The following is a 110,449-nucleotide window of genomic DNA, read 5'->3' on the forward strand; positions in this document are numbered from 1 at the left end:
GATCGCCATGGGCACGATGAAGGGCTCGCCCTGCCCCGGCTTGCCGAAGATGCCGCTGCCGTCGGCCGGCGGGAACACCATGCGGATGCCGATCAGGAACAGCACGATGCCGCCGGCGACGCTGATCGAGTCGGGCTTGAGCTGCATCAGGTGCAGGAACTGCTGGCCGCCGAACAGGAACACCAGCAGCACGCCGAGCGCGATCAGCAGCTCGCGCACCATCACCCGGCGCCGGCGCCGCGGCGGCACGTCCTTGAGCAGGCTGAGGAAGATCGGAATGTTGCCCAGCGGGTCCATGATCAGGAACAACATGATGCCCGCCGACAACGTGGTCATTTGCGCTTCCATTTCGACTCCCTGCAGTCAGGTTTGCGACGTGCCCCGATCGTGGATGCGCGGCGGGAGCCTGCCCGCGAGCTCTACGAGCGAAGGTCCAGCACCGCGCCGCGTGCCGCCCGCGCCTGCGGGCCGAGCAGATAGATGGCCGCATCGGCAGTGGCGTCCGGCGTGGGCTGCTGCATGATGTCGTCGCCGAAATAGGCCAGCCGGCGCAACGCCGTGCGCATCGGCGCGGGCAGCAGCGCGTGCACGCGCAGCGAAGTCTCGTCGGTTTCCTCGTGCAGGATCGCCGCCAACCGCTCCAGCGCGGCCTTGGACACGCCGTAACCGCCCCAGTGTGCACGTCGCAGCAGGTCAGGGCTGTCCAGCACGAACACCACGGCGCTGTCGGCAGCCTCGGTCAGCAGTGGCATGCAAGCCTGGGTCAGGGCGAACGGCGCGTTGACGTTGACGTGCATCGCGCGCAGCCAGTCGTCCGGTCGCTGCATGGAAATCGGCGTGAGCCCGGCGAAACTGGCCGCGCAATGCACGATGCCGTCGAGACGGCCGAGGTCGCGCTGCAAGCCCTCGGCCAGTGCGGCGTACTCGCGCGGCGTGGCCACTTCCATGTCCAGCGGATGGATCACCGGCTCGGCCAGGCCCTCCTCGCCCATCGCGTCGTAAAGCTTCTCCAGCTGCCGCTTGCGCTTGCCGGTGATGACCACGGTGGCGCCGGCCAGCGTGGCCGCGCGCACCACCGCGCTGCCGAGCCCGCCATAGGCGCCGGTGACCAGGATCACGCGACCGGCGAGGCTGCCGGCCTCGGGCTGCCAATCGGCCGGCAGGCGCGCCACGGGCAAGCCGCTCAAGAGGCGGCCCCCGCCACGTCGCTGGCCATGCGCGCGAGTTCGCCGGAGGACATCAGCTCCTCGATGATGTCGCAGCCGCCGATCAACTCGCCGTTGATGAACAGTTGCGGGAACGTCGGCCAGTTCGCGAAGTGCGGCAGCGCGGCGCGCACTTGCGGGTCGGCCAGCACGTTGACTGCGTGGAATGTCGCTCCTGCCCGAGTCAGCGCCTGCGCCGCGCGACTTGAAAAACCGCACATGGGATATTGCGGCGTGCCTTTCATGAAAAGCACGATGGGATGCTCGGCCAGCATCGCCTTGATTGGCTCGTTGATGTCCATGGTGGTGTTTCATCTTTACAATGCAGGCAAGCCGCTATTGTATCAGCCGCCCGTCGGCCGCCACCTGTTGCGCCGACATTTTCTCCCTCAGCAACATCCCAAGGAGTCGCTCATGGCCATCGAACTTCCCCCGCTTCCGTACGAAAAGAATGCATTGGAGCCGCACGTCTCCGCCGAGACGCTCGAGTACCACTACGGCAAGCACCACCAGGCCTATGTGACCAACCTCAACAAGCAGATCGAAGGCACCGAGTTCGCCGACGCGAAACTCGAGGACATCATCCGCAAGTCCTCCGGCGGCATCTTCAACAACGCCGCGCAGACCTGGAACCACACCTTCTACTGGAACTCGATGAGCCCGAACGGTGGCGGCGAACCCACCGGCAAGCTCGCCGACGCGATCAACAAGGCGTTCGGCTCGGTGGCCAAGTTCAAGGAGGAGTTCAGCAAATCCGCCGCCGGCAACTTCGGCTCCGGCTGGACCTGGCTGGTGCAGCGCCCGGATGGCTCGCTCGGCATCGTGAACACGTCCAACGCCGGTACGCCGATCACCGGCAGCGACAAGCCGCTGCTCACCGCCGACGTGTGGGAGCACGCCTACTACATCGACTACCGCAACGCGCGCCCGAAGTATCTGGAGGCGTTCTGGAACCTGGTCAACTGGGATTTCGCGGCGAAGAACCTGGCCTGATCCCACGGCTCACCGGAAAAAGGCGGCGCCAATGGCGCCGCCTTTTTCATGCCCGCTTTTGCACGAGCGCACCCTGTGCGCGATGGTTCCGGGTCACGTGACGAAAGGCTCGCGCACAGACGGGGGTGCGATCCTACCGGCCCGTCAGCGCACGCAACACGGGCGCCACCTGCGCCTCGCGCCCCAGCGCCTGCGCGACGTCGCGCAAGCGTGACGCCAGCGTGGCGGCATCGGGCGCGCACACGGTGGCATGACCGACCTTGCGCCCCTGCCGCGCCTGCTTGCCGTAGTCGTGCCAGTGGGCATCCACGCCGCGCAGCACCGGCGCGGCATCGGGCAACTCGCCGATCCAGTTGAACATGGCCGCCATGCCGCGCACGTTGGTGTCTCCCAGCGGCAGGCCGAGCACGGCGCGCACGTGGTTCTCGAACTGGCTGGCATGCGCGCCCTCGATCGTCCAATGGCCGGAGTTGTGCACGCGCGGGGCCATTTCGTTGCCGAGCAATTCGCCGTCGCGCACGAACAGTTCCAGCGCGAACACGCCGACGTAGCCCAGGCGTTCGGCCAGGATGCGCGCGTGCTCGCTGGCGCGCTGCTGTAGCGGGCCGAGGTCCGGCGCCGGTGCGAGGCTCATCGACAACACGCCGTCGACGTGCCAGTTGCCGGTCAGCGGCCAGGTGCGGAACTCGCCGTCGCGCCCGCGCACGGCGATCACCGACAGCTCGCGCTCGAACGGCACGAAGGCTTCCAGGATCAGCCCCAGCGTGGCCGCCTGGGCACCCAGCGCCGCCCAGGCCGCATCCGCGTCGGCCGCCGTGGCCAGCCGGAACTGGCCCTTGCCGTCGTAACCCAGGCGACGCGTCTTGAGGATGGCCGGGGCGCCGACCGCGGCCAGCGCCTGATCCAGCTGCTCGCGGGTGTCGACCGCCATGAATTCGGTGGTGGGCAGGCCGCAGGCGCGGAACAGGTTTTTCTCGGCCAGCCGGTCCTGCGCCACCGCCAGCGCCTCGGGCGCCGGGTGCACGGCGACCCGTTCGGCCAGCCAGTGCGCGGTATCGGCCGGCACGTTCTCGAAATCGAAGGTGACCACGTCCACCCGACGGGCGAACGCCTCCAGCGCGGCGCGATCGTCCCAACCGGCCACCACCAGCGGCGCCACCTGGCCGGCGCACGCATCGGCGGAGCCATCCACGACCAGGCAGTTCGCGCCCAGCGGCGCGGCGGCCACGGCCAGCATGCGGGCGAGTTGCCCGCCGCCGAGGATGCCCACCACCGGCTGCTTGCGGTCGCTCATGCCCGCGGGTCCGGCTGGGCGAGCACGGCTCGCGTCTGGCGCGCGCGCCATTGATCCAGCGCATCGGCCAGCGCGTGATCGTGCAGGGCCAGCACAGCGGCGGCCAGCAAGGCGGCATTGACCGCCCCGGCACGTCCGATCGCCAGCGTACCGACCGGAACCCCTGCCGGCATCTGCGCGATCGACAGCAGCGAGTCCATGCCGTTGAGTGCCTTCGACTGGACCGGCACGCCGAACACCGGCAGGCGGGTCTTGGCTGCCAGCATGCCCGGCAGGTGGGCGGCGCCACCGGCGCCGGCAACGACGACCTGGATGCCCCGCCCGGCCGCTTGTTCGGCGTAGCTGAACAGCAGATCCGGCGTACGGTGGGCCGAGACCACGCGAACCTCGTGTGCCACACCCAGCTCGGTCAGCACGTCGGCGGCGTGCTGCATGGTTTCCCAATCCGAATGCGAACCCATCACCACGCCCACGCGTGGTGTTTCTGTGGCTGCTGTCATGGCCGGAGTGTCCAAAAACCGTTATTGTACGGGCTTTCCCGGCCCGACACACCCGAACCCCGATGATGGACAAGCGCCTGCTCGACATCCTGTGCTGCCCCGTCAGCAAGACCCCGCTGCGATCGGTGACGCGCCCGCAACTGGAGGCGCTGAACGAGGCCATCGCCGCGGGCAAGGTCGACACGGTGGCCGGCGTGCCGGTGCGCGAGCGGGTGGCCGAGGCGCTGATCACCACCGACCGCAAGGTCATTTACCGCATCGAGGACGGCATTCCGGTGATGCTGCCGGAGGAAGGCATCGGCACCTTGCAACTGGCCGATTTCCCCACCGGCCAGGGCTAGCGCGTCGTGGCGGGCGGGAATGGGCATGACAGGCGTGCGCGAATTGGCTTATTGTCGGCCTCTGCGCAAGCCTGCAGGGTCCGGCCGTGCGTGCTACAGGTCAGGGGAACAGGGCGATGAACGAGGCCAATGAGCCAACCCGCGTAGTCAACTTGAATCAGCGCCTGGACCCGTCCAGCGAGCGCGTGGGCGAGTTGCTCAATGCCGTGCGCAGCATCGCCAACAAGCGCCTGCAGCAGTGGGTGGGCAATGCCTTCGAGCAGGTCGACGACGCCCTGTTCGACCTCGCCGAGAAGGCCGAGAACAACGCGGCGCAGATGCACTACTTCGACGGCATGCGCGAGGTGCGCAAGCGTCGCCCCGGCATCGAGCGCAACTTCCTCAACGCCATCGCGCGCAAGCTCGGCGATCTGGCGCACCCGGGCAAGGCCACCGCACCGGCGGGGCCATCCTCGCTCGGCACCGCCGAACTGACCCTCGTGGCCGAAAGCGACCTGGAAGAATCGCTGGCGATCACCAGCATGATCAGCAAGAACGACGCGCGCCTGGCGCGTGACCTGTTCGCGGTCAACCAGCGCCTGTCGGTGATCTGCGGCGGCTACAAGATCGAGGACACCAGCAACCCGGTGGCGCCGGCCACGCTGTCCCAGGCGTTCCGCGAAGCGCTGCAGGAACTCAGCGCAGACATGCGCGTCAAGCTGATCATCTACAAGCTGTTCGATCGCTACGTGCTGTCGCTGCTGGAGGAGCTGTACCAGGAGATCAACACGGAGCTGGTCCGCGCCGGCGTGTTGCCGCAGCTGCGCCACGGCCTGCTGCGCGGCGGTCAGGCCAAGGGTGGCAGCGGCACCCCGGCGGGAGCCGCGGCCACGGCGGCGGCTGCCATGGACGACGGCACCGAGATCTCCGACGACCTGCTGCATACCCTGCACGCGCTGTTCAGTGCACGCCGCGGCAACGCCGGCGGTGGCCGCATGGCCAGCGGGGGCGGCACGGCGGCGGCCGGGGGTTCGCTGCCGTCGGTCAACGAACTGCTCGGCGCACTCAGCGTGCTGCAGAGCCAGATCAGCAACAGCGGACCGGTCAACTACGACGAATCCGACGACGCCGGCGCGCTCAGCCGCGAAGTCCTGCAGCTGAAGACCCAGCTGCTGGCCCAGATCGGTGCCCTGCGCGGCGAACGACCCAGCCATGTGGCCAGCATGGACGAGGACACGATCGACCTGGTCGGCATGCTGTTCGAGTTCATCCTTGAGGACCGCAACCTGCCCGCAGCGATGCAGGTGATGCTGGCGCGGCTGCAGATTCCCTATCTCAAGGCGGCGATCCTCGACCGCAAGATGTTCTCGCACCGCCAGCACCCGGCACGCCGGTTGCTGGACAGCCTGGCCGAACAGGCCAAGAGCTGGTCGGAGGAGTCCGACCGCGACCATCGCCTGCACGAGAAGGTGAAGTCGATCGTCGACCAACTGCTGCACGATTTCGACGACGACATGGGCATCTTCGAGCGCCTGTTGACCGACCTGCAGCAGTTCCAGGACGTCAACAAGCGGCGCTCCGAGCTGGCCGAGCAGCGCGTGGCCGAATCCGCGCGTGGCCGCGAGAAGCTGGAACAGGCACGCCGCCGCGCCGCCCGCGAGATCCTCGAGCGCATCGGCAGCCAGAAGCTGCCACCGCTGATCCACGGCGTGCTGGCGCGTGCCTGGGCCAACCACCTGGTGCTGACCCTGCTGCGCCAGGGCGAGGACTCGCCCGAGTTCAAGACCGCCTTGCGCTTCATCGACGAGTTCATCGCCAGCACCCGGCCGGCCAACGACACCACCAGCCGACAGGCCCTGCGGCAGATGCTGCCGGGTATCGAACGAGCGCTGCGCCAGGGCCTGGCCAACGTCGCTTTCCAGGAACAGGACGTCGAACGCCTGCTGGGCCAGCTGCACGCCTACTATCGCCAGCAGCTGGGCGAAACGACCGCGTCGGAAACGCCGGACGTCGCCGCCGCAGCCGAGGAGGACGTCGCGATGCTGGCGATCCCGGACAGCATCCAGCCGGTCATCGACCGCCAGACGGCACCCGCGGACATCCTGGAAGAAGAGGAAGAGCTGGCCGAGGTGCCGCCGGACAGCCCGGAGTGGTACCAGGTGCAGGCGCTGCAACCGGGCAACTGGCTGGAGTTCACGCTCGACGACGAGGCTCCGGCACGCGCCAAGCTGTCGTGGATCAGCCCGATGAGCGGCCGCTACCTGTTCGTCAACCGTCGCGGCCTGAAGGTCGCCGATTACGCCCCGCGCGAGCTGGCCGGCCTGTTTGCGGACGGCAAGGCGCGCGTGCTGGCAGCCAACGCACTGTTCGATCGCGCGATGACCGCGATCGTCGGCAAGCTCAGCCAGGCCGGCGACGACACGCCCGCCAGCGGCACCGCTCCCACGGACACCGAATGACCGCCACGCCCCGTTTCGCACCGCCCGCTGCCGCCCAGATCGCCGCTGATGTCGAACGCGCCCTGACCGAGGATCTCGGCCAGGGCGATGCCACCGCCGCCCTGCTCCCGGCCGATGCGCGGGCGCAGGCCCGGCTCACCTGCCGCGACGCCGCCGTGATTGCCGGCAGCGCCTGGTTCGACGCCTGCTTCCGGCGGCTGGACCCTTCGGTGCAGATCGACTGGCGGGTAAGCGACGGCGACCAGGTCGCCCCCGGCACGCTGCTCTGCAGCCTGTCCGGACACGCCCGCTCGCTGGTTACCGCCGAACGTACGGCGCTCAACTTCCTGCAACTGCTCTCGGCCACCGCCACTACCACCGCTCGCCATGTCGCCGCGGTAGCCGGCACCGCCGTGCGCGTGCTCGACACCCGCAAGACCGTGCCCGGCCTGCGCGTCGCGCAGAAATATGCCGTGCGCTGCGGCGGCGGCCACAACCAGCGCATGGGCCTGTACGACGCGATCCTGGTCAAGGAGAACCACATCATCGCCGCCGGCGGCATCGCCGCGGCGGTGTCGGCTGCGCGCCGGCTGCACCCCGACCTGCCGCTGGAGGTGGAAGTGGAGAACCTCGACGAGCTCGAACAGGCCCTGCAAGCCGGCGTGGACCGCATCATGCTCGACAACTTCGAGCTGGAGCAGATGCGCGAGGCCGTGGCGCGCACGGCCGGCCGCGTGCCGCTGGAGATTTCCGGCAACGTCGACCTGCAGACCATCGGCGACTTTGCCCGCACCGGCGTGGATTTCATCTCGGTCGGCGCACTGACCAAACACGTGCACGCGATCGACCTCTCGCTGCGCCTGCAATTGCTCTGACCCTGGCTTGCGCGGGCGCCGGCGCGCCCACACACTGGGTGCATGTCCGATTTCTCCGCCCTCGTCCTGCTGCTGGTGCTCGGCGCCGCCGTGGGGCTGTGGCTGAAGCTCAGCGTGGCGCGCGAACGCGCGGTGCGGATCGCGCGACAACAGTGCCATTTGCACGGCCTGCAATTGCTGGACGAGACGGTGGGCATGCGTGCACTGCGCCTGCGCCGGGTCAACGGCCTGCGCCGGGTCGAGCGGGGTTACGGTTTCGAAGTCAGCATCGACGGGCACGATCGCGAGCCGGGCCGGCTGTGGATGATCGGCGACGCGCTGACCGGCCTGAGCCTGCCGGTGGTCGAGCCGCTGGCAGTCGCAAGCACGCCCGAAGACGGCTTTGCAGCCTCGTCGGGGAAGGTCGTGGCATTGCGTCCGCGGCGGGCCGATCGACAGCCCTGAAACGGCAGCCGCCCGACGGGGCGGCAACGGGTTACTTCACCACGCGCAGGTGCGGCGTCGCGCGCTTGGGCTTGTCGCCCCCCTCATCGGCTGCAGGGGCGGGGCCGTCCGGCGGCGGCTCGTTCGGCGGAGTGTCGCCGCCCTCGCCTTCGGCCGGAAACATCATGCCCTGGCCGTTCTCCTGCGCATACAGAGCCAGCACGGCCTGCACCGGAATCTGGATCGCCTGGCTGACCCCGGAGAAACGCGCCTGGAAGCTGATCCATTCGTTGCCGAGATCGAGGTTGGCCACCGCGCGGGTAGCCAGGTTGAGCACTACCTGGCCGTTCTGGATCACCTGTGGCGGCACCCGCACGCCGGCCACGCCGGCATCGACCAGCACGTAAGGGGTCAGGTTGTTGTCGGAAATCCAGTCGTAGATCGCCCGCAGCAGGTACGGGCGATTCGAGCTCATGGCGATGGCGTCATGCTTGCTCATGGACCGGCCGCATGGCCTTTTCCTCGTCGGTCATGCTGCGTGCAAAACCCTGGCTGTGGAACAGGCGCTCGCCGTAATCGACGATCGACTTGCCCTCGCGGCCCAGATCCACGCCGAGCCAGGGCAGCCGCCAGATCACCGGCGCCACCAGGCAATCGGCCAGGCTCATCTCGGGGTTGAGGAAGAACCGCGAGGCCTTGAACAGCGGCACCGTGGAGAGCAGGTGTTCGCGCAACCGCTTGCGTGCCGCATCCGCCGGACGGCCGCCTGCGCGGATCTTGTCCACCTCGGGCAACCAGTCCTTCTCGATCCGCACGGCCGCCACGCGCAGGCGCGCGCGCGATTGCGGGTCGATCGGCATCAGCGGTGGGTGCGGGTAGCGCTCGTCGATGTATTCGCACACCACCGCGGTATCGAACAACGTCAGGTCGCGGTCGATCAGGGTCGGCGTGCTGCCGTACGGGTTGAGATCGAGCAGGTCCTGCGGTGGCCGGGCGTGGTCCACCAGCACCCGTTCGTAGCTGACCCCCTTGGCGGCCAGCACCAGTCGGGCACGATGGCACTGGATGTCATCGGCCGTGGTGTACAGCGTCAATGCGTTACGCAAGCGGGGGTTTTGAACCATGCGCGATTTCCCCATCGGTGAGACAGACGCGGCGGCCCGTGGCCGCCGCGTCCGCAGTGCCTTGCGGCTCAGTGGACGTCTTTCCAGTATTCCTTCTTGAGCAGCGCCGCCAGGAAGGTGAACAGGGCCAGGAACAGCAGCACCCAGATACCGTAATGGTGGCGTTGCAGCGCCGCCGGCTCGGAGACGTATTGCAGGAAGCTGGTCAGGTCACGGGTGGCCTGCTGGAACTGCGCCGGGGTCATCTTGCCCGGGTGCGACAGCACCAGCTTCTCCACGCCCGCGGCTTCGCCATCCTTCGCCGGCTTCATCTGCGCGGTCTGCATGCCCTGCAGCTCCCACAGCGGGAACGGCATGGCGGCATTGGGCAAGGTGGTGTTGTTCCAGCCGATCGGGCTCTTCGGGTCGAGGTAGAAGGTGTTGAGGTAGGTGTAGACCCAGTCGGCGCCCTTGGCATCCACTTCCAGCGAGAGATCCGGCGGAGCCTTGCCGAACCACGTGCCGGCCAGCGCTGCCGGCATGTGCGAGACCACCGGCTCCTGGAACTTGGCGCCGGTGAAGTTGAGGTTCTTCATCACCTCGTCTTCGGTCAGGCCCAGGTCCTCGGCCATGCGCGAATAGCGCACGTACTTCAGCGAGTGGCAGCCGACGCAATAGTTGAAGAACAGCCGCGCGCCGCGTTGCAGCGAAGCCTGGTCGCGCACGTCGGCGCCGGACTTCATCAACTCGACCTTGGCGCTCTCGGCTGCGTGCGCCGGCAGCGTGCCGACGAACAGGCCGAGTGCCAGCGCGATACCGGAAAGAAAATGCTTCATCGTCGTTGGCAGCTTAGTCATGCGTGGTCACCCGATCCGGAACCGGCTTGGTCGTCTCCCAGCCGAAATAGGTATAGGCCCAGAGGAAAACGAAGAAACCGAAATACAGCAGCGTCATCAGCCGTCCGAACAGGTTCTCCCAGAACGTGAGGTCGACATTGCCGAACCACGCCGGGATGACCTCCGCCGTGACGCCTGCACCGACCGCACCGAGCCCGAAGAACGACAGCACGAAGACCGTCAGCGCCACCTTGTAGCCGGTGCCGCGGTAACGGATCGACTTGACCTTGCCGCGATCGAGCCAGGGCATCGCGAACAGCACCGCGATCGCGCTGAACATCGCCAGCACGCCCCACACGGCCGAGCCGAGGAAGGACGGAATCATGCGCACGATCGCGTAGAACGGAGTGAAGTACCACACCGGCTTGATCTCCGGCGGAGTCAGCAGGTTGTTGGCCGGGATCGCGTTGTCATGCTCCAGGAACCAGCCGCCGAACGTCGGCGCGAAGAAGATGATGAACGCGGCGATCAGCAGGAAGAAGCCCACGCCCACCAGATCCTTCACCGTGTAATACGGATGGAACGGGATGCCGTCGGCGGGCTTGAGCGCATCCCAGCGGTTGCCCTTGGGACCCTTCTTGATCTCCACGCCGTCCGGGTTGTTCGAGCCAACCTCGTGCAGCGCGGCGATGTGCAGCACCACCAGCAGCAGCAGCACCAGCGGCAGCGCGATCACGTGCAGCGCGAAGAAGCGGTTGAGCGTGGCATCGCCGGGCAGGAAGTCGCCCATGATCCACTGCTCCAGCCCCGAACCGATGTAGGGCAGCGTGCCGAACAGCGAGATGATCACCTTGGCGCCCCAGAACGACATGTTGCCCCACGGCAGCACGTAGCCCATGAAGGCCTCGGCCATCAGCACCAGGAAGATCAGCATGCCGAGCAGCCAGACCAGCTCGCGCGGCTTCTTGTACGAGCCGTACATCAGGCCGCGGAACATGTGCAGGAACACCACCACGAAGAACAGCGAGGCGCCGGTGGAGTGCATGTAGCGGATCAGCCAGCCCCACTCCACGTCACGCATGATGTACTGCACCGAGTCGAAGGCTCCCGCCGCGCTCGGGGTGTAGTTCATGGTGAGGAAGATGCCGGTGACGATCTGGTTGACCAGCACCAGCAGAGCCAGCGAACCGAAGTAGTACCAGAGGTTGAAGTTCTTCGGCGCGTAGTACTCGGTCATGTGGGCGCGGTACATCGGCATCATGCCGGGGGCGCGCTCGTTGACCCAGTCGCCGATGTTGCTGAATACGTTGGCCATCAGCCAGCCTCCTTCGGATCAACGCCAATCTGCACGGTGGTGTCGTCCACGAAGTGGTACGGCGGAACCTGCATGTTCTTCGGCGCCGGCACGTTCTTGTAGACCCGGCCCGCGATGTCGTAGCGCGAGTGGTGGCAGGGGCAGTAGTAGCCGCCTTTCCAGTTCGGGTCGAACGGCTCGGGCTTGATCTCGCCGTAGAAGTCCGGCACGCAGCCCAGGTGGGTGCAGATGCCGACCATCACCAGCCACTCGGGCTTGATCGAGCGCGTCTCGTTCTGCGCGTACTTGGGCTGCTGCTCGACCTCGGACTTGGGATCGACCAGCAGCGGGTCTTCCTTCGGCAACTGCGCCAGCTGGGCCGGCGTGCGGTTGACGATGAAGACCGGCAGGCTGCGCCAGGCCACGATCAGCTGCTGGCCCTTCTCGATCTTCTTGAGCGACTGGGTAACCGGAGCGCCGGCGGCCTTGGCCCGCGCGCTGGGCTCCCACGACTTGATGAAGGGCACTGCCGCCGAGACGACCCCGATGCCACCCACCACTGCGGTGGTTGCGGTCAGGAATCGGCGGCGGCCGTGGTCGACGACTTCGTTCGCCATCAGGCTCTCCGGTACTTGCAAGGTCATGCCAGGACGGGGTTTCAGGCCCCGCAAAAATCGCGTTAGTGTAGCGTCAGGGGCCGCGCCGTACAATAAACCGGATGCCTGCCGGACTCTGCCCGGTGCCTCCCCCGCCACGACTCGCCGGAACGTTCTCCCCGACATGAAACATGCCGCCGGCACCCTTCTGTTCATTGCCCGCTTCGTCATCCTTGGACTGGCGCTGGCCTTCGTGATCGGCCTGTTCTGGCCCGGCAGCGGCGAGCGCCTGCGCGCGCGCCTGGGGCTCGCTCCGGCGGCGGTCGCGCCGACCCGGCACGAGCAGGCGGGCGCGGCGCCGGTATCGTACGCCGACGCCGTGGCCGCCGCGGCACCGTCGGTGGTGAACATCTATGCCAACAAGATCGTCACCGAGCAAGCGCTGCGCATGTACGACAACCCGGTGCTGCAGCAGCTGTTCGGCGGCCAGCCGACGACCTACCAGCATCGCGAGCAGACGCTGGGCTCGGGCGTGATCGTCAGCGCCCGCGGCAACGACTACGTGCTGACCAACAACCACGTGATCGCCAACGCTGCCGATATCCAGGTGCTGCTTTACGACGGCCGCATCGCCAAGGCGCGGCTGGTCGGTTCCGACCGCGAGACCGACCTGGCCGTGCTCAAGATCGACGCCAGCAACCTGCCGGTGATCCACATGGCCGACCCCAGCCAGTTGCGCCCCGGCGACGTGGTGCTGGCGATCGGCAACCCGTTCGGCCTCAACCAGACCGTGACGATGGGCATCGTCAGCGCGATCGGGCGGCAGTTGAACAGTTCCAGCGCCGAGGACTTCATCCAGACCGATGCGGCCATCAACCTGGGCAACTCCGGCGGCGCGCTGGTCAACACGCAGGGGCAGCTGGTCGGCATCAATACCCTGCTGATCGGCAAGGGTCAGGCCGCCAACGCGGAGGGCATCGGTTTCGCGATCCCGGTGGCCACCGCCACCAAGGTGCTCGATCAATTGATCACCACCGGCCACGTGGTGCGCGGCTGGCTCGGTGCCGACTACGCCTTCGTGCCGGTGGCGGCGGACAGCGGCCTGCCCGCTGCCGCGCGCGGCGCACAGGTCATCGCGGTGTACTCCGGCGGTCCGGCCGCGCAGGCGGGGATCAAGCCGCGAGACATCCTGCTGCGCATCGGCAACGACGACATCATGGGCCCGGCCGACCTGCGCCGCCGCGAGGCCACGCTCAAGCCCGGCAGCCAGGTGCAGATCTCCGGCCTGCGTGACGGCACGCCGTTCCAGGTCACGGTCACGCTGGCACAGCGCCCGCCGATGGACGGCAGTCTCTCCAGCCAGCCCTGAGCGGGTCACCGCGGCGGGCGGGCGTCAGCCCGGCCCGCGCGAAGCCAGCGGCGGATGGATCGCCGCGCCGTAACGCTTGCGCAGGGTTTCCACCCGCTCCACGTAGACCTGGGTCTCCGCATACGGCGGCACGCCCTTGTAGCGCTGCACCGCCCCCGGCCCGGCGTTGTAGGCCGCTGCGGCCAGCCGCTCGCTGCCGTCGAAATCGCGCAGCAACAGGCTCAGGTAGCGGGCGCCGCCGCGGATGTTCTGGGCGGAATTGAAGGCATCGAGCACGCCCATGTCGCTGGCGGTGCCGGGCATCAGCTGCATCAGCCCCTGGGCGCCCTTGAGCGACAGCGCACGCGGGTTGAACGCACTCTCGGCATGGATGATCGCGCGCAGAAACGCCTCGTCGACGCCGTACTCGATGCTGGCCGCGCGGATCGTGTCGGCATACGCGTCTAGGTTCAGCGCCACGCGATCCCAGCGGATCGTCGAATGCAGGTTGCAGGCCACGCAGGTGGAGATGTAGCTGAACAGCATGGTCACCGCGCGGCCCTTGCCGCCGGCGGGACGCAGGTTGGTGTATTCCACGCTGCCGTCGGCGCGCACGATGCGATAGACCGCCCCGCGCAGCACGCGGTCGCCGGCGTCGGCCACCTTGGGCGCGACCGGCGCGGCGTCGGCATGGGCTTCGCGATACTGCCACTGGCCCGGCGTGCCGGCCGCCCTGGCCGCCAGCGGCAACTTCGCCGTGCTGACCGCCGAACTGCTCACCGCGGCCAGCGACTCGCGCTCTACCCGCGCCGTCTCGCGTGTCTGTGCGGTGCTCAGCGCGCCGCCTTGCACGCGCGCCAGCGACACCGGCCGGGCGCCATCGGCCGCAAGGCTCTGCGCCGTGGTGACCACCTGGCCGCTGACCGCGGTCAACGATGCGCGCGCGACCGGCGCGGCCCGGCGCGTCGCCTTCGGCTCGGCGTAGCTGCTGATTGCGCGGCAGCCGTGATACCCCGCCCGCTCGCTGCTGTACACGGTTTCGCCGCTGCTGCCGGTGCACTGGTACAAGGTGCCGGCGCGGGCCCCCGTGGCCAACAGGCAGGCAGCCAGCAGCGCGACCCCGACAAGGATCGAACGCAAGGGGAAACCGCGAACAGGCCGATCGACGCGTCCCCCGTGACTGGCGGCACCGGACATGGGCGCAGTGTGCCGCCACGCGCGGCCAGCGCCAAGTGCGCAAGTCTCATTCCACGACCGTGGCCAAGGCGGCGCCGCAAACTCCGTGGCGGCCGCAAGTGCTTGATCTGGCAGGCACACGGGCCGCGCAGTACACTGCGCGGTTCCGCGGATCGCGCATCCGCCCTGGAATCACGGTACCCACGCGATGAGCGGCAAGCTTTTCATCAAGACCCACGGCTGCCAGATGAACGAGTACGACTCGGCCAAGATGGCCGACGTGCTGAAGGCCTCGCACGGGCTGGAGCTGACCCAGGACGAGTCAGAGGCGGACGTGATCCTGATCAACACCTGCTCGATCCGCGAAAAGGCGCAGGAAAAGGTCTTCAGCCAGCTTGGCCGCTGGAAGCAGCACAAGCAGGACGGCCGGCAGGTGGTGATTGGCGTCGGCGGCTGCGTGGCAAGTCAGGAAGGCGCGGCGATCGTCAAGCGCGCGCCGTACGTGGATCTGGTGTTCGGCCCGCAGACCCTGCACCGCCTGCCCCAGCTGATCGAGGCGCAACGCGCCACCGGCAAGCCGCAGGTGGACATCAGCTTCCCCGAGATCGAGAAGTTCGACTGCCTGCCCGAGCCGCGCGCGGAAGGCCCGACCGCCTTCGTCTCGATCATGGAAGGCTGCTCGAAATACTGCAGCTACTGCGTGGTGCCGTACACCCGCGGCACCGAGATCAGCCGTCCGTTCGACGACGTGCTGGTGGAGGTGGCCAAGCTCGCCGCCCAGGGCGTGCGCGAGGTGAACCTGCTCGGCCAGAACGTCAATGCGTACCGCGGCCCCACCTTCGACGGCGGCGTCGCCGACCTCGCCGTGCTGATCCATGCGATCGCCCAGATCGACGGCATCGGTCGCATCCGCTTCACCACCTCGCATCCGCTGGAGTTCTCCGACTCGCTGATCGAGGCCTACGCCAACGTGCCGCAGCTGGCCAACTACCTGCACCTGCCGGTGCAGGCCGGTTCCGACCGCATCCTTTCGGCGATGAAGCGCGGCTACACCGCGCTGGAGTTCAAGCAGAAGATCCGCAAGCTGCGCGCGGTGCGACCGGACATCTGCGTGTCCACCGACATCATCGTCGGCTTCCCCGGCGAGAGCGGCGAGGATTTCGAGAAGACCATGAAGCTGGTCGACGACGTCGGCTTCGACCAGAGCTTCACCTTCATCTTCTCCGCGCGCCCCGGCACGCCGGCGGCGAACCTCGCCGATGACACGCCGATGGCGGTCAAGCACGAGCGCCTCGCGCGCCTGCAGGCCGCGATCAACGCGAACGCCAGGAAGATCAACGAGGCGATGGTCGGCTCCGTGCAGCGCGTGCTGGTGGAAAAGCCCAGTACCCGCAATCCGGACGAACTCAGCGGCCGCACCGAGAACATGCGCTACGTGAACTTCGCCGGCGACGCCCGCATGATCGGCCAGTTCGTCGACGTGGTGATCACCGACGCGATGAGCAATTCGCTGCGCGGGCGGGTGAAAACGTCCGACGACGCGGCCGCACTGGCGTCGTGAGCGAGCTGGTGATCCGGGAAATCGGCGCGGACGAGTTCGCTCGCGTGTGGCCGTTCTTCCAGGCGATCGCCGCTGGCGGCGAGACCTACACCTACCCGCGCGACATCAGCCTCGAACAGGCCCGTTCCATGTGGACCACGCCGCCCGCACGCTGCTTCGTGGCCGAACGCGACGGCCAGGCGCTGGGCTGTTACCGGCTGGCGCCCAACCAGATGGGGCCGGGTGACCACGTGGCCAACGGCAGCTACATGGTGGCGCCGCAAGCGCGCCGCCAGGGCGTGGCGTCGGCCTTGTGCGAGCACTCGCTGGAACAGGCGCGCCGAGCCGGCTTCCGCGCCATGCAGTTCAATGCCGTCGTCGCCAGCAATACCACCGCCGTGCGGCTGTGGCAGCGCCACGGCTTCCGCATCGTTGGCCAGGTGCCCGGTGCGTTCCGCCACGCCCAGCTCGGCCCCACCGATCTGTACGTGATGCACCGCATGCTGTGAGCGCGAGGCGGCACGCGGAACGGCAGGTCAGTCCAGCCGCTTGCGGAAGCGCAATATCGCCAGCGCCATCATCGCCAGCGTGAACACCGCCAGCGCCAGCACGTCGAGCCACATCTCCCACAAGCCCGCGCCGCGCAGCATCACGCCACGGATCAGGCGCAGGAAATGGGTCAGCGGCAAGACTTCCGCGAGCCACTGCACCAGCTTCGGCATGCCGGCGAACGGGAACATGAAGCCCGACAGCAGGATCGACGGCAGGAACACGAAGAACGTCATCTGCATCGCCTGGAACTGCGACTGCGCACGCGTCGAGATCAGCAGGCCCAATGCAAGGTTGGCGAGGATCAGCAGGCCCGACGCCAGGTACACGTCGAGCACGCTGCCCAGGATCGGCACCGCGAACAGCCACGTGCCGAGCGCCAGGATCACGCTGGTCTGCACCAGGCCGATCGCCACGTACGGCAGCACCTTGCCGATCATGAGCTCCGAGCTGGTCAGCGGCGTGGCGATCAGCAGCTCCATGTTGCCGCGCTCGCGTTCGCGCACGATCGTGATGGCGGTGAACAGCACCATCGTCATGGTCAGGATCACGCCGATCAGGCCGGGCACGATGTTGACCGCCGAGCGCCGCTGCGGGTTGTAGAAGGCGACCATGCTGATCCGCCCGCCGACCGGCGTGCTGGTGGCCGGCGCGCGCATGTCGGGTGCGGCGCTGTCGATCGGCACCTGCATCAGTTGCGCGGCGGCGGCCTGCACCGCCGTATCGCTGCCGTCGACCAGGATCTGCGCCACCGCCCGGCCGTCGATGCGGCGGCGCTCGAAATCCGGCGGCACCACGATGCCGATGCCGACCTGCCCGCGGCGGATCATCGCCATCAGCTCCTGCGGCGTGTCCGCCTGCGCCACCGGCGCCACCACGCCGGTGGCGAGCATGTCCATCACCAATGCGCGCGAACCGGCGGTGTTCGCCTGGTCGACGATGCCCGCGTCGAGTCCGCGCAGGTTGGTGTTGATCGCGTAGCCGAACAGCACCAGCTGGATCACCGGGATGCCCACCACCATCGCCAGCGTGATGCGGTCGCGGCGCAGCTGGCGCAGCTCCTTGACCACGATCGCCCACAGCCGCCGCCCGTTCATGCGGCGCGCTCCGCGTCGCGGCGCGTGGCGGCGACGAACACGTCTTCGAGATTCGGCGGCGTCGCCGTCAGCGCGGCCTGGTGCCCCGTCGTCGCCAGCGCCTTGTCCATGTCCGGCGTGGCGCCGTCGGCGTCGGTCAGCACGCGCAGGATGTTGCCGACCTGGGCCACGCCGAGCACGCCCGCCACGCCGGCGAGCGCGCGCTGGGCGGCCCGCGGGTCGTCCGTTTCGACGGTGAAGGTGCGCCCTTCCAGTTGCGCGGTCAGCTCGCGCGGCGTGCCGTCGGCGACCAGTGCGCCGCGGTCGAGGATGGCCAACCGGTGGCAGCGCTCGGCCTCGTCCATCAGGTGGGTGGAGACCAGCAGCGTGGTGCCGGCATCGGCCAGCTCGAAGAGTTTTTCCCAGAAATCGCGGCGCGATTCCGGGTCGACCGCGCTGGTCGGCTCGTCGAGAAACAGCAATTGCGGCTCGTGCAGCACCGCACAGGCCAGCGCCAGGCGCTGCTTCTGGCCGCCACTGAGGGTGCCGGCCAGTTGCCGCTGGCGATCGCCGAAGTGGTATTGCTCGATCAGCTCGTCGACGCGGCGTTTCGTCTTCGTCTTCGGCACGCCTTGGATGGCGGCGAGGAACTCCAGGTTCTCGCGCACGCCGAGGTCCTCGAACAGCGAGAACTTCTGTGTCATGTAGCCGATGTGCGAACGCAATTCGTCGGCCTGCGCCGGAATCTTCAGGCCGAGCACCTCGATCTCGCCCTCGCTTGGCGTGAGCAAGCCGCACAGCATGCGGATGGTGGTGGACTTGCCCGAGCCGTTCGGCCCGAGGAAGCCGTAGACGCGCCGCGCCGGCACGTCGAGGTCGACGTGATCGACCGCCACCAGCTTGCCGAAGCGCCGGGTCAAACCGCGGGCGCGGATCGCCACGCCTTCGGCGCCGGCATTCATTTCGCCGGTCCGCGGAACTCGACGCGCACCGGCAGGCCGGCGGGCAGTTCCGCCGCGTCCGCACCCAGCGCGACTTCGGCGAGGTAGCTGAGCCGCGCCGCGTCGTCGCCGATCAGTGCGTAATACGGGGTGAAATCCGGTTCGCTGCGGATCATGCGCAGCTTGCCGGCATAAGGTTTTTCGCGGTCGGCCACGAACACGTCGATGGCGTCGCCGACGTGCATGCCTGCGCGCTGCTGCACCGGCACGTAGATGCGCGCGTACGGCGCGTCGCCGGCCAGCAGGATCGCCAGCGGCGCGCCGACCGGCGCCTGGTCGCCCAGCCGGTACGGCAGAGCGTCGATGCGCCCGGCGCGCGGCGCCACGACGGCCAGCTTGCCCAGCAGCACCTGCTGCGCGCTCATTTGCGCCTCCGCCGCCGCGACCGCGGCTTGCGCCTGGGCGAGCTGCTCCGGACGCGTGCCGTGCAACAACTCGTCGAGCGCTGCGCGTGCGGCCGATGTCTGACCCTCGGCGTTGCCCGCCGCGGCGCGGGCGCGGTCGAGATCGGCCGCGGCCACGTAACCATTGCCTTTCAGGGACGCCAGCCGCGCGTAATAAGCCCGCGCCTCGCGTGCCTGCGCCTGCACCGCGGCCAGATTCGCGCGAGCCTTGGCGATGTCCTCGCGGCGCGGCCCGGCCTGGAGTTCGGCCAGGAGTTCGCGTTGCTGCTCCAGCTGGGCCTGGGCCGCTGCGAGCTGGGCGCGGGTATGCGCGGGGTCCAGTTGCAGCAGCGGCTGGCCCGCCCTGACCTGCTCGCCCTCGCGCACGTCGATCGCCACGATGCGCTCGGCGGCCGGCGCCGGCAGCGTGATGCGGTCGAACTCGAGCGTACCCAGCGCCTGCGGCACCCGCTTGCTGCAACCAGCGGGAACGACGAGCACCAGCGCCGCCAGCGACTGGCAGATCACGGTCGTGAACTTCATGCGGGTTCTCCACGTTTCGTCGTGCCGACGCCCTGCCCCAGCAAGGCCAGCGTGTGTTGAAGCATGGTCTCGGGGCCGAGTGACTCGGCATCGAATGCGCGTCGCCAGATCGGCGCACCGGCAGCAGGGAACAGGGTCAGGCCGACCAGCGAGACGACCAGCAGGCGTGGGTCCAGCGCCGGGTTCAGCCGTCCATTTGCCTGCGCCGCGGCGAAGCGTTGCGCCAGCAGCTGCGGCACGCCCGGCACGGCGCGGTCGAACAGTACCTCACGCAGCGCACCGCCCTCGCACAGCACTTCGCGCACCCACAGCGGCGGCAGCCAGGGATGGCTTGCCACGACGTCGCTGATCCCGCGCACGAATGCTTCGGTCAACGCGACCGGGTCACCGCCGGCGTGCTCCAGCTGCGCGCGCAGCGGCGCCAGCGCCGGCAGCAGGCGCTCGTCGATCACGGCATGCAGCAGCCGCGCCTTGTCGCCGAAGTAGTAATGCAGCATCGCCGGGGTAACGCCCGCCTCGGTGGCGATTGCCCGCAACGAGGTGGCGGCGATGCCTGTGCGCGCGAACTGCCCCAACGCCGCATCCAGCAGATGCCGGCGCAGATCCTGCTCGTCGCCGCTGGGGCGTCCGGCGCGGCGCGGCGGTTTTGCGCGTTTGCCTGAAATAGTCATGAGCCTAAATTAATTCATCGTTTAATTATTTGCAAACCCATCAGCGCCGACCGCCACCGGCATGGTCCTTCCGGCGCCTGCGCGCTACGCTCGCGCCCCTATGAGCGAACTCAACCAGCGCGACTTCACCCTCGACCCCGACGACAACGCCCGCCTCGCCAACCTGTGCGGGCCGTTCGACGAGCACCTGCGCCAGATCGAGCTGCGCCTCGGCGTGGAGATCAACCACCGCGGCAGCATCTTCCAGGTGATCGGCGAGAACCCGCCGGCGCGCGCCGCCGAAAATGTGCTGCGCGCGCTGTACGCCAGCACCGCCGGCGAGGCGCTGACCGGCGCGAAGATCAACCTGCATCTGGCCGAATCGGGCATCGACGCGATCACCGAGTCGGCCGCCGAAGGCGCCCAGGAAGTGGTCATCAAGGTCAAGCGCGGCGTGATCAAGGGCCGCGGCCCGAACCAGGCGCGCTACCTGCACGCCATCGCCAGCCACGACATCAACTTCGGCGTGGGCCCGGCCGGCACCGGCAAGACCTACCTGGCCGTGGCCAGCGCGGTCGAGGCGCTGGAGGCGAACCGGGTGCAGCGGCTGATCCTGGTGCGCCCGGCGGTGGAGGCCGGCGAGAAGCTGGGCTTCCTGCCCGGCGATCTGTCACAGAAGGTCGATCCCTACCTGCGTCCGCTGTACGACGCGCTGTACGAGATGCTCGGCTTCGAGAAGGTGGCCAAGCTGATCGAGCGCAACGTGATCGAGATCGCGCCGCTGGCGTACATGCGCGGGCGCACCTTGAACGATTCCTACGTGATCCTCGACGAGGCGCAGAACACCACGGTCGAGCAGATGAAGATGTTCCTCACCCGGATCGGCTTCGGCACGGTGGCGGTGATCACCGGCGACGTCACCCAGGTCGACCTGCCGCGCAACACGCGCTCCGGATTGCGCCAGGCGATCGAAGTGCTGCGCGGCGTGGCCGGCATCAGCTTCACCTTCTTCACCTCGCGCGACGTGGTGCGCCATCCGCTGGTGGCCAAGATCGTGCGCGCCTACGAGGCGTTCGAGGAAGCAGGGAATGGGGAATCGGGAATAGAGAATAGGGAAAAGCACTGACTCTCAATCTCCGCTTCGGACGCCCAGACATGCCTCGCCCCGCTCTTGCCATTCCCCATTCCCTATTCCCTATTCCCACCCTTGTCCACCTCGGCTACGCCGTGCCGCGTGCCGGCCTGCCCGCACCGGCCAGCTTCCGCCGCTGGGTCGAGGCGGCCTTGCGCGGAGCCAAACGGCGCAAGCCGGCCGAGCTTTCCATCCGCATCGTCGATGCCGCAGAGGGCCGTACGCTCAACCGCGACTACCGCGGCAAGGACTACGCCACCAATGTGCTGTCGTTCCCCGCCGAGCTGCCGCCCGGCGTGGTGCTGCCGCTGATCGGGGATCTGGCGATCTGCGCGCCGGTGGTGCTGCGCGAGGCCGCCGAACAGGGCAAATTGCCGCGCGACCACTGGGCCCATCTCACGGTACACGGCGTGCTGCACCTGCTCGGCTACGACCACATCGTGGAGACCGAGGCCGAGGCCATGGAAGCGCTGGAAACACGCATCCTGGCCGGCCTCGGGATCGCCGACCCGTACACCTGAATGCTGCAGGGCGGACCCGGCCCGCCGCCATTTCGCCGTACGACGATGACGGGCCGTGCCCGCCCTGCGCGGCCCCCGGGCGATCGCGCATACCGTGCGCCCCTGCCGGGCCGGGATGGATTTTTCCGCTAGAATCAAGCTTCCGCCCGCGTCCGGGCTGATTTTCAACGAGTGATGAACGACGACCCTGGCAGTACCAGCGGCCCGGCCCACCGCACCTGGTGGGATCGACTGGGCCACCTGTTTTCCGGCGAGCCGCGCAACCGCAACGAGTTGCTTGAGGAGTTGCGCGCCGCGCAGAGCAACGGCCTGCTCTCCGTCGACACCCTCACCATGGTCGAGGGGGCGATCAAGGTCACCGAGCTGGATGTCGACGACGTCATGGTGCCGCGCGCGCAGATCGTGATGCTCGCGGCGGACTCTTCCCTGTCCGACCTGCTGGCCACCGTGGTCGAATCCGGCCACTCGCGCTTCCCCGTGCACGGCGAGGACAAGGACGAGATCCTCGGCATCCTGCTGGCCAAGGATCTGCTGAAGTACTTCGGCGCGACCGAACACTTCGACATCCGCTCGATCCTGCGCCCGGCCGTGCTGATCCCCGAGTCGATGCGGCTCAACGTGCTGCTGGAGGAGTTCCGCCTCAGCCGCAACCACATGGCGCTGGTGGTCAATGAATACGGCGGCGTCGCCGGCCTGGTGACCATCGAGGACGTGCTGGAGGAGATCGTCGGCGAGATCGACGACGAGCACGACGACGAGGAAGAACCCGAGCTGATGCACGAACAGCCCGGCGGCGACTGGCTGGTGAGCGCGCTGACCCCGATCGAGGATTTCAACGAGCAGACCGGCGCCGGCTTCCCCGACGAGGAATACGACACCGTCGGCGGCATGGTCACCGCCGAATTCGGCCACCTGCCCGAGGTCGGCGAAGAAGTCGCGATGGGCGACTACCTGTTCCACGTCACCGCGGCGGACGACCGCCGCGTGCAGCAGTTCCGCGTGGTCCGGCAACCCGGCCTGCTGGCCTCCTGATCCGGCGCATGGACCCGCTCCGCCGAATCGCCGTCATGTTCGCCCTGCTCGTGCTCACCGCACTGGCACCGGCGCACGCCGGCATCGCCGAGGCGCCCGGCACCGACCTCGAGGTGTCGCTGGTGACCTACGGCCCCGGCGACATCTACTGGGAGCGCTTCGGCCACGACGCCATCGAGGTGCGCGATCGGGTCTCGGGCGAGTCGGTCAATTTCAACTACGGCGTGTTCGACTTCGAGGAAAAGAACTTTCTCCTCAACTTCGCGCGCGGCCGCATGCATTACATGATGGACGCCGAAGCCAGCGCGCCGGAGGAGGCCTACTACGCCGAAGTCGGCCGCTCGGTGACACGCCAACGGCTGGCGCTGGACGCCGACCAGGCCGCCCGCCTGCGCGACGACCTGCTGTGGAACCTGCGCCCGCAGAACGCCGTCTACGACTACGACTACTACGCCGACAACTGCACCACCCGCGTGCGCGACGCCTTCGATCGCGCACTCGACGGCGCCGTGAAAAGCCAGTTGCAGGCGCGTGCTGGCGAATTCACCTATCGCCAGCAGACGGTGCGGCTGATGAGCGCGCAACCCTGGCTGATGCTGATGCTGGACCTGGGCCTGGGGCCCTACGCCGACCAGCCGTTGACGGCGTGGCAGGAGAGTTTCCTGCCCGCCGTCCTGCAAACGCAATTGCGCCACGTGCAGATCACCGGGCCGGGCGGCGACAGCCGACCGCTGGTAAAGGACGAGCGCGTGGTGTCGCCCAACCGCCTCGTTCCGCCGCCGGCCTCGCCGCCCGACCTGCGCATGCCATTGGGCGCGGCGGGCCTGCTGCTGGGTGCGTTGCTGCTGGCCACGCGGCTGTGGTGGCCGCTCGGCCATGCCCTGCTCGGCACGCTGTTCCTGCTGCTGGCCGGTCTTGTCGGCGTGGTGTTGCTGGGCCTGTGGACGCTGACCACGCACCACTCCGCCTGGGCCAACGCCAACCTGCTGCTGTTCAATCCGTTGGCGTGGCTGCTGCTGCCCACGCTGTGGCGCACGCGTCGCGGCTTCGCCGCCTCGCGCTTCGTCGACGGCCTGATCGTGCTGCAGTTGCTGGCCATGCTCGCCGCGCTCGCGCTGCACCTGCTGCCCGGCACGGTGCAGCAGAACCAGCCGTGGCTGCTGTTCGCGCTGCCGTGCTGGCTGGCGCTGGCGTGGGGCCTGCGCCGCAACCGCTGACCCCGCGCGCGTTGCCCCGCCACGACGGGCACGGCATCATGGGGCATGCTCCCGACCTCGCCATCGCCTGCTGCACTTGCGCCCGTTGCCGAACCGATGGTGGTCAACTGCATCGCCTACCAACGCGACGGCACGCGCCTCGGCGAAATCAGCCTGGACGCCATCAGCGACGTGCTGGCAGCGCCGGACACCTTCGTCTGGGTCGGCCTGCACGAGCCGGACGAGCCGCTGCTGGAAAAACTGCAGGAGGAGTTCTGCCTGCATGACCTGGCAATCGAGGACGCGCACACCGCCCACCAGCGCACCAAGATCGAGACCTACGGCGACTCCCTGTTCCTGGTGGTGCAGACCGCGCAGCTGATCGAGGCCGAGCTGAAGTTCGGCGAGACGCAGATCTTCCTCGGCGCGCGCTACCTGGTCACTGTGCGCCACGGTGCCTCGCTGTCGTACGCCCCGGCGCGGCGTGCCTGCGAGAACGTGCCCGAGCTGCTCGCCAACGGACCCAGCTATGGTCTCTACGGCGTGCTCGACCTGATCGTCGACAACCTGCTGCCGATCGTGCGCGACTTCCGCGAAGAGCTGGGCCTGCTCGAGCAGGACATCTTCGCCGAGACCTTCAAGCGCAGCACGGTGCACCGGCTCTACGACATGCAGCGCGACCTGATGACGCTTCGTCTGGCCGTGGCCCCGCTGCAGGACATCACCAGCCAGCTGGTGCGGCTGCACCAGGGTCTGATCCCCGACGAGCTGCGGCCCTACTTCCGCGACGTCTACGACCACGTGTTCCGCGTCAACGAATCGATCAGCGCAATGCGCGAAATGCTCACCGCCGCGATCAACGTCAACCTCTCGCTGGTCACCTTCGGCCAGAACGAGGTGATGAAGAAACTCGCCGGCTGGGCCGCCATGCTGGCCGCGCCGACCCTGCTCACCAGCTGGTACGGCATGAACTTCCAGCACATGCCCGAGCTGGGTCAGCCGTGGGCATACCCGGCGATCATCGTGGTGATGGCCGGCGTGGTGGGCGGCATCTACGCGGCCCTGAAGCGCAACAAGTGGCTGTGACGCCCGTTCGACCCCGCTGACGACCTGATCCGCGCCCGCCCGCACTGCCGCGGCGCCCCCTGCCGGGCCCTGTCCCGCCGTCCCGCTCCGGCGGCGATGGGGCGCGGGGCTAAAGATTTTCCCGCGCCGGCCGAACACGGTAGTACTCACCACAAAACCCCAGGGGATGCATCGACCCATGAAAACTCTGCTCATGACCACCGCTTTGTTGCTGGCGCCGATGGCGGTCCACGCCGAGTGCACCGTCAAGGATTTCGCCATCACCGAGTTCACCCCGTCGGCCGCCAGCGGCCTGGCCGGCAAGCTGAGCCTGCGCGGCCAACTGGTGAACAGCTGCGCCACGCCGTCGGCGGCGCAGATCCGCATCGAGCTGAAGGACGACGCGGGCAACGTCCTGCAGTCCAAGCAGGCCTGGCCGGCCGGCACCTCCAACATCACCCCGGGCCAGTCGGTGTCGTTCGACCTCGGCCGCCTGTTCCATTACGAGCGCAACATCGCCAGCTTCACCGCCAGCGTGGTGAAGGTGCGCTCCTGGTAAACCTGCCGGTTTCCATCAACAGCAAAAAAGGCTCCCTCGGGAGCCTTTTTACTGTGTGAGTCCCGTAGGAACCGGCTCGCGGGCGATGCTCTCTTGTCCGGATTGGGGATCAGCGCGGGGACTCGCAAAGGCATCGCCCGCGAGCGGGCCCCTGCGGGAAATGCCGTGGGGGGACAGGGCTCTCTTGAAGCTGATCCCTTGCCCCTCAATGCAACACAAACAGCTTGTCGAAACCCGCCACGCGCAGGGTGCCGCGCAGTTCGGTGCCGGCGTTGACGATGCGGATGTCCGCGTGGTCCGCGCCGGCGTGTTCGCGCAGCAGCAACAGCATGCCCAGCGCGGAGCTGTCCATGTGGGTGACTTCGGCCAGATCGATCAGGTAGCTGCGTGCCACGCGGCCGGCGCCGAGGCAGGCGTCGTGGAACTCGCGGTGGATGCTGAAATCGAAGCGCTCGCCCAGTTGCAGGCTGAGGCAATCGCTTTCGCTGTCGTGGTGAACAATCATGGCCAATCCTCAGAAAAGTTCGATTTCGCCGGCGTCCATGCTGCTTTGCAGGGCCGGGCCGCGCGAGCGCAGGCGCGCCTTTTCGCGTTGTACCGCGAGGCGTGAACGCACGCGCCGTGCGCGCTCGTCCAGCGCCTCGGCGTCCATCGACGCGCAGGCCAGCTCTTCGATGTCGCGGGTGCAATCGGCGGTGATTTCCTGCAGTTCCACCAGCCGCGCGCGGGTCTGCGTGATCAGCTGGCTCAGGATGTCCTCGAACTGCAGCGAGCGGATCGTGGTGGAGACGTCGCTGCCCAGGCCGCGGTTGATCTCCACCACCTGGTCGGCCACCGCGCTGGTGCGCGCGTCGCTCTCGGTGACGTGGGCCATCATCGCGTCGATGCCGCCCTTGGCCGACAGCGCCACGTTGAGATCCTGCGAGGCCATCGTGCCGACCAGGCCGCGCAGTTGCTCCATCGCTGCGCGCGCCCGTTCGACGTGGCTGCCGATCTGTTCGTTGAACTGGTTGGAGTTGCTGGCCAGGTTGCGGATCTCCCCGGCCACCACGGCAAAGCCGCGGCCGGATTCGCCCGCGCGCGCCGCCTCGATCGCGGCGTTGAGCGCCAGCAGGTTGGTTTCCTCGGCGATCGTGTTGACGTTCTTCAGCAGGCCGAACACCGCATCCATCTCCTTGGCCATGCCGTCGATGCGGTAGACGATGCGCAGGCTCTCGCGCGACATCTGCACGATCATGCCGACGAAATGCTCCAGCAGGTCGCCGGTGCGGCTGGCGAAATCCTGGATCGACACGCCGCCGTCCTGCACCTCGATGATCTGCTTGAGCAGCGACTGCTGCAGCGCGGTCTTGTTGGAGAGGCCGTCGAAGCCGCCGCCGAGCTCGGAGACGGCATCGCGCAGCAGGCCCAGGCCCTGGTGCAGTTCGCGGCTGGCGTGGCCGAGTTCGTCGACCAGCGCGCCGCGCACGTCTTCCAGCGCCTCGCGCACCGGCCCGGCATGGATGGCCGGTACCGGTTCGGCGGCCGGTTCGGCGCGGTGGCAGGTCTCCACGATCCACACCACGGTCAGCAGCACCACCAGCAGCGGCGCCAGCCAGGCCGGATGCCACAGCAGCGACAGCCCAAGCGCCAGCGCGCTGGCGGCGACGCCGGCAAGCGGGCGTCCGGCAAGAAGGGAGGGCGTGAAAGTCATGATCGAATCCCCGGATCAGGCGCGCATGGCGCCGGCTAGCGGTTGGCGCGCCAGCGCCAGCAGGCGCGGCGCGATGTGGTCCAGCGGCAGCATTTCGCCGGCGGCACCGAGTTTCCAGGCAGCACCGGGCATGCCCCACACCACCGAACTGGCCTCGTCCTGCACCAGCGTGGCGGCACCGGCCTGGCGCAGTTCCAGCAGGCCGCGGGCGCCGTCGTCGCCCATGCCGGTCAGCAGCACGGCCAGCGTGGCCGCGCCCGCGCTGGCGGCCAGCGAACGGAACAGCACGTCCACGCTGGGCTTGTGCCGGTTCACCGGCGGGCCGTCGTGCAGGCGGCAGACGTATTTCGCGCCATCCCACATCGCCAGCAGGTGGTGGCTGCCGGGGGCGATGTAGGCATGGCCGGACTGGATCGGCTGGCCATCCTGCGCCTCGCACACGCGCATCGCCGAGCAGCGATCCATGCGCGCGGCGAACGGGCCGCTGAACGCAGCCGGGATGTGCTGGGTGACCAGGATCGGCGGCGCATCCGGCGGCATCGCCTCCAGCACCACGCGCACCGCCTCGGTGCCGCCGGTGGAGGCGCCGATGGCGATGATCGGACTGCCGCCGCGGCTGCCGGCGGTCTGTGCCCGCGGCAGCACGGCGTCGGCGGACAGGCGCGGCGCCACGTCCAGCTTGCGCACCGTGGTCCGCGCGCGCGGGCGGGTGCGCGCGGCGAGCTTCACCTTGTCGCAGATCTCCTGCGCGCATTCGCCGAAGCGGCTGGCCAGGTCGTGGTCGGGCTTGGCGAAGAAATCCACCGCGCCCATTTCCAGCGCGCGCAAGGTGACGTCGGCGCCTTCCACGGTCAGCGACGACACCATCACCACCGGCATCGGCCGCAGCCGCATCAGGTTTTCCAGGAAGGTGATGCCGTCCATGCGCGGCATCTCCACGTCAAGGGTCAGCACGTCGGGGTTGAGCTGCTTGATCTTCTCGCGGGCGATCAGCGGGTCGGCGGCAGCGCCGACCACCTCGATCTCCGGATCGCAGGCAAGCATCGTCGACATCAGCTTGCGCACCAATGCGGAATCGTCGATCACCAGAACGCGCACCCTTGTCATTGCCTGCTTCTCTGCCTTGTCTTGTCGAGGGTGGTGCGAAACGAGCCGCGAGCGCGGAGGCGGAAGCAGTGCGGCCACTTCCGGCCCCCGCCGCCGCCACTAGAACAGCTCCACCTCACCCTTTATCGGATCGTTTGCCAAACGCTTGAGGTAACCGCTCTCGCCGGCCACCAGCGCCACGTCGTCGCTGCGCCGGAGCAGGCGCACGCGGGCGCGGCCGCTGTGCGGGAAGAACTGCACCTGGCGCGGAAACACGTCGCCGAGATCCGACGCCACCAGCTCCAGGTTCTCCGCCGCGATGTAGCGGCGCACGAACTCGATGTTGCGCTGGCCCACGTCGCTCATGCGCGCCAGCACGCGGCCGCCGCCGAATACCTTCACGCGCAGGTCGGCGCGCTGGCCGCCGGCCTTGAGGATCGCGTTGATCAGCTGCTCCATCGCGTCCGAGCCGTAGCGCGCCGCGCGGCCCACGGTGGAGGACCAGTTGTCGCGCTCGCCGACCGGTTCGGGCAGCATGAAATGGTTCATGCCGCCGATGCCGCGGCGCACGTCGTGGATGCAGGCGGAGACGCACGAGCCCAGCACGGTGCTGAGCATTTCTTCCTGGTCGCTGACGTAGAACTCGCCGGGCAGCACCTTGACCGTCATGCAGCCCTGCGCCGGGTCCCAGAAGCGCCGCAGGTGCTCGAAGCCCGGCGGTGCCGCCGAAATCGCGGGCGCCTTGCGTCGATCGGCCAGCTGCACGTCCATCAACCGCGTTTCCGGTAGACCGTGCGGCCGATCAGTTCGAAATCCTCGCTGATGCCGTGCAGCGACTCGCTGTGGCCCAGGAACAGGTAGCCGCCGACCGGCAACAGTTCCGCGTAGCGACGGAACAGGCGCTGCTTGGTCGGCTGGTCGAAATAGATCACCACGTTGCGGCAGAAGATCGCGTCGAACGGGCCCTTCATCGGCCATTCGTGCAGCAGGTTCAACGGCTGGATCGTGACCAGCTCGCGCAGCGTCGGATGCACGCTGGCGAGGCCTTCGTACTCGCCCGAGCCGCGCAGCATCCAGCGGCGGCGATGGGCGTCGCTGATGCCGCCGAGGCGGTCCAGCGGATAGACGCCGCGGCGCGCGGTCTCCAGCGCCTGCGGCGAGAGGTCGGTGGCGAGGATCTTCGCGTCCACGCCGCTGGCGCCGTGCTGCTCGATCGCCTCGGCCAGCACTATCGCCAGCGCGTAGGGCTCCTCGCCGGTGGAGCAGCCCGCCGACCAGATGCGCAGCCGCTCGCCGCTGCGACGCTTGTCTTCCAGCCAGCGCGGCAGCAGCTCGGCAACCAGCAGGTCGTAGTGGTGCACCTCGCGGAAGAACGAGGTCACATTGGTGCTGATGACGCTGGCCAGTTCGCCCAGTTCGCTTTGCGGATCGCGCTGCAGCAGCTCGCAATAGCTGCTGAACTGCTGCAGGCCAAGCGCGCGCAGGCGACGGAACAGCCGCCCCTGCACCAGTTGCCGCTTGTGCTCGCCCAGCGAGATGCCGCAGTGGGTGTAGACGAACTTGCGCAGGAACTCGAACTCGCTGTCGCCCAGGCGCGGACCGCCGGCGAGCTCGGCGACGGGCATGTCGACCGTCGCGTTCATGCTCAGAACTCCTTCCACGCACCAGCCGCGGCGGCGTCCGCCTCGGCCATCGCGCGTGCCGGCTGCGCCTTGCGCACGGCGGCCAATACCGCGGCAGTCTCCACCGCGGCGGCGGCCGCGACCGGCGCCTTGGCCGGCGCCGCCTGGCCGCTGTCGGCGACCTGGAAGAACGCCACCTGGCGTGCCAGTTCGTCGGCCTGCTCGTGCATCGCGCGGGCAGCGGCCGAGGCTTCCTCGACCAGCGCGGCGTTCTGCTGGGTCATTTCGTCCATCTGCATCACGGCGTTGTTGACCTGGTCGATGCCGGCGGACTGCTCATGGCTGGCCGCGGCGATCTCGGCCACGATGTCGGTGACTTTCTTCACGCTGTCGACGATCTCGGCCAGCGCCTTGCCTGACTGGTTGACCAGCTCGGAACCGGTACGCACCTTTTCCTCGCTGTCGCTGATCAGGCCCTTGATCTCCTTCGCCGCGCCGGCGCTGCGCTGGGCCAGGCTGCGCACCTCGGTGGCCACCACGGCGAAGCCGCGGCCCTGCTCGCCGGCGCGCGCCGCTTCCACCGCCGCGTTGAGCGCCAGCAGGTTGGTCTGGAAGGCGATCTCCTGGATCAGCCCCACGATGTCGCCGATCTTGCGGCTGGAGGCGTCGATCTCGGTCATCGCCGCGATCGCCTTGCCGGCCACTTCACCGCCGCGCTCGGCCTGTTCGCGCGCACCGCGGGCGAGCTGGTTGGCGTGGCTGGCGTTCTCCGCATTCTGCTTCACGGTGGAAGTCATCTCCTCCATCGACGAAGCGGTTTCCTCCAGGCTGGAGGCCTGTTCCTGCGTGCGCTGGCTGAGGTCGTCGTTGCCGCGGGCGATCTGCTGCGCGGCCGTGCTCACCGCATCCGAGCCAAGCCGCACTTCGCCTACGATCTCGCTGAGGTGCTGGTCCATGTTGCGGAAGGCGAGCAGCAGGCGACCGAACTCGTCCTTGCGGTTCACGCGTATGTCATGGCCCAGTTTGCCCTCACCGATCTGGTCGGCGATCTTCACCGCATGGTGCAAGGCACCGGTGATCGAGCGGATCAGCCGCACCGCCACGAACAGCGCCAGCAGCAGGCCGGCGATCAGTGCCGCCAGCGTGGTGGTCTGCACGAAGCGGTAGCGCTTGACCTGCGACTGGTAGATGTCACGCACTTCGTCGCTCTGCGCGGTGACCAGCTTGTCCAGTGCGTCCTGGCGCATCATCAGCAACGGGCGCAGCTGCATGTCCATCATGTCGGCGGTGCCGGTGTCGCTGGAATTGAGGCCGTCGTAGATCTCCTTCAGCGCATCGCTGTAATCCCCCGTGGTGTCGTTGTAGTCCTTGTATTTCTTGGCGACCTCCGGGCTCAGATGAATGGCGGCCAGTTGCTTGTTGACCGCCGCGATATCCTTCTGGATCTGCTCGGACTCGGCGACCTTCTGTTTCACCTGGTTGGGCTTGTCGATCGCGCCGGCGGCCTCGCCCAGCACGATGAAATTCAGCAGCGACTTGGCGCGCAGCTGGCCCATCAGGCTGGCCGGCACCATCGCCTCCTCGTAACTCGTGCGCATGCCTTCGTTCTGCCAGGACATCACGCCCAGGCCGATCGCCGCACCGGCCACCAGCATCGCGCCGAGCAGAGCGAACACGCCGATCAGGCGCGCCTTGACGGTGAGGGTGGGCACCTTGGCGAAACGTGCCAGCACTTTCTTGATCTTCATGAGCATTCCCCGATTCAGGCGGCAACTTCGACTTCGCGGACATGCGGCAACGCCGCGTCCAGGGTTTCCACGTCTTCCGGACGCATCAGCTTGTCCACGTCCAGCAGCATCACCATGCGTTCGACATGGGTGGCCAGACCTTTCAGGTAGCGGGTGTCCACGACGGCGCCCATGTCGGGCACCGGCTTGATCGCGGACGGGTCGATGTCGACCACGTCGGAAACGGCATCCACCACGATGCCGAACAACCGCTCGGCGACCGCCACGATGATCACCACCGTGCTGTCGCCATAGCTCTCGCGCTCCAGGCCGAAGCGCAGGCGCAGGTCCATGATCGGCACGATCGCGCCGCGCAGGTTGAGCACGCCGAGCAGGTGGTCGGGCGTCTGCGGGATGCGCGTCACGCGCGACCAGCCGCGGATCTCGCGCACCGACAGGATGTCGACGCCGTACTCCTCGCCCGCCAGGTTGAACGTCAGCTGCTGCACCGTCGGTGCCGCGCCATCGGTGTTCTCGTGCATGAGCCTGCTACCTCGTGATGGGCGATTGCGGTCGCCGTGCCGCCATCACCTGTGTCGGCACGGCGACAGGAAACTTGAGCGGAAAGGGGACGCGGCCGCTGCTGCCGCGCCGTGCGGAAGACGGGCGCGGTCCCGCCATCGGGCGGCCGCTGGCAGGCAAGCGCCCGGGGAGGACCGCGAAACGGAGAATCAGAACTCGGTCCAGGCGCCGGCGGCCGCCGCGCGCCGCGGCGCCGGCTCGGCAGCACGAGCCACCGCCTTGCGCGGCAGCTCCACCACGCGTGCCGATTCCGGCGCCGCGACGGGCGCTTGCGCATCGGACGGTGCGCCGCCGAGCTGGAAGAACCTCATCTGCCGCTGCAGTTCCAGCGCCTGTTCCTGCATCGCCCGCGCGGCGGCGGCGGCCTCCTCGACCAGCGCCGCGTTCTGCTGGGTGACCTCGTCCATCTGCATCACGGCGCGGTTGACCTGGTCGATGCCGGCGGACTGCTCGTGGCTGGCCGCGGCGATCTCGGCAACGATGTCGGTGACTTTCTTGACGCTCTCCACGATGCCGGTCAGCGCCGCGCCGGACTGGTCGACCAGCGCGCTGCCGGCCTGCACCCGCTGCACGCTTTCGTTGATCAGCCCCTTGATCTCCTTCGCCGCCGCCGCGCTGCGCTGGGACAGGCTGCGCACCTCGCTGGCCACCACGGCGAAGCCGCGGCCCTGCTCGCCGGCACGCGCGGCTTCCACCGCGGCGTTGAGCGACAGCAGGTTGGTCTGGAACGCGATCTCGTCGATCAGCCCCACGATGTCGGCGATCTTGCGGCTGGAGGCATTGATCTCGTCCATCGCCGCCACCGCCTGCGCGGCCACCTCGCCGCCGCGCTCGGCCTGCTCGCGCGCGCCGCTGGCAAGCTGGTTGGCGTAGCTGGCGTTCTCGGCGTTCTGTTTCACGGTGGAGGTCATCTCCTCCATCGAGGCGGCGGTTTCCTCCAGGCTGGAGGCCTGCTCCTGCGTGCGCTGGCTGAGGTCGTCGTTGCCCTTGGCGATCTGCTGCGCTGCACTGCTCACCGCCTCCGAACCATGTTGCACTTCGCCCACGATGCCGGTCAGCCGGTCGCGCATGCGGGCCAATTCGGCCAGCAGGCTGCCGGCTGCAAACGTCTTGCCACCGTCGTCCTTGCCCAGGTCGCCGTTGGCGATGCGCGTGGCCATGGCCACCGCGAAACCCGGCTCGCCGCCGATGCTGCGACGGATGCTGCGCATCGACAGCCACACCAGCCCGATCACCAGCAATGCCAGCAATCCCGCCTTGCCCAGGTTCAGTGCGAGGGTCTGGCGGAACTGCGCATCGATGTCGTCGAAATAGGCGCCGGCGCCGAAGTGCATGCCCCACGGCTGATAGCGCTCGGAGTAGGTGACCTTGCCCACGATCTTCTTGCTGCTGGGCTTGAGCCAGTCGTAATAGGTCAGCCCGCCGCCGTCCTTCATGTCGATGGCGTGCATCGCCTGGAAGATCGGCTTGCCGTTCTGGTCGGTCATCTCGCGCACGCTGGTGCCAAGCTTGTCCAGCATCACCGGGTGCGAGGTCAACGTGTACTTGTCGTCGAATGCGAAGACGTAGCCGGCACCCTTGTTCCACTGCATGTCGTGGATCTGGGCGAGCGCGCGCTTCTGCGCCTCCGCCTCGCTGAACTCGCCCTTGCCCGCGCGCTCGTGGAACGCGGCAGCCACCGACACGGCCGACTCGATCTGGCTGCGCAACAGGCTCTGGAGCCCGTCCATCTGACCGGCGCGATTTTGCAGCGCATTCATCACGGTGAGGCCGAACAGCCCCAGCACGACCACCGACACGACCAGCACCAGCCGTGCGTTCAGGCTGAGCCGATCAAAGAAACCGCGTATTGCCGACAACATCTCGAACACCTCGAAGAGAAGGCCCGCCGGCCACCATGACCGCGCGGGGTGGCGCGCAGAGGCGCCGTAACACTCGCCGGCGAACGCATCCGGGTTCGTCGTCGCCATTCTTGAAGGACGCTTGCAGGCGCCGTCGCGGCATACACGTTCAGGCCGCCGCCTTGCCGCGCTGCCCCAACCGCACCACGCCACACACATCCACGATCAGCGCCACCGAACCATCACTGAGGATGGTGGCGCCCGAAATGCCCTGCACGCGCTGGTAATGCGCCTCCAGCGACTTCACCACCGCCTGTTGCTGGCCGAGCAGGTCGTCCACCAGCAGGCCCACGCGGCGACCCTCTTCCTCGACCACCACCACGATGCCGCGCTCGATCTCGGTGATCGCCGCGTTGCAGCCGAACGCGCGGTGCAGGCGCATGATCGGCAGGTACTCGTTGCGGAAATGGAATACCTCGCCGCCGCCGGCGATCTTGCGCACCATCTCCGGGCGCAGCCGCAGCGACTCGACGATGGAGATCAGCGGCACGATGTAGCGCTCCTCGCCCACCGCGGTGACCAGGCCGTCGATGATGGCCAGCGTGAGCGGCAGGGCGATGGTGAACACGCTGCCCTTGCCGCTCTGGCTGCGCACGCCGACGCTGCCGCCGAGGTCACGCACGTTGCGCCGCACGACATCCATGCCCACGCCGCGGCCGGACAGGTCGGTGGCCTGCGCGGCGGTGGAGAAGCCCGGCTGGAAGATCAGCTCGGCCACTTCGGCATCGTCCACTTCCTGGCCGGGGCGGATCAGGCCGCGCTGCTCGGCCTTGGCCACGATGGCGGCGCGGTTGAGGCCGGCGCCGTCGTCGCTGATCTGCACCACGATGTTGCCGCCTTCGTGGTAGGCGTCCAGCCGCAAGGTGCCGGTTTCGTTCTTGCCGGCGGCGCGGCGCTGCTCCGGCGATTCCAGGCCGTGGTCGATCGCATTGCGCACCAGATGCACCAGCGGATCGCCGATCTTTTCCAGCACCGTCTTGTCCAGCTCGGTGTGCTCGCCGTGCAGTTCCAGCTTCACCTGCTTGCCGAGCTTGCGCTCCAGGTCGCGCACCAGCCGCGGGAAGCGGTTGAACACCGAACCGATCGGCAGCATGCGGATGCGCATCACGCTCTCCTGCAGCTCGCGCGTGTTGCGCTCCAGCTGCAGCAGGCCCTCGCGCAGGCGTTCGAGCTGCGAGAGGTGGAAATGTTCGCCGATGTCGCTGAGCATCGACTGGGTGATCACCAGCTCGCCCATCATGTTGATCAGCGCATCGACCTTGTCGATGCCGACGCGGATCGAGCTGCCCTCGCTGCTTGCGGCCGCCGTTTCGCGGACCGGGCGCGGCGCGCTGGCGGGCGCGGGGCTGGCGGCGGGGGCGGCGGGGGCGGCGGGGGCGGCGACCGGTGGCGCGACGAGGGTCGGCGCGACCGCAACGGGCGCGGCGGCGATCGGCTCGATCGTCAGCTCGCAGTCGCCCTCGACCCAGTCGAACACCGCGGCCACGTCGGCGCGCGCCACGGCACCATGCAGGCGCAATTCCCAGCCCAGCCAGCACTGGCCCGGATCGAGTTCGGCCAGTTGCGTCGGCGCCGCGTCGACCACGAAGGCGCGGCACACGTCGAGCTGCCCCAGTTGCTGCAGTTCGCGGAACAGGCGCAGCGGATCGTTGCCGGTCTGCAACAGGTGCGGCAAGGCCACGAAGCGGATCGCCCAGCTGTCCACGCTCGCTGCCGCGGGGGTCGCCGCCGCCGGCGCGGGGGCCGCTTCGCCGCTGACCAGGCGCACCAGTTCGCCGCGCAGCGCCTCGCTGTCGGCGTCGGCCGCGGGCAGGCCGTGGCTGGTGTGGTCGAGCATCGCGCGCAGGCAATCCACCGAGCGCAGCAGCAGGTCGATCAGTTCGCCGTCCACGCCGCGACGTTCGCTGCGCACTTCCTCCAGCAACGATTCGGCCACGTGGGTAAACGCAGCCACCTCGGCAAAGCCGAAGGTGGCCGCGCCGCCCTTGATCGAGTGCGCGGCACGGAAGATGGTGTGCACCAGCTCATGGTCGGTCGAGCCCGAATCCAGCGCGAGCAACGCCGCTTCCATGGCGTCCAGCCCTTCCAGGCTTTCCTCGAAGAAGGTCTTGTGGAACTGGGTCAGGTCGACGGCGCCCATCGGTATTCCTTCAGCCGAGCACGCGCTTGACGGTGGCCAGCAGCTGTTCCGGGTCGAACGGCTTGACCAGCCAGCCGGTGGCGCCGGCGGCCTTGCCTTCCATTTTTTTCTCGGTGTGCGACTCGGTGGTCAGCATCAGGATCGGCACGCCCTTGTACGCATCCAGCGCGCGCAGCTGGCGCACCATCGCGATGCCATCCATCACCGGCATGTTGACGTCCGCCAGCACCAGCTCGAACGCGTTGCCGCGGGCGGCGTCCAGCGCCAGCTGGCCGTTCTCCGCTTCGGTCACCTCGTGGCCGGCGCCACGCAGGGTGAAGGCCACCATGCCCCGCATCGAGGCCGAATCGTCTACCGCGAGAATCTTTGCCATGCTGCCACCTCGTGTCAGGCCGACGTTGCCGTCGGCAGGTTCAATGACTGTTCCAGCCCGAGCAGGGCCGCGGCCTCGTGCAGGACCTCGTTGGTGCCGCGCCAGGCCAGCGCGCCGCCGTTGTGTTCCAGCTCGCGCCGGAACAGCACCAGCAACTGCAACGCCGCGGTGTCGACGCGCTCGAGCGCCTGCGCGTCGATCACGATGTCGCCGTGTTGCAGCACCTGCCGCAGTTGTTCCTTCAGCGCCATCTGCACGGCCAGCCGGCAGTCCGCCGGCAGGCAGACCACCGCGGCCCCGTCGGCCGCCGCCGATGGCTGCTTGTTCTTAGCTGCCCGCTTGCCGCCCATTTCGATGACTCCGTTCGCGCCGTTGTGCGCCGACGCCTGCTCTATCGGCCGCCGGGCGGTTCGCTTTAGCGCGCGTCGCTCCTGCAGGACCTCGCTTGCAAGGAATGCTTTCGGCCGGGAACGGGAAATGGGGAACCTGATTAGCGTCGAAGTTCAGTTGAGAATCCTCCGTTCACCCTGAGCGTAGGCGCGCAGCGCCGAAGTCGAAGGGGCGTCGCAGCGGGTGCTTCGACTTCGCTTGCTGACGCAAGCTACGCTCAGCACGAACGGCTTTCGCAGACTGAGCTTCAGCACCAATCAGGATGGGAAAGGGGGAATGGGCAATCGCAGAAGGAAGAGCATCGCCTGCGAGCGGGCTCCTGCAAGGGCAGCGTGGGGTCGGCGGTTGCCTTTTTTCGCGCCAACCTCGCGCTCAAGTATTCCCGCAAGCGGCCGATGACCTTCGCGACCGCCGCCTTTCCCATCCGCGCCAGGCGCAGGAACTTACGCTTGAACATCCCACCGATCAGCCTCGCCGCGCTTACCTGGGCTGGTGCCGCCTCCGGCACCACCGCCCAGAGCTGGCGCATCGGCACGGTGCTGGCGGCGCGCCCGCTGGGCGTGAACCCGCAAGGCCTGCTGGTGTTGCAGATCGGCGCGCTCACGGTGGAGGCGGACGTGTCGCACAGCCAGCTGCCGGCACAGTTCCAGGTGCGTGTGCTGAGCCTGGGCGGGCAGCCGCAACTGGAGGTGCTCAGCCAGGCGGCCGACCCCACTTTCCAGCGCATGCTGCGCGAACGCCTGCCGCAGCAGAACGGCTACACGCCGCTGCTTTCCACCCTCTCCGCGCTGGCCCAGCGGCCGGCGCTGCGCCAATTGCCGGCCGACGTGCGCACCGCGCTGGCGGTGCTGGAGCAGGCGCTGCGCACGCCGGCGGAAATCACCCGCGGCGACGGCCTGCGCGAGGCGATCCGGCGCAGCGGCCTGTTCTTCGAATCACGACTGCTGCAACCGCGCCCCGGCCAGCCGATGCCGCCCGCCGACGACTGGAAAGGCGCCTTGCTGCGCCTGGCCAGCCTGCTCGACCGGCGTGCGCCGGCACCGCCGCCATCGGATCGCGGCGACGCCGCGCCACCCTTGCTGCAGCGCGCACTGCAGTCGCAGCCGCGCCTGCCGCTGCCGTTGCCGGCGCTGACCGGCGATGACGACGTGGCCCAGTTGCTGCGCCGCCTGCACGGCGACGTGAAGGCCGCGCTGGCACGCATCGAAGTGGCGCAGCTCGATGCCAGCGCCCATCCCGCCTCGGCCTGGATCATCGAGGTGCCGCTGCTGGGCAAGGGCGGCCACGACGTGCTGCAGATCAAGCTGGAGTTCGGCACCGACGGCGCCGAGGGCAGCAAGGGCTGGACACTGGGTTTCGCGCTGGACCTGCCCCCGCTGGGCCCGGTGCAGGGCGAGCTGCAATTGAACGAGCCGCGGCTGTCGGTGCGGCTGTGGGCCGAGCGCATCGAGACTGCGCAGAAACTGGAGCGCCAGTTCACCCCGCTGCGCCAGCGCCTGGCTGCCTGCGGCGTGCTGCTCGACCAGCTGAGCTGCCAGGTGGGCATACCGCACCCGCCAGGCAGCAGCGCCCTGCTGCTGAAGGCCACCGCATGAACGATCAGCCGCCACCGAAGCGGGTCAGCCTGCGCCTGGCCGGTGCCAGCGAGGAAACCGCGCCGATGTCGCCGCAGTCGCTGGAACTGCTGCTGGCGCGCGCCCGCGAGATGGGCGTGCCGCTGCACCACGACGCGCAGATCGCCGCCCTGCTCGCCACGCTGCGCCTGCGCGACGACATCCCCGTGCAGCTCTACGCCGCCGCCGCCTCGGTGCTGGCCACGATCTACGACGCGGCGGAAGAGTAGCCGCGTCGCCGGTCGCATGGCGGGCGGTGCCCGCCCTACGCGCGATGCTCTTCTTTGCGTGACGAAAGGTATCGCGCACGACCGAAGGAAGTCCCTTGTGGACAGGGTGCGCTCCTACAGAAACGAGGCGGATCGTAGGGCGGGCAATGCCCGCCATCGTCATATCGCGGAACGGTCGGTCGGCGGGCGGTGCCCGCCCTGCGATGTGTTCGGGCGGTGTCAGGAACCGGCCGGATGCATCTGCATTACCAGCCGCGCCTCGTCGCGCGAGAGGCCGCAGCGGCTCACCAGCTGGTCGAGGTCGGCGCCTTCGCGGGCCAGTTGCTGGGCCAGCTCGTAGGACTGGCGGGTGGGCGGCGGTTGCTGCTCGGCGTGGCGGATCTGCCGTTCGACCCGGCCAAGCGCGGCAACCAGCATCGAGGTCGGCACGTCGGTGACGCCGTGGGCGGTGTCATGCACGACCTGTTCGACGCGTTGCTGCAGCTGCAACGAGTGTTGCCACAGCCGGTACAGCACGGCGCACTGGACCAGCGCCAGCACCAGCAGCACCCCCATCCCGATCTCAAGCCACATGGCCCGCTTCTCCCCCCAGTCGACACAACCGACATACATCAAGCAGGGCCACGAATCCACCCTGCCATGACAGTACACCGGTGACCGGATCGTCGCGGCGGCTGGCGCGGCCCGGCGGCGGGGGTTCGATCTCGATGCCGTCGCTGTGCAGCAGCTCGCCGACCGCGCCCACGCGCAGGCCGACCAGGTGTTCGGCGTGGGCCAGCATCACGATGCGAACACTGGCCGGGTCGAGCGGCACATTCGCCACGCCCATGCGGCGCTGGCCATCGAGCACCGGCACGATGCGTCCGCGCAGGTGGCGCACGCCGAGCACGTCGGCGGCGGCGCCGGGCACGGGGGTGATGTCGCCGTCGCGGATCACCTCGTTCACCGCCGCCAGCGGCGCGGCATAGAGCTGCGTGCCGATGCGGAACGACAGCCAGTGCCCGGCGGCAGCGGCGGGTGCGCAGGCGGGCGCGTTCATGGGCAGGGTCCGGCAAGGTTGAACAGAGGCATGGCGCTCACCGATCCGGGCTCAGGTTGCGCGCGACCGGATGCGGCGCATCGGCCGGCACGGCGGGTGCGACCGCGGCAGGCAGCGGGTCGGCGGGATGGACGGCGATCACCGCGGGCACGACCGGCAGCAGGCCTGCCCCGCTGGCCGCAGCGGGTGCAGGCGCGGGTGCGGCAGCATTCGCGACAGGCGCCGCGGCCGGGCCGGCCAGCTCGCTCCATCGCTGCGCATCGAGCTGCTCGCGCGGCTCGCCCGTGCGCTCGTTCATCACCACCACCAGCACGCGACGGTTCTGGTTGCGGCCTTCGGCGGTGTCGTTGGTGGCCAGCGGACGCACCTCGCCCCAGCCGATGATGCCCAGCCGGTCGGGTGCCACGCCCGTCATCGCGAACAAGCGCGCCACGCTGGCCGCGCGCGCGGCGGAGAGCTCCCAGTTGGACGGATATTGCGCGGTGCTGATCGGCACGTTGTCGGTGAAGCCTTCCACGCGCAATGCGTTGGGGAAGCGGGCCAGGATGCCGGCCAGGTTCTCCAGCACGGCGTTGGCCGAGGTGGAAAGCTGTGCCACGCCGCTGGGGAACAGGATGTCGGTGCGGATCTCGATCTCCAGCCAGTTCGGCGTGTGGCGCACCACCACCAGCTTGCGGTCGATCAGCGGCTGCAGCGCCTTGCGTACCTGGTTCTCGATGTCGTGCATGCTTTGCGCGCCGCCGCGTCCCGGCGCCGGCGGGCGCAGCAGCGGCAACGGCAGCGTCACCGGGTTGCTGCGGTTGACGGAATGGCGGATCGGCACGGCCGCGGCCGGCTGGCGCTGGCCTTCCGACGCGGGCGGCGGCGCGATCACCTGGCTGTTGCCGTTGAAGGCCTGCAGCAGCGATTCGGACATCACGCGGAACTTGCCCTCGTTGACCACCGACACCGCGTACATCACCACGAAGAAGGCCAGCAGCAGGGTCATCAGATCGGCATAGGGGATCGCCCACGCCTCGTGGTTCTGGTGCTCTTCGTGGCGATGCCGCCTCACGCGACGTAACCCTGCAGGCGCGCTTCGATCTGGCGCGGGTTGTCGCCCTGGGCGATCGAGACCAGGCCTTCGACCAGGATCTCGCGCATCTGCGACTGCTTGCCCACCAGGCTCTTCAGCCTTGCGGCCATCGGCAGCATGAACAGGTTGGCCAGCGCCACGCCGTAGATCGTCGCCACGAAGGCCGCGGCGATGCCGTGGCCGAGCTTGCTCGGATCGGCCAGGTTCTGCATCACCGCCATCAGGCCCATCACCGCGCCGATGATGCCCAGCGTGGGCGAGTAGATGCCGGCGTTCTCGTAGACCTTGGCGCCGGCCAGGTCGATCGCCTCGCGCGTGTCCATGTCCACTTCCAGCACGCTGCGGATGGTGTCCGGCTCGCCGCCGTCGACCAGCAGTTGCAGGCCCTTGCTGACGAACGGGTCGCTCTCGGACTCGATCTGCGGCTCCAGCCCGAGCAGGCCCTGGCGGCGCGAGATTTCGCTCCAGCCCACGATGCGGCTGATCAGGTCGCGCGGCTCGTGCCGCGGCGGACGGTAGATCAGTTTCATCATCTTGAGCGCGTGTTTCATCACCGCGCCCTGGTTCTGCACCAGCAGCGCGGCCAGCGTGCCGAAGAACACGATCACGAACGCGGCCGGGTTCCACAGCGCTTCCACGGTGGAGCCCTTGAGCACGGTGCCCATCACGATCACCACGAAGCCCAGGATGGTGCCGATGATGCTGATTCTGTCCATGCGGTCAGACTTCCTTCTGCAGCGAGGCGGAACAGCTGTCGGCCGCGGCGACCAGGCCCGCCAGGTCCATCACCAGCGCCAGCCGTCCGTCGCCGGTGACGGTGGCGCCGGCGATGCCCGAGGCGTCGGCGAACAGCGGGCCGAGCGGCTTGACGATGACGTCCTCGCGCCCGCGCACCTCGTGCACCAGGCAGCCGAGGCGCTGGTGGCCGATGTGCAGCACCACCACGTGGCGGCCGGCACCGGCATCGGTGCCCACCCAGCGCGCGAGATCGGTCAGCGGCAGCGCGCGGCCGCGGTGCTCGGCGACCAGGCGGCCGTCCAGCTCGCGATCCTGGCCGTCGGCCAGTTCGAACACTTCCTGCACGTTGCCCAGCGGCAGCGCCAGCAGGCGGCCGGCCACGCGCACCATCAGCACGCGCAGCACGGCGAGGGTCAGCGGCACGGTCAGTTCCAGCTCGCTGCCGTGGCCCAGCCGCGACTGCACGCGCAAGGTGCCGCCCAGCTCGGCCACGCGGGTCTTGACCACGTCCATGCCGACGCCGCGGCCGGAGATGTCCGACACTGCCGCGGCGGTGCTGAAGCCGGGGCGGAAGATCAGTTCATAGCACTCGGCGTCGCTCAGGCGGGCGGCCTGGGCATTGTCCAGCAGGCCCTTCTCGACCGCCTTGCGGCGCAGGATGTCCGGGTCCATGCCGTGGCCGTCGTCGCTGACCGCGATCACGATGCGCTCGCCGCGCTGACTGGCGGAAAGCACGATGCGGCCCTTGCGCGGCTTGCCGTTGCGCTCGCGTTCGTCCGGCATTTCCACGCCGTGGTCCAGTGCGTTGCGCAGCAGGTGGATCAGCGGGTCGGCCAGCGCTTCGACCAGGCTGCGGTCGAGGTCGGTGCCCTCGCCTTCCAGCACCAGTTCGACCTCCTTGCCGAGCTGGCGCGCGAGGTCGCGCACGATCCGCGGGAAGCGCTGGAACAGGCGTCCGACCGGCTGCATGCGCATGCCCATCGCCGCGCCCTGCAGCGCGTCGGTGACGCGATCGAGTTCGCCGGCGGTGGTGGCCAGCGATTCGTCGCCGAGGCGCGCGGCCAGGCTGAGCAGGCGGTTGCGCAGCAGCACCAGTTCGCCGGCGTGGTTGACCAGCAGGTCGAGTCGCACGGTGTCCACCCGCACCGAGTGATCCGCCGCCGCGGCCGGACGCGCCGGGGCGGCGTTCGCCGACGGCGCGGTCGTTGCGGGCGACGGTGCAGGTGAAGGTGAAGGTGCGGCAGGCTGGCCCGGCTTGCCGTGCAGGCTGTCGAGCAGGGCCTCGAACTCGTCGTCGTCGATGCCGGCCGGCGACGCGGCGGGAAGCGGGGCCGGCGCGACGGTGCCGGGGGCGGCGGTGCCGTACAGGGTGTCCAGCAGCGCCTCGAATTCGTTGTCGTCGATGGCGCCGGCTTCGGCAGGCGCCGCGGCCGGCGGCGGCGCGGCCACCGGTGCCGGCGCCGCGGCGTGCGGCGTGAGCGCCTGCAGCAGGGCCGGCGGCGGCATCGCCATCGCGCCGCCGTCGCTCACCGCGGCCATCATGTCGTTGAGCAGGTCCAGCGCCTGCAGCAGGCCGTCCATGTGGGCGGCGTCCAGCGCGACCTTGCCGTTGCGCGCCTCGTTGAGCAGATCCTCGGCGTGGTGGCACAGCACCACCATCGGCTCCAGCGCGAGGAAACCGGCGCCGCCCTTGACGGTGTGGAACGCGCGAAACACGGCGTTGAGCAGCTCGCTGTCGCGCGGCGACGTCTCCAGCGCCACCAGTTGCTCGCCGAGCCGCTGCAGCAACTCCCCGGCCTCGACCAGGAAATCCTGGCGCAGCTCGAGGTCGAATGCCGTGTCCATCGAGGCCATGTCCTCAGAATCCGAATTCGCTGAGCAGGCGGTCGGCCTCCTCCTGGCTGGAGACCTTGGCCGTGCTGGCCGGCAGGTCGCTGCCTGCCAGCGCGCCGGTCAGGCGCACCAGTTCCAGCAGGGTCGACTCGACCGAGCCGATGAAGTTGTCGACCTTCTTGATGCGTTGCCCGGTGAGGTCCTGCCACGACTGCGCCACCACCAGTTCGGCCAGCCCTTCGCGGCAGCCCTCGGCGAACATCACCGATTCGCGCGCGAGCACCGCGGAGGGCTCGTTGTCCTGCGACCACTTGAGCATTTCGGCGGCGTTGATGGTCAGCGCCTCGGCCTGCGGACGCATGCGCTCGGCGAAGTCGATGGTGCGGTGCGCGGCGTTGGCGCTCATCTCCAGCGCGTCCTGCAGGTACTGGCGCGCGTCGGCGACGTTGCCGGGGAAACCGTCCTGCGCCAGGTCGGTGCCCAGCCGGCGCACGGCGTCGTGCAGGTCGCGCGCGAGCTGGCCCAGCGCGCGGAACATGTGCTGCTCGCGCTGGCGCACGATGGCGTCCAGCGCCTGCTCGAACTCGGCGCCGTTCGGGCTGTTCAGCAGTTCGCGCAGTTCGGTCGGCAGGTCCTTGTCCATCGCCAGGGCGGGAGCGGCGGCGTTCATGCGGCCACCCCGCCGGCGGCGATGCGCTCGAAGATCTTGGTGAGTTTTTCCTTCAGCGTGACCGCGGTGAACGGCTTGACGATGTAGCCGTTCACGCCGGCCTGGGCGGCGGCGATGATCTGGTCGCGGTTGTTCTCGGCGGTGACCATCAGCACCGGCAGGCCCTTCAGCGACGCTTCCGCGCGGATCGCCTTGAGCAGGTCGATGCCGGTCATGTTGGGCATGTTCCAGTCGGTGACCACCAGGTCGAACGGCTGGCTGCGCAGCATCGCGATCGCGTTCTCGCCGTCGTCGGCCTCCTGGATCAGCGGGTTGCTGAAACCCAGCTCCACCAGCAGGTTCCTGACGATGCGCCGCATGGTGGAGAAGTCGTCCACCACCAGGATTTTCATGTTCTTGTCCAACGCTTCTCTCCACATGGGCCGTCAGGCGGCCCCTTGGTTTTGGTCCGTCCGGCCGCGGTCAGCCGCGCCAGCCGGAAAGTCGTGCGCGCAACCGGAGCACCGCCTGCCCGTGGATCTGGCACACGCGGGACTCGCTCACGCCGAGCACCGCGCCGATCTCCTTCAGGTTCAACTCCTGTTCGTAGTACAGCGACATCACCAGCTGCTCGCGTTCGGGCAGGCCGCTGATCGCCTCGGCCAGGTCCTCGCGCATGCCCTCGCGCTCGATGTTCTCCGACGGCCCGAGGCTGCCCTCGTCGGCCACGTCCATCACGCCGCCCTCGTCGCCGTCGTCCGACCCGGTGAGGCTGAGCAGCCGCACGCAGGCGGCATCGGCCAGCACCTGGTGGTATTCCTCGGCGCTGATGCCCAGCCGCCGCATCACCTCCTTCTCGTCCGCCTCCGCACCCGTCTCGACCTCGATCTGGCGGATCACCTCCGCCACCTCGCGGGTCTTGCGATGGACCGAGCGCGGCGCCCAGTCGGTGCGTCGCAGCTCGTCCAGCATCGCGCCACGGATGCGGATGCCCGCATACGTTTCGAAGCTCGCCCCGCGGTTCTGGGCGAAATTGCGCGACGCTTCCAGCAAACCGATCATTCCCGACTGGATCAGGTCGCCCACGTCCACGCTGGCCGGCAACCGCCCCATCAGGTGATAGGCGATCCGCCGCACCAACGGTGCATGCCGGCGTACCAGTTCGTCGGCACTTTCGCGGGAAACCTGCAGATACTCCGAAGCCACACTCATCTCGGCACCCCATCAGCCGTTGCGTTCCGGCCGCCAAAGAAGGCAATCCGGTCGAACACTGCGCGGTCCGTCTCCGCCCACTTATCGACCAGTTCCGCCAATTTCTTGAATGCCAGCGCCGAATGGCTCGACGGCCACACGTCGACGACGGCACATTGCCTGCGGATGGCCTGGCGCAGACGCTCGTCGTGCGGCACCCATCCACTGAAATCGATCACCACGTCCAGGAAGCGGTCGCTGACCCGCGCCAGCTTCTGGTGCAGCGCGCGCGCATCGCCCTCGTTGCGCACCATGTTGGCCACCATGCGGATGCGCCGCACGCCGAAATCGCGGCTGAGCACCTTGGTCAGGCCGTAGGCGTCGGTCAGCGAGGCGGGCTCGTCGCACACCACCAGGATCACGTCCGAGGCGGCGGCGGCAAACATGGTCACGTTGTCGGACAGGCCGGCAGCGGTGTCCACCAGCAGAAATTCGGGCGGGCGCGCCAGTTCGTCGAACGCGCGGATGATCGCCGCGTGCTCGCCGTTGTCGAGCTGCGCCAGCCGGCGCGCACCGGAGCCGGCCGGCACCACCTGCAGGCCGCGCGCGGCGGGCAGCAGCAGTTCCTCCAGCGTGCACTCGCCGTCGAGCAGGTGGCCGATGTGGCGCGAGGGGGTGAGCCCGAGCATCACGTCGACGTTGGCCAGGCCCATGTCGGCGTCCAGCAGCATCACCTCGCGGCCGGCGATGGACAGTGCCATCGCCAGGTTCACCGCGACCGTGCTCTTGCCCACGCCACCCTTGCCGCCGGCCACCGCGATGGTGCGGCACGGCGGGCGTGCGGGCGCGCCGTTGCCGAACAGGGTGCTGGCCTGGTGACCCGGCGGCAGCGCGGCCGGCGGGGTCGCCGGGCCGGCGGCCATGCCCAGTGTCTGTTGCAGCCCGAAGGCCTGGTCCATTGCAGGTACTCCGCTCATGCGCTGGCTACCGCCAGTCCGAACCGGTCGGCCATCAGGCTATCGTCGGGAATGCCGGTCTTCAGCGATTGCGCCGCGCGGCACACCAGCACGCGCGCGTCGGCCACGCTGATGTCTTCCGGCACGCGCTGGCCGTCGGTGGTGTAGTCCAGTGCCAGCCGGCGCCGGATCAGCACCGACAGCGCGCCGCCCAGGTTGGGCGCTTCGTCGAGCTTGGTCAGGATGCAGGCCTGCGGCTGCAGCGGCAGGTAGGCGCGCACGGCGTCGTCCAGCGACTGTGCATGCGTGTTCGCCGCCAGCACCAGGGTGGCGCGCAGTTCATTGGCCTGGGCCAGGGTGTCCAGCTGCTGGTTGAGCCGGGGATCGTGGCTGGCCACGCCGGCGGTGTCGATCAGCACGGTGTGGCGATCGCGCAGGAGTTCCAGCACCTTGCGCAGGCTGTCGCCGTCGTAGGCCGGGTAGACGCGCACGCCGAGCAGGCGGCCGTAGTGTTCCAGCTGCGCGGCCGCGCCGATGCGGTAGTGGTCGGTGCTGACCAGGGCGACCTGGTCGGCGCCGTGGCGCATCACCGCGCGGGCGGCGAGCTTGGCGATGGTGGTGGTCTTGCCCACGCCGGTGGGACCGACCAGGGCGGTGACCATCGGCGCATCGTCGGCCAGCGCGCGGCCGCTCACCGCCAGGCGGCGGCTGAGCATGCCCAGCGGCAGGTAGCGCGCCTGCTCGGCATTGATCTGCTCGGGCAGGTCGTCGACCAGCAAACGCGCCACGTCGGGCTCGATGCCGATGCGGGTCATCTCGCGCAGCACCCGCGCGCGCAGCGGCTGGCGCCGCTCCAGGTCGTTCCAGGCGAGGCTGGACAACTGCACTTCCAGCATCTCGCGCATGCTGCCCAGCTCGTTGCGCAGGCGCGCCGTGTCCTGCGCGGCACGTTCCATCAGCGGCGCGGCCGCGGCACGCGCGGCGACCGGCGCGGCAGGCGTCGGCTCGACGCGCGGACGACGCGGCGGCGGCGGTGCCACCGCGGCACGAGGCGCGGGCGCCTCCGCGACCGGCGGCTGGCTGTTCGCCGCCGGCAACGGTGGTGGCGGTTCGGCCGGCGCACGCGCGGCACCCTGGCGCGAAGCCTCGCGCATCAGCGCTTCGTCGTAATCCAGCGCCGCGATGATCTCGATGCCCTCGGCAATCCGCCGCGTCGACAGGATCACCGCCTCGTCGCCCTGCTCCTCGCGCACCTCGCGCATCGCCTGGCGCATGTCGGGGGCTACGTAACGTTTGATTTTCATGGGTGCTCGCTTCGCTCGCGGGAATAGGGAATGGGGAATAGGGAATCGGCAGAAGCAGCCGCGTCGCGCTCGACAGCACGCGGCCTTCGCGATTTCCCATTCCCGATTTCAGTTTCGTGTGCGCGCATTTCCTATTCCCTATTCCCTATTCCCGGCGTTGGGGCGCTAGCGCCCCAGCGCTTGTACCAATCGCACCCGACGGTTGTCGGGCACCTCGTTGTAGGCCAGTACGTGCAGGTTCTGTGCCACATGGCGGGTGAAGCGCGCGAGCCATGGCCGCAGCGGTGGCGCAACCAGCAATACCGCGGGTTCGCCGCTCATCTCCTGGCGCCGCGCGGCGTCGGCCACGCTCTGCTGCAGGCGGTCGGCCAGGCCCGGTTCCACCGCGGCTCCGGCCACGCCGCCGCCGCCGGAAAGCGAGCCGAGCAGGATCTGTTCGAGCTCCGGCGCCAGCGTGATCACCGGCACCTCGGTACCCAGCCCGGTGATCTCCTGCACGATCTGCCGGCCCAGCGCGACGCGCACGGCGGCGGTCAGAACGCCGGGATCCTGACTCTGCCCGGCGTGCTCCGCCAAGGATTCGACGATGCTGCGCATGTTGCGGATCGGCACCCGCTCGGCCAGCAGGTTCTGCAGCACCTTGACCACCACGCCCAGCGACAGCCGCTTGGGCACCAGGTCCTCGACCAGCTTCGGCGCGTTGGCGGCGAGCCGGTCCAGCAGTTGCTGCACGTCCTGGTGGCTGAGCAGTTCGTGCGCGTGGCCCTGCAGGATGTGCGACAGATGCGTGGCGATCACCGTGGCCGGGTCGACCACGGTATAGCCGTAGCTTTGCGCCAGCTCGCGCTGGCCGCTCTCGATCCACACCGCCTCCAGCCCGAATGCCGGGTCCTGCGTGGCGATGCCCTGCAAGGTGCCGTGCACCTGGCCCGGATTGATCGCCATCAGGCGGTCGTTGTGCACCTCGGCCTCGCCCATCGGCACGCCCATCAGGGTGATGCGGTAGGTGTTGGGGCCGAGGTCCAGGTTGTCGCGGATATGCACCGCCGGCACCAGGAAACCGAGTTCCTGCGACAGCTTGCGGCGCACCGACTTGATCCGCCCCATCAGCTCGCCGCCCTGGTGGGTGTCGACCAGCGGGATCAGCCGGTAGCCCACTTCCAGGCCCAGCGGATCGACGCTGGCCACGTCCTCCCAGCCCAGCTCCAGCCGCTCGGTCGGTGCGGCCGCCACCGGCGCCTCGGCTACCGACTCGGCCAGCCGCTCGCGCGTCTCGCGCTCGCGCTTGAACAGCAGCCAGGCGATGCCGCCGCAGATGCCGCCCAGCAGCAGGAAGGCCACGTTCGGCATGCCCGGGATCACGCCCATCACGCCCAGCACCACCGCGGCCACCGCCAGCGCGCGCGGCTGGCCGAACACCTGGCCGATCACCTGCTTGCCCATGTCCTGCGATTTGGACACGCGCGTGACGATCACCGCCGCGGCCACCGACAGCAGCAGCGCCGGCACCTGCGCCACCAGGCCATCGCCGATGGTGAGCAAGGTGTAGGTGCGCGCCGCCTCGCTGGCGGACAGGCCGTGCTGCATCACGCCGACGAAGAACCCGCCGACGATGTTGATGAACAGGATCAGGATGCCGGCGGTGGCGTCGCCGCGCACGAACTTCGAGGCGCCGTCCATCGAGCCGTAGAAGTCCGCCTCCTCGCGCACTTCCTGGCGCCGCTCGCGCGCCTGCTCCTGGGTCAGCAGGCCGGCGTTGAGGTCGGCGTCGATCGCCATCTGCTTGCCGGGCATGGCGTCCAGGGTGAACCGCGCGGTCACCTCCGATACGCGGGTGGCGCCCTTGGTGATCACCACGAAGTTGATCACCACGATGATGGCGAACACCACCAGGCCCACGGCGAAATTGCCGCCGATGACGAACTCGCCGAATGCCTCGATCACCTTGCCGGCGGCGCCGGGGCCGTCGTGGCCGTGCAGCAGCACCACGCGGGTGGAGGCGATGTTGAGCGCCAGCCGCAGCAAGGTGGCCATCAGCACCACGGTGGGGAACGCGGCGAACTCCAGCGGCCGCATCACGTAGACCACGGCCAGCAAAATCACCAGCGACAAGGCGATGTTGAAGCTGAACAGGATATCCAGCAAAAACGGCGGCATCGGCAGCATCAGCATGCCCAGCATCGCCAGCACGATCACCGGCGCGCCAACACCCCGTCGCGCGAGGTGTCTGAAATTGCCCAGTACGTCTGCACCCGTCATCGTTTTGACTCGTCACGCATCGCGGTAGGGGCCCATCAGGTCAGGATCGACCTCGGGGTTGGGTGCGGCCGGCGGGCTCTCGCCCTGCGCCGCGGCTTGCTTGAGCTGGTAGACCCAGGCAAGCACCTGGGCCACCGCGACAAACAGCGAAGCGGGGATTTCGCGGCCCAGTTCAGTCGTTGCATACAAGGCACGTGCCAACGGCGGCGCTTCCACCACCGGGATGCGGTGGCTGGCCGCCACCAGGCGGATCTGCGCGGCCAGCACGTCGACGCCCTTGGCGATCACCCGCGGCGCGCCCATGCGGCCATCGTCGTAGCGCAGCGCCACCGCGAAGTGGGTGGGATTGACCACCAGCACGTCGGCGCGGGGCAGGTCCTCCATCATGCGGCGGCGCGCCTGCGCCTGCTGCACCTGGCGGATGCGCCCCTTCATCTCGGGGTTGCCCTCGCTCTCCTTCATCTCGTCCTTGATTTCCTGCTTGGTCATGCGCAGGTTCTTCGCGTGGTCGAACTTCTGGTACAGCGCATCGATCGCACCGATCAGCGCCAAGATCACGCCGAACCACAACGCGGCACGCCCGAGCAGCCCGATCGACTGCGCGATGCCGGCCGCCACCGAGCCGCGCCCGGTGGCCTGCAGTTCGCCCTGCCAGTGCTGCAGCACCAGCGCCAGCACGCCACCGATGAACAACAGCTTGAGCAGTGCCTTGCCCAGTTCCACCAGGCCGCGCAGCGCGAAGATCTTGCCCAGCCCCTTGATCGGGTCGAGCCGCTCGAACTTCGGTTGCAGCGCCTCGGTGCTGAAGTTCAACCCGCCCAGCAGCAGCGGCCCGGCCAGCGCGGCCAGCAAGGTGGCGATGGCCACCGGCGCGAACAGCAGCAGCGCCTCGTGCATCGCCGCGTGCAGCGCACTGCCGGCCAGCGCGTCGGTGAACAGCGCATCGCGCGAGTAGCCCAGGCCCAACGCAAAGATGCGCCGCGCATGCTCCAGGCCGCTCTGCCCGCTGCCCATCAGCGCCGCCACGCCGGCCAGCACCACCAGCGCGCCGGACAGGTCGCGCGATCGCGGAACCTCGCCCTTCTCGCGCGATTCGCGAAGTTTCTTTTCTGTCGGTTGTTCGGTTTTTTCCTGGTCGCTGTCGTCGGACATGGCGTCAGCTCCCCATCAATTCGCGCATCAGCGACCAGGCATCACCCTGCAACGCCTGGAACGCGCCGGGCAGGCTGCGCAGCGACAACCACAAGGCGATGAAGCCCAGCGACACGGTGATCGGAAAGCCCACCGCAAACAGGTTCATCGACGGCGCCGCGCGGCTGATCGCGGCAAAGCCGATGTTCACCACCAGCAGCGACGTCATCGCCGGCAAGGCCACCCGCACCGCACCGGCAAACAGCTCCGTGCCGAACGCCACCACCGCATGCAACGCATTGGCGCTGACCGCCGGCGTACCCGGCGGCAGGGCATGGAAGCTGTCGGCCAGCAGCGCGATCAGCTGCAAATGGCCGTCCATCACCAGGAACAGCAAGGTCACCAGCAACAGGTAGAACTGGCTCAGCACGGTGGACTGCCCGGCACCCGGGCTGACCACCTGGGCAAAGCCCAGGCTCATGCTCTGTGCCACCAGCTCGCCGCCGAACGACACCGCCTCGAACACCAGCTTCAGCACGAAACCCACCATCGCACCGATCACCACCTGCCCCGCCAGCGTAGCCACGCCCGCGCCGCTCAATGGATCGATCGTGGTCGGCGCCAGCGGTGCCAGCACCAGCGAGAGCACCACCACCACGCCCACGCGGATGCGCGCCGGGATCACCGTGGAGCTGAACACCGGCGCCACCAGGCACAGCCCGCTGACCCGCCCCAGCGACCAGAACAGGCTGCCCAGCCACGCCGGGAGCTGCGCCAGATCCAGCGCAGTCATCTGATCGCGCCCGGCAGGCTCTCGATCAGCTGCGTGGTGAACTGCACCAGCAGGCGCAGCATCCACGGCCCCGCCACCAGCGCCACCAGCGCCATCGCGATCAGCTTGGGGATGAAGCTGAGCGTCATCTCGTTGATCTGCGTCGCCGCCTGGATCACGCCGATGAGCAGGCCCACCGCCAGCGCGGTGAGCAGCAGCGGCGCGGCCACCAGCATCGCCACGTAGAGCGCATGCTGGCCGAGTTCCATGATGGATTCGGGGGTCATGGACGGGGTCCTGCGGCGTGGTTCGCCGATGGCGCGACTCGCTTCGCCCCTGTAGGAGCGTGCTCGCGCGCGATGCTCTTGGTTCCAGCCAAGGCGAAGAGCGGCTGATCGCCTGCACCTGTAGGAGCGCACCTTGTGCGCGATGTTTTTGCCCTTGGTGGGGGTGCAATCAAAAGCAAGAGCGGTCGATCGCCTTCGGCGACCGAGTCACTTTTCTCTTGCGTGGCCGAGAGAAAAGTAACCAAAAGAGAAGGCCACCCCGCTTGGCGCTTGTTGGGCATCCTGCCCAACAAGTCCGTGAGCCGGGGCCGGGCTTTTCGACAGGGCATCCTGCCCTGGCGAAAAGGAGTCGACATCCCTGTCGACTCCCGCTGCGCGGCCTGTCGTCCCCGACTCACCGCCGCACAGGGGCCCCGGGAGAGCAGCGGGCCATCGTGGCCCGCACTCGGTGATAAAGCGGAAAAGCAAAAACCAGAGCCGGAGCCAGAGCAGATCCCAGGTTCGCCGCAGCGCTGCTCTTGATCTGGCCGTTCTGAAAAGTGCGGGCCAGGATGGCCCGCTGCTCTACCCGGGGCCCCTCTGCAGCGGCGGGCGGGCGTAGGAAAGCCCGCAGGGTGGTTCGCATGGATGCGAACCAGTTTGGCGTCAGGGCAGGATGCCCTGTCGACAAACCCCGTAGCCCGCACGCGGACCTGATGGACAGGATGTCCGTCAGGCGCGAAAGCGGGGTGGCCTTTCTCTTTGGTTACTTTCTCTTGACTCCGGGCATCCATGCCCTCCGCCCTTCGGGCCAGCTTCGCTGTTCGCGCACGCTCCTGCGTGCGCGTGGCCACGCAAAGAGAAAGTGACTCGGCTGCCGCAGGCAGACGAAAGCTCTTGCCTTTGAATGCAACAAGCGCAAGAGCATCGCGCACAGGGTGCGCTCCTACAAAGTAGCCAGAGCCCACGGCGGTCGGCGAACACGCGCTCACGTGTAGAAACTCCCGGCCAGTGTCCCCAGCAACAGCGTCCAGCCATCCACCAGCACGAACAGCATGATCTTGAACGGCAGCGAGATGATCATCGGGGAGACCATCATCATGCCCATCGACATCAGCACGCTGGCCACCACCAGGTCGATGATCAGGAACGGGATGAACAGCAGGAAGCCCATCTGGAACGCGGTCTTCAGCTCGCTGGTGAGGAACGCCGGCATCGCCACCTTGAACGGCACGTCGGCCTTGCTGGCATAGGGCTTCTCCTTGGCCAGGCGGGTGAACAGCTGAAGGTCGGCGTCGCGGGTCTGCTCGAGCATGAAATGCTTGAACGGTGCGGAGGCCGCCGGCAGTGCCTGCTCGGCGGTGATCTGGCCGTCCATGTAGGGCTTGATGCCGTCGTCGTAGGCGCGGGTGAGCACGGGCGACATCACGAACAGGGTGAGGAACAGCGCCAGCCCCAGCAGCACCTGGTTGGGCGGCGTGGACTGCGTGCCAAGCGCCTGGCGCAGGAAGCCGAGCACGATGATGATGCGGGTGAACGAGGTCATCATCAGCGCGATCGCCGGCAGCAGCGTCAGCGCCGTCATCAGCGCCAGCATCTGCAGCGACAGCGTCCAGCTCTGGCTGCCGTCGGCGGCCGGTTGCACGTTCACCAGCGGAATGCCCGGCGTGGCCGCCAGGGTGGCCAGCGGCAACAGCAGCAGCGCGCCGCCGATGATCCAGTGCCGCGCGCTCACGAGCGCACCTTCAGTCGCGCCAGCAAATCGCCGAACACGGGTTTGAGCGGCTCGTTCGATGCCGCCGGAACGATGTCGCGCGGCGCTTCGCCGTCGTAGACATGCAGGGTGCGCATGCCACCGGGGCCGGTGCCGATCAACAGCCGCTTGCCGTCCGCGTCCAGCAGCAGCAGGCGCTCGCGCGCGCCCACGGCGAACGATTCCACGCAGCGGATGCGCCGCCCGCCGCCGCCCGGCCGACGCTGCAACCGACGCGTCACCCAACCGGCGACGAGAATCATCGCGATGATCGCCACCAGGCTGACGATCACCCGCAGCAGTTCGCCGCCCACGTTGATGTCGGCGGCGGGCAACGCTGCCGGCGCCAGGGCCGCGACAATCCGATTCCCGATTGACTCGCCGCATCGGCGGCTCGCCCTGCGGGTCATCGGCTGCGCCGATGTTCGCTCCGGCATCCTGCCTGCGCGATCCGGTTTCACTGTCCTGAGCCTGTCGAAGGGCGAATTCACGGCGCTGTCACCGCAACTTGCGCACGCGCTCGGCGGGGCTGATCACGTCGGTCAGGCGGATGCCGAACTTCTCGTTGATCACCACCACCTCGCCGTGCGCCACCAGGGTGCCGTTGACGAACACGTCAAGCGGCTCGCCGGCGGCGCGGTCCAGTTCCACCACCGAGCCCTGGTTGAGCTGCAGCAGGTTGCGGATGCTGATGCGGGTGCGACCGACTTCCATCGCCAGGGTCACCGGCACGTCGAGGATCATGTCGAGGTTGACGTCGCCGCCATCGGCCGCGGCCCCGTGCAGGGCATCGAATTGAACGCGCTCGCCGGCATCGGCGAAGGCATCTGCAGACTGGTTCATGAGAGGTTCTTCCGGGTGGAGGGATCGGTGGCTGCCTGTCGCTCGCGACGACCGGCCGGGACATGGAAACGCACGGCGTTGCGGCCGTTGGACTGGCCGTAGCGGCCGCGGAAAACCGGCACGTCCTCGGCATACACGGTGGTCAGCTCGGGCAGCTGCACGGGGATCACGTCGCCGGGGCGCAAGTGCAGGAACTGGCCCAGGCTCAGCTGCGCCTCCAGCAGCAGCGAGCTCACGTCGACCTCGGCGTCGAGCACTTCCTCGCGCAGCATCTCGGCGAAGCGGTCGTCGCCATCCATGCGGTCGCTCTGCACGCCGGCGTCGAGCAGGGTGCGGATCGGTTCGACCATCGCGTAGGGCATGGTCAGGTGGACTTCGCCGCCGCCGCCGTCCAGTTCGACGTGGAAGCGCGACACCACCACCGTCTCGGTGGGACTGACGATGTTGGCGAACTGCGGATTGATCTCCGAGTTGAGGTACTCGAAGTTGAGCGCCAGCACCGGCGCCCACGCCTCGGCCATCGCACCGAACAGTTCGGCGAGCATGATCTGGATCACGCGATTCTCGGTCGCAGTGAAGTCGCGGCCCTCGATGCGCGCGTGGAAGCGGCCGTCGCCGCCGAAGAAATTGTCGATCACGGTGAACACCAGGCGCGGCTCGAACACCACCAGCGCGTTGCCGCGCAGCGGCTTGATGCGCACCATGTTCAAGTTGCTGGGCAGCGCCAGGCCGTGCACGTACTCGGCGAACTTCACCATCTTCACGCCCAGCACCGAGACCTCGCAGGTCTTGCGCAGCACGCCGAACAGCGCGGTGCGGAAGAACCGCGCGAAGCGGTCGTTGACCATCTCCAGCGTGGGCAGGCGGCCGCGCACGATGCGGTCCTGCTGGGTAAAGTCGTAGCTGATCACCGCATCCGGCGGCAGCGGTTCGTCGCTGCCGGTGGCCACCGTGCCGCCGGTGACGCCATCCATCAGCGCATCGATTTCGTCCTGGGAAAGCAGGTCGCTCATGGCCGTGGCTCCCGCCTACTGGATCACGAAGCTGGTGAAATACAGCGCGTCGATGCCCGGCCGGCCGAGCCGCTTGCCGACCACCTTGCGCACCTCGGCCAGCGCGTCGGCCTGCAGCTTCTCGCGGCCGGCGGTCTCGCTGACCGTCTCGAATTTCTGGCTGCTGAACAGCGACACCAGCCCGTCGCGCAGGATCGGGTCGACGTCCTTGGCCACGCCGATCGCGGCCTGGTCGTGCGCCATCAGGGTCACGCCCACCTGCAGGTAGCGCAGCGCATCGCCGTCACGCAGGGTGACCACGAACGGCGGATCCATGGCCAGGAAGATCTCCGGCTTGTTCGCCTCCGCCTTCGCCTGCTTGTCCGACCCGGCGCGATGCGATTGCCAGTAGTAGCCGCCGCCGGCCAGCGCGACGAGCAGCACCGCCACGATTCCGATCAGCAAGGGCGAACGCCGGCTCGGTACCAGCTCTTCGTCTTCCACTACCTCGGGTGCTTCGTCGTCGCTCATGGAGAATCTCGTGTGGGGATCGGGGCTGCCGTCGCCGGCTTGCGAGATGGAAAGCAATCCGCGTGCCATCACAAATACATGTTTTTATTCATGCATTTGCATGATTTTCGGGGCTGGGCGGCGCTTTCTTGACGCGCGCCGGGACGGCGGCGCGGCGCCATCCCGACGGGGTGTCTGCGGCGCTCCTGCGAAAAATGGGCGGCGCGCCACGCTTGTTCGCGGAAGTGCAAACCGCGCGGATCGGGATTCAGGCGTAGGGCGGGCACCGCCCGCCGGCTCTCGTCGCGCCATCCCGCACCGCCATGGCGATGCGGGATGGCCAAAGCCGGCGGGCGGTGCCCGCCCTACGCGGGAGCGCTTCAGGCGAAGGCGTCGACGAGCCCGAGCTGGGTCAGCGGGACGGTCTGGCCGGGGCCGGTGACTTCGTCGATGGCGGCGATCTCGTCGCCCTGTCCGCGATGGCCGGCCTGGCCGCCGCGATCGTGCTGGCCCACGTCGGCGTGGCCGAGCGACAAGCCGTGGCGGGCGAGCATCTGGTCGAGCTGGGGCAGAGCCTGCTGCACGGCAGTGACGGCGCCGGGATGCTGGGCCTGCAACACCACGTCGACACGGTTGTGCTGCACGCTGATCTTCAGGTCGAGCGAACCCAGCTCTTCCGGATGCAGGCGGATGCGCGCCTGCTTGACGTCATGGCCGACGAACCAGGCCAGCTGCTGGCCCAGCTCCTGCGCGAAGGCGTGTGCAGGGGCCACCGGCACCGGCGCGGCAGTCGGCGCCACTGTCGCCGCGGTCTGGGTGATGACGGGCGCCGCGCCGGGGGCGGGGTCGAGTCGCACCGTTTCGCGGGTGGCGTCCGGGTCGAGCTTCAGCAGTTCGGCGGCAGGGACGGTGGTGGTCGCGGCCATGACGGCGGGGTCGACGGCAGGCGCGGCGGGCGCGGCGTTTGCTCCGGCCTGGCCGAGCGCGGCAAGCCCGGCCTGTGCGGCGGCCAGCCGTGCCGCCGTGGCGTCGACGATGCCGGCCGCGACGCTGCCGGCAGGTGCGGCGGGATGGACTGGCGCGGGAGCGATCAAGGCAAGCATCGCTTCGACCAGGGCAGTGGCGCCCGTATCGGTGTCGTCGTCCTTGCCACCGGCGGGTTCGACGGTGACCACGTCGGCAATCGCCTTGGGCGGTGGCGGTGGCGGCGGCGCCGCGACCGGCAGCGTGGGAGCGGTGGCGTCGGCAGCCGGCGGCGGCGTGACAGCGTCGCGCGATGTATCCAGGCGAGCGGCGGCGGACCACAGCTGCGCGTCCGGCCCCTTCGGCGAGGGATCGTCGCGACGGTCGCGCCCCGGGTCCGGGCCGCGCTGCGGGCGCGCATCGTGCGCATCGCGGGCGGGGGAACCGCCCTGCCCGCGCGCGTCCTGCAGGCGCTGGTGGAACGGTGCCGTGCCCGGCGACTCCGGCGTACCCGTGTTCGCAGCCGTCTTCGCGGCGACCGTGGAAGCGGACAACGATCCGACGTGGGTGGCAGTCATGGCATGAAGGCTCCTGGCGGGACAACACGGCCGCGCGGAGACGCAGGCACGTGGCCGAGGCGGGATCGGCGGGCGCGACGCATCACGGCCGCCGGTGCTGGAAACGTTCGTCGAGCTCGGCCTGCTCGCGGCGTTCCTCGGCGCGGCGCTCGTTCTCGACGTGATGGGCGACCACGCTGTCCAGCGCGCTCTCGCGGGCGTGGCTGTGGGTCCAGTCCGCGCGCACCAGCTCCAGCTGGCGCTGCTGGCGGGCGACCTCGGCCACCTGCTGGGTGATCGCCTGGTCGATGCGCTGCACGAAGGCCTGCCGATTGAGCATGGCGCTGACGGTGGAGGCGGCGTCGCCGCCGTTGGCGTATTCGTCGCGATAGCGATGCAGTTCGCTCAGCTGGTGTTCGGCGCGCGCCAGCTGCTGCTGCTGCGCGGCGAAACGGGCCAGCGCATCCTCGCTGCGCTGGCGGGCCTGGTCCACGGCCGGCTGCAATCGTTCGGCGCGGGAACTCATTCATGCACCTGTTCGGCCAGCACGGCCAGGCGTTCGATGGCCTGGTCGAGGGTGATCGGTTCATCCACTTCCTGCTGCAGGAACGCACGCAGTTGCGGCCACATCTCGATGGCCAGGTCCACCTGCGGGTCGGAGCCCTTCTGGTAGGCCCCCACCGCGATCAGGTCGCGTTGCTGGCGATAGGCCGAATAGACCTGGCGGAAGCGCTGCGCGCTGCGCATGTGCTCGCGCGTGGCGACCGCCGGCATCACGCGGCTGATCGAGGCCTCGATGTCGATGGCCGGGTAATGGCCGGCTTCGGCCAAGTCGCGCGAGAGCACGATATGGCCGTCCAGGATCGCGCGCGCCGCATCGGCGATCGGGTCGTGGCGATAGTCGTCGCCCTCGGTGAGCACGGTGTAGAACGCGGTGATCGAACCCTTGCCGTCGGCATCGTTGCCGGCACGCTCGACCAGCGCCGGCATCATCGCGAACACCGACGGCGGATAACCCTTGGTCGCCGGTGGCTCGCCGATCGCCAGCGCGATCTCGCGCTGCGCCTGGGCGTAGCGGGTGAGCGAATCCATCAGCAGCAGCACGCGCTGGCCGCGGTCGCGGAACCACTCGGCGATCGCGGTGGCGTACTGCGCGCCGCGCAGGCGCTTGAGCGGCGGCGCGTCGGCCGGCGCGGCGACGATCACCGCGCGGCGGCGGCCTTCCTCGCCCAGCGTGTGTTCGACGAACTCCTTCACTTCGCGGCCGCGTTCGCCGATCAGCCCCACCACCACCACGTCGGCGTTGGTGTATTTGGTCATCATGCCCAGCAGGGTGGACTTGCCCACGCCGGAGCCGGCGAACAGGCCCAGGCGCTGGCCACGGCCGACGGTAAGCAGCGCATTGATCGCGCGCACGCCGGTGTCCAGCGGGGTGTCGATCGGCTTGCGCGCCATCGGGTTGATCGGCTCGGCCTTGAGCGCAGCCTGCTCGTCCGATTCCAGCGGACCGTGCCCGTCCAGCGGCACGCCGTCGGCACCGATCACGCGGCCGAGCAGGCCCGCGCCCACCGGCAGGCCGCCGCTGCGCGCGCACGGGCGTACCCGCGCATTCGGCAACACGCCGTGCATGTCGCCCACCGGCATCAGCAGCAGGCGCTCGTCGGCGAAGCCGACCACTTCGGTATCCAGCGTGGCGCCGTCGGCGGTGTCGACCAGGCAACGCGCGCCCAGCGCGGCCTCGCAACCCTCGGCCTCCAGGGTGAGGCCGACCACCCGACGCAAGCTGCCCTCGACCACCAGCGTGCGCGCGGTCTCGGCGAGACTGCGCCGCCGTGCCAGCTTCTGCTGCCACGTCTGGCGGCGTGCGGCGATGGCGGATTCAGGCGTCATGGACGGGAACGAGGAGTGAGGAGTGAATGGTGGGAAGTGAGAGGGGGTTGTCGCCATCGGATGGCGTCGGTGATCCTGCCGTCATCCCGGCGAAAGCCGGGACCCAGCGCCTTTCCGGTGCTTCGGAGACGCTGGGTTCCAGCTTTCGCTGGAACGACGAAAGGGAGTTTCCGGCGGGGTGCGGGGGGCGGTGACGGGAGACAGGACTCATGCATCGCCCTCCCCTGCTGCAACAACCTCGTCACCGGCGTCGTCGCCGAGCACGGCATCGACCACCGCGGCCAGGCGGGCATCCACCCGCGCATCCAGCCGCGAGCGCTCGCTTTCCAGGCGGCAGTCGCCGCGCGCCAGGGCGGGATCGGCGAGCAGTTGCCAGTGGCTTTCGACCGCGCCGAGGTCATGCAGCAGGGCCAGGTCGTCCGGGTGCACGTGCACGCGCAGCTCGCGGGCGGCGGCGGGCAGCGCGGTCGCGGCCTGGCGCACGGCTTGCACGATCAGCTCGGGGGAGAGTTTCAATTCGCGCACGATGACCCGGCGCGCGATCACCGTGGCCAGCCGCGCCAGTTCCTTCTCGACCTGTTCGTCGAGCGACTGCAGCGGACGGGCGACGGCGTCGCACAGCGCTGCGAGTCGGGCCAGCTGCTCGCGCACCTGTTGCTGGCCGGCAGCCAGCCCTTCGGCGTGGCCGCTGGTGAAGCCTTCCGCCCGCGCCTGCTGGTGCAGCGCCTCCAGCTCGCGCACGGTCGGTTGCGGGGCCGGCGGATCGGTCGCGCGGCGATGCGGGTGATCGTTGCCGACCTCGGGCAGTTCCCAGCGCCGGAAGTCCTGTGCCGCGTGGTGGAACACGGCGACCATCAGACGAACTCATCCCCGCCGCCGGCGAGGCTGAGCTGGCCGGCGTCGGACAGCTTGCGGGCGATGCCGAGCACTTCCTTCTGCGCCGCGTCGACTTCGCTCAGGCGCACCGGGCCCTTCACTTCGAGGTCGTCGCGCATCATGTCGGCGGCGCGCTTGGACATGTTGGCGAAGATCTTTTCGCGGATCTCCGGCTCGGCGCCCTTCAGCGCGGTGACCAGGGTGGCCGAGGGCACTTCGCGCAGCAGCACCTGCATGCCGCGGTCGTCCAGCTCCACCAGATCCTCGAACACGAACATCAGGTCTTCGATCTTCTCGCCCAGCGTTTCGTCCTGGCTGCGGATGGCCGACATCAGCTCGGCCTCGCGGCTGCCTTCCATCGCGTTGAGGATGTCGGCGGCAGCCTTCAGCCCGCCGACGCTGGCGGACTTGAGTTTCTTGGAGCCGCCGGAGAACTGGCGCTCCATGATTTCGTCCAGCTCGTTCAGCGCATGCGGCTGCACGCCGTCGAGCGTGGCGATGCGCATCACCGCGTCGGAACGCACGCGCGGCGGCAGGTAGCCGATCACCTCGGCGGCCTGGTCCGGTTCCAGGTGCGCCAGCACCAGCGCGATGATCTGCGGGTGCTCCTGGTTGATCATCTCGGCGATGGCGCGGCTTTCCATCCACTTGAGCGATTCCAGGCCCTTGCTGGAACGCCCGAGCAGGATGCGGTCGATCAGGCCGCCGGCCTTGGTCTCGCCCAGCGCGTTGACCAGGATCTTGCGGATGTATTCCTCGGTGCCCACGCCGAGCGAGGTCTGCCGCCCGATGTCCTCGTCTAGCTTGTCCAGCGCCTTGGTCACGTGTTCGCGGCTGACACTGGTCAGCGCGGCCATCGCGGTGCCGATGGTCTGCACGTCGCGGGCGCTGAGGTGCTTGAGCACCTCGGCGGCGTCCTGCTCGCCCAGAGTCAGCAGCAGGATCGCCGCACGCTGGGCACCGGTGATCGGCGCGTCATGTTGGTTAGTTGCCATCTTCGCTTACCCAGTTCCTCACGACCTGCGCCACTTGCCTGGAGTTTTCGCCGACCAGGCGGCGAGCCTGGCCGATGCGTTGTTCGTACTCGAGCGCGGGCGTGGCACCGGCAAGCCGCGCCGGTTGGCCATCGGCCTCCGGCTCATCGGCCACGCGTACCGAAATCTGCGGCCTCGGCGCGGGCAGCGCCTTGGCATTGGATGTGCCGCGCGTCACGCCGCGCAGCAGCGGGCGCAGCAGGCCGAACGCCACCAGCAAGGCGATCAGCACGCCGATGCCCTGCTTGATCAGATCCATCGCGCCGGGGCGCTCCCACAGCGGCGGCTCGGGCAGCGCCTCGGGCGCCACCGGGCGCTGGAACGGCTGGTTCACCACGCTCACGCTGTCGCCGCGCGCGGCGTCGAAGCCCACCGCGTTCTTGGTCAGTTCGGTCAGCCGCTCCAGTTCCTGCGCGGTGAACGGCACGCCGGCGGGAGCCGCACCGGCGGCGCTGCCGGCGGTGGCCGGCCCCTTGTCGGCGAGCTTGTTGTCCAGCACCACGGCCACGGTGAGCCGGGCCAGTCGTCCGGCCGGGTCGCTGATGTGGCTGATGGTGCGATCGAGTTCGAAGTTGCGCGTGGCGCTGCTGGACACGTCGCCGCTGGCCACCGTGGCGCTGGATGCGGCGGCGGACGGGTTCGCCTTGCCGGCATCGGGGTTGGCCGCGGTGGGCTGCGCCACCAGGCTGGGCGGCTGGTTGCTCAGTGCGCCGGGGATGCCGCCGCCCGCGGCACCGCCGCCGCGCCGCTCGCTGCTGGTCTGCTCGCTGCGCAGCGCCGGGTGATCGTGGCCGTAGGTTTCGGTGGCCTTTTCCGACTGGCTGAAATCGAGATCCGCATACACCTGCGCGCGCACGCGGCCGGGGCCGACCAGCGGGGTGAGCAGCTCCTCGATGCGCTGCGCGTAGGTGTTCTCGATGCGCGTGGCCATGCGCAGGCGATCGTCGCCGACGGCGGCCGGGCTGCTCGGATCGGTGGTCAGCAACTGGCCCTGCTGATCGACCACCGACACCTCCCGCGCGTCGAGCCCGGGCACGCTGGAGGCGACCAGGTGCACGATCGCGGCGACCTGGCCGGCATCGAGCTGGCGGCCGGGATAGAGCGTGACCAGCACCGAGGCGCTGGCTTCGCGGTTGTCGCGGATGAACGCCGACGGCTTGGCCATCGCCAGGTGCACGCGCGCGGCGCGCACCGACTGCAGGCCGCCGATGGTGGCGCTGAGATCGCTCTCCAGCATCTGCTGGTAGCGGGTGCGTTCGGCCAGGTCGCTCATGCCGAACGGCGAATCGGACGCCGGCATCACGCTGCTGGTGGCGCTGCCGCGCGGCAGGCCCTTGCTGGCCAGCTTCAGGCGCAGGCCGGCCAGGTCGGCGGCCGGTGCCATGATCGAGGAGCCGTCCGCACTCAACTGGAACGGCGTGTTGCCCGCCTGCAGCTCCTGCGCCACCGCGGCGGCGTCCTTCTGGTCGAGCCCGGCATACAGCAGGCCGTAGTTCGGCCCGCGCGACCACAGCACCACCGCCACGCCCAGCGCCACCGCCGCAGCGATCGCCACCAGCAGCAGCATCTGGCGCGCGGCCGGGCTGCGGGCGATCTGCTTGAAGGGGTCCGGTCGCGCCGCGTCGTTGTCGCGGGCTGCGATGGCGTTGTCGGCCATGGTGTTGCTCGTGTGGGGTAAGCGGGGTCAGCGAGGCGCCGGGATCAGACCGGCATGTTCATGATTTCCTTGTACGCATCGACCATCTTGTTGCGCACCTCGACCATCGTGCGCAGCGACAGATCGGCCTTCTGCACCGCGATCATGGTGCGGCCCAGGTCCGCGCCCGGATCGCCGCGCTCGAAGCTGGCGGCCATGCGGCCCGCTTCCATCTGGTTGCGTCCGACCGCCGACACCGACTCCTTCAGCAGCGTCGAGAAATCGGCCTGCCCCGCCACCGGCGCGGCCTTGGCCACCGCCTGCGGCGCGCGCACCTGCGCCGTCATCTGGCGCATCTGGGACAGCAGGTTGTTGACGTCGATTGTGCTCATCGCGGTGCGTCCTCATGACGTATTCCCGACGCGTGGCGGGGTTTCGAGGGGGTGGTTGCAGGAGGCGTGCCAGTGGGGGTGGGAATAGGGAATAGGGAATCGCAAGTGCAAAAGCTGCTGCGTCCGCCTTCGAGTTTTCCTATTCCCTATTCCCTATTCCCTATTCCCTATTCCCTATTCCCTGTTCCCTGCCCTAGGCGGCCAGGCTGCTCTGCAGCCCGTACTTGCGCAGTTTTTCGACCAGGGTGGTGCGTTGCATGTGAAGCAGGCGGGCGGCGTGGGCGACGACGCCGCCAGTGGCGTCCAGTGCCTGGCGGATCAGGCCGACTTCGATGTCGGCCAGGTGATCCTTCAGGTCGAGGCCTTCTTCCGGCAGCAGGCGTTCGGATTCGCCGGCCGGTTGCAGCGCAATGCCGGCGATCGCGTGCTCTTCGCTCATCATCGCCAGCGCCGTGGCGCCGTGTTCGTCGCCGACCAGCGGGGCGCCGCGGTATTTCGCCGGCAGGTCGCTGCTGCGCACTTCGCCGTGCGGGAACAGGATCGCCATGCGCTCGACCAGGTTGGACAGCTCGCGCACGTTGCCCGGCCACGGGTAGGCGCGCAGCGACTGCATCGCGCCGCTGCTGAAGCGCACCACGCCAAGGCCACGGCGGGTGCCGCGCAGGTTGAATTCGGCGATCAGCGCGGGCAGGTCGTCCAGCCGCTCGCGCAGCGAGGGCAGCTCCAGCGGGAACACGCTGAGCCGGTAATAGAGATCCTCGCGGAAGCGGTCCTCGGCGATCGCCTGCTCCAGGTTGCGGTGGGTGGCGGCGATGATGCGCACGTCGCAGTGCAACGTCTTGTTGCCGCCGACGCGCTCGTAGGCGCGCTCCTGCAGCACGCGCAGCAGCTTCACCTGCATCGGCAGGCTCATGTCGCCGATCTCGTCGAGGAACAGGGTGCCGCCCTCGGCCATCTCGAAGCGGCCCTTGCGCGCACTGATCGCGCCGGTGAAGGCGCCCTTCTCGTGGCCGAACAGCTCGCTTTCCAGCAGCTCGGGCGGGATCGCGCCGCAGTTGATCGCCACGAACGGCTTGCCGCGGCGCGGGGAATGTTCATGGATCGCGCGGGCGACCATCTCCTTGCCGGTGCCCGATTCGCCCAGCACCAGCACGTTGGAATCGAACGGCGCGACCTGGCGGATCAGGCCATTGACGCGCACCATCGGCGCGGAGTCGCCGACAAAACGCAGCCCGCCGGAGCGGCCGCCGAGCAATCGCGCGTACACGTTGCGCATCGCCTCGGTGAGCTTCTCGTAGCTGAGCGGGAACGACAGCGTGGCCACGCGGCCGGCGAACGGCGACTTGGCCGCACCCAGGCGCTGCGCCCAGGGCGAATCCTCGGCCAGCAACACGGGGATGTGGGCGGCGCTGGCGCCGAGCAGGGCAAACTGCCGCTCGGCCTCGGCCACGTCGTCGATGCCGCCGACGTAGACCGCGCGCCACGCATGGGAAGATTCGTCGGTGTGCACGCATTGCGCGCCGTGCTGCGGGTGGTAACCAAGGAAGTGGAGCGCCGACATCACCGCATTGACTCGCGCCGCATCGGATTCAATCACCAGAAAATCGAACTGCTGCATCTCTCTCTCCGTACTGCATCGTTGGCTGACCAACTTCCGGCATAGCCATTTTTCGTCACCGCCAGCGATTCGTCGCCGGGCTGATGAACCGGTTGCAACAAGGAGGCCAGTTTCCGGCGCGCTCGTGCCGACAAAATGACGCACGCCGGAAGCCGGCGGCGTGAAAATTCCTCTGCACGGTCGAGCTGAGTGCCGTAACTCACTGACGCGACACGGAACGCCGAAAACGTTTCCATAACCGGGCGTTATCCAGCACCAACATTTGTGCTGGCCCCGCTGCGAGTGCTGTAGGAGATTTCCGACACACGAGCTTGCCGATCTGCGAACTGGGTCACATGAGTCGACGGCGGCGTCGCTGGCACGACCGGTCGCCGGGCCCGGGTTCACCCGGGCAGTTGGCGCGCTTCTGCCACTTTGCGTCGGTGATGGCGAAAAACGAGGCGCTCAATTGCGTCACCCAGCGCCTCGTTCACCGTGGGAAAACGCACGAAGGTTCGACCATCGTCTAATGGCATTTCGCGCAGCGCGGGCAGCTCCAGCGGCAGGCTGCGGCAGTGGTCGAAACGCAGGCTGAGCAGCACCGCGTCGCCGGGCAACGGCAGCTCCGCGCCGAGCACCGCGCCGCGCGCGTTGAAGCGCACCAAGTGCCGTGCCGGCAGGGTGTCTGCCGGCACCAGCAGGCGATCGACGATCTCCACCAGCGCGGTGAGCTTGGCATCCATGCGGCGGATTTCCAGCATCAGCGGATTGTCGTCGTCGGCCGACTCCACGCGGCGCTCTTCCAGGGCGGCGATGGCAGCGAGGGCATTGCCGTTGCTTTCGGCCAGGGCCTGCGCCCGGGCCTGCGGCAGCGGCCAGACCAGCGGCTCCACCGCCACGTGCAGCAGCTCCTCGATGCTCACCCGCTGCTCGAACTCGTTCCATCCGGAGTTACCCATCATGCAGCCCTCCCCGTCGGCCGAAGTCGCCGTTCCCGCTCCATCTTAGGGCAACGCCGACCCGGTATCGCCGGCGTCATCACCTCGTCATTCCGGTCGAGGCCCACCCGTGCACGCCGACGCGCATCCGCAGGAGCGCGCCCTGTGCGCGATGCCTTCGCCGGCTTGACGAAAGGCATCGCGCACAGGGTGCGCTCCTGCAAATGCGGGGGTTCAGGGCTGCGCGTACGCCGCGATGGCGCGGGCGCGGCCGCGCTCCTGCTGCCACTGGCGGGCGACCGCGTCGCGCGCCTGGCCCAGCAGGGCCTGCAACTGGCGGTCGTAGGCGAGGATCTGGCCCAGCTGGGCCTGGCTGACCACGTCGCTGCCGTGCTGGCGATGCACCAGCGGCGCACGTGCCTCTTCCAGCTGCAGCAGCTGCTGCCAGTCTTCCTGGCGGGCGGCGGCAAGCATCGCGCGGGTGATGACCAGCGCGCTGGTCAGCGCCGAGGTGGCGGCAGCGGGCGACGGCGACACTTACGCGCCCGCCACGCGGCCGGCCGGGGCCGGGGCGATCTGCACCCAGCTGTCGCGCACCTGCTGCATCAGGCGGCTGACCTCGTCGATGATGCCGGCGTCGTCGCGCAGGTTGGCCTGCAGCAGGCGGCGGCTCATGTACTCGTAGAGCGAGTCGAGGCGGTCGACCAGGGTCGGGTCGGCCTTGCGGTCGAGCGCATCGCGCAGGCCGCCGATGATCTCGATGCAGCGGCTGATGGTTTCGCCCTTGGGCCCGGTCTCGCCGCGCATCATGTGCGCGCGGGCCTTCACCAGGCGCTCCAGCGCGCCATCCATCAGCAGCGTGATCAGGCCATGTGGGTCGGCCGACTCCACGCCGCCGTGCGAACGAACCTGCTGATAGGCGCCTGCGCCGTAACCGAATCCCATGATCGTCTCCTGGCCCCTTGGGGCGAACTGCCTACTTCTTGTTGGTGTTGTTCAGCGCGTCGAACTGCTGCTGCAGATAGCTGCTGGTGCTGTTGAGCTTGCTCATCAGCGTGTCCAGCGCGGTGAACTGCGCCTGGTAGCGCGCGGTGAGGTCGGCCATGCGGCTGTCCAGCGTGGCCTGCTGGTCTTTCAGGCTCTTCAGCTGCTGGCTGATGCTGTCGGTGCGGCCGGCCAGGGTGCCGCTGCTGCCGACCCACTGGTCGAGCTGGCTGTTGATCTGCGCGGCCAGGCCTGTATCGCCGCCGAACAGCTGGCCCGCGAGCTTGCCGCCATCGCTCATCGCCTGGGTCAGCTTGTCGTTGTCCAGCTTCAGCGTGCCGTCCACTTGCAGCGAAATGCCCAGCGCGGCCAAGGAGGTGCCGTTGGCGCTGCCGCCAATCAGCCGCGACAACGTGCTGTTGATGCCGTTGATGGTGGCGTCGCCGATCATCGCGCCGGCGGTGCCGCTGGTGGCGTCGTACTTGGTCAGGTTCTGGTAGATCCCCACGAAGCTGTTGTAGGTGTTGACCAGGTTGCTCAGCGCACCGCTGCCCTTGCTGGGGTCGTTGGCCACGGTCAGCGTGCTCTCGCCCACCTTGACCAGGTTGAGCGTGAGGCCGTCGATGGCGCTGCTGATGCTGTTGCCGGCGCTGTGGCCGGCCAGGCCGTCGATGCTGTACTGCGCGTCCTGTGCGGCGGTGATGACGGTGAGCGCGTTGCCGCTGGCGGCGGCCGCGTCGTAGTTGAGCGCGGCCAGGTTGCCGTCGCCGCCACTGCTGCTGACGACAAAGCCGTTCGCCGCGCCGGTGCGGGTGCCACTGAGCACCAGGTGGGCACCGTCGGTGCCGGTGACGATGGTGGCGCTGACGCCGGGGTTGTCGCTGGCCTTGTTGATGGCGTCGCGAACCTGGGCCAGCGAGTTGTTGCTGTCGTCCAGCTGCAGATTCATCGACTGCCCGTCGACCGTGAAGGTCAAGGTGCCGGTGCCGAGCTTGGCACTGCTGTCGGCGTACGCGCCGGAGGTGGCCTTCAGCGAGGTGGCCAGCTGGGTCACCTCCACCTTGTAGCTGCCGCCGACCGGGTTGCCTGAGGCGCTGGCGCCGAGCACATCGGTGTCGCCGCTGGTCACCGTGCGCGCGTTGAAGGCGCTGCCGTCGGTGATCGAGGCCATGGCCGACTGCAGAGCGGAGAGCGCGGCACCGATCTGGCCCAGGCTGGACAACTGGGTGTTGGCCAGGGCGGCCTGGTTGGTGATCTGGTTCTGCTGCGGCGCCTTTTTGGCGGCCACCAGCTTGTCGACCAACGTGGCGACATCCAGGCCGGAACCCACGCCCATGGAGGTAAGCAAACCCGTGGTGGGTGTGGTGGAGCCTACCGTGATAGCCATGGACGTCGATTCCTGTAATGAGGGAAACGGCCGCGGGCTGTCCGCGGCCGTTCCGGGTCAAGCAGTTACTGCAGGAGCTTCAACACGCTCTGCGTGGTGGCGTTGGCCTGCGCCAGCACCGAGACGCCGGCCTGCTGCAGGATGTTGGCGCTGGACATGTTCGCGGTCTCCGCGGCGAAGTCGGCATCCTGGATCTGGCTGCGCGACGCGCTCAGGTTCTGCGAGATGGTCTGCAGGTTGGCGATGGTCGAGGTGAAGCGGTTCTGCACCGCGCCCAGGTCGCTGCGCATGGAGCTGATGGTGGTCAGCGCCGAGTCGATGCGGCTGATGGTGGCGTTGGCACCGGCCACCGACCTCACGTCGGCGCTGGCCAGGTCACCGCCGATGCCGTTCGTGGCGCTGAACCCGAGGACGCCGGTACCCTTGGCGCCGCCGACCGTGAGCGCTTCCTGCGAGGCCAGGTGCAGCACACCCGTCTTTGCGTCGGCGTAGGCCGACACGCCGGCGATGCCCTTGGCGTTGATCGCGGCCGCCAGATCGCTGGCCGTGTTGAACGTGCCGCTGAAGGTCGTCACGGCACCCGAGCCCGCCTGCAGCGAGAAGTCGCTGCCGTCGTCGGCCAGCACCAGCGGGATTGCATCGCCAACGGCCACGCCGGTGACACCGGCGGTGGAGGCGGCGCCTTGCGTCGCCGTGCCACTGAAATTACTGAGCGCCATGGCACTGGTGCTGGCCGTATTCTGGGTGATCGTCAGGCCCGTGGTGCCGTTTGCAGTAACCGTGTACTTGCCGGCGGTGGCACCACTATCCAGCGACGCATTCACCGAGGCCGCCATGGCAGCCATGTTGGCGGAGCCAGCGGCCACGCTGACGGCGACGCCATCAAACGTGAAGCCCGCGGCCAGCGTGGCATCGGCGATTGCAACGTTGGCAACACCGGTGACTGCCGTCACTGCCGATGCGGCGGTGAACACACCCGTCGCGCTCGACGCGGAGGCGATCTGACCCACCTGCGCCGCACCCGCACCCTTGCTCAGGTTGACCGAAATCGTCTCGCCGACGTTGGCGCCGATCTGGAACGCGGCGGAACCGAAGCTGCCGTCCAGCACGTGGCGGCCGTTGAAGGTGGTCTGCTGCGAGATGCGGGTGATCTCGGCCAGGCGCTGCTGCACTTCGGCATCGAGCGCGGCGCGATCGGAGTCGGAGTTGGTGGCGTTGGCGGACTGCACGGCCAGCGTACGGATGCGCTGCATGTTGTTGGTCACCTCGTTCAGCGCCGACTCGGTGGTCTGCGCCAGCGAGATGCCGTCGTTGGCATTGCTGACGGCCTGGTTCAGGCCGTTGATCTGGGTGGTGAAGCGGGTCGAGATGGCGAGGCCGGCGGCATCGTCCTTGGCGCTGTTGATGCGCATGCCCGAGGACAGGCGCTCGATCGCGGTGCTCAGTTTGCTCTGCGAGGCAGCCAGGTTTTTCTGGGCATTCAGCGAGCTGATGTTGGTGTTGACGCTCATGACCATGGGAATTCTCCGAATCGAGTTGGTATGCCGACAGTGGTCGGCTCAGACAATCCGGCGGGGATTCACCATTGAATGCATCCGCCTTGTGTACTGTTTCGACCCGTCACACCAAAACTTGAGCCTTGTCAACGCAAATAGTCGAACAATTTTGAACCCTGGATTTTCGTGAACGTCTGCTGCGCGGCCTGCAGCGCAGTGGTCTGCGCACCGAGCTGGCTGATCGCGTCGTAGTAGTTCAGATCCTGCACATCGGACAACGCCGTCTTGTACTGCAAGGTGAGGTCGTCGTTGAGCGCGCCCTGCTGGGTCAGCGCGTTCATGCGCGCACCCACCATGCCGCGCGTGCGCGTGATCGAGTCCAGCGCCTGGTCGAGATTGGCGAACTGGGTGTTGATCGCGTTCTGCATGTGCGCGTCGCCACCGTTGGGCGTGCGCAGCGTGCTGATGATGTTGTCCAGCGTGGTGAACACGTCCTGCTTGCCCGAGGCGCCCAGCGCAAACGTGTCGCCGGCCGCGGGCGTGCCGCTGAACGCGACCTGCGCACCGCGGAAGGTGACGCTGCCGCCCTTGGCCGGATCGTAGCTGCCGCTGTCGAGCACGGCGCCGCCGGCATCGCGCACTTCGTACGCGTCGGCGGCGGTGAACACGATGCTGTACGCACCGCCGTCCCATGCCGACGGACTGGCCGACGGATCGCTGACGCTGCTGGCGCCGGCGACCATCGAGCCGGTGTTGGCCGCCGCGGCGCTGACCGCGAAGGTGCCGTTGCCGGTGGGGATGTCCATGAACACCGCGCTGCCGGCATCCCCGGTGGCCACCTGCAGGCCGGGGCCGGCGGCGACCATGCGCTGGCCGGCGTCGCCCAGGTAGCTGACCGAGTCGCCCGAGACAAACGGCTGCGTGCCGGTGCGGTTGCCGGCGAAGATGTATTCGCCCTGGCCGTCGGTGCTGTTGGCCTGGCCCAGCAACTGCGCGCGCAGTTGCGACAGCTCGGCGGCGATGTCGCCACGGCTGCCGTCGGTCTGGCTGCCGTTGGCCGCCTGCAGCAGCAGGGTGCGCACGCGCTGCAGCACGTTGCCGGTGTTGGACAGGGTCTGGTCTTCCAGGCCCAGCCGCGCGTTCGCCGAGGTGATGTTGCGCTGGTACTGCGCCGAGTCGGCGATCAGGTGCGACATGTCCAGCGCGCGCGCCGCGCCGACCGGATCGTCGGACGGCTGGTTGATCCGCTTGCCGGTGCTGAGCTGCGTGTTGAGATCGGACAGGTCGCTCTGCCGGCTCATCATGCTGCCGACGGACTGCTGCTGGATCCAGCTGGTGGAGACGCGCATGGTTAACTCCGCACCGCGCCGAGCAGCGCGTTGAAAATGCTGTTGGCCGTGCTGATGACCTGGGCCGAGGCCTGGTACGCCTGCTGGTAACGCACCAGGTTGGCGGCCTCCTCGTCCAGGTTCACGCCGGAGACGCTCTGCTGCGCGCCCATCGCCTGGTTGTAGACCGCGGTCTGCGTGGTCAGCTCGTCCTTGGCCAGCGCGCCGGCGCTGCCGACCTGACCGACCAGCTGGCTGTAGGCGCGACCGGTGCTGGTGACGCCGCCGTCGAGCACGCCGAGATTGGCGACCTTGCCCAGCATCAGCGCGTTGGCGTTGTCGCCCTGCGCGTTGCTGTTGGCCTTGAGGCTGAAGCTGTCGCCGGCCTGCGGCGCGCCATCGAGCTGCATGCTCCAGCCGTTGTGCACGATCGGCTGGCCGGCGGTGAAGGTCTGCGCCGGGCCACCGTCGATGCTGTAGCTGGTGGCCGAGCTGAACACGATCGAGGAGGCGTTGAACAGCGCCGGGTCGCTGCCGTCGGCGATGCTCGCTCGTGCCGTGGTGCTGCTCGCGTTGGCATTGCCGGCGGCGACCACGAACGGGGCGGCCGCGGCGATCTTGTCGGGCTGGTCGACGACCACGCCGAAGCTGGCCGCGGCATCGCGGCTGGGCTGCACGCGGAAGCTGTCGCCGGCACTGGCGCTGCCGCCGACCACCAGGCTCAGGCCCGCGGCCGTGAACGGGTCCGTGCTGGTGCCGCTGCCGCCGAGCGTCACGGCATTGCCGCTGGTGTCGCGCATGCTCCAGGCCGTGCCGTCGAAACTCAGCACGTACTCCTTGGCCGGCAGCGCGCCGAGGTCGGTGATGCTGGCCGCGACGGTGCCGCTGCCGGCATTGGTCGAGGCCCCCTGCACCGTCGGTCCGGAGGCGCTGAAGAACTGGCCGCCGACGTCGCCGTGCAGATCCACGCCCTGCGCATGCTGCGCGTTGAACGCGCTGGCCATCGCCTGCGCCGCGCGGCCGAGCTGGATCTGCGCCGGGTCGAGCACGTTGCTGCGGAAATCCAGCAGCGCGCCGAGCGCGCCGCCGCCGATGCGGCCGCTGATCACGTTGCCGCCGTCGGCGCCCACCACCTCCACGCGGGTGGCGTCGTAGACATTGGCGGCGGTGCCCAGCGCGTGCGACTCGGTGCCGGTGACCAGGGCCTGGCCGTTGCCGGCGAACACGCTGATGGTGTTGTCGTTCTGCGGCACCACGCTGATGCCCACCTCGCCGGCCAGCTTCTTGACCAGCGCGTCGCGCTGGTCGAGCAGGTCGGCCGGCGGCATGCCTTCGGTGGAGGAGAACGAGCGGATCTTCTCGTTGAGCTTGGCGATCGACTGCGTGTCGACGTTGATCGCGTCCACGGTGTCGCGGATCTGCTGCTGGATCTGCCCGGAGAGCTGGCTGAACTGGCCGGACAGCGCGCGGAAGGTGGTCGCCAGCCCACCGGCGCGGGCCAGCAGCACCTGGCGCGAGGCGGCGTCGGAGGGCGCGTTGGCCATGTCCTGCACCGCGCCGTAGAAACCGTCCAGCGACGTCTGCAAGTTGCTGCTGCCGGCCAGCTGGTTGTTGAGCTGGGCGGTCAGGCCCGCCATCGTGCTGGCACGACCCTGGCCCGAGCTGGCCGACCACAGCGAGGCGTTGAGGAATTCGCTGTAGGCACGCTGCACCGCCACCGTATTGACGCCGGTGCCGACGTAGTAGCCCGCCTGGCCCTCGGGCAGGCGCGCGCCGAACGACACCACCTGGCGGCTGTAGCCGTCGGTGTTCACGTTGGCCACGTTGTGGCTGACCGTGCTGAGCCCGATCTGCGAGGCGAGCAGCCCGGACACGCCGGTCGAAAGCATGTCAGCCATGGAACATCCTCGACGCATGGCACACCGCCCGGATCGCGCGGTGCGTGGAAACGTTAACGGCCGGAGGGGGGATCACTTGAATGCCTCCGGCTGCTGCAGCGCCGCCAGCGCCTCGCGCATCTGCGCGCTGTTGGCGATCGCCGTGATCTTGGCCACGTATGCAGGGTCCGTCGCATACCCGCCATGCACCAACCCGCGCGCGAACGCGGCGATGTTCTCGCCCTGCCCCAGCGCCTGCTGGTAACGCGGGCTGTCGGCAATCAACTGCGCGTAGTCGGCGAACGAATCGGCCGGCGAATCGTAGGCGCGGAACGCGTCGCGCCGGCGCACCGCCACGCCGTTCTCGTACTCCAGCGTGGGCACGCTGACCTTGTCGCCATCCCAGCTGCTGCCGGCCTTGATGCCGAACAGGTTGAAACTGCTGCTGCCGTCGCTGCCCTTGGGCAGGTGCTTGCCCCAGCCGGTTTCCAGCGCAGCCTGCGCCAGCAGCGCGCGCACGGAAACGCCCAGCTTCTTCGCCGCCTCGGCGGCATGCGGCGCCAGGGCGCGCACGAAGTTCACCGGGTCGCCGCCGGGAAGCCAGTGGGCGGCGGTGTCGGCCACGTCCATCGCGCCGCGGGTCATGCGGTCGACCACGTGCTGCCACGGCGAGTCGTTGTCGGCGGTCGACGGCATGCCGATCGCGCTGGCTGCGTCGTCGCCGGCAACGGGCTCGTTGCCCAGCTGCAGCAGCGCGCGCACGTGCGCGTTGCGCACATCGGCGACCGGCACCGCAAAAGGCTGCCGGGGCGCCGCGGCCGCAGCCGCCTCGCCCTTGCCGCCAAGCTGGCGCACCAGCATCTTCGCGATGCCCAGGCCGTTCTTGCCGTTGGCCAGGCTCAGCGAGAGCTGCTGGTCGAACAACTGGCGATAGGAGTCGACCTGCTCGCTGCCGGCGAGGTCGCTGCCCATGCCGGCGTTCGCCTCGCGCATGGACTTGAGCATCATCTGGGTGAAGATCGCCTCGAACTGCTTCGCCACCGCCGGCAGCGCGCTCTTGCCGCCGTCGCTGCGCGCCTGCGCACGCAGTTGCTGGAAGCCGGACAGTTCGGTCCAGGTGTCCAGCGCGGGGGAAGCGGGATTCAGCGGCGTCATGGCATCACCTCGCTCAGATCACCACCAGGTCGGCATGCAGCGCGCCGGCCTGCTTCAGCGCCTGCAGGATCGAGATCAGGTCGCTGGGCGTGGCGCCGACCTGGTTCACCGCGCGCACGATGGCGTCCAGGCTCACGCCCGGGCCGAACTTGAACATGTGCGCGCCTTCCTCGCTGACCTGCACGCTGCTGGACGGCACGATCGCCGTCTGGCCCTGGCTGAAGGGTGCCGGCTGGCTGACCTGCGGCTGTTCGCCGATGGTCACCTGGATCGCGCCGTGCGCCACCGCCGCGGCGGTGACGCGCACGTCCGAGCCGATGACCACGGTGCCGGTGCGCGAGTTGACGATGATCCGCGCCGGCGCATCGCCCGGCTGCACGTCGAGATTCTGGATCGCGCCCAGCCAGGCCACCTTCTGCGCCGGGTCCTGCGGGCCGCGCACCGAGACGGTGCCGCCGTCCACCGGCTGCGCGGTGCCGGCGCCATACGCGTGGTTGATCGCGGTGGCGATGCGCGTGGCGGTGGTGAAATCCGCCGTGTTGAGGTTGAGCATCAGGTCGCCGCCGCCGGCGAACGAGGAGGCCACCACGCGTTCCACCGAGGCGCCGTTGGGGATGCGTCCGCTGGCGGAAATGTTCACCTGCACGCTGGAGCCGCTCTTGCCCTGCGCGCTGATGCCGCCGACCACCACGCTGCCCTGCGCCACCGCGTAGACGTTGCCGTCGGCGCCGCGCAACGGCGCCATCAGCAGCTGGCCGCCGCGGATGCTCTTGGCGTTGCCGATCGAGGCGACGGTGACGTCGATGGTCTGGCCCGGCTTGGCGAACGGCGGCAGGTCGGCCGTCACCATCACCGCCGCGGCGTTCTTCAGCTGCGGCCGCGCATTGGCCGGCACGGTGATGCCGAACTGCTGCAGCATGTTCTCCAGGCTCTGCGTGGTGAACGGCGCCTGCGTGGTCTGGTCGCCCGAGCCGTCCAGGCCCACCACCAGGCCGTAGCCGATCAGCTGGTTGCTGCGCACGCCGGCGACCTGCACCAGGTCGCGGATCTTGTCGGCGTGGACGGGGGCGACCAGTCCGAGCAAGAGCACCAGAGCGATCACCAACGAGCTCTTCACCTTTTGCGTGGCGACACCGGCGGGCAGTGCCCGCCCTACACGCTGCCCGTAGGGCGGGCACTGCCCGCCGCTTCCCGGCAGATGTGCCTCGCCAGGAGCGGAAGCGCACGACGCAATGTTCAACGCGGCCATCAGAACGGCATCCACTTGGAATTGAAGAAGCGCGACAGCCAGCCGCGCGTGTTCGCGTCGGCGAGGGTGCCGCGGCCGGTGTAGCTGATGCGGGCGTCGGCGACGCGGGTGGACGGCACCACGTTGTCCTGGCCGATGTCCTGCGGACGCACGATGCCGGCGATGCGCACCAGCTCCTGGCCCTGGTTGATGGTCAGCCACTTCTCGCCGCGCACGATCAGGTTGCCGTTGGACAGGCGCTGCGCCACGGTGACGGTGATCTGCCCGGTGAGCTGGTTGCTCTGGCTGCTCGAACCAGCGCCGTCGAAGCTGCGCTCGCCGTCCAGGCCGATGTCGGCGACCTTGCCGCCGATCGCCAGCGCATGCCCGAGCACGGTGGGCGAGGCGAGCTTGGCCTTGTCGGTCTTGCTGGTGGTGGTGGTGGCCTTCTTGCTGGCCTGGGTGCTCTCCACCAGCGCGACGGTGAGGATGTCGCCCACGCGATGCGCGCGCGGATCGGCGAACAGCTCCATGTTCTGCTGGTCGTGGTAGATCGAGCCGTCGGCGGGCGCGGCAGCCATCTGCGGCGCGGGCGGCAGGGTCGGCGCCCACTGGGCGTCGTCGCGGGCACCCGGGCCGCTGGCGCAGCCGGCCAGCAGGGCCAGCGCGCACAGGGCAAGGGGAAAACGGCAGGCAAGCATCACGTCGCGCCTCAGGTCTTGTTGGTGAGGAACTGCAGCATCGAGTCGGCGGCGGACACCGCCTTGGAGTTCATCTCGTAGGTGCGCTGGGTCTCGATCATGTTGACCATCTGCTCCACCACGTTGACGTTGGAGGACTCCAGTGCGCCCTGCGCCAGCGTGCCCAAGCCGTTCAGGCCGGGCTGGCCGATCTGCGGGGAACCGCTGGAGGCGGTCTCGAGATAGAGGTTGTCCCCGTTCGGCTGCAGGCCGGCGGGGTTGATGAAATCGGCCAGTTGCACGGTGCCGATCTGCTGGGTGGCGGCCTGGCCGGGCAGGCTCACGCTGACCGTGCCGTCGCTGCCGATGGTGATGCTCTGCGCATTGGCCGGCACGCTCAGCGCCGGGTCCAGTGCGTAACCGTTGGCGGTGACGATCTGCCCGTTCTGGTCCATGTGCAGCGAACCGTCACGGGTGTAGGCGATGCTGCCGTCGGGCATCGTCACCTGCAGGAAACCGCGGCCCTGGATCGCCAGGTCCAGCGAGTTGCCGGTCTGCTCGATGTTGCCCTGGGTGAAAAGCTTCTCGCTGCCGACCACGCGCACGCCGGTACCCAGCATCAGGCCGGACGGCGCCTGGGTCTGCTCGGTGGTCTGCCCGCCGGGCTGACGCAGGTTCTGGTAGACCAGGTCCTGGAACGCGGCGCGCGCGCTCTTGTAGCCGGTGGTGTTGGCATTGGCGAGGTTGTTCGAGATGACGTCCATGCGCGTCTGCTGCGCATCGAGGCCGGTCTTGGCTACCCACAAGGATGAAAACATGTCGTTGGACTCCGTCTGGACGTCTGGATGTCTGTTTGGGCGAGGCCGGTCAGGTCATCTGCAGCAGGCGCGAAGCAGCCTGCGCGTTCTCGTCGGCGCTCTTGATCGAGCGGATCTGCAGCTCGTACTGGCGCGACAGCTGGATCATCTGCACCAGCGTCTGCGAAGGGTCGACGTTGCTCGACTCCAGCACGCCGGATTTCAGCGCCACCGCCGGGTCCGCCTGCGCGGTAGTGCCGTCGGCGAGGTGCATCAGGCCGTCGCTGCCCAGCGCGAGCTGGTCGACCGGCGGGTTGACCAGCTTGATCCGGCCCACCGCGGCGATGGTTTCCGGCGACTGGCCCATCGGCACCACCGACACGGTGCCGTCGGCGCCGATGTTCATCTGGCTGCTCTGCGGCACGCTGATCGGACCGCCCTCGCCCAGCACCAGGTTGCCGCGCGCGTCGGTGAGCAGGCCGTCCGGCGTCAGCCGCAGTTCGCCGGCGCGGGTGTAGCCCTCGCTGCCGTCGGCGCCCTGCACCGCGATCCAGCCGGTGCCCTGCACGGCGACGTCCAGCGTGCGACCGGTCTCGATCTGGCCGCCCTCGCGCAGATCCACGCCCAGCCCGTGCGCCACGCCGTTGACCCGCGTGGCCAGCCCCGGCCCCTGGATCACCAGCGGCTGGAACGCCGACAGCTGCGCCTTGAAGCCGACCGTGTCGGCATTGGCCAGGTTGTGCGCCACCTCGGACTGCGCCCGCATCATCTGCGTGGCGCCGGTCATGGCTACGTAAAGCGATCTGTCCATGTGGATTCCCGGGTGTGGTCAGTAGAGAACGAGGAGCAGGCAAGGTGCGGTGATCCGCTCTTCCGATTCCCCATTCCCTATTCCCCATTCCCTCAATTGCGAATGTTGATGATGGTTTGGGTCAGCTGGTTGTCGGTGGAGATCACCTGCGCATTCGCCTGGTAGTTGCGCTGCGCCTTGATCATGTTGACCAGCTGCGCGGTGAGGTCGGCGGTGTTGGAGGCCTCCAGCGCGCCGGCCTGCACGCTGCCGAAGGTGCCGTTGCCGGCGGCGCCCATCACCGGCGTGCCGGAGTCGTACGAGGCCGCCCAGTTGGTGTTGTCGAGCTGGCGCAGGCCTTGTTCATTGCTGAACTGGGCGATCGCCAGCTGGCCCAGCGCGGTGCTCTGGCCGTTGGAATACTTCGCCTGCACCACGCCTTCGCGCGACACGTCGATGCTGGACAGGATGCCGGTGGGATAGCCGTCTTGGTTGATCGCGCTGGCGGCGTAGGCGTTGCCGAACTGGGTGGCCTTGGTCATGTCCAGGGTCAGCTGCATCGGGTCGGCACCCGGGCTCACCGCCGCGGCGGGGAACGCGAGCTGGCCGTTGGCAGGGGCAACCAGGCTGCCGTTGCTGCCGAAGGTCAGCGTCTGCGGCGTGCCGACCGCGGTGCCGTCGATGTAGAGGTTGGCGTTCCACACGTTGGCCGCCGCGTCCTTGACGAAATACACCACGCCGTTGTGGGTGGCGCCGAGCGAGTCGTAGGCGGTGAACGGCGTGGCCTGGTTGTAGCTGGACGGATCGTTCAGCGGGTCGAAGGCGGTGGCCGGTGGCGTGGCGTCGGAAGGCAGGTTCAAGGCCATCTGCACCGAGCTGGTGGCCTTGGCCGCGTTCTGCGCGGTGAACAGCTGCAGGTCGGTCATGGTGCTGGTGTCGAAGCCGCCGCCGGCCACCGGCGGGAACACCTGCAGGCGCTGGCCGTTGGCGTTCATCACGTAGCCGTTCTGGTCCTTCTGGAAGGCGCCGGCGCGGGTGTAGGAGTAGCCCTTGCCGTCGCGGATGGTGAAGAAGCCCTCGCCGCTCAGGGCGAAATCCAGGCTGTTGTTGGTGGTCTCCACGCTGCCGGCGGTGAACTGCTGCGCCACGTTGGTCAGCCGCACGCCGCTGCCGACCTGGCTGGAGCTCAAGTTGGGGCCGGCCGCGCTGAACAGCTCGGCGAACTGCGCGCGCGAGCCCTTGAAACCGGTGGTGCCGGTGTTGGCGATGTTGTTGGCCGTGACCTCGAGATCTTTCGAGGCGGCGTTCAGACCGCTCAGTGCAATGTTGAATGCCATCGGAGCATTTCCTCGTTCGGTTGCGACCCTTGAGGTCGTCAGTTGATCTGTGCGACCTGACTCAGCAGGACCCCGCCAAAACCATCCACGTCCAGATAGGTGCCGTCGGCGCCGGTCATGCCCACGCCGGTGACCTTGCCGCTGACGTAAGTCGCCACGGCGGTGTTGCCGGCCTGCGCGGCCAGCCCGTAGGTGCCCGGCGCCAGCGCCTCGCCGTTGTCGCCGATGCCGTCCCAGTGGAAGCGCACCAACCCGGCCGCGGGCTTGCCCAGGTCGATCGTGCGCAGCACGGTGCCGCTGGCGTCGGTGATCTTGACGAACACCTGGCCGCCGCCGTCGGGCACGTTGACCGCGCCGTCCATGCCGCCCGCGGCCAGCGTGCCGGCCTCGGCGGGCACCACCACATCGCGGCCGATCATCCCGCTCGCCTGCAGGATCTGGTTGCCCTGCAGCGACTTGCCGAGATCGTCGAACGAGGCCTGCAACGCCTGCGTCGCCGAGACCTGGCTGATCTGCGCGAGCTGGCTGACCATCTGCGATGAATCCATCGGCTTGGTCGGGTCCTGGTTGCGCATCTGCTGCACCAGCAGGCTCAGGAAGTCGGCCTGGCCCAGGGTTTTCTCCTTGCCCAGGCTGGCTGCCTTCGCCGCGCTGGCGGCATTGCCGATCGCCATGTCGCTCATGCGTGGTTCCTCGTGGCGGACTGAAGGTGATTCATGTGCAGGCGCCTCACTTGCCCAGGTCCAGGGTCTTCTGCAGCAGCTGGCGCGCCGAGTTCATCACCTCGACGTTGTTCTGGTAGGAGCGCGAAGCGGAAATCATGTTGACCAGCTCGTCGACCGGATTGACGTTGCTCGCATAGACGTAGCCGTCGGCATCGGCCAGCGGGTTGCCCGGTTCGTAGCGGCGGGGAATCGCCGCCTGGCTCTCGGTGACGCCGAGCACCTGCACGCCGTCGCCGGGCGCGTTCGGATCGCCGGCGCCCTGCTGGTTGCGGACAGTCGCGAACAGCGGCTCGCGCGAGCGGTAGGCCGCTTCGGGCGAACTGGCCACGCTGTCGGCATTGGCCAGGTTGCTGGCCACCGTGTTGAGGCGGGTCGATTGCGCGGCCATGCCGGAGCCGGCCACGCTGAAGATGGAGAACATCGACATCAGCCCTGGCCTCCGTTGATCGCCATCCGCAACATGCGGATCTGCGCGGTGATGAACGACAGGCTGGCCTGGTAATGCACGCCGTTGGCGGCGAACGCGGCCTGCTCCACCTGCGCATCGACGGTGTTGCCGTCCATGCCGGGCTGGGTCGGCACGCGGTAGGCGAGCGCCTCGGCGCTGCGCCCGGCGCCGGCGATCTGGCCCGGCGCGTCGGTTTCCAGCGTCACGCCGTTCGCCGCGTCGCTGGCCGTGGCCAGCACCTTGCGGAAATCCACGTCGCGCGCCAGGTATCCGGGCGTGTCGGCATTGGCCAGGTTGTTGGCCAGCACTTCGGTACGGCGCTGCCACAGGTCGAGCGCCCGGGTATGGATGCCGAACAGATTGGGGGTGGACGGGTTCATCGTTTCGCTCCGCATGCACTGCTGCACGGAAGCGAAAGGCAAATTGCATGCCACGGGCCGGGAAGCCTTGCGGCAGCTCGAATTCCGCGCATGTCGCGCGGCGCCGTCAGGCAGATGCCGCGGCGAAAGACGGTTTGTTGACGCGGCCCCGGCGCCGCGTGCCCGGCGTCAGCCGGTTGCCGCCTGCGGCGCGGCGACGGGTTCGGGCAGCAACTCCATCACCGCCTGCGCCAGCTGGTCGGGGTGGAACTTCGCCACGAAGCGGTCGGCCTTGACCTCCTTCACCATGCCCTCGTTGAACATGCCGCTGAGCGAGCTGTGCAACAGCACCTTGATCCGGCGCAGCGTCGGCGCCTCGCGGATCGCGCGGGTCAGCGCATAGCCGTCCAGTCGCGGCATCTCGATGTCCGATACCACCAGTTCGATCGCCTGCGCCGGGTCGCCCGCGGCCAGCTCCAGCAGCCGCTCCAGCGCCTCGCGCCCGTCCTTGGCCACCACGCAATCGGTGCCCAGTTGCTTGAACAGGTTGACCAGCCGCCGCCGCGCGATGCCCGAATCGTCCACCACCATCACCCGCCGCGACGCCAGCGAACGATGGCTGGCCTCGCGCTGCAGCCCCGCCGACAGCTCGGCCGGCGGTGCGTCGATGCTGGCCAGCACGTGCTCCACGTCGACCACCGCCAGCAGCGCGCCATCGACCCGGGTCACCGCGTTCACCCGCGAACCGAACCCCAGCGCACTGGCCGGCGCTGCCATCGCGTCGCCCGCGCAATGCACCATGCGCTGCAGGTCGGCCACCAGGAAACCCTGCACCGAGCGGTTGAACTCGGTCACCATCAGGTGCGCCGATTCCACCTCGCGCAGCGGCGCGTAACCCAGCGCGGCAGCCAGATCGATCACCGGAATGGTCTGCCCGCGGTAATCGCAGCTGCCCGCGATCAACTCGTGCACGCCGTGCAGGCGCTCCATCGGCGGTCGGCGCAGCACCTCGCGCACCTTGAACACGTTGATGCCGAACAACTGCTGGTCGCCCAGCCGGAACAACAGCATCGCCACCCGGTTGTGCCCGGCCAGCCGCGTGTGCTGCTCCACTTTCTCCAGCAATGTGCCGGCCATGCGGCCTCCCTCGGCAAGCGCGGCCGCCACGCGACCGTCTGCTGCGCTATCGGCCGGGCATGCCCCGCCTTTAGCCGGCAAAGCCCGCCCCCAGTGGTGGGGTGATCACATCGCCGCACCCACTGGCATGCGGATTGCTTGCTCAAGCTTCGACACCTGTGGCCGATGCAGCAGCCATTCCATTCCTTTGCGAGTCGATGCCAGCACCATGAGCTTTCTTCTCAAACAGCACATTGCCGCCCTGGTGAAAGCCGCCGCCCAGGGGGACGACGCCGAGCTCGCCGTGCTGCGACACCGCCACCCGCGCACCGCCGCGGTACTGGCGCCGCTGCTGGCGCGCGCCGCCAGTCGGCCGCCGTCGGCGGTGGCGCTGCAGACCATGGAACAGCAAGGCCTCGTGCTCGGCGCCGCACAACAACTGGCGCGCGAGCAGACCGCACTGGACCAGGCCGCCGCCGAAAGCCGCGCCAGCGTCGATCGCTTGACGGATGGCAGCGCCGGGATCTCGACGGCCCTGCAGCAGTTGGGCGCCGACCTGGAGCAGGCCAGCCACGCCGGCAGCGTCGGCGCCGACGGCGTCAGCGAGCTGGACGGCCAGCTGCGCCTGCTGCGCAGCGCGCTCAGCGCAATGAACCGCAACCAGAGCAAGCTGGCCGAACAGGTCGCGCAGATACGCAAGCTGACCGGCGCCGTGCAGGAGATCGCCCATCAGACCAACCTGGTGGCGCTGAACGCCGCCATCGAGGCGGCCCGCGCCGGCGAGGCCGGGCGCGGCTTCGCGGTGGTGGCCGACGAGGTCAAGCAGTTGGCCGAGAAAACCGCGCTGACCACCACTGAAATCGAGACCGTCACCGTCTCCATCGGCGATTTCTCGCTGCAGCTCGATGGCGACGTCAACCACGGCCTGCAGCAGCTCAAGCGCGCCCAGGTCGGCGTGAGCCAGTGCAGCAACCAGCTGGGCGAAGGCAGCGCCACCCTGCGTACCGCCAGCGAACGCATCCGCAAGCTGCAACAGGGTCACGACGCGCAACACGCGCGCGCCACCACCGCGCAGGCGGCACTGGGCGCTTCGCAGCGACGCAGCAGCGAGGCGCGGCGCCAATCCGAATCGCTCCATCGCGCTGCCCTGCTGGCGCATCGCCTGGGCCTGGACTGGCTGGAAGGCGAAAGCGGCAACGACCCGGCCAGCCTCAGCCTGACCGTGCGCGAAGCGGCCATGAACCTGCGCCAGGCGATGAGCCTGGCCCTGCTCGAACCGGCCGCGCTGGACCGGCGCTGGTTCGACACCCACGCCCTGGTCAGCGGCGTGCAGCGGCTCGCCCGGCTGCGTCGCGGCAGCGACAACGGCGCCGCGCTCGGCGATGCCGGCACCCAACTGGGCGAACAGGGCCAGCGCTTCATCACCTTGCTCGGCGCCGGGCAACTCGACCAGGCCGGCGCCGTGGCACGCGAACTCGAAGCGGGCCAGGACGCCCTGCTGGCCCAGCTCGACGCCCTGCTGGCCGACGCATGACCCTGCGCGCCGCCCTCGCCGCCGTCGGGTTGGTCGCGTTGCTGGGCAGCGCCACCGCGCATGCCGCTGCCACGCAGTCGCTCGACAGCGTGCGCGCGGCAGCCAAACAGGCGATGCAAGATCGTTACAGCCGACCCGGCAGCCGCGTCGTGGTCAGCACCGAGCCGTTGGACACGCGCCTGCAACTGGACGCATGCAGCGAGCCGCTGCGCGCGCTCGTTTCCGAACAGGCACAGCCGCGCTCGCGCATGACCGTGCCGGTGCAGTGCCCGCAGCCCGGCGGCTGGATCGTGCGCGTGCCGATCCAGTTGCAGGTGTTTCGCCAGGTGCTGGTAAGCAGCCGCGCGCTGCTGCGCGGCGACGGCATCGGCGCCGCCGACGTGCACGTCGAGGAACGCGACGTGACCCGCCTCGGCTACGGCTACCTGGACAACCTCGAGCAGATCGCCGGCCGCACGCTTTCGCGCGCACTGGCGCGCGGCAGCGTGCTCAGTCCCGGCAGCCTGGGCGGGCGGCGCATGGTGCGCGCGGGCGACCACGTGCAGGTGCTGGCGCAGCTCGAAGGCATCTCGGTGCGCGCCGAAGGCGTGGCGCTGGGCAGCGGCGACAACGGCGCCCGCCTGCGCGTGCGCAACGCGGCATCGGGGCGGGTGATCGACGCCATGGTCAGCGCGCCGGGCGTGGTGGTGGCCCTGCCATGAAACCGACACCCCTCATTCGAACCATGAAAATCAGTCACTTGCGCCACGGCGCGAGCGACGGTCGCGGCCCGGTCGATTTTTCGACGGGCTGCTAAAGTTTTCCGGACAGCGGCCGATTATCCAGTCACAGGGCACACTCCAGCGGGACGGGTTCCATGAACACGACGATTACCAACAACGGTTTGCCGAAGCTGCCGCAGGCCGGCAGCGGCACGGGCAGCGGCACCTCGGCCAATGCAGCCGCCGCGCCGGAGGCTTCGGTCGCGGCGCCACGCAACGCCGATCAGCTCAAGCTGACCGATTCGGCGCGGGCACTGCAGGAGGTCGCCCGGCTGGGCGACGCCTCGCCGATCGACGCCAAACGCGTCGAACAGGTGCGCCAGGCCATCGCCGACGGCAGCTACAAGATCGACGCCGGCAAGATCGCCGAACGCCTGCTGGCGATGGATCAGCAACTCGGCGGCACGGACAAGGCATGAGGCAGCCGCTGCAGCACGAACTGAACGATGCGCTCGCGTCCGTTCTGGACGAGATGCAGCAGCGTGCCGAGCAGTTGCAGACCACGCTGGAAGCCGAGCGTGCCGCGCTGGACATCGCCGACGCGGCAGCGCTGGACGCGGCGGGCAACCGCAAGCAGGCGCTGATGCAGCAACTGGAGCAACTCGACGCCGACCGTCGGCTGCTGCAGCGCCAGCAGCCGGTCAGCGACGCATCGCGCGAATCGCGCTGGGCGCAGATCCTGCAGGTGCTGCGCCACTGCCACGCGCTGAACCTGCGCAACGGCAGCCTGGTCAACCAGCGGCTGGCCCAGTTGCGCCAGGCGCTGGCCATCCTCACCGGCCACGCCGGCGAAGGCGAACTCTATGGCAGCGGCGGCGAACTGCACGGCAGCCTGCGCTCCAAATCGCTGGCCGCCGCATGAACGCGACATCCCACCCCTTCGCTGCCACCTGTCCCCGCAGGCGACACCCCCACTGACCACACGGCCGGCGCCGGCTGGCCCCGCACCGATGCGATGACCGACCATGAGCAATCTCCACGCCTCCCCCGTCGCCTCCCCGAAACACGCCAGCGCCACCGAACAGCCCCCCGCCTCGGCACTCGTTCCGCTGGCCACGCCGCTGCCGGTGCTGCGCACGCCGATGCTCGACCGCGAGCGCAACCTGTTCGCCTATGAAATCGTCTTCCACTGCGAGCCGGGTGACGAGCAGAACCTGCTGCGCAGCGTGCTCTCCACCATCACCGACGGCGCGCTGACCCGGCTGGTGCGCGGCAACCGCGCCTTCCTCAACCTGCCAGCCGAACTGCTGCCCGAAGACTCCGACGTGCTGCTGCACCAGCCGCGCCTTGGCGTGGTGCTGCAACCTTCGGTGGCCGACGACGCGGCGCTGATGAAGCGCCTGCAGCAGATGGCCGAACGCGGCTGCCAGCTGCTGCTGGAAGCCGGCGACATCGACCCGGAAAGCAGCCGCCAGCTGCAGGCGCTGCTGCAGATCGTGCAACTGGTGCGGCTGGACGCCAGCCGGCTGACGCCGGAGACGCTGAAGGAGCGCACCGAGTACCTGTTCGCCCGCGGCATCCGCGTGGTCATCGGCCAGGTCAACGACCACCCCACCTACGAGCGCTGCCTGGAGCTGCAGGTGCAGGCGATCCAGGGACGGTTCCTGCTGATCCCGCAGCCCGTCGCCGTGCCGGTGCTTACCGCCAACCGCATGAGCATCCTGCGGCTGATGGGCGCGCTGCAGGAAAAGAACCCCGGGCCGGTGGAACTGGGCAACATCATCCGCGACGACGCCGTGCTGAGCTACAAGCTGCTCAGCTGCGTGAACTCCGCCTATTTCGCCCTGCCGCGCCAGTTGAAGTCGGTGCAGCAGGCGGCGATCTTCTTCGGCGTCACGCGCATGCGCAACTGGATCGAGACGATGTCCCTGTGCGGCATGGACGACCACCCGCCCGAGCTGCTGCGCGCGGCGCTGATCCGTGCGCACATGTGCGAGAAATTCGCCGCCGGCAACTCGGCCATCTCGCCTGAAACCGCCTTCACCGTGGGCCTGTTCTCGCTGCTGGACACGCTGATGTGCGCACCGATGGATTTCCTGCTCAGCCACTTGCGGCTGGTGCCGGAAGTCAGCGACGCGCTGACCGACCGCAGCGGTCCCTACGGCACCCTGCTCAAGCAGATCATCGCCTGGGAAGCCGGCGAAATGACCAGCGGCATGGCCACGCCCCAGCGCATCATGAGCATGGCCTCGATCTACCTGGGCGCCACGCAGTGGGCCGACCAGGTGTTCGCCTCCGCCAACGGCAAGCAGGCCGCCTGACCGCACACCGGGCCACCGCCGGGGGTTTGTCACACACCCCCGCGCGACAAGCCCGCGCCCATCGCCGATAATGCGCACTCGTCGCGAATGCGCCGTGTCGGCCACTCCGCTTGCCGCAGATCAGCGACCCGACCCCGCGCGCATCGCACACTCCCCCGCCGTACCCGCGCGCTTTTCGCGCGGGCGCACAGGAATGAACCGATGAGCCGCACCATCCACTGCAGCAAGCTCCACGTCGACGCCGAAGGGCTCGACTTCGCACCCTGGCCCGGCCCCCTCGGCCAGCGCATCTATGCCGAGATCTCCAAGCCCGCGTGGCAGCAATGGCTGGCCCACCAGACCACCCTGATCAACGAATACCGGCTCAACCCGCTCGACGCGAAATCGCGCCAGTACCTGGGCGAGCAGATGGAGAAATTCCTCTTCGGCGGCGAGGTCGACCATGCCGCTGGCTTCACCCCGCCGCCTTCCGCGTCTTGACGATTCCGCACACTTTGGGTCTAATGCACGGCTCCACGCATCAACGGCAACCCACCCGGTTGTGCTTGATCGCCAGGTTCCCGGCCGGGTAGCTCAGTTGGTAGAGCAGGGGATTGAAAATCCCCGTGTCGGCGGTTCGATTCCGTCCCCGGCCACCATGTAAATCAACAACTTAGCCCACTTTGCCCAGTGGGCTTTTTTGTTTGTGGTCCCCCTGTCCCCCTCCCCGTTCCCCAGCTCGGATGAGTGTTCCCCAGCTCGACGGATCGCATTTGCAGGCATGGTCCCCAAACGAGGGAATCAGGCTGAGGACGGGTCTCGGGAGTGTCGCATCTCTGAACTTCTTAGCAGGGATACAGTGACTAATTGCGTCAAGCGCGTCCCCTGGAAATCCCCGTGTCGGCGGTTCGATTCCATCCCCTTTGACCTCGGACTCCAAACGGTCCCGTTACTCAAAGCGGGGGGACGTCGGGTCTACACGAAAACAAAGACTCGGGTCGTTTTCCTGCCTGCGCCAGCGCTGCAGGTCCAAGAAGCGAAGTCAAAGCATGCGGTCGCCTTACAAACCGCGATTGACCAGCGCGAACGGATCATCTTTTGAAAGAGAAAGGGCGCCCTCGGGCGCCCTTGTATCGTAGTGCCTGACTGCCATCACTCGACAGGACACGATGATTTTTGAAGATAGGTTGCCAATCCGAATAGCGCGAATCCATAGACCACAGCGGCGCCGATGATGCGAAACATATGAGCTCTCCTTTCATGGGCAGGCCAATCCCGCTCAACTAGGGGGATCTTGGTGCAACCTCGTCGCAAAACACGCGATTGGACTGCCGCGACGGCTACCCATGAGCAACAACAATGTCCAACGCTACACCTGCCAAGATCAAGGAAGCCACTGGTAATGCGTAGCGCAACATTTTGCCCCAGAACGTGTGCATCGGACGCAGGGCATCTTCAAGTAGCGAGATCCGCTGAATGGCCTGAGCACAAGCCTGCTCAGATCGAGCTAAGTTTGACTTGAGGCCAGCGATTTCGTGCGCAGCCTTGGCCTCGCTCTCGACGAGCAACTCACTGGTGGAACGCAGTTGCGCACCTAGCGCCTGCAGCTGATCGTCATGTGCCTCGACCATGGCCCGGTGAGCCATCTGCTCTTCAACGTGCCGGCGCAACTCGGTGAGGATGAAGATCGCAGCCTCGCGTTGATTGGCGTCAAGCGTAGTCGAATCCGCAGCGAGATTTTCGATTTTCCGGGTCAGTGCATCGTGGAAATCACGCAGAACCGCATTCTTGCGGATCTGCATCTTCATCACCAGTTCGAGAGCTAATTGTGTCGTATGGAGGCTCCCCGCCAGCTGCCCGACCATGCGAGCGAGGTCCTTCTGACCGGTGCCGGTAAACGAGCCTATGAACAGGGTGAAAGCCCCCTTGTTCTGATAGGAGTCAGCCAGCTTGCCAGCGCCCTCCACTGAGGCCATAGATTCGGCGAGATTGTTCAGGTGCCCCTCAAACTGGACCAGGGCGTCCCCTGCCGAAGGGGCCTCAGCGTCTGCTGGAGTCACCGATGCATCCACGCATTCTGGCTCTGCGAGCTTGACCAGCTTGGGAGTAATCACTTCGCTCATGGCTGAGCCTCTGGCTTGTCGTACGGGAGCGCCACCAAATGGCGCATATCGAGACGCTTGATTGACGTGTGCTCCCGCAGAACAGCCGTGCTTTCTATCGTCGCCATGACAAACCCTTGCGTCGACTCATAATATTCGCGTGCCACACCCATGAGGATCATTTCCTGTTGAGCCACGATCACCAATTGGTCAACCGCGTCCCGAGCCGCGTCTAGAGCGTCATGCCAGCCGGTTTTGAGATTGACGATGTAAGCCACCGCCGCGGGAATGACTTTTCTCAAGCAGTAGCTGCTGACACCAAAGCCAATTGCGGTTAGCGAGGCCGCCAGGTAGGGCGCGAACGGTCCAACGAAGGCAGTCAGCTGTGTTTCGATAAGAGGGTCGATCGCGTCCCAGAAGACCAACATGCCGCTGACGAGGACCGTCTCAGAGATCTTGACGATGAGCTCTTCCCGACTCATGGTCTTCGAACCTCGATAGAGATCCCATGCGCCTTTGGCGAGATCGCAGAGGTTCCTCACGAGCGCATAAACCTCAGCGATGGCCTTGGACAATGCATTAACCACGAACTCGATGAGCCCAGAAAGCAACTGCATCGCGGACGTCACCAAACCCTTAACGGCCTCGAAAACCTTGCGCAGAAATCTTTCCACACGCTCGGCAAGCGTTGGCTTCCCTTCTCCGAAGCAGATGTCCGCAAGCTCATCCTTTAGCGCAAAACAAATAGCATCAGCCAATTGCTCAAGTATCGCGAAAGACATGTTAGCCAAGCCTTCCTTTGCCGCACCACCAACCAGCTTTGCAGTGCTTCCGGATGAATCCTTGATCTTCTTCCCCTCCTGGTTGCTGCGGGTGCCCTGTTCCGTCAGAAGCTCTTCGCGACTGTTGATCGCGGGCTTATGCTCCCGGATAAGGTGAGCTTCCAATGCAGCTGCGGTTTCCTTAGATCCCATGACAATCCACCGCACTGTGCACCCCTCCTCCAGCACGCTATCCAATTTGTAGGGCTTGCCCATCCGTCTGCCCCGCCGATAGTCGTTCATATGACCAGCGACCCAGCGCTTGCCCAGCTTCGTGCTATCTCCCACATAGACAGGCCGGTTTTCTTTGTCAAAGACGACATAAACCCCAGGCGCATTCGGCATGTCGCGCATGCCTTCGGCGACGCCACCTTTCACGGTAAACGCGCCGTCAAACTTGATCGTCGTGATGGACGAAATGCCACTCACGAATGACTTCGTGATCACTTCTTTCCATGCCTGTCCTCGCTGAGCAACCTCCAGCACACTGGATGCGCCTGTCGCGTCCAACGTATCTGAGAGCACGGCCCCAGGATCAGAAGTTTTCGCGTTGGGGCGAGAGTTCTTCTTGTTCCTGTAGCCCGCCACGAGCTTGCGACGGACGTTGGTGATCCCCCGCTCTATGACTTTATCTAGGAGATCCGGAAGCACGACGGTGCTGTGGGTCGATTCATTCTGACGATTCATATGACCTTCCTTGCGTAGATGGCTGCAACCAGGTGAGCGAGCAAACCTCGGGTCGCACCTCATGACCGAGCGAATTCTCAACGGAGCTAAAAGATGATGCGCCAGATCATAGGGCGATTTGGATCTCAGGTTTCGAGACCTCGCGGCGGGGGTCAAAGCTAGTTGGCGACCTAGACGGTTTGAATCGCCCCGGGTTCCGTGGAGGCTGTTTGGTTTAAGTCAGACCTCCACGGGGGCTGCCTGACTGGCGAGTTGCCGGTAGTAGCTCTTAGACTCAACTTCCAAGTGCAACGCCCCCATATCAAGGCGTTGCCATGCGCAGAACCTACCATCACCTGAGTCCCGAAGATCGCGCGATGATCATGATCGAGCGCCAGAACGGCAGCAGCCTACGCTCGATTGCTCGCCGGCTGGGCCGTTCGCCGTCGACTCTTTCGCGTGAGCTGCGGCGCGCCGGGCCCGGAATGTACGACGCGACGCGGGCTGCTGAAGGCTATCGCGAACGTCGCGGCGCAAGTCGGCGCTCGCTGCTGCTGACGCCCGGCACGGCGCTCTACCAGCACGTCCACGATCGGCTTGTGTTCTCCCGCTGGTCGCCGCAGCAGATTGCCGCCAGACTGCGCCAGATGCCCGAGTCCGAACGCCCCGGCCTGGTCAGCCACGAAACGATCTACGCGACCATCTACGCCCAGCCGCGAGGCGCGCTGAAGCAGGGCATGGTCGCCGCGCTGCGCCAGTCGAAGCCCAGGCGTGGGCGCCGCAGGACAACGGCCTCGGCCTGCAGCTTTGTGCCGGAAGCGCTGCGGATCGAGAATCGACCGGAACACATTGAGAATCGTCTGGCGCCCGGCCACTGGGAAGGCGACTTCATCAAGGGCGCCTACAACCGCTCTGCGGTAGCGTGCTGGTGGAACGCAAGACACGCTTCGTGGTGCTCTGTCGCATGGACGGCTGCACAGCGGCGGATGCGGTGGAAGGCTTCACTCGCCAGATGAAGAAGCTGCCGGCCTTCCTGCGCGAGAGCCTGACCTACGATCGCGGCAGCGAGATGGCCAACTTCCGGGAGCTGAGCCAGCGGTTGAAGATGGACATCTGGTTCTGCGATCCGCATGCGCCGTGGCAGCGCGGCAGCAACGAGAACACCAACGGGCTGTTGCGCCAATTCCTGCCCAAGGGCAGCGACCTGTCGATTGCCAGCCAGACGTTGCTCAACGACATCGCCCGCCTGCTCAACGGCCGGCCGAGGCAAACGCTGGGATGGAGAACCCCGGAGGAAGCCCTGGCCGAGGAGATGGCGAAATTCTCACCGGGTGTTGCGCTTGCAAGTTGAGACCAAGGCTTGCCTCGGCCTCTGCCGGGGGGGGATATAGCCGATTGATCCGAGCAGGCGGTGGTGGTTGGACCGGGCACAGCGGCGGTGCGGTTCACGCACCTGCGCGGCATGCCGCCGATAGCCCGACGGGGCGATCTGCAATACCTTGCAGAACGGCTCGACCCCGAACGTGGCGCGATGCGCGTCGACGAAGGCCCTCAGGACTTGAGTTTGCGGTCGAGCTCCGCCTGGGCAAAAAAAGCGCTGGCCAGCTTCAGGATCTCGTTGGCCCGGCGCAGCTCCTTGTTCTCGCGCTCCAGCTCCTTCACGCGCTTCGCTTCGGCGGTGGTCACGCCCTCGCGTACGCCGCTGTCGATCTCGTGCCGCTGGACCCAGCTCAGCAACGTCTGCGGCACGCAGCCAAACTTCGGAGCGATCGACTCCACGGCGGCCCACAGCGATGGGTACTCACCGCGGTGCTCCTGCACCATGCGCACCACGCGCCCGCGGACCTCAGGGGAAAACTTCGTGGACTTGTTCATGGCTCCATCCTCTCAAGAGTGGGAGCCTCCTCAGAACCCGGGGCGATTCAGTTCGGAGGACCGCGGTCGACGAGGCCCGATCTTGTGACGCAGTTCTCACTTGGCACGGTTTCTGCTGCTGGTTTCAGTGAACCGCCCCGGTTCCGTCATCGAGAAGCAGCCATGGAAGAAGTCATCGATCGCACCGCGCCGAATTCGCCGGAAGAGTTGGCGATCCATTTCCTGATGCGCCACGCCGCGTGCCGCATGGCGCTGACCGGGCAGGCCGGCGAGCAGGCCTTGCAGCAAGCCTTGCAGCATGCCTGCTCCGGCCCATCGCAGCCCGCGCCCGCCATTGCTGGCGAACCCGCACCGAGGGTCGCCGCAGCCCCGGCGGAGGTGACGAAGGACGACAGCTGCGCCGCGCGTTTTTCACGAGCGTATGCCGCGGCACGTCACCGCGGCCGTTCCGCCGGCACGAACTGGGGCGCCCGCAGCGCCGCCTGAGGACGCGAGCCGCCGGCGCGGCGGCCATGCGAAAATGCGCGGCCCCCGCCCCGAACAGTGACCCGATGACCGCCTCGAAGTACGACTTCCGCCAGTTCCAGGAAGAACTCGCCCAACTCGAACGCAAGACCCAGTCGCCCGCTCCGTCCGGGCCGCTCGGCAAGAAAGCCGCTGCCGAGCAGCGTCTGGCGCAGGCCCGCGAGGAGTTCCTCGCCCTGCGCAAACGTTACGGACTCAGCGTGGCCGACGTGGTCGCCTTCTTCCCCGAGGAGGAAGGCATCGCCTACCTGCAGGAACTGATCGTCGCCGCGCAAGCCAAGCCGCGCCGTCTGGCCAAGCCGAAATCGTAGGGCGGGCACGGCCCGCCATCGTCATGCCGCGAAGCGGCCGGCGGGCGGTGCCCGCCCTACGGCTTGGGTTTCGACGCGGCCGGCGTGAGCGTCACGTCGCCGAACCAGGCCTGTACGTGGCCGCCGGTGTTGTCTGTGTCGGCGGAGAGCGCGATGCCGGTGACGCGCGGTGCCGGGCGGCCGAACGCGGCCAGGTAGTCGGCGGCAAGATCGCGGTGCTGCATTTGCCAGGTGCCGGCGCGGGCGTTGCCGCTCTGCAGGACGATGGTGCGCATCAGGGGCGAAAACGGACTGGGCGCGATGGTGCCGATCGGGTGGCGGTTGTCCCACACGTAGCACAGGGCCGCCGTGGGCATGGCGTGGCCGAGCGAGCGGCTGGCCAGTTTCAGTTTCATGCGTTGCAGCCACGAGAGACTGGAGCGCGGCACGTCGAAGAACACGTAGACGCGCGCGGCGAAATCGTCGCCCTGCTTCCTGGACATGTCCGCCGCCGCCACGCTGCGGTCGACTTTCCAGCGCCAGGTCAGCGTGCTGGCGGCGGGCAGGTCCAGTGCATGGGCGATGGCGCCGGCGGCGTGGTTGGCGTCGATGTTGAACACGCTGTCGCCGCCGTCGCGCACGATCGCCATGCGCGCGATCGGACGATGCCGCGACATCGCATAGGCCTTCCAGCCCTCGGGCAGCGCACTGCCCGGCGCGGTGCCGGAAAAGCGCAGGGTGACCGGCGCCGCAGCCGTCGCGGCCCACGCCACGGGCGCCAGCGCGAGCAGCGCGATCATCGCCCGCCACGACCACCGCGAGCCTCGCCCGCCACTCGCGCGATCGCGCGTGATCCGGCCAGGGAGCCAACGGGAAACGGAGGTTTTCATCATGGCAACAAGCCGGCAGACAAGCGAGCGGGGAGCATACCGGTGCCGCGTGCAGCGGGCGTGGATGAACTGCCGCCGCGCACCTGCGCGCCGCCGCGCCTGCCACACCGCGAATAAAAATTCGCGCTTGAGGCGCCACAGTTGCGTCAAACCCCTAAATTTTCGCTACATTGTGCGGGCCGCAAGGCCTCCGAGCCCAGAAAGCCGGGGTTTCCTACTATCGAGATCAACTAATGGCTACCAAAACCACTGCCAAGAAAGCTCCCGCCAAGGCTGCCAAGAAGCCTGCCGCCGCCAAGTCCGCCGCGCCGGTCAAGCCGATCGGCGAGAGCCTGTCGAAGTCCGGGCTGATCGCCCACGTCGCCGCCCAGGCCAACGTCGACGCGAAGACGGTCAAGGCCGTGCTCGCCGGCCTGGAGTCGGCCGTGCTCGCTTCGGTGCACAAGAAGGGCGTGGGCCAGTTCACCCTGCCCGGCCTGTTCAAGATCAACGCCGTCAAGGTGCCGGCCAAGCCGAAGCGCAAGGGCAAGAACCCGTTCACCGGCGAGGAGCAGGTGTTTGCGGCCAAGCCCGCCACGGTGAAGGTCAAGGTGCGTCCGCTGAAGAAGCTGAAGGACGCCGCGCTCTGATGCGCGGGTGTCGACCCGGGTCGATCGACCCGGACTGATCGACACCGTCTGATCCACCCGCGCGCCGCCGTCCGGCTCACACCGGGCGGCGGCGTCGCGTTTGCGGCATGGCCGATCACCTTGCTGAACCGTTGGCGGGGATTCACGCCCGCGTTCACCGGATGTTTTCGCCCGGCGCCCAAGACTCGGGGCTTTCCGCAAGCATCGAGGTGCGCCATGAAACCGACGTTCCCCTCCCTCGCCCTTGCCGCGGGCATCGGCCTGCTGTCGCTGGGTGCCTTCCAGGTCGCGATCGCGCAACAGGCCATGACCGAAGCGCAGGTACGCGCCCGGCTCACCGCCCAGGGCTACACCGACGTGCATGACCTGAAGTTCAAGGACGGCATGTGGAAGGCCGAGGCGGACAGCGCCGACGGCAACGACCTGGACGTGCGCATCGACGCCAGCACCGGGGAGATCTATCCCGACACGGCAGTCTCCAACCTGAGCAGGCACGACGTGGAAGCGGCGCTGTCCACCCAGGGCTACACCGACGTGCACGACGTGGATTTCGACGAGGGCATCTGGAAAGCCAAGGCCGACAACCCGGCAGGCAAGAAGGTCAAGCTGCGCATCGATGCGCACACCGGCAAGGTGATCGGCATCGAATAGCGCCCGCGCGGCACGGGCCGCGGGAAATGGACGCGGGGAAATGGACCGGTACCGGCGAGTTGACTAGTATCGGGATTCCCTTCCCCATGTGACGGATTGCCCGTGAAGCGATTGCTCCTTTCCGCGCTCGTCATCGGCGCCTGTGCCGCAGCACAGGCCGCCGATGTCCCCACCTTCAGCACGCAGCGCCTCTCCGACGAGGTCAAGACGCTGTCCTCGGATGCCTTCGAGGGCCGCGGCCCGGCCACGCCGGCGGAGACGCGCACCATCGACTACGTGGTCGAACAGATGAAGGCCGCCGGCCTGCAACCGGGCGGCGACCTCAAGGACGGCAAGCGGCTGTGGACGCAGGCGGTGCCGCTGCTGCGCACCGAGATCATCGGCAAGCCCGAACTCAGCCTGACCCTCGGCGACAAGACCGAGCCGCTCACCCAAGGCGAGCAGATCGCCATCCGCGCGCCGATGGACGGCGCCAGTTCGGTCGACATCAGCCATGCGCCGCTGGTCTTCGTCGGCTACGGCGTGAAGGCGCCGGAGCGCGACTGGGACGACTTCAAGGGCGTCGACCTGCACGGCAAGATCGCGGTGGTGCTGGTCAACGACCCGGATTTCGAAACCGGCAAGGGCGACTTCGGCGGCAAGGCCATGACCTATTACGGCCGCTGGACCTACAAATACGAGGAGGCCGCGCGCCAAGGTGCGCTGGGCCTGCTGGTGATCCACGAGACCGCGCCGGCCTCCTACGGCTGGGCCACGGTGAAGAACTCCAACACCAACACCATGTTCGACATCGTGCGCGACAAGCCGGGCGACTCCCACCCGCGGCTGGAAGGATGGATCCAGCGCGACCTCGCGGTGCAGCTGTTCAAGCACGCGGGGCTGGATTTCGACAGCGCCAAGAAGCTGGCGCAGACGCGCGCGTTCAAGCCGATCGCGCTGAAGGGCGAAAGCCTCTCGGCCAATTTCAAGGTCGACAAGAGCGTGATCACCTCGCACAACATCGTCGGGCGCGTGATCGGCAGCAAGCATCCCGACCAGACGGTGATCTACAGCGCGCACTGGGACCACCTGGGCATCGGCCTGCCCGACGGCACCGGCGACCGCATCTACAACGGCGCGGTGGACAACGCCACCGGCACCGCGGCGCTGATCGAGATGGGCCGCGCCTTCGCGCACGCGCCGCAGCCGGAGCGCAGCGTGGTGTTCCTCAATGTCACCGCCGAGGAAAAGGGCCTGCTCGGCTCGGAGTACTACGCCAGCCACCCGCTGTACCCGCTGGCCACCACCGCCGGCGTGATCAACATGGACGCGCTCGACCCGCACGGCCCCACCCGCGACTTCACCATCTCCGGCAACGCCAAGCTCGGCCTGCTCGACGACCTGGTCACGACGGCGAAGAAGTTCGGCATGGTCTACACCCCGGACTCGCACCCGGAAGCGGGCTACTTCTTCCGCTCCGACCACTTCTCCTTCGCCAAGCGCGGCGTGCCGGCGGTGTCGTTCGGCTCGGGCGAAGACCGCATCGACGGCGGGCTGAAGGCGGGCGAAGCGGCGGGCAAGGAATACACCGCCAAGCACTACCACCAGCCCTCCGACGAGTGGCAGGCGAGCTGGCCGTTCACCGGCATGGCGCGCGACCTGCAACTGCTCTACACCGTCGGCAGCCAGCTGGCGAACTCGGACCAGTGGCCGGGCTGGAGCAAGGATTCGGAGTTCCGCGCCGCACGCGAGGCGACGGCCGACCAGCGCAAGTAAGCGCCCCACACGACGCCGCGCCGGTCACCGGCGCGGCGTCGTCGTGTCCGCCCTTCGCCCAGGAGCCCGCTCGCGGGCGATGCTTTCGTGATTCCCGCCGCAGGCGCATCGCCCGCGAGCGGGCTCCTACCCGTGGTCGGGTGCGGAAAGGCGCGCGAACCAGGCGCCGTGGCCGGGCAGGTGCAGCTTGCCGTCCCGCATCGTGCCGGCCTGCAGGCCATGGCCGTCGAGCGCGGTCGCCGCCCCGGGCAGGGGAGGCAAGGCCAGCTCCGTGGCCGTGGCGCCGAGGTTGAACACCACCAGCACGGTGTCGTCCCGCAGCCGGCGCAGGAAGGCCAGCACCGGCTCGGGCGTGTCCAGGAATTCGATGTCGCCCCAGCGCAGCGCCGGGTGGGCCTGGCGCCAGCGCATGAAGGTGCGGAAACCGTTGAGCACCGACTGCGGATCACCCTGCTGCTGCGCCACCGCGCGGGCGCGGTGTTCCTCCGGCACCGGCAGCCACGGCATGCCATGGCTGAAGCCGGCCTGCGCGTCGTCGTCGCTCCACGGCATCGGCGTGCGGCAACCGTCGCGGCCCTTGAACTGCGGCCAGAACGCGATGCCATAGGGGTCGCGCAACGACTCGTACGGCACGTCGGCCTCGGTCAGGCCCAGCTCTTCGCCCTGGTAGATGCACACCGAGCCGCGCAGCGAGCAGACCATCGCGGTGAACAGGTTGGCCAGCTGCGCGGAGGCGTCGCCGTTGCCCCAGCGGCTGAGCACGCGCTCCACGTCGTGGTTGGAGATGGCCCAGCACGGCCAGCCTTCGGTCATCTGCGCCTCCAGCTGGCGCACCGTGCCGCGGATGTGCGCCGCGCTGAAATCCTCGGTGAGCAGCTCGAAGCTGTAGCCCATGTGCAGGCGGCCATGCATGGTGTACTCGGCCATGGTGGCCAGCGAATCCTCCGAGGAGATCTCGCCCAGCGCGGCCACGTCCGCATAGCCGTCCATCAGCGTGCGCAGCTCGGCGAGAAAGCCCAGGTTCTCCGGCTGCGTGTTGTTGTAGTAGTGGTACTGGAACGCGTACGGGTTGGCCGGGCTGAAGCCGCGGCCGACGCGCTGCTCGCTCGGCTTGGGCGGGTTGTCGCGCAGCTGGCGGTCGTGGAAGCAGAAGTTGATCGCGTCCAGGCGCACGCCGTCCACACCCTTGTCCAGCCAGAAGCGCACGTTGTCCAGCGTGGCCGCGCGCACGTCGGGGTGATGGAAGTTCAGGTCCGGCTGCGAGGCGAGGAAGTTGTGCAGGTAGTACTGGCCGCGGCGCGGCTCCCACTGCCATGCACTGCCGCCGAACAGCGACAGCCAGTTGTTCGGCGGCGTGCCGTCGGGCCGGGCGTCGGCCCACACGTACCAGTCGGCCTTCGGGTTGTCGCGGCTCTGCCGGCTTTCGCGGAACCATGCGTGCTCGGCCGAGGTATGGCTGAGCACCTGGTCGATCATCACCTTCAACCCCAGCCCGTGCGCCTTGTGCAGCAGGCGGTCGAAATCCTCCAGCGTGCCGAACAGCGGATCGACCTCGCGGTAATCGGCGATGTCGTAGCCGAAATCCGCCATCGGCGACTTGAAGAACGGCGCCACCCAGATCGCGTCCACGCCAAGCTCGGCCACGTAGTCGAGCCGCTCGACGATGCCGGGCAGATCTCCCACCCCGTCCCCGTCGGTGTCGAGAAAGCTGCGCGGGTAGATCTGGTAGATGATGGCGCCACGCCACCACGGGGCATTGCTCATTCGCCTGTCCATGCCGTTGCCACCCGGGGCTGCAGGACACGCCGCGTGGCGAACCTGTCGGGGTTGGCGAGCAGCTTAGCGGCTGCAGACAGGCCTGCCGCGATCGTGCATACGTATTCATGGATCGCCGCTGCCGCTACGCAGCATCAGTGGCTACCACGGCGTTTGGACGTCCAAACGAACAGCGGCCGGAACCGGCGCACGCCGCGCCGCGCCTGCATTCGCGCCGCTCCGGCATCGACGCGCAGCGTCCGGCGCAGACATGCCGCTTCGACAGGCCGCGACGCCCCGGGCGAGGCCTTGCGACGCGGCGCAGCAGAATGAATACGTATGCATGAACGGCTCGCTCCGACGCAGCCGTCCTAACATCGGCCTCACGGAGTCGACCGCCGCATGTTCGACGGCAGCGGCCCGCGAGTTCCGAACAGACCATCACGATCGTCACAAGACCTGCAGTACTTACCCTGGGAGGGGACAACGGTGATACTCAAACACAACGTGCTTGCCTTGGCGCTGGCATCGGTCGGTTTCTGCGCATTCATTCCTGCCCACGCTGCCGCCCCGCGGGCCAGCAGCGCGACCGCTGCGCAGGACACCCAGGCCCAGGACGCCCAGACCCAGGATGCGACCACGACGGATACCAAGGCCGACAAGGATCGCCGCCGCTCCGCCAAGGACAACGCCAAGCAGCTGCAGGCAGTCGAGGTGAAGGGCTTCATCAGCAGTATCGAGAACTCCACCGCGCTGAAGCGCAACGCCAGCACCATCGTCGAGGCGGTGTCCGCCGAGCAGGTCGGCAAGTTGCCGGGCGTGTCCATCGCCGATGCGCTGGGTCGCCTGCCCGGCCTCGCCGTGCAGACCGTCAGCGGCCGTCCGCAGGTGCTGACCATCCACGGCCTGGGCCCGGACTTCTCCACCGCGCTGATCAACGGCGGCCAGCAGGTGTCCACCTCCAACAACCGCGACGTGCAGTTCGACCAGTACCCGTCGAGCTGGTTCGACAACGTGGTGGTGCACCTGTCGCCGTCGGCAAACCTGATCGGCCAGGGTCTCACCGGCACGGTGGACATGCATACCATCCGCCCGCTGGACAAGAACGGCCCGGAGGCGGCGATCAACGCGCGCTACATCTGGAACGGCATGTCGCAGCTCGCCGACGGCCCGGGCGTGAGCAACAAGGGTCACAACGTCAACGGCGTGTGGGTGCACCAGTTCGCCAACAACACGCTGGGCGTGACGCTGGGCGTGGACCTGGAAGACAGCCCGTCGCAGATCGAGCATCAGCAGCCGTGGGGCTACCCCACCGACGCCAACGGCAACTACGTCATCGGCGGCTCGAAGAACTACGGCATCACCGATTCGATGAAGCGCAGCGGCCTGCTCGCCACCGTGCAGTGGCGGCCGAACGAGCACTACACCGGCACCGTCGACCTCACCTTCGACGATTTCAAGGAAGTGCAGCAGGCCAAGGGCATGGAGTTCCCGCTGTTCTGGAGCTCCGCGCAGCTGCAGCCGGGCGGCACGGTGCAGGACGGTTTCATCACCAGCGCTGCGTACACCAACGTCAAGCCGGTGATCCGCAACGACTACAACCGCACCAAGGCGCGGGTCTACAACTTCAACTGGGACAACCAGTTCACCATCAACGAGAACTGGTCGATCGACGCCGACGTCAACTACTCGCGCGCCACCCGCGACGACATCAACCTGGAGAGCTACTCCGGCACCGGCTTCACGGCGGCCAACGGCGCACTCGACACGATCGGCTTCAACCAGATCGACAGCGGCCTGTTCTATTTCTTCCCGACGCTCGACTACACCCAGGGCGTCGTGCTGACCGATCCGCAAGGCTGGGGCGGCGGCAACGACGTGGTGCAGGCCGGCTTCATCAACGCGCCGCACACCGTCGACTACCTTGCCAACCTGCGCCTCGCCGCGCAGCGCAGCTTCGCCAGCGGCCCGATCGCCAGCGTGGAATTCGGCGTGGCGCACAGCACGCGCAACAAGACCTACCACATCGACCAGAGCTTCCTCACCCTGGGCGGCGGCACCATCAGCGGCGGCACCGCGGTCACCACCGCGCCGTTCAGCGGCACACCATGCAGCCCGCTGGCGTGGATGGGCGTGGCCTCGCAGCTCTGCTACAACCCGTTCAACCTGCTCGACAGCGGCACGCTGCAGAGCGTGCCGACCTTCGGCTCCTCGCTGAACCTGCCGCCGAACTGGGAAGTGCGCGAGAAGACCTTCACCCCGTTCGTGCAGTTCAACCTGGACACCTACCTCGGCGACGTCGGGCTGCGCGGCAACTTCGGCGTGCAGGCCTCGCACACCTCGCAGCGCGCCACCGGCGAGCGCGTGGCGCCGGGAAGCGCGGTCACCGGCAATGCGATCACGCTGATCCCGGTGGTGGGCAGCACCAGCTTCAACAAGTTCCTGCCCAGCGCCAACCTGATCTTCGGCCTCACCGCCAGCGATGATCTGCGCGTCAGCGCCGCGCGCACCATGGCCCGCCCGCGCATGGACCAGATGAACGCCAGCATGGCGGTGAGCGGCAACATCACGCACCTGACCAGCACCGACCCGAACCAGGCCTATTTCAGCTCGTCCGGCGGCAACGCCAAGCTCAAGCCGACCATGGCCGACAACTACAACGTCAGCTACGAGCACTACTTCTCCGGCGGCAACAGCTACGAGTGCAGCTCCGCCGACCAGAAGAACTCCGACCTGTGCCGCGGCAGCGGCGGCTACGTCGCGTTGTCGGGCTACTTCATCAAGCTGAAGGATTACATCAACCCGAACGCGGCCTACCTGTACGACTTCAGCTCGTTCCTGCCGTTCGGCCTGACGCCGGATCAGCTGAGCCAGCTGGGCACCACGCTGGGCACCGTCTCCGGCCCGACCAACGACGGCCGCGGCTACGTGAAGGGCGCGCAGCTCACGCTGAACCTGCCGTTCAACCTGATCGCCCAGCCGCTGAACGGCTTCGGCGTGATCGTCACCGGCAACCGCACCAAGAGCTCGCTGGTGTACCCGGGCAACTCCGACCCGATCACCGTGCCGGGCCTGTCCAAGTGGGTCGCCAACGGCACCTTGTACTACCAGCACGAGGGCTTCGAGGCGCGCATCAGCGACAGCTACCGCTCCAGCTTCCTGGGCCGCGTGTCGGGCATCAGCGCCAGCCGCATCGAGCAGACCATCCAGGGCGGCAGCACCTACGACGCCCAGGTCAGCTACAGCTTCGACTCCGGCTCGCTGAAGGGGCTGACCCTGATCGCGCAGGGTTCCAACCTGTCCAACAAGACCTTCACCACGTTCCAGAACAACGACCCGCGCCAGGTGCTGACCTGGGAACGCTACGGCCGCATGTACGAACTGGGGGTCTCCTACAAGTTCCAGTAAGACCTAGCAGCACACCTGCTCCCCTGCGGGCCCCGTTGTGCAAGATCAACGGGGCCTTTTTTTTGACAGGCGCGGCGGCGCGGGTTACTTCAGGGCCGGACGCAAGCGGGGAAACGGCAACGGCATGAACGCAGCACCCATCCAACGCGTGGTGATCGTCGGCGGCGGCACGGCCGGCTGGATGACGGCCGCCCTGCTCGCCCGGGCGCTGGGCAAGGCGGTGCAGATCCGCCTGATCGAGTCGGACGAGATCGGCATCGTCGGCGTGGGCGAGGCCACCATCCCGCAGATCCGCCACATCAATGCGTTCCTCGGCATCGACGAGGACGACATGCTCAAGGCCACCCACGGCACGTTCAAGCTGGGTGTGCAGTTGAACAACTTCGGACGGCTCGGCGACTCCTACCTGCACGCCTTCAGCGACATCGGCCTGCCGCTGGGGCTGATCGGCTTCCATCACTACTGGTTGCGGAACCGCCGGCGCGATCCCGACAGCGACCTATGGGCCTACTCGCTCAACACGCAGGCGGCGAACGAGCACCGCTTCGCGCGCATGGAGAAAGTCGGCGACACGCCGCTGGGCGGCATCAAGTACGCCTACCACTTCGACGCCGGCCTGTACGGCCAGTACCTGCGCAAGCGCTGCGATCCGGCCGTGGTCACGCGCATCGAAGGCAAGGTGGTGGAGGTGAAGCTGCGCGAGGGCGACGGCTTCATCGAATCGGTGCGACTGGCCAGCGGCGAGCGCATCGAAGGCGATCTGTTCATCGACTGCTCGGGCTTCCGCGGCCTGCTGATCGAAGGCGCGCTGCACACCGGCTACGAAAGCTGGCAGCACTGGCTGCCGTGCGACCGCGCGATGGCCGTGGCCTGCGCGCGCAGCGAACCGCTGTGGCCGTACACCCGCGCCACCGCGCGCAACGTCGGCTGGCAATGGCGCGTGCCGTTGCAACACCGCACCGGCAACGGCCTGGTCTACGCCAGTGCGCACCTGAGCGACGACGAGGCCGCCGCGACGCTGCTGGCGAACCTCGACGGCGAGGCGATCGGCGAGCCGCGCCCGCTGCGCTTCACCACCGGCATGCGGCGCAACGCCTGGCAACGCAACTGCGTGGCGCTGGGCCTCGCGGCCGGTTTCATGGAGCCGCTGGAATCGACCAGCATCCACCTGATCCAGTCCGGCATCAGCCGGCTGCTGGCAATGTTCCCCGACCGCCAATGCGATCCGGTGCTGGTCGACGAGTACAACCGCCAGACCCGCTTCGAATACGAAAGCATCCGCGATTTCCTGATCCTGCATTACAAGGCCACCGAGCGCGACGACACGCCGTTCTGGCGCCAGTGCGCGGCCATGGAGATTCCGCCCGGACTGGCCCGCAAGCTGGCGCTGTTCCGCGGCCACGGACAGATTTTCCGCGAGCGCGAGGAACTGTTCACCGAAGTCGCCTGGCTGCAGGTGATGATCGGCCAGCGCATCGAGCCGCAGGCGTATCACCCGCTCGCCGACGCACTGGATGCGACGCAACTGGATGGCTTCCTCGGCGACATCCGCACCCTGGTCGGCCGCGCCGCCGCCAGCATGCCCGACCACGCCCGCTTCGTCGCCGACCACTGCCGCGTCGACCCCTAGAAGGAGACCTCGCCATGCCTCGATCACGCCTCGCCCTGCTCGCCTTGCTCGCCCTGCTCGCCTTGCTCGCCCTGCTCATCGCCGGCCCGGCAATCGCCGCCACCAGGCCGGCACCCGCGGACACGAAGCCGGCCGCCTCCGACGTGTGGTACGAAATCTTCGTGCGCAGCTGGGTCGACACCAATGGCGACGGCATCGGCGACTTGAACGGCGTCACCGCGAAACTCGATTACCTGCAATCGCTGGGCGTCAGCGGCATCTGGCTGATGCCGATCAATCCCTCGCCCAGCTACCACGGCTACGACGTCACCGACTACCGCGGCATCAACCCCGAGTACGGCACGCTGGCCGACTTCGACCGCCTGCTGGCCGAGGCGCACAAGCGCGGCATCAGGATCATCATGGACCTGGTCATCAACCACAGCAGCAGCGAGCACCCGTGGTTCAAGGCCGCGCGCGATCCGGCCAGCCCGTACCACGACTGGTACCAGTGGTCGAACAGGCACACCGATCTCGATGCGGTGAGCGCCACCGGCTCGCCGGCGTGGCACGCGCTGGGCAAGCAGCACTACCTCGGCATCTTCGTCGACCAGATGCCGGACCTGAACTTCGACAACCCGGCCGTGCGCAAGGAGATGATCGACATCGGCCGGTTCTGGTTGAAGCGCGGCGTCGACGGCTTCCGCCTCGACGCGGCCCAGCACGTCTATTACGACTTCGAGAACCAGCGCCACGACCCGAAGATCCTGGCGAAGAACCTCGCCTGGTGGAGCGAGTTCCGCCACGGCATCGACAGCGTCGATCCGCAGGCTTATGTCGTGGGCGAAGTCACCCGCGACACCGAGGCCGAGCTGGCGCCGTGGTTCAAGCCGCTCAGCGGCGTGTTCAACTTCCCGCTGGCCGTGCAGCTGATCGAAAGCGCCCGCAGCGGCCACGCCGGCAAGCTGCCCGCCCTGCTCGACGGCACCACGCAGGCCTATCACGCGGTCACCGGCAAATACGGCATGGACGTGCCGTTCCTGTCCAACCACGACCAGGAACGCGTGATGAGCCAGCTGCACGACAACCCGCAGCAGATGCGCATCGCCGCCGCGATGCTGCTGACCCTGCCCGGCGAGCCGTTCATCTACTACGGCGAAGAACTCGGCATGCGCGGCAAGAAGCCCGACCCCGACCTGCGCGAGCCGATGCGCTGGTATCGCGATCCGCAAGGCACCGACCAGACGCACTGGAAGGCTTTCAGTGCCGGCGACGGCCCGGACATCACCGTGCAAGCGCAGCAGGATGATCCGCACTCCCTGCTGACGCGCTATCGCGAACTGATCGGCTGGCGCCGTCACATCGGCGCCTTGCGTGATGGCGCGCTGACCACGCGCGACTTGGGCAACCCGCAATTAATCGCGTGGGAGCTGCGTGATGCGCACGGTGCGGTGCTGGTGGTGCACAACCTGTCCGGCAGCGCGCAAACCATCCGGCTCGCTGCGCACGACCTGCAACGCTATGCCGGCGTGCGCGCCCGTACCGAGGACGCGACTACGCTGGCGCAAGGTGTGCTGCACCTGCCGGCGTACGGCTCGGCGGTGCTGCAAACGGCATCGGCCAGCACCAAGTGAATCGCGAGAACCGCCACCACGGCAGGAGCCCGCTCGCGGGCGATGCTCTGGCTTTGCCGGATCCCGAACCCGCCATCCTGAGCTTGTCGAAGGACCGAATCCCGAATTCCGACCCAAGAGCATCGCGCGCGAGCGGGCTCCTGCGGAAGGGACATGGCTCCCACTCGAACGCAAGCCTGCACCGACCCCACTGCGGAGCCCACTCATGACCCGATCGTCCGCCCTGCTCGCCGGCATCTTCGCCACGCTGCTCGCGCTCGCCCCAGCCGCCCCGGCCATGGCCAAGGCACCCACCACCTCCTCGACAACGAGTGAGCGCATCGACATCCCCACCGACACCGGCAGTGTGCGCATCACCCTGCCCGCCGCCAACGTCGTGCACCTGAGCGCGCTCGTCGACGGCAAGTCGCCGGCACGTTCGATGGTGATCGACCCCGCGCTCGCATCCGCGCCGACCGGCGCCGGCGAAGCGACCACGGCGCTCACGCTCGACTCGCCGCAGGTGCGCGTGCGCTACGACCGCGCCGCGCACAGCCTGTCCATCGCCGACGCGCAGGACCACGTGCTGCTGCACATCGCCGACGTCAGCGCGCTGGCGCACGGCAAGCTCAGCCTCGGCCACGCGGCCGGCGATCCGATGTATGGCGTCAGCGGCTACGACGCCTTCACCAGCGATGTCGGCGCCGGCATGCTGCGCCAGGGCAAGCTGGAGGCCAAGGCCGGCGAGCAGGGCTGGGCCGGCGCGCCGCTGGCGTGGAGCACCGCCGGCTACGCCGTGCTGGCCGACATCGACGGCGGCCACTTCACGCTGGCGCCCGCCAGCATCGACATCGCCGCACCCGAGGCGGCGCCGCTGGATGTCTACGTGATCGTCGGCGCGCCCAAGGCGATCTTCGCCGCGGTCGCCGACTTGAGCGGCCACACGCCGCTGTTCCCGAAATGGGCGATGGGCTTCACCAACAGCCAGTGGGGCATCGACCAGAAGGAACTCCTGCAGATCGTCGACACCTACCGCGCCAGGCACATCCCGATCGACAACTTCACCCTCGATTTCGACTGGAAGGCCTGGGGCGAGGACAACTACGGCGAGTTCCGCTGGAACCCCGCCAAGTTCCCCGACGGCCCCGGCGGCGCGCTGGCGAAACAGCTGCACGCGCGCGGCATCCAGCTCACCGGCATCATGAAGCCGCGCCTCCATGTCGACACGGTGGAGGGACGTTACGCGACGGAGCACGATTTCTGGGTACCGGGCGAGAAAGTCAGCGACGACTACTTCTCGCACAAACCGGTGAAGAACATCGACTTCGACATCCCCGCCGCGCGCACCTGGTTCGCCGAGCTGGCGATGAAGTACGGCTTCGACCAAGGCATCGTCGGCTGGTGGAACGACGAGGCCGACACCACCGGCAGCGACACCGAGTTCATGAACATGCAGCGTGCCTTGTATGAGGCACAGCGCGCGCAGAGCAAGCTGCGCGTGTGGTCGGTCAACCGCAACTTCTGGCTTGGCTCGCAGCGCTACGCCTACGGCCTCTGGTCGGGCGACATCGACACCGGCTTCGCCAGCATGGCCGGCCAGCGCGCGCGCATGCTCAGTGCGATCAACGTCGGCGCCATGCAATGGGGCATGGACGGCGGCGGCTTCAAGGGCCACCCGTCGAACGAGAACTACGCACGCTGGATCCAGTTCGGCGCGTTCACCCCGATCTTCCGCGTGCACGGCGCGTTCGACGAAAAACGCCAGCCCTGGGTCTACGGCCCCGTCGCCGAGAAAGCCGCCACCGCGGCGATCCGCCTGCGCTACGCGCTGATCCCCTACATCTACAGCTACGAGTACGCCCGCCACGTCGACGGCGTCGGCCTGGTGCGTCCGCTGCTGTTCGACTGGCCGCACGATCCGAAGGTTGCCAACGACGTCGACAGCTGGCTGTTCGGCGATTACCTGCTGGTGTCGCCGGTGGTCGAGCGAGGCCAGACCGAGAAATCCATCTATCTTCCGGCCGGCCACTGGCTCGACTGGTTCAGTGGCAAGGCCTACACGGGCGGCCAGACCATCTCGCTGGCGATCGACGCCACCCACTGGAGCGACATCCCGCTGTTCGTGCGCGAAGGCGCCATCATCCCGACCCAGGCGGTGCAGGACTACGTCGGCCAGAAACCCGTCACCGAAGTCTCGCTCGACGCCTTCCCCACCGACCAGCGCACCAGCTTCGACTACTACGACGACGACGGCAGCACCTACGCCTACGAACACGGCGCGTACTTCCGCCAGTCGCTGTCCCTGCAGCAACACGGCGACACCGTGATCTTCCGGACCGGCAACCCCGAAGGCAGCTTCCACCCCGCCCTGCGCACCTGGCTGCTGAAGATCCACGGCCACGCCGCACAAGCCGTGCAAGTCGACGGCAAGCCGCTGGTCGCACAAGCCGACGCCGCAACCCTGCAACGCACCGACACCGCAGGCTGGGCCACCGGAAAGGATCGCTACGGCCCGGTGACGTGGGTGCGCCTGCCCGCCGGCAAGACAACGACGGTCACGCTGCACGACCGGCGATAAGCGCACAACTTCTCCGGCCACGCCCACGAAGCACGCCCCCGAACGGCCGAAGGACCAGCCAGGCGGGCACCCCGGAACACGACCCATCGAGCTTTGCTTCCGCGGGGACGGCGGCATCTTCGGACCGCCTCGGAACATCCCGACCCCCGTCGCAGCCGCGAACCGACGCGCCGGAACGAAAGGCATACAGTTTCCGCCAGACCAAGCGCAGACTCTGCGCCGCCGTTACACCGTCATGCGTGCTCCGGCAATTCATGCCGGCCCGAAAGTCGCTGACAACAACGGGAGATGCCCACACCCTGCCCCGCCTGCCATGCACGCAAACCCCTGTTCCAACGCGAGAATCGTCTGCTTGTGCGAGCAGGGGCACCGCCGCATACTCTGAGCAACACCCACTTTGTTGGGTCTACTTGGCGGTTAGGCCTCATGGGGAGCATCTCGGTGGGTACCGCATTCTGGATCAAGCGCTTTTTTACCGTTCTCGTTGGCGCGTTCGTCATCATCGGCGCAGCGCAAATGCTCAAAGGCCATGATTTGTCTTACTCCGTGACTCAAGCTGCAATATGGGGCGCCATCACGGCAATCATGTTCACGGTGGGCAGACTTTATCAATCTCGTAGAGGTCAGCACTGCGCAATCTGCAAGGACACACCAGAAATGCAGCAGGGTGATCGCGGCAGCGATGCCTGACCGTTCGTTCAAGGCGGACGGATTCGCCGCCTCTCAACTCAGCGTTAGGCATAGGGATGCTGTCTGATGAGTACTGAGGCCATATTGGGCATTGGCGTCGCCTTGGTGATCGTGGTCGGCTTCATCGGCAAGCTCATTCCAAAGCGCATGCCGCCCTCCAAGTCCTTCAAGTGTGGTCGCTGCGGTGTACAGGCACTTCACACCAACCGCACTGCAGAGGCATGGCGCAATGGCAAGACAAAATTCTTCTGTCAGTCTTGCCACCACAAGTGGCTCCAGTCGCATTCGCCGCAAGAGCACGAGTCTTATGGTGTACGTGGTTCGTCAGGGCGGGGCTCTGGATGTCTGGGCATCGTGGTGCTGTTTGCGCTAGTTCCAATAGGCACGTGGGCTGTCTGGGCCTATGTCTGACAGCTCGTTCAAGACGGACGGCTTCGCCGCCGCTTAACTCCAGCGTCATCGCACAGGAGAGTTCGCAATGGACACGAAGAGAATCCTTTCTGGCCTCGCCGCGGCGGCTGTATTCGGTCTCGTAGCTGGTGAGCTGATATCCTTGGCCAACTTCACCTTTAATCCCCTTCTGCAATCGATTGTTCTGGGCTTCCTCGCAACCACAATCGGTTCCTTCATAGCGCGTCGGGGTTTTGTCTTTCCCGCGCTCGGCTTGTGGTTCGTGGGCTGGCTTCTCGTCGTCTGTCTCCTCTACTTCATCGCCGCACCGGCTGGTCAGGCGTCTTTCTTGGCTATTGCTCAAATCAACCTGCTCGGCATTGTGTTGTCCGCACTGGCAGTAGTAATTGGTGTATTCGTTGGTCAGGCTCTTGCCAAGCGCGCGCAGCGCAGTGCGCCAGCTATCTAACATTTCATTCGCGGCGGACGGCTTCGCCGCCGCTCAATTCCAGCGTTAGAGCCAATGAAAGCCATCTTGCTCGCCACCATTGCAGCAATTGCGATCCAGCCTTTCGTTCTGTTTGCGTGGTTCCTTTTGCCAGTACTAATAGCTGGCGGCCATGTCTCTCCAAACGAGTTGTTCGGTATCCCTATGTTTGCTGCGGTTCTCGCCGTGCCATTCGTCGTCGTTGTTGGCGTTCCTTCGCTCCTGCTTCTTCGGCACTTCAAGTACCTGTCGTGGTGGTCTCTCGGCACAATTGGTTTGGTTGTCGCTGCGCTCCCGGTAGCCGTCTATGGTTGGTCCGAGTACGCTGGATTTTCGTCGGGAGGTAACTGGTACGGCACACCAGTAGACTTCGTTGTAAACGGTCAAAAGACTTTGTATGGCTGGCTCAGCTACGCACAAAGCGTTGTGTTCTTCGGGTTGCATGGCTTCGCGGGTGCGCTGGCGTTCTTCTTCGTTTGGCGTCGCGCGTTGGGTTCTAACCACCCATTCGGGGCGGACGGCTACGCCGCCGCTCAACCCAAGCGTTAGGGGTCATGTGGAAGATTCTCGCAGCCGCAGTTCTTCTAACCGGACTCGTCGGTTGCGGGACCTTGCGTGATCACCAAATGAACCGTTCGATGGTTCGCTCGCGCGAGGCGGCATTGGCCAAGATCGACCCTGAAGAATGTCGGGCTAAAAATTCATTCAAGCCGAAGCCGCTTCGCGGCTCGGCTCAATTCAGGCGTTGGCCGGCAGCTCGTGCCGGTTTGCCGTATCGCGTGCTTCGCCCAGCTTCGCGCCGGGTTCAACTCACGCGCAAGTCATCAGCCCGAGACTGCAATGACGTCGAGACCGTCCGCTGCCACCGACTGCTTCATCGTCCTGTATCGCTGGCGTCTGCATGCCGGCGCCGAGGACGACTTCGTGCAAGGCTGGTCCCGTATCACCGAGTTGCTTCGGTTGCGCGGTTCGCTCGGTTCTCGCCTGCATCGCGGTTCCGACGGCCTGTGGTACAGCTATGCGCAGTGGCCCAGCGCGCAGGTGCGCCGCGACATCTTTGCGCTCGGTCCTCTCGACGAGGAAGCCAGCCGCCGGATGAAGGCAGCCATCGCGGAGAGCCTTCCGGAGATCACGCTCGACACAAGGGCCGACTACCTCGATGCACTGCATCGCGAGGGCATCTGAAATGACGCGGCAGCCATGGACGGCCTGCACGCCAGCGGGATTCCTGCGGGCCTGATTCTTGCTGCAGTTTGCGCGGCACGTTCGCGAAG

General features: G+C 67.9%; 110 protein-coding genes, 1 tRNA gene, 2 pseudogenes and 1 other annotated feature (1 of these 114 only partly in view). Of the genes and pseudogenes, 38 read left to right on the plus strand and 75 right to left on the minus strand.

The genetic code is table 11. The features are described 5' to 3' along the window. From ACVCL9_RS09070 to grxD, 3 genes are all read right to left on the minus strand, one after another. Positions 1-336, minus strand: the 5' portion of a protein-coding gene (locus ACVCL9_RS09070) for a YhgN family NAAT transporter (protein WP_395119760.1). 264 nt of this gene lie to the left of the window's left edge; 336 of the gene's 600 nt are visible here — the first part of the coding sequence; its start codon is at positions 334-336; its stop codon lies beyond the left edge, outside the window. Between the two features lie 83 nt (positions 337-419). Further along, a complete protein-coding gene (locus ACVCL9_RS09075) occupies positions 420-1,187 on the minus strand; it encodes an SDR family NAD(P)-dependent oxidoreductase (RefSeq protein ID WP_447098361.1) in 768 nt (255 codons plus the stop codon). Beyond that, positions 1,184-1,507 carry a Grx4 family monothiol glutaredoxin gene (gene grxD, locus ACVCL9_RS09080; RefSeq protein WP_395119762.1) on the minus strand — a complete coding sequence of 108 codons (324 nt, stop codon included), beginning with the start codon at positions 1,505-1,507 and terminating at the stop codon, positions 1,184-1,186. The genes ACVCL9_RS09075 and grxD overlap by 4 nt, the downstream gene beginning before the upstream one ends. 112 nt (positions 1,508-1,619) lie before the next feature. Here grxD and sodB point away from each other — a divergent pair, with 112 nt between their 5' ends. Next, positions 1,620-2,198 carry a superoxide dismutase [Fe] gene (sodB, locus tag ACVCL9_RS09085; protein ID WP_395119763.1) on the plus strand — a complete coding sequence of 193 codons (579 nt, stop codon included), beginning with the start codon at positions 1,620-1,622 and terminating at the stop codon, positions 2,196-2,198. Between the two features lie 133 nt (positions 2,199-2,331). Here the strand turns inward: sodB and ACVCL9_RS09090 are convergent, their stop codons facing one another. After that, positions 2,332-3,492: a 5-(carboxyamino)imidazole ribonucleotide synthase gene (locus ACVCL9_RS09090; protein WP_447098360.1), complete on the minus strand. Its 1,161-nt coding sequence runs from the start codon at positions 3,490-3,492 to the stop codon at positions 2,332-2,334. Then, entirely contained in the window at positions 3,489-3,992 is a 504-nt protein-coding gene (gene purE / locus ACVCL9_RS09095) for a 5-(carboxyamino)imidazole ribonucleotide mutase (RefSeq protein WP_395119765.1), read from the minus strand. The genes ACVCL9_RS09090 and purE overlap by 4 nt, the downstream gene beginning before the upstream one ends. A gap of 65 nt (positions 3,993-4,057) precedes the next feature. Between purE and ACVCL9_RS09100 the strand changes: the two genes are divergently transcribed. The 4 genes from ACVCL9_RS09100 (at position 4,058) to ACVCL9_RS09115 (ending at position 8,069) form a co-directional block, all read left to right on the plus strand. Next, positions 4,058-4,333, plus strand: a complete 276-nt coding sequence (locus ACVCL9_RS09100) for a Trm112 family protein (RefSeq protein WP_395121223.1) — start codon at positions 4,058-4,060, stop codon at positions 4,331-4,333. A 116-nt stretch (positions 4,334-4,449) separates the two neighbouring features. Continuing rightward, positions 4,450-6,771: a DUF1631 domain-containing protein gene (locus tag ACVCL9_RS09105; RefSeq protein ID WP_395119766.1), complete on the plus strand. Its 2,322-nt coding sequence runs from the start codon at positions 4,450-4,452 to the stop codon at positions 6,769-6,771. Continuing rightward, on the plus strand, positions 6,768-7,625 hold the full coding sequence (nadC, locus tag ACVCL9_RS09110; protein WP_447098359.1) for a carboxylating nicotinate-nucleotide diphosphorylase: 858 nt from the start codon (positions 6,768-6,770) through the stop codon (positions 7,623-7,625). Before ACVCL9_RS09105 ends, nadC begins: the two co-directional genes overlap by 4 nt. A 42-nt stretch (positions 7,626-7,667) precedes the next feature. Beyond that, the gene (locus ACVCL9_RS09115; protein ID WP_395119768.1) at positions 7,668-8,069 is read left to right on the plus strand and encodes a DUF3301 domain-containing protein; all 402 of its coding nucleotides are present in this window, start codon (positions 7,668-7,670) and stop codon (positions 8,067-8,069) included. Between the two features lie 31 nt (positions 8,070-8,100). On the opposite strand, the gene ACVCL9_RS09120 is transcribed toward ACVCL9_RS09115, so the two are convergent. From ACVCL9_RS09120 to petA, 5 genes are all read right to left on the minus strand, one after another. Continuing rightward, the gene (locus ACVCL9_RS09120; RefSeq protein WP_395119769.1) at positions 8,101-8,547 is read right to left on the minus strand and encodes a ClpXP protease specificity-enhancing factor; all 447 of its coding nucleotides are present in this window, start codon (positions 8,545-8,547) and stop codon (positions 8,101-8,103) included. Continuing rightward, a complete protein-coding gene (locus ACVCL9_RS09125; RefSeq protein ID WP_395119770.1) occupies positions 8,534-9,172 on the minus strand; it encodes a glutathione S-transferase N-terminal domain-containing protein in 639 nt (212 codons plus the stop codon). The genes ACVCL9_RS09120 and ACVCL9_RS09125 overlap by 14 nt, the downstream gene beginning before the upstream one ends. Before the next feature lie 68 nt (positions 9,173-9,240). Beyond that, the gene (locus tag ACVCL9_RS09130) at positions 9,241-10,008 is read right to left on the minus strand and encodes a cytochrome c1 (protein ID WP_447098358.1); all 768 of its coding nucleotides are present in this window, start codon (positions 10,006-10,008) and stop codon (positions 9,241-9,243) included. Further along, the gene (locus tag ACVCL9_RS09135; RefSeq protein WP_395119772.1) at positions 10,001-11,302 is read right to left on the minus strand and encodes a cytochrome b; all 1,302 of its coding nucleotides are present in this window, start codon (positions 11,300-11,302) and stop codon (positions 10,001-10,003) included. The genes ACVCL9_RS09130 and ACVCL9_RS09135 overlap by 8 nt, the downstream gene beginning before the upstream one ends. Further along, positions 11,302-11,898 (minus strand): ubiquinol-cytochrome c reductase iron-sulfur subunit, encoded by a 597-nt coding sequence (gene petA / locus ACVCL9_RS09140; protein WP_136257406.1) that lies wholly within the window; start codon positions 11,896-11,898, stop codon positions 11,302-11,304. Before petA ends, ACVCL9_RS09135 begins: the two co-directional genes overlap by 1 nt. 163 nt (positions 11,899-12,061) lie before the next feature. Here petA and ACVCL9_RS09145 point away from each other — a divergent pair, with 163 nt between their 5' ends. Next, positions 12,062-13,246, plus strand: a complete 1,185-nt coding sequence (locus ACVCL9_RS09145; RefSeq protein ID WP_395119773.1) for a S1C family serine protease — start codon at positions 12,062-12,064, stop codon at positions 13,244-13,246. A gap of 24 nt (positions 13,247-13,270) precedes the next feature. On the opposite strand, the gene ACVCL9_RS09150 is transcribed toward ACVCL9_RS09145, so the two are convergent. Beyond that, on the minus strand, positions 13,271-14,365 hold the full coding sequence (locus tag ACVCL9_RS09150; protein WP_447098357.1) for a lytic transglycosylase domain-containing protein: 1,095 nt from the start codon (positions 14,363-14,365) through the stop codon (positions 13,271-13,273). 244 nt (positions 14,366-14,609) lie between these two features. Here ACVCL9_RS09150 and miaB point away from each other — a divergent pair, with 244 nt between their 5' ends. Both miaB and ACVCL9_RS09160 read left to right on the plus strand, forming a co-directional pair. Next, positions 14,610-15,962: a tRNA (N6-isopentenyl adenosine(37)-C2)-methylthiotransferase MiaB gene (miaB, locus tag ACVCL9_RS09155; protein WP_447098356.1), complete on the plus strand. Its 1,353-nt coding sequence runs from the start codon at positions 14,610-14,612 to the stop codon at positions 15,960-15,962. Continuing rightward, a complete protein-coding gene (locus tag ACVCL9_RS09160) occupies positions 15,959-16,450 on the plus strand; it encodes a GNAT family N-acetyltransferase (protein ID WP_395119776.1) in 492 nt (163 codons plus the stop codon). Before miaB ends, ACVCL9_RS09160 begins: the two co-directional genes overlap by 4 nt. A gap of 27 nt (positions 16,451-16,477) precedes the next feature. Here the strand turns inward: ACVCL9_RS09160 and ACVCL9_RS09165 are convergent, their stop codons facing one another. The 4 genes from ACVCL9_RS09165 to ACVCL9_RS09180 are packed head-to-tail and all read right to left on the minus strand — an operon-like array spanning position 16,478 to position 20,164. Then, positions 16,478-17,587, minus strand: coding sequence for an ABC transporter permease (locus tag ACVCL9_RS09165; protein ID WP_447098355.1), 1,110 nt, complete (start codon positions 17,585-17,587; stop codon positions 16,478-16,480). Beyond that, the gene (locus ACVCL9_RS09170) at positions 17,584-18,528 is read right to left on the minus strand and encodes an ABC transporter ATP-binding protein (RefSeq protein WP_395119778.1); all 945 of its coding nucleotides are present in this window, start codon (positions 18,526-18,528) and stop codon (positions 17,584-17,586) included. The genes ACVCL9_RS09165 and ACVCL9_RS09170 overlap by 4 nt, the downstream gene beginning before the upstream one ends. Next, positions 18,525-19,493, minus strand: coding sequence for an HlyD family secretion protein (locus ACVCL9_RS09175; protein ID WP_447098354.1), 969 nt, complete (start codon positions 19,491-19,493; stop codon positions 18,525-18,527). Before ACVCL9_RS09175 ends, ACVCL9_RS09170 begins: the two co-directional genes overlap by 4 nt. Continuing rightward, entirely contained in the window at positions 19,490-20,164 is a 675-nt protein-coding gene (locus ACVCL9_RS09180; RefSeq protein ID WP_447098353.1) for a TetR/AcrR family transcriptional regulator, read from the minus strand. Before ACVCL9_RS09180 ends, ACVCL9_RS09175 begins: the two co-directional genes overlap by 4 nt. Positions 20,165-20,264: 100 nt before the next feature. Here ACVCL9_RS09180 and ACVCL9_RS09185 point away from each other — a divergent pair, with 100 nt between their 5' ends. The 6 genes from ACVCL9_RS09185 to ACVCL9_RS09210 all read left to right on the plus strand — a co-directional run bounded on the left by ACVCL9_RS09185 (position 20,265) and on the right by ACVCL9_RS09210 (position 25,648). After that, positions 20,265-21,269 carry a PhoH family protein gene (locus tag ACVCL9_RS09185; RefSeq protein ID WP_447098352.1) on the plus strand — a complete coding sequence of 335 codons (1,005 nt, stop codon included), beginning with the start codon at positions 20,265-20,267 and terminating at the stop codon, positions 21,267-21,269. Between the two features lie 29 nt (positions 21,270-21,298). After that, entirely contained in the window at positions 21,299-21,796 is a 498-nt protein-coding gene (gene ybeY, locus ACVCL9_RS09190; RefSeq protein WP_447098351.1) for an rRNA maturation RNase YbeY, read from the plus strand. Between the two features lie 174 nt (positions 21,797-21,970). Beyond that, complete coding sequence (locus tag ACVCL9_RS09195) at positions 21,971-22,828, plus strand: HlyC/CorC family transporter (protein WP_395119783.1); 858 nt, start codon at positions 21,971-21,973, stop codon at positions 22,826-22,828. 35 nt (positions 22,829-22,863) lie between these two features. Then, on the plus strand, positions 22,864-24,045 hold the full coding sequence (locus tag ACVCL9_RS09200; RefSeq protein ID WP_447098350.1) for a lipoprotein N-acyltransferase Lnb domain-containing protein: 1,182 nt from the start codon (positions 22,864-22,866) through the stop codon (positions 24,043-24,045). Between the two features lie 45 nt (positions 24,046-24,090). Further along, positions 24,091-25,110 (plus strand): magnesium and cobalt transport protein CorA, encoded by a 1,020-nt coding sequence (locus tag ACVCL9_RS09205; protein WP_395119785.1) that lies wholly within the window; start codon positions 24,091-24,093, stop codon positions 25,108-25,110. Between the two features lie 178 nt (positions 25,111-25,288). Beyond that, positions 25,289-25,648: a hypothetical protein gene (locus tag ACVCL9_RS09210; protein WP_395119786.1), complete on the plus strand. Its 360-nt coding sequence runs from the start codon at positions 25,289-25,291 to the stop codon at positions 25,646-25,648. 205 nt (positions 25,649-25,853) lie between these two features. On the opposite strand, the gene ACVCL9_RS09215 is transcribed toward ACVCL9_RS09210, so the two are convergent. The 11 genes from ACVCL9_RS09215 to ACVCL9_RS09265 all read right to left on the minus strand — a co-directional run bounded on the left by ACVCL9_RS09215 (position 25,854) and on the right by ACVCL9_RS09265 (position 37,122). Then, complete coding sequence (locus ACVCL9_RS09215; protein ID WP_395119787.1) at positions 25,854-26,153, minus strand: STAS domain-containing protein; 300 nt, start codon at positions 26,151-26,153, stop codon at positions 25,854-25,856. Positions 26,154-26,162: 9 nt separating this feature from the next. Further along, complete coding sequence (locus ACVCL9_RS09220) at positions 26,163-27,341, minus strand: methyl-accepting chemotaxis protein (RefSeq protein ID WP_395119788.1); 1,179 nt, start codon at positions 27,339-27,341, stop codon at positions 26,163-26,165. A 15-nt stretch (positions 27,342-27,356) separates the two neighbouring features. After that, on the minus strand, positions 27,357-28,448 hold the full coding sequence (locus ACVCL9_RS09225; RefSeq protein ID WP_395119789.1) for a protein-glutamate methylesterase/protein-glutamine glutaminase: 1,092 nt from the start codon (positions 28,446-28,448) through the stop codon (positions 27,357-27,359). A gap of 99 nt (positions 28,449-28,547) precedes the next feature. Next, positions 28,548-29,198 (minus strand): chemoreceptor glutamine deamidase CheD, encoded by a 651-nt coding sequence (cheD, locus tag ACVCL9_RS09230; protein WP_395119790.1) that lies wholly within the window; start codon positions 29,196-29,198, stop codon positions 28,548-28,550. Further along, complete coding sequence (locus ACVCL9_RS09235) at positions 29,198-30,070, minus strand: CheR family methyltransferase (protein ID WP_447098349.1); 873 nt, start codon at positions 30,068-30,070, stop codon at positions 29,198-29,200. Before ACVCL9_RS09235 ends, cheD begins: the two co-directional genes overlap by 1 nt. Positions 30,071-30,072: 2 nt before the next feature. Next, the gene (locus tag ACVCL9_RS09240; RefSeq protein WP_395119792.1) at positions 30,073-31,797 is read right to left on the minus strand and encodes a methyl-accepting chemotaxis protein; all 1,725 of its coding nucleotides are present in this window, start codon (positions 31,795-31,797) and stop codon (positions 30,073-30,075) included. 14 nt (positions 31,798-31,811) lie between these two features. Continuing rightward, a complete protein-coding gene (locus tag ACVCL9_RS09245) occupies positions 31,812-32,318 on the minus strand; it encodes a chemotaxis protein CheW (RefSeq protein ID WP_136257424.1) in 507 nt (168 codons plus the stop codon). A 189-nt stretch (positions 32,319-32,507) separates the two neighbouring features. Further along, the gene (locus ACVCL9_RS09250; protein ID WP_447098348.1) at positions 32,508-34,220 is read right to left on the minus strand and encodes a methyl-accepting chemotaxis protein; all 1,713 of its coding nucleotides are present in this window, start codon (positions 34,218-34,220) and stop codon (positions 32,508-32,510) included. A 148-nt stretch (positions 34,221-34,368) separates the two neighbouring features. Further along, complete coding sequence (locus ACVCL9_RS09255; RefSeq protein ID WP_447098347.1) at positions 34,369-36,399, minus strand: chemotaxis protein CheA; 2,031 nt, start codon at positions 36,397-36,399, stop codon at positions 34,369-34,371. A 10-nt stretch (positions 36,400-36,409) separates the two neighbouring features. Further along, positions 36,410-36,772, minus strand: a complete 363-nt coding sequence (locus ACVCL9_RS09260) for a response regulator (RefSeq protein WP_136257427.1) — start codon at positions 36,770-36,772, stop codon at positions 36,410-36,412. Positions 36,773-36,786: 14 nt separating this feature from the next. Then, entirely contained in the window at positions 36,787-37,122 is a 336-nt protein-coding gene (locus ACVCL9_RS09265; protein WP_447098346.1) for an STAS domain-containing protein, read from the minus strand. Positions 37,123-37,611: 489 nt separating this feature from the next. On the opposite strand from ACVCL9_RS09265, the gene fliK reads away from it, so the two are divergent. Together fliK and ACVCL9_RS09275 are read left to right on the plus strand one after the other, a co-directional pair. Further along, a complete protein-coding gene (gene fliK, locus ACVCL9_RS09270) occupies positions 37,612-38,757 on the plus strand; it encodes a flagellar hook-length control protein FliK (RefSeq protein ID WP_447098345.1) in 1,146 nt (381 codons plus the stop codon). Further along, positions 38,754-39,005 (plus strand): EscU/YscU/HrcU family type III secretion system export apparatus switch protein, encoded by a 252-nt coding sequence (locus ACVCL9_RS09275; protein WP_395119797.1) that lies wholly within the window; start codon positions 38,754-38,756, stop codon positions 39,003-39,005. Before fliK ends, ACVCL9_RS09275 begins: the two co-directional genes overlap by 4 nt. Before the next feature lie 219 nt (positions 39,006-39,224). On the opposite strand, the gene ACVCL9_RS09280 is transcribed toward ACVCL9_RS09275, so the two are convergent. From ACVCL9_RS09280 to ACVCL9_RS09495, 44 genes are all read right to left on the minus strand, one after another. Continuing rightward, positions 39,225-39,578 carry a DUF2802 domain-containing protein gene (locus ACVCL9_RS09280; protein WP_447098344.1) on the minus strand — a complete coding sequence of 118 codons (354 nt, stop codon included), beginning with the start codon at positions 39,576-39,578 and terminating at the stop codon, positions 39,225-39,227. Beyond that, entirely contained in the window at positions 39,568-40,044 is a 477-nt protein-coding gene (locus ACVCL9_RS09285) for a chemotaxis protein CheW (RefSeq protein WP_447098343.1), read from the minus strand. The genes ACVCL9_RS09280 and ACVCL9_RS09285 overlap by 11 nt, the downstream gene beginning before the upstream one ends. Positions 40,045-40,081: 37 nt before the next feature. Further along, positions 40,082-41,098: a flagellar motor protein MotD gene (gene motD / locus ACVCL9_RS09290; RefSeq protein WP_447098342.1), complete on the minus strand. Its 1,017-nt coding sequence runs from the start codon at positions 41,096-41,098 to the stop codon at positions 40,082-40,084. After that, on the minus strand, positions 41,095-41,835 hold the full coding sequence (locus ACVCL9_RS09295; protein ID WP_395119801.1) for a flagellar motor protein: 741 nt from the start codon (positions 41,833-41,835) through the stop codon (positions 41,095-41,097). The genes motD and ACVCL9_RS09295 overlap by 4 nt, the downstream gene beginning before the upstream one ends. Positions 41,836-41,839: 4 nt before the next feature. Further along, a complete protein-coding gene (locus ACVCL9_RS09300) occupies positions 41,840-43,702 on the minus strand; it encodes a chemotaxis protein CheA (protein WP_447099437.1) in 1,863 nt (620 codons plus the stop codon). 13 nt (positions 43,703-43,715) lie between these two features. Beyond that, positions 43,716-44,360 carry a protein phosphatase CheZ gene (locus ACVCL9_RS09305; RefSeq protein ID WP_447098341.1) on the minus strand — a complete coding sequence of 215 codons (645 nt, stop codon included), beginning with the start codon at positions 44,358-44,360 and terminating at the stop codon, positions 43,716-43,718. After that, positions 44,357-44,764, minus strand: coding sequence for a chemotaxis response regulator CheY (gene cheY / locus ACVCL9_RS09310; protein ID WP_395119803.1), 408 nt, complete (start codon positions 44,762-44,764; stop codon positions 44,357-44,359). The genes ACVCL9_RS09305 and cheY overlap by 4 nt, the downstream gene beginning before the upstream one ends. A gap of 58 nt (positions 44,765-44,822) precedes the next feature. After that, on the minus strand, positions 44,823-45,551 hold the full coding sequence (locus ACVCL9_RS09315) for an RNA polymerase sigma factor FliA (RefSeq protein WP_395119804.1): 729 nt from the start codon (positions 45,549-45,551) through the stop codon (positions 44,823-44,825). Next, positions 45,548-46,489, minus strand: a complete 942-nt coding sequence (locus tag ACVCL9_RS09320) for a MinD/ParA family protein (protein WP_447098340.1) — start codon at positions 46,487-46,489, stop codon at positions 45,548-45,550. Before ACVCL9_RS09320 ends, ACVCL9_RS09315 begins: the two co-directional genes overlap by 4 nt. 14 nt (positions 46,490-46,503) lie before the next feature. After that, positions 46,504-47,790: a flagellar biosynthesis protein FlhF gene (gene flhF / locus ACVCL9_RS09325; RefSeq protein WP_447098339.1), complete on the minus strand. Its 1,287-nt coding sequence runs from the start codon at positions 47,788-47,790 to the stop codon at positions 46,504-46,506. Positions 47,791-47,955: 165 nt separating this feature from the next. Next, positions 47,956-50,049 carry a flagellar biosynthesis protein FlhA gene (gene flhA, locus ACVCL9_RS09330; RefSeq protein ID WP_395119807.1) on the minus strand — a complete coding sequence of 698 codons (2,094 nt, stop codon included), beginning with the start codon at positions 50,047-50,049 and terminating at the stop codon, positions 47,956-47,958. A 12-nt stretch (positions 50,050-50,061) separates the two neighbouring features. Beyond that, entirely contained in the window at positions 50,062-51,201 is a 1,140-nt protein-coding gene (gene flhB, locus ACVCL9_RS09335; protein WP_395119808.1) for a flagellar biosynthesis protein FlhB, read from the minus strand. Positions 51,202-51,205: 4 nt separating this feature from the next. Further along, on the minus strand, positions 51,206-51,973 hold the full coding sequence (gene fliR, locus ACVCL9_RS09340) for a flagellar biosynthetic protein FliR (protein WP_395119809.1): 768 nt from the start codon (positions 51,971-51,973) through the stop codon (positions 51,206-51,208). Beyond that, a complete protein-coding gene (fliQ, locus tag ACVCL9_RS09345; RefSeq protein WP_395119810.1) occupies positions 51,970-52,239 on the minus strand; it encodes a flagellar biosynthesis protein FliQ in 270 nt (89 codons plus the stop codon). Before fliQ ends, fliR begins: the two co-directional genes overlap by 4 nt. A gap of 967 nt (positions 52,240-53,206) precedes the next feature. Continuing rightward, positions 53,207-53,935, minus strand: coding sequence for a flagellar type III secretion system pore protein FliP (gene fliP / locus ACVCL9_RS09350; RefSeq protein ID WP_395121227.1), 729 nt, complete (start codon positions 53,933-53,935; stop codon positions 53,207-53,209). 14 nt (positions 53,936-53,949) lie between these two features. Next, positions 53,950-54,462: a FliO/MopB family protein gene (locus ACVCL9_RS09355; RefSeq protein WP_447099564.1), complete on the minus strand. Its 513-nt coding sequence runs from the start codon at positions 54,460-54,462 to the stop codon at positions 53,950-53,952. Between the two features lie 7 nt (positions 54,463-54,469). Further along, the gene (gene fliN / locus ACVCL9_RS09360; RefSeq protein WP_395119812.1) at positions 54,470-54,814 is read right to left on the minus strand and encodes a flagellar motor switch protein FliN; all 345 of its coding nucleotides are present in this window, start codon (positions 54,812-54,814) and stop codon (positions 54,470-54,472) included. After that, positions 54,811-55,827, minus strand: coding sequence for a flagellar motor switch protein FliM (gene fliM / locus ACVCL9_RS09365; RefSeq protein ID WP_395119813.1), 1,017 nt, complete (start codon positions 55,825-55,827; stop codon positions 54,811-54,813). The genes fliN and fliM overlap by 4 nt, the downstream gene beginning before the upstream one ends. A 15-nt stretch (positions 55,828-55,842) precedes the next feature. Further along, entirely contained in the window at positions 55,843-56,337 is a 495-nt protein-coding gene (locus ACVCL9_RS09370) for a flagellar basal body-associated FliL family protein (RefSeq protein ID WP_447098338.1), read from the minus strand. A 359-nt stretch (positions 56,338-56,696) separates the two neighbouring features. After that, a complete protein-coding gene (locus tag ACVCL9_RS09375; protein WP_447098337.1) occupies positions 56,697-57,857 on the minus strand; it encodes a flagellar hook-length control protein FliK in 1,161 nt (386 codons plus the stop codon). Between the two features lie 82 nt (positions 57,858-57,939). After that, positions 57,940-58,362: a flagellar export protein FliJ gene (fliJ, locus tag ACVCL9_RS09380; RefSeq protein ID WP_447098336.1), complete on the minus strand. Its 423-nt coding sequence runs from the start codon at positions 58,360-58,362 to the stop codon at positions 57,940-57,942. Next, positions 58,359-59,726, minus strand: coding sequence for a flagellar protein export ATPase FliI (gene fliI, locus ACVCL9_RS09385; RefSeq protein ID WP_447098335.1), 1,368 nt, complete (start codon positions 59,724-59,726; stop codon positions 58,359-58,361). The genes fliJ and fliI overlap by 4 nt, the downstream gene beginning before the upstream one ends. Positions 59,727-59,933: 207 nt before the next feature. Continuing rightward, complete coding sequence (locus ACVCL9_RS09390; RefSeq protein WP_447098334.1) at positions 59,934-60,581, minus strand: flagellar assembly protein FliH; 648 nt, start codon at positions 60,579-60,581, stop codon at positions 59,934-59,936. Next, the gene (gene fliG, locus ACVCL9_RS09395) at positions 60,581-61,570 is read right to left on the minus strand and encodes a flagellar motor switch protein FliG (RefSeq protein WP_395121229.1); all 990 of its coding nucleotides are present in this window, start codon (positions 61,568-61,570) and stop codon (positions 60,581-60,583) included. Before fliG ends, ACVCL9_RS09390 begins: the two co-directional genes overlap by 1 nt. A gap of 16 nt (positions 61,571-61,586) precedes the next feature. Continuing rightward, a complete protein-coding gene (fliF, locus tag ACVCL9_RS09400) occupies positions 61,587-63,293 on the minus strand; it encodes a flagellar basal-body MS-ring/collar protein FliF (protein ID WP_395119819.1) in 1,707 nt (568 codons plus the stop codon). Positions 63,294-63,337: 44 nt separating this feature from the next. After that, positions 63,338-63,664, minus strand: coding sequence for a flagellar hook-basal body complex protein FliE (gene fliE / locus ACVCL9_RS09405; protein ID WP_447098333.1), 327 nt, complete (start codon positions 63,662-63,664; stop codon positions 63,338-63,340). A 193-nt stretch (positions 63,665-63,857) separates the two neighbouring features. Beyond that, entirely contained in the window at positions 63,858-65,282 is a 1,425-nt protein-coding gene (locus ACVCL9_RS09410) for a sigma-54 dependent transcriptional regulator (protein WP_447098332.1), read from the minus strand. Positions 65,283-65,665: 383 nt separating this feature from the next. Next, on the minus strand, positions 65,666-66,223 hold the full coding sequence (locus ACVCL9_RS09415) for a PilZ domain-containing protein (protein WP_447098331.1): 558 nt from the start codon (positions 66,221-66,223) through the stop codon (positions 65,666-65,668). A 210-nt stretch (positions 66,224-66,433) separates the two neighbouring features. Next, positions 66,434-66,736 (minus strand): flagellar protein FliT, encoded by a 303-nt coding sequence (locus tag ACVCL9_RS09420; RefSeq protein ID WP_447098330.1) that lies wholly within the window; start codon positions 66,734-66,736, stop codon positions 66,434-66,436. Then, complete coding sequence (gene fliS, locus ACVCL9_RS09425) at positions 66,737-67,144, minus strand: flagellar export chaperone FliS (RefSeq protein ID WP_447098329.1); 408 nt, start codon at positions 67,142-67,144, stop codon at positions 66,737-66,739. A 31-nt stretch (positions 67,145-67,175) separates the two neighbouring features. After that, complete coding sequence (fliD, locus tag ACVCL9_RS09430; RefSeq protein ID WP_447098328.1) at positions 67,176-68,570, minus strand: flagellar filament capping protein FliD; 1,395 nt, start codon at positions 68,568-68,570, stop codon at positions 67,176-67,178. 65 nt (positions 68,571-68,635) lie between these two features. Further along, positions 68,636-70,081, minus strand: coding sequence for a flagellin N-terminal helical domain-containing protein (locus tag ACVCL9_RS09435; protein WP_447098327.1), 1,446 nt, complete (start codon positions 70,079-70,081; stop codon positions 68,636-68,638). Positions 70,082-70,212: 131 nt separating this feature from the next. Further along, positions 70,213-71,415 (minus strand): flagellar hook-associated protein FlgL, encoded by a 1,203-nt coding sequence (gene flgL, locus ACVCL9_RS09440; protein ID WP_447098326.1) that lies wholly within the window; start codon positions 71,413-71,415, stop codon positions 70,213-70,215. A 2-nt stretch (positions 71,416-71,417) separates the two neighbouring features. Continuing rightward, positions 71,418-73,292 carry a flagellar hook-associated protein FlgK gene (gene flgK, locus ACVCL9_RS09445; protein ID WP_447098325.1) on the minus strand — a complete coding sequence of 625 codons (1,875 nt, stop codon included), beginning with the start codon at positions 73,290-73,292 and terminating at the stop codon, positions 71,418-71,420. Between the two features lie 72 nt (positions 73,293-73,364). Next, positions 73,365-74,426, minus strand: coding sequence for a flagellar assembly peptidoglycan hydrolase FlgJ (gene flgJ, locus ACVCL9_RS09450; RefSeq protein ID WP_395119829.1), 1,062 nt, complete (start codon positions 74,424-74,426; stop codon positions 73,365-73,367). A 13-nt stretch (positions 74,427-74,439) separates the two neighbouring features. Further along, on the minus strand, positions 74,440-75,543 hold the full coding sequence (locus tag ACVCL9_RS09455; protein WP_447098324.1) for a flagellar basal body P-ring protein FlgI: 1,104 nt from the start codon (positions 75,541-75,543) through the stop codon (positions 74,440-74,442). Between the two features lie 131 nt (positions 75,544-75,674). Beyond that, positions 75,675-76,355, minus strand: coding sequence for a flagellar basal body L-ring protein FlgH (flgH, locus tag ACVCL9_RS09460; protein ID WP_447098323.1), 681 nt, complete (start codon positions 76,353-76,355; stop codon positions 75,675-75,677). Positions 76,356-76,366: 11 nt separating this feature from the next. Further along, a complete protein-coding gene (gene flgG, locus ACVCL9_RS09465; protein ID WP_447098322.1) occupies positions 76,367-77,152 on the minus strand; it encodes a flagellar basal-body rod protein FlgG in 786 nt (261 codons plus the stop codon). 49 nt (positions 77,153-77,201) lie between these two features. Next, a complete protein-coding gene (flgF, locus tag ACVCL9_RS09470) occupies positions 77,202-77,942 on the minus strand; it encodes a flagellar basal-body rod protein FlgF (protein ID WP_395119833.1) in 741 nt (246 codons plus the stop codon). Between the two features lie 92 nt (positions 77,943-78,034). After that, a complete protein-coding gene (flgE, locus tag ACVCL9_RS09475) occupies positions 78,035-79,258 on the minus strand; it encodes a flagellar hook protein FlgE (protein ID WP_395119834.1) in 1,224 nt (407 codons plus the stop codon). A 38-nt stretch (positions 79,259-79,296) separates the two neighbouring features. Further along, positions 79,297-79,941 (minus strand): flagellar hook assembly protein FlgD, encoded by a 645-nt coding sequence (locus ACVCL9_RS09480; RefSeq protein ID WP_447098321.1) that lies wholly within the window; start codon positions 79,939-79,941, stop codon positions 79,297-79,299. A 46-nt stretch (positions 79,942-79,987) separates the two neighbouring features. Continuing rightward, complete coding sequence (gene flgC / locus ACVCL9_RS09485; protein ID WP_447098320.1) at positions 79,988-80,410, minus strand: flagellar basal body rod protein FlgC; 423 nt, start codon at positions 80,408-80,410, stop codon at positions 79,988-79,990. After that, complete coding sequence (gene flgB / locus ACVCL9_RS09490; protein ID WP_447098319.1) at positions 80,410-80,811, minus strand: flagellar basal body rod protein FlgB; 402 nt, start codon at positions 80,809-80,811, stop codon at positions 80,410-80,412. Before flgB ends, flgC begins: the two co-directional genes overlap by 1 nt. 168 nt (positions 80,812-80,979) lie before the next feature. Then, positions 80,980-81,927: a chemotaxis protein gene (locus tag ACVCL9_RS09495; RefSeq protein ID WP_395119838.1), complete on the minus strand. Its 948-nt coding sequence runs from the start codon at positions 81,925-81,927 to the stop codon at positions 80,980-80,982. 208 nt (positions 81,928-82,135) lie between these two features. On the opposite strand from ACVCL9_RS09495, the gene ACVCL9_RS09500 reads away from it, so the two are divergent. The 7 genes from ACVCL9_RS09500 to ACVCL9_RS09530 all read left to right on the plus strand — a co-directional run bounded on the left by ACVCL9_RS09500 (position 82,136) and on the right by ACVCL9_RS09530 (position 87,100). Continuing rightward, on the plus strand, positions 82,136-83,440 hold the full coding sequence (locus ACVCL9_RS09500; protein WP_447098318.1) for a methyl-accepting chemotaxis protein: 1,305 nt from the start codon (positions 82,136-82,138) through the stop codon (positions 83,438-83,440). Further along, positions 83,437-84,141, plus strand: a complete 705-nt coding sequence (flgA, locus tag ACVCL9_RS09505; protein ID WP_447098317.1) for a flagellar basal body P-ring formation chaperone FlgA — start codon at positions 83,437-83,439, stop codon at positions 84,139-84,141. Before ACVCL9_RS09500 ends, flgA begins: the two co-directional genes overlap by 4 nt. A 155-nt stretch (positions 84,142-84,296) precedes the next feature. Beyond that, positions 84,297-84,620 carry a flagellar biosynthesis anti-sigma factor FlgM gene (gene flgM / locus ACVCL9_RS09510; RefSeq protein WP_395119841.1) on the plus strand — a complete coding sequence of 108 codons (324 nt, stop codon included), beginning with the start codon at positions 84,297-84,299 and terminating at the stop codon, positions 84,618-84,620. Then, complete coding sequence (locus tag ACVCL9_RS09515) at positions 84,617-85,063, plus strand: flagella synthesis protein FlgN (protein ID WP_447098316.1); 447 nt, start codon at positions 84,617-84,619, stop codon at positions 85,061-85,063. The genes flgM and ACVCL9_RS09515 overlap by 4 nt, the downstream gene beginning before the upstream one ends. 103 nt (positions 85,064-85,166) lie before the next feature. Further along, complete coding sequence (locus ACVCL9_RS09520) at positions 85,167-86,462, plus strand: EAL and HDOD domain-containing protein (RefSeq protein WP_447098315.1); 1,296 nt, start codon at positions 85,167-85,169, stop codon at positions 86,460-86,462. Between the two features lie 201 nt (positions 86,463-86,663). Continuing rightward, a complete protein-coding gene (locus tag ACVCL9_RS09525) occupies positions 86,664-86,942 on the plus strand; it encodes an oxidative damage protection protein (RefSeq protein WP_447098314.1) in 279 nt (92 codons plus the stop codon). An 82-nt stretch (positions 86,943-87,024) separates the two neighbouring features. Continuing rightward, positions 87,025-87,100: transfer RNA gene (locus tag ACVCL9_RS09530), tRNA-Phe, on the plus strand. Positions 87,101-87,781: 681 nt separating this feature from the next. On the opposite strand, the gene ACVCL9_RS09535 is transcribed toward ACVCL9_RS09530, so the two are convergent. Together ACVCL9_RS09535 and ACVCL9_RS09540 are read right to left on the minus strand one after the other, a co-directional pair. Beyond that, positions 87,782-88,564 (minus strand): hypothetical protein, encoded by a 783-nt coding sequence (locus ACVCL9_RS09535; protein WP_447098313.1) that lies wholly within the window; start codon positions 88,562-88,564, stop codon positions 87,782-87,784. Then, positions 88,561-90,051 carry a nucleotide excision repair endonuclease gene (locus ACVCL9_RS09540; RefSeq protein ID WP_447098312.1) on the minus strand — a complete coding sequence of 497 codons (1,491 nt, stop codon included), beginning with the start codon at positions 90,049-90,051 and terminating at the stop codon, positions 88,561-88,563. The genes ACVCL9_RS09535 and ACVCL9_RS09540 overlap by 4 nt, the downstream gene beginning before the upstream one ends. Positions 90,052-90,365: 314 nt before the next feature. Between ACVCL9_RS09540 and ACVCL9_RS09545 the strand changes: the two are divergent. Then, positions 90,366-91,381 (plus strand): annotated as a pseudogene (locus tag ACVCL9_RS09545) (IS30 family transposase). A 51-nt stretch (positions 91,382-91,432) separates the two neighbouring features. On the opposite strand, the pseudogene ACVCL9_RS09550 reads toward ACVCL9_RS09545, so the two are convergent. Then, positions 91,433-91,905 (minus strand): annotated as a pseudogene (locus tag ACVCL9_RS09550) (transposase); the annotation flags it as partial. Beyond that, positions 91,511-91,627 (minus strand) — a sequence feature (AL1L pseudoknot). It overlaps the preceding pseudogene by 117 nt. 162 nt (positions 91,906-92,067) lie before the next feature. On the opposite strand from ACVCL9_RS09550, the gene ACVCL9_RS09555 reads away from it, so the two are divergent. Together ACVCL9_RS09555 and ACVCL9_RS09560 are read left to right on the plus strand one after the other, a co-directional pair. After that, complete coding sequence (locus ACVCL9_RS09555) at positions 92,068-92,391, plus strand: hypothetical protein (RefSeq protein ID WP_447099565.1); 324 nt, start codon at positions 92,068-92,070, stop codon at positions 92,389-92,391. A 65-nt stretch (positions 92,392-92,456) separates the two neighbouring features. Further along, the gene (locus ACVCL9_RS09560) at positions 92,457-92,741 is read left to right on the plus strand and encodes a 2-hydroxyacyl-CoA dehydratase (protein WP_447098310.1); all 285 of its coding nucleotides are present in this window, start codon (positions 92,457-92,459) and stop codon (positions 92,739-92,741) included. 56 nt (positions 92,742-92,797) lie between these two features. Here ACVCL9_RS09560 and ACVCL9_RS09565 read toward each other — a convergent pair whose 3' ends face one another. Further along, a complete protein-coding gene (locus ACVCL9_RS09565) occupies positions 92,798-93,520 on the minus strand; it encodes a DUF3047 domain-containing protein (RefSeq protein ID WP_447098309.1) in 723 nt (240 codons plus the stop codon). A 323-nt stretch (positions 93,521-93,843) separates the two neighbouring features. Between ACVCL9_RS09565 and ACVCL9_RS09570 the strand changes: the two genes are divergently transcribed. The 3 genes from ACVCL9_RS09570 (at position 93,844) to ACVCL9_RS09580 (ending at position 96,645) form a co-directional block, all read left to right on the plus strand. Then, on the plus strand, positions 93,844-94,239 hold the full coding sequence (locus ACVCL9_RS09570) for an HU family DNA-binding protein (RefSeq protein WP_447098308.1): 396 nt from the start codon (positions 93,844-93,846) through the stop codon (positions 94,237-94,239). A gap of 216 nt (positions 94,240-94,455) precedes the next feature. Next, positions 94,456-94,890, plus strand: a complete 435-nt coding sequence (locus ACVCL9_RS09575) for a PepSY domain-containing protein (protein ID WP_447098307.1) — start codon at positions 94,456-94,458, stop codon at positions 94,888-94,890. Between the two features lie 102 nt (positions 94,891-94,992). Continuing rightward, a complete protein-coding gene (locus ACVCL9_RS09580) occupies positions 94,993-96,645 on the plus strand; it encodes a M28 family metallopeptidase (protein ID WP_447098306.1) in 1,653 nt (550 codons plus the stop codon). Positions 96,646-96,771: 126 nt separating this feature from the next. On the opposite strand, the gene ACVCL9_RS09585 is transcribed toward ACVCL9_RS09580, so the two are convergent. Then, a complete protein-coding gene (locus tag ACVCL9_RS09585; RefSeq protein ID WP_447098305.1) occupies positions 96,772-98,409 on the minus strand; it encodes an alpha-glucosidase family protein in 1,638 nt (545 codons plus the stop codon). Positions 98,410-98,889: 480 nt separating this feature from the next. Here ACVCL9_RS09585 and ACVCL9_RS09590 point away from each other — a divergent pair, with 480 nt between their 5' ends. The 9 genes from ACVCL9_RS09590 (at position 98,890) to ACVCL9_RS09630 (ending at position 110,360) form a co-directional block, all read left to right on the plus strand. Continuing rightward, on the plus strand, positions 98,890-101,808 hold the full coding sequence (locus tag ACVCL9_RS09590) for a TonB-dependent receptor (protein WP_395119899.1): 2,919 nt from the start codon (positions 98,890-98,892) through the stop codon (positions 101,806-101,808). A 124-nt stretch (positions 101,809-101,932) separates the two neighbouring features. After that, positions 101,933-103,438, plus strand: a complete 1,506-nt coding sequence (locus ACVCL9_RS09595; protein WP_447098304.1) for a tryptophan halogenase family protein — start codon at positions 101,933-101,935, stop codon at positions 103,436-103,438. 14 nt (positions 103,439-103,452) lie between these two features. Beyond that, a complete protein-coding gene (locus ACVCL9_RS09600) occupies positions 103,453-105,051 on the plus strand; it encodes an alpha-amylase family glycosyl hydrolase (protein ID WP_447098303.1) in 1,599 nt (532 codons plus the stop codon). A gap of 205 nt (positions 105,052-105,256) precedes the next feature. Beyond that, positions 105,257-107,608 (plus strand): glycoside hydrolase family 31 protein, encoded by a 2,352-nt coding sequence (locus ACVCL9_RS09605; RefSeq protein WP_447098302.1) that lies wholly within the window; start codon positions 105,257-105,259, stop codon positions 107,606-107,608. A 441-nt stretch (positions 107,609-108,049) separates the two neighbouring features. Next, the gene (locus tag ACVCL9_RS09610) at positions 108,050-108,298 is read left to right on the plus strand and encodes a hypothetical protein (protein WP_447098301.1); all 249 of its coding nucleotides are present in this window, start codon (positions 108,050-108,052) and stop codon (positions 108,296-108,298) included. Between the two features lie 66 nt (positions 108,299-108,364). Beyond that, positions 108,365-108,709, plus strand: coding sequence for a hypothetical protein (locus ACVCL9_RS09615; protein ID WP_447098300.1), 345 nt, complete (start codon positions 108,365-108,367; stop codon positions 108,707-108,709). A gap of 67 nt (positions 108,710-108,776) precedes the next feature. After that, positions 108,777-109,157 (plus strand): hypothetical protein, encoded by a 381-nt coding sequence (locus ACVCL9_RS09620; protein WP_447098299.1) that lies wholly within the window; start codon positions 108,777-108,779, stop codon positions 109,155-109,157. A gap of 54 nt (positions 109,158-109,211) precedes the next feature. After that, a complete protein-coding gene (locus tag ACVCL9_RS09625; protein WP_447098298.1) occupies positions 109,212-109,724 on the plus strand; it encodes a hypothetical protein in 513 nt (170 codons plus the stop codon). Between the two features lie 291 nt (positions 109,725-110,015). After that, positions 110,016-110,360: an antibiotic biosynthesis monooxygenase gene (locus tag ACVCL9_RS09630; protein ID WP_395119908.1), complete on the plus strand. Its 345-nt coding sequence runs from the start codon at positions 110,016-110,018 to the stop codon at positions 110,358-110,360. The last annotated feature ends 89 nt before the right edge of the window (positions 110,361-110,449 follow it).

This window comes from Rhodanobacter sp. UC4438_H5, assembly GCF_052978405.1.

What these genes read in the sequence shown, in the direction of transcription:
- grxD (WP_395119762.1), bottom strand. Translation starts at nt 1,507, where the DNA reads ATGGACATCAACGAGCCAATCAAGGCGATGCTGGCCGAGCATCCCATC.
- sodB (WP_395119763.1), top strand. Translation starts at nt 1,620, where the DNA reads ATGGCCATCGAACTTCCCCCGCTTCCGTACGAAAAGAATGCATTGGAG.
- ACVCL9_RS09090 (WP_447098360.1), bottom strand. Translation starts at nt 3,492, where the DNA reads ATGAGCGACCGCAAGCAGCCGGTGGTGGGCATCCTCGGCGGCGGGCAA.
- purE (WP_395119765.1), bottom strand. Translation starts at nt 3,992, where the DNA reads ATGACAGCAGCCACAGAAACACCACGCGTGGGCGTGGTGATGGGTTCG.
- ACVCL9_RS09100 (WP_395121223.1), top strand. Translation starts at nt 4,058, where the DNA reads ATGGACAAGCGCCTGCTCGACATCCTGTGCTGCCCCGTCAGCAAGACC.
- ACVCL9_RS09105 (WP_395119766.1), top strand. Translation starts at nt 4,450, where the DNA reads ATGAACGAGGCCAATGAGCCAACCCGCGTAGTCAACTTGAATCAGCGC.
- nadC (WP_447098359.1), top strand. Translation starts at nt 6,768, where the DNA reads ATGACCGCCACGCCCCGTTTCGCACCGCCCGCTGCCGCCCAGATCGCC.
- ACVCL9_RS09115 (WP_395119768.1), top strand. Translation starts at nt 7,668, where the DNA reads ATGTCCGATTTCTCCGCCCTCGTCCTGCTGCTGGTGCTCGGCGCCGCC.
- ACVCL9_RS09120 (WP_395119769.1), bottom strand. Translation starts at nt 8,547, where the DNA reads ATGAGCAAGCATGACGCCATCGCCATGAGCTCGAATCGCCCGTACCTG.
- ACVCL9_RS09125 (WP_395119770.1), bottom strand. Translation starts at nt 9,172, where the DNA reads ATGGTTCAAAACCCCCGCTTGCGTAACGCATTGACGCTGTACACCACG.
- ACVCL9_RS09130 (WP_447098358.1), bottom strand. Translation starts at nt 10,008, where the DNA reads ATGACTAAGCTGCCAACGACGATGAAGCATTTTCTTTCCGGTATCGCG.
- ACVCL9_RS09135 (WP_395119772.1), bottom strand. Translation starts at nt 11,302, where the DNA reads ATGGCCAACGTATTCAGCAACATCGGCGACTGGGTCAACGAGCGCGCC.
- petA (WP_136257406.1), bottom strand. Translation starts at nt 11,898, where the DNA reads ATGGCGAACGAAGTCGTCGACCACGGCCGCCGCCGATTCCTGACCGCA.
- ACVCL9_RS09145 (WP_395119773.1), top strand. Translation starts at nt 12,062, where the DNA reads ATGAAACATGCCGCCGGCACCCTTCTGTTCATTGCCCGCTTCGTCATC.
- miaB (WP_447098356.1), top strand. Translation starts at nt 14,610, where the DNA reads ATGAGCGGCAAGCTTTTCATCAAGACCCACGGCTGCCAGATGAACGAG.
- ACVCL9_RS09165 (WP_447098355.1), bottom strand. Translation starts at nt 17,587, where the DNA reads ATGAACGGGCGGCGGCTGTGGGCGATCGTGGTCAAGGAGCTGCGCCAG.
- ACVCL9_RS09170 (WP_395119778.1), bottom strand. Translation starts at nt 18,528, where the DNA reads ATGAATGCCGGCGCCGAAGGCGTGGCGATCCGCGCCCGCGGTTTGACC.
- ACVCL9_RS09175 (WP_447098354.1), bottom strand. Translation starts at nt 19,493, where the DNA reads ATGAAGTTCACGACCGTGATCTGCCAGTCGCTGGCGGCGCTGGTGCTC.
- ACVCL9_RS09180 (WP_447098353.1), bottom strand. Translation starts at nt 20,164, where the DNA reads ATGACTATTTCAGGCAAACGCGCAAAACCGCCGCGCCGCGCCGGACGC.
- ACVCL9_RS09185 (WP_447098352.1), top strand. Translation starts at nt 20,265, where the DNA reads ATGAGCGAACTCAACCAGCGCGACTTCACCCTCGACCCCGACGACAAC.
- ybeY (WP_447098351.1), top strand. Translation starts at nt 21,299, where the DNA reads ATGCCTCGCCCCGCTCTTGCCATTCCCCATTCCCTATTCCCTATTCCC.
- ACVCL9_RS09195 (WP_395119783.1), top strand. Translation starts at nt 21,971, where the DNA reads ATGAACGACGACCCTGGCAGTACCAGCGGCCCGGCCCACCGCACCTGG.
- ACVCL9_RS09200 (WP_447098350.1), top strand. Translation starts at nt 22,864, where the DNA reads ATGTTCGCCCTGCTCGTGCTCACCGCACTGGCACCGGCGCACGCCGGC.
- ACVCL9_RS09205 (WP_395119785.1), top strand. Translation starts at nt 24,091, where the DNA reads ATGCTCCCGACCTCGCCATCGCCTGCTGCACTTGCGCCCGTTGCCGAA.
- ACVCL9_RS09210 (WP_395119786.1), top strand. Translation starts at nt 25,289, where the DNA reads ATGAAAACTCTGCTCATGACCACCGCTTTGTTGCTGGCGCCGATGGCG.
- ACVCL9_RS09215 (WP_395119787.1), bottom strand. Translation starts at nt 26,153, where the DNA reads ATGATTGTTCACCACGACAGCGAAAGCGATTGCCTCAGCCTGCAACTG.
- ACVCL9_RS09220 (WP_395119788.1), bottom strand. Translation starts at nt 27,341, where the DNA reads ATGACTTTCACGCCCTCCCTTCTTGCCGGACGCCCGCTTGCCGGCGTC.
- ACVCL9_RS09225 (WP_395119789.1), bottom strand. Translation starts at nt 28,448, where the DNA reads ATGACAAGGGTGCGCGTTCTGGTGATCGACGATTCCGCATTGGTGCGC.
- cheD (WP_395119790.1), bottom strand. Translation starts at nt 29,198, where the DNA reads ATGGACGTGCAGCTGGCCGATCGACGCAAGGCGCCCGCGATTTCGGCG.
- ACVCL9_RS09235 (WP_447098349.1), bottom strand. Translation starts at nt 30,070, where the DNA reads ATGAACGCGACGGTCGACATGCCCGTCGCCGAGCTCGCCGGCGGTCCG.
- ACVCL9_RS09240 (WP_395119792.1), bottom strand. Translation starts at nt 31,797, where the DNA reads ATGAAGATCAAGAAAGTGCTGGCACGTTTCGCCAAGGTGCCCACCCTC.
- ACVCL9_RS09245 (WP_136257424.1), bottom strand. Translation starts at nt 32,318, where the DNA reads ATGCACGAGAACACCGATGGCGCGGCACCGACGGTGCAGCAGCTGACG.
- ACVCL9_RS09250 (WP_447098348.1), bottom strand. Translation starts at nt 34,220, where the DNA reads ATGTTGTCGGCAATACGCGGTTTCTTTGATCGGCTCAGCCTGAACGCA.
- ACVCL9_RS09255 (WP_447098347.1), bottom strand. Translation starts at nt 36,399, where the DNA reads ATGGGCGCCGTCGACCTGACCCAGTTCCACAAGACCTTCTTCGAGGAA.
- ACVCL9_RS09260 (WP_136257427.1), bottom strand. Translation starts at nt 36,772, where the DNA reads ATGGCAAAGATTCTCGCGGTAGACGATTCGGCCTCGATGCGGGGCATG.
- ACVCL9_RS09265 (WP_447098346.1), bottom strand. Translation starts at nt 37,122, where the DNA reads ATGGGCGGCAAGCGGGCAGCTAAGAACAAGCAGCCATCGGCGGCGGCC.
- ACVCL9_RS09275 (WP_395119797.1), top strand. Translation starts at nt 38,754, where the DNA reads ATGAACGATCAGCCGCCACCGAAGCGGGTCAGCCTGCGCCTGGCCGGT.
- ACVCL9_RS09280 (WP_447098344.1), bottom strand. Translation starts at nt 39,578, where the DNA reads ATGTGGCTTGAGATCGGGATGGGGGTGCTGCTGGTGCTGGCGCTGGTC.
- ACVCL9_RS09285 (WP_447098343.1), bottom strand. Translation starts at nt 40,044, where the DNA reads ATGAACGCGCCCGCCTGCGCACCCGCCGCTGCCGCCGGGCACTGGCTG.
- ACVCL9_RS09295 (WP_395119801.1), bottom strand. Translation starts at nt 41,835, where the DNA reads ATGGACAGAATCAGCATCATCGGCACCATCCTGGGCTTCGTGGTGATC.
- ACVCL9_RS09300 (WP_447099437.1), bottom strand. Translation starts at nt 43,702, where the DNA reads ATGGACACGGCATTCGACCTCGAGCTGCGCCAGGATTTCCTGGTCGAG.
- ACVCL9_RS09305 (WP_447098341.1), bottom strand. Translation starts at nt 44,360, where the DNA reads ATGAACGCCGCCGCTCCCGCCCTGGCGATGGACAAGGACCTGCCGACC.
- ACVCL9_RS09315 (WP_395119804.1), bottom strand. Translation starts at nt 45,551, where the DNA reads ATGAGTGTGGCTTCGGAGTATCTGCAGGTTTCCCGCGAAAGTGCCGAC.
- ACVCL9_RS09320 (WP_447098340.1), bottom strand. Translation starts at nt 46,489, where the DNA reads ATGGACCAGGCCTTCGGGCTGCAACAGACACTGGGCATGGCCGCCGGC.
- flhF (WP_447098339.1), bottom strand. Translation starts at nt 47,790, where the DNA reads ATGAAAATCAAACGTTACGTAGCCCCCGACATGCGCCAGGCGATGCGC.
- flhA (WP_395119807.1), bottom strand. Translation starts at nt 50,049, where the DNA reads ATGACGGGTGCAGACGTACTGGGCAATTTCAGACACCTCGCGCGACGG.
- flhB (WP_395119808.1), bottom strand. Translation starts at nt 51,201, where the DNA reads ATGTCCGACGACAGCGACCAGGAAAAAACCGAACAACCGACAGAAAAG.
- fliR (WP_395119809.1), bottom strand. Translation starts at nt 51,973, where the DNA reads ATGACTGCGCTGGATCTGGCGCAGCTCCCGGCGTGGCTGGGCAGCCTG.
- fliQ (WP_395119810.1), bottom strand. Translation starts at nt 52,239, where the DNA reads ATGACCCCCGAATCCATCATGGAACTCGGCCAGCATGCGCTCTACGTG.
- fliN (WP_395119812.1), bottom strand. Translation starts at nt 54,814, where the DNA reads ATGAACCAGTCTGCAGATGCCTTCGCCGATGCCGGCGAGCGCGTTCAA.
- fliM (WP_395119813.1), bottom strand. Translation starts at nt 55,827, where the DNA reads ATGAGCGACCTGCTTTCCCAGGACGAAATCGATGCGCTGATGGATGGC.
- ACVCL9_RS09370 (WP_447098338.1), bottom strand. Translation starts at nt 56,337, where the DNA reads ATGAGCGACGACGAAGCACCCGAGGTAGTGGAAGACGAAGAGCTGGTA.
- ACVCL9_RS09375 (WP_447098337.1), bottom strand. Translation starts at nt 57,857, where the DNA reads ATGACTGCCACCCACGTCGGATCGTTGTCCGCTTCCACGGTCGCCGCG.
- fliJ (WP_447098336.1), bottom strand. Translation starts at nt 58,362, where the DNA reads ATGAGTTCCCGCGCCGAACGATTGCAGCCGGCCGTGGACCAGGCCCGC.
- fliI (WP_447098335.1), bottom strand. Translation starts at nt 59,726, where the DNA reads ATGACGCCTGAATCCGCCATCGCCGCACGCCGCCAGACGTGGCAGCAG.
- ACVCL9_RS09390 (WP_447098334.1), bottom strand. Translation starts at nt 60,581, where the DNA reads ATGGTCGCCGTGTTCCACCACGCGGCACAGGACTTCCGGCGCTGGGAA.
- fliF (WP_395119819.1), bottom strand. Translation starts at nt 63,293, where the DNA reads ATGGCCGACAACGCCATCGCAGCCCGCGACAACGACGCGGCGCGACCG.
- fliE (WP_447098333.1), bottom strand. Translation starts at nt 63,664, where the DNA reads ATGAGCACAATCGACGTCAACAACCTGCTGTCCCAGATGCGCCAGATG.
- ACVCL9_RS09410 (WP_447098332.1), bottom strand. Translation starts at nt 65,282, where the DNA reads ATGCAGCAGTTCGATTTTCTGGTGATTGAATCCGATGCGGCGCGAGTC.
- ACVCL9_RS09415 (WP_447098331.1), bottom strand. Translation starts at nt 66,223, where the DNA reads ATGATGGGTAACTCCGGATGGAACGAGTTCGAGCAGCGGGTGAGCATC.
- fliS (WP_447098329.1), bottom strand. Translation starts at nt 67,144, where the DNA reads ATGGGATTCGGTTACGGCGCAGGCGCCTATCAGCAGGTTCGTTCGCAC.
- fliD (WP_447098328.1), bottom strand. Translation starts at nt 68,570, where the DNA reads ATGGCTATCACGGTAGGCTCCACCACACCCACCACGGGTTTGCTTACC.
- ACVCL9_RS09435 (WP_447098327.1), bottom strand. Translation starts at nt 70,081, where the DNA reads ATGAGCGTCAACACCAACATCAGCTCGCTGAATGCCCAGAAAAACCTG.
- flgL (WP_447098326.1), bottom strand. Translation starts at nt 71,415, where the DNA reads ATGCGCGTCTCCACCAGCTGGATCCAGCAGCAGTCCGTCGGCAGCATG.
- flgK (WP_447098325.1), bottom strand. Translation starts at nt 73,292, where the DNA reads ATGGCTGACATGCTTTCGACCGGCGTGTCCGGGCTGCTCGCCTCGCAG.
- flgJ (WP_395119829.1), bottom strand. Translation starts at nt 74,426, where the DNA reads ATGACGCCGCTGAATCCCGCTTCCCCCGCGCTGGACACCTGGACCGAA.
- flgH (WP_447098323.1), bottom strand. Translation starts at nt 76,355, where the DNA reads ATGCTTGCCTGCCGTTTTCCCCTTGCCCTGTGCGCGCTGGCCCTGCTG.
- flgG (WP_447098322.1), bottom strand. Translation starts at nt 77,152, where the DNA reads ATGTTTTCATCCTTGTGGGTAGCCAAGACCGGCCTCGATGCGCAGCAG.
- flgF (WP_395119833.1), bottom strand. Translation starts at nt 77,942, where the DNA reads ATGGACAGATCGCTTTACGTAGCCATGACCGGCGCCACGCAGATGATG.
- flgE (WP_395119834.1), bottom strand. Translation starts at nt 79,258, where the DNA reads ATGGCATTCAACATTGCACTGAGCGGTCTGAACGCCGCCTCGAAAGAT.
- ACVCL9_RS09480 (WP_447098321.1), bottom strand. Translation starts at nt 79,941, where the DNA reads ATGAGCGACATGGCGATCGGCAATGCCGCCAGCGCGGCGAAGGCAGCC.
- flgC (WP_447098320.1), bottom strand. Translation starts at nt 80,410, where the DNA reads ATGTCGATGTTCTCCATCTTCAGCGTGGCCGGCTCCGGCATGGCCGCG.
- flgB (WP_447098319.1), bottom strand. Translation starts at nt 80,811, where the DNA reads ATGAACCCGTCCACCCCCAATCTGTTCGGCATCCATACCCGGGCGCTC.
- ACVCL9_RS09495 (WP_395119838.1), bottom strand. Translation starts at nt 81,927, where the DNA reads ATGGCCGGCACATTGCTGGAGAAAGTGGAGCAGCACACGCGGCTGGCC.
- ACVCL9_RS09500 (WP_447098318.1), top strand. Translation starts at nt 82,136, where the DNA reads ATGAGCTTTCTTCTCAAACAGCACATTGCCGCCCTGGTGAAAGCCGCC.
- flgA (WP_447098317.1), top strand. Translation starts at nt 83,437, where the DNA reads ATGACCCTGCGCGCCGCCCTCGCCGCCGTCGGGTTGGTCGCGTTGCTG.
- flgM (WP_395119841.1), top strand. Translation starts at nt 84,297, where the DNA reads ATGAACACGACGATTACCAACAACGGTTTGCCGAAGCTGCCGCAGGCC.
- ACVCL9_RS09515 (WP_447098316.1), top strand. Translation starts at nt 84,617, where the DNA reads ATGAGGCAGCCGCTGCAGCACGAACTGAACGATGCGCTCGCGTCCGTT.
- ACVCL9_RS09520 (WP_447098315.1), top strand. Translation starts at nt 85,167, where the DNA reads ATGAGCAATCTCCACGCCTCCCCCGTCGCCTCCCCGAAACACGCCAGC.
- ACVCL9_RS09525 (WP_447098314.1), top strand. Translation starts at nt 86,664, where the DNA reads ATGAGCCGCACCATCCACTGCAGCAAGCTCCACGTCGACGCCGAAGGG.
- ACVCL9_RS09535 (WP_447098313.1), bottom strand. Translation starts at nt 88,564, where the DNA reads ATGAGCGAAGTGATTACTCCCAAGCTGGTCAAGCTCGCAGAGCCAGAA.
- ACVCL9_RS09540 (WP_447098312.1), bottom strand. Translation starts at nt 90,051, where the DNA reads ATGAATCGTCAGAATGAATCGACCCACAGCACCGTCGTGCTTCCGGAT.
- ACVCL9_RS09555 (WP_447099565.1), top strand. Translation starts at nt 92,068, where the DNA reads ATGGAAGAAGTCATCGATCGCACCGCGCCGAATTCGCCGGAAGAGTTG.
- ACVCL9_RS09560 (WP_447098310.1), top strand. Translation starts at nt 92,457, where the DNA reads ATGACCGCCTCGAAGTACGACTTCCGCCAGTTCCAGGAAGAACTCGCC.
- ACVCL9_RS09565 (WP_447098309.1), bottom strand. Translation starts at nt 93,520, where the DNA reads ATGATCGCGCTGCTCGCGCTGGCGCCCGTGGCGTGGGCCGCGACGGCT.
- ACVCL9_RS09570 (WP_447098308.1), top strand. Translation starts at nt 93,844, where the DNA reads ATGGCTACCAAAACCACTGCCAAGAAAGCTCCCGCCAAGGCTGCCAAG.
- ACVCL9_RS09575 (WP_447098307.1), top strand. Translation starts at nt 94,456, where the DNA reads ATGAAACCGACGTTCCCCTCCCTCGCCCTTGCCGCGGGCATCGGCCTG.
- ACVCL9_RS09585 (WP_447098305.1), bottom strand. Translation starts at nt 98,409, where the DNA reads ATGAGCAATGCCCCGTGGTGGCGTGGCGCCATCATCTACCAGATCTAC.
- ACVCL9_RS09595 (WP_447098304.1), top strand. Translation starts at nt 101,933, where the DNA reads ATGAACGCAGCACCCATCCAACGCGTGGTGATCGTCGGCGGCGGCACG.
- ACVCL9_RS09600 (WP_447098303.1), top strand. Translation starts at nt 103,453, where the DNA reads ATGCCTCGATCACGCCTCGCCCTGCTCGCCTTGCTCGCCCTGCTCGCC.
- ACVCL9_RS09605 (WP_447098302.1), top strand. Translation starts at nt 105,257, where the DNA reads ATGACCCGATCGTCCGCCCTGCTCGCCGGCATCTTCGCCACGCTGCTC.
- ACVCL9_RS09615 (WP_447098300.1), top strand. Translation starts at nt 108,365, where the DNA reads ATGAGTACTGAGGCCATATTGGGCATTGGCGTCGCCTTGGTGATCGTG.
- ACVCL9_RS09620 (WP_447098299.1), top strand. Translation starts at nt 108,777, where the DNA reads ATGGACACGAAGAGAATCCTTTCTGGCCTCGCCGCGGCGGCTGTATTC.
- ACVCL9_RS09625 (WP_447098298.1), top strand. Translation starts at nt 109,212, where the DNA reads ATGAAAGCCATCTTGCTCGCCACCATTGCAGCAATTGCGATCCAGCCT.
- ACVCL9_RS09630 (WP_395119908.1), top strand. Translation starts at nt 110,016, where the DNA reads ATGACGTCGAGACCGTCCGCTGCCACCGACTGCTTCATCGTCCTGTAT.